The sequence below is a fragment of the Kitasatospora sp. NPDC088160 genome (assembly GCF_044741445.1).
Classification (GTDB): Bacteria; Actinomycetota; Actinomycetes; order Streptomycetales; family Streptomycetaceae; genus Kitasatospora.
In genome coordinates this window covers 1-115,343 of sequence record NZ_JBIUSS010000015.1, presented here as the reverse complement: position 1 = coordinate 115,343, position 115,343 = coordinate 1, and the positions used below count along the sequence as shown (strand labels likewise).

Genomic DNA, 115,343 nt, shown 5'->3' with positions numbered 1-115,343 from the left:
GCGAGCGGGCACGGGACCGGTGAACAGTGCGATACTCGGACAGTTCCGACGAGTGGATGACGTGTCAAAAAGGACACGCGACCCCGGGGGACCAGGACGGGACGAGGCAGGGAGGCGCGGCATGGGAGCACTTCGCGACGAGCACCACAACGGGTGGCTGATGCCCTCGGGAAACTACCCGGCCGCGGTGTACGAGGACGAGTGGGTCGATCAGGAGACGATGCCGGCCGCCCCCGCGCCCGCGAAGATCGTCTCCTTGCGGCCGACCGGTTTCGAGGCGGCCCGCACGGTGGGCGAGCACATCCGGGCGAGCATCCCGGTGGTCATGGACCTCACCGAGATGAACGAAGCCGAGGCCAAGCGGATGGTGGACTTCGCCTCCGGGCTGATCTTCGGCACCCAGGGCGGCATCGAGCGGATCGCCCGCCGGGTGTTCCTGCTCACCCCGGCCGACGTCGAGGTCATGGTGATCGACCGCCCGCTCGACGAGACCGGGTTCTACAACCAGAGCTGATCCGGGCGGCGCACGGCCCGACCGGGCTGAACCGACCGAGTTGAACCGGCCGCACGACAGCGGCACCCCGACCGGGGACGGCACCCGCCGTTCCCGGTTTTTGCTGTCCCGGCCGTGACGATCAACGCCTCATTCGAGACCCCCACCATAATTTTGAGACATCCATGTCTCACGTGACCTACACTCGATTCATGGCCACCGATCGCGACACCGTCCTGGAAGCCGCCGTCGGCGTGCTCTCCCGCCGCCCGACCGCCCACCTGGACGAGATCGCGCGCGCCGCCGGGATCAGCCGCGCCACCCTGCACCGGCTCTTCCCCGGGCGCGAGGCCCTGATCCGCGAGGTCGGCCTGCTCGGCCTGCGCCGGTTCGCCGCCGCCCTGGACACCGCCGCCGTCGAGGACGGCGACGCCGAGGCCGCGCTGCGCCGCCTGGTCGACGCCGCCGTCCCGGACGCCACGCTCTGCGCCTTCCTGGCCGGCGAGAACCAGCTCTACGACGACGACAGCGTCAACGACCTCTGGGAGCTCCAGATCGTTCGACTGCACGCGCTCTTCCTGCGCGGCCAGCAGCAGGGCACGTTCCGCATCGAGCTGAGCGCCGCCTGGCTGAGCGAGGCCTTCTTCGACCTGGTGGCCGGCGTCGGCTGGGCCATCCAGGACGGCCGCCTCGCCCCGCGCGACGCCGCCTTCTCGCTCGCCGAGCTGTTCCTCGGCGGCGCGCTGCGCCGACCGGACGCCGCCACTCCCCCGCCCACAGCACCTTCGGCCCGCACACCGGAAACCGATATCCCATGAGCAAGCGAAGCGAACGAATCATCAGCGGGTGCGCATTGCGCGAAGCGCCTGCCGAGCGAAGCGAGGCGGGCGCATGAGCAGTACCGTTTCTGCCAGCCCCCGTCAGCGCTGGACCGGCCTCGCCGTCCTCGTCCTGGCCGTCACCGTGGTCGCCCTCGACGCGACCGTCCTCTCCCTCGCCATCCCCTCCATCAGCGAGACGCTGGAGCCCAGCGGCACCCAGCTGCTCTGGATCGGCGACTCCTACTCGTTCGTCCTGGCCGGCCTGCTGGTCAGCATGGGCTCGCTCAGCGACCGGATCGGCCGCAAGAAGCTGCTGCTGATCGGCGCGGCCGCCTTCGGCGCGGCCTCGCTGCTCGCCGCCTACGCGCCCAGCGCCGGCTGGCTGATCCTGGCCCGCGCGCTGCTCGGCGTCGCCGGCGCGACGATCATGCCCTCGACCCTGTCGCTGATCCGCGGCCTCTTCCCGGACGACCGGGAGCGGGCCACCGCGATCGGCATCTGGGGCGCGGCCGCCACCGCCGGCGCCGCGCTCGGGCCGGTGGTCGGCGGGGTGCTGCTGGAGCACTTCTGGTGGGGTTCGGTGTTCCTGCTGAACATCCCGATCCTGCTCCTGCTGCTGGTGCTCGGCGCCTGGCTGCTGCCGGAGTCCAAGGACCCGAACCCGGGCCGCTGGGACGTGCTGAGCGTCGCCCTGTCGATGGCCGGGGTGATCGGCACGGTCTACGCGATCAAGGAGGCCGCCGCGCACGGCGTGGCGCGCTGGGACGTCCCGGTCGCCTTCGTGCTGGGCGTCACCGCGCTGACCGTCTTCGTCCGCCGCCAGCTGCGGCTGGAGACCCCGCTGCTGGACGTGCGGCTGTTCCGCGACCGGCGGTTCACCGCCGCCGTGCTGGCCTCGCTGATCGCCCTGATCGGCCTGTCCGGGGTGGTCTTCGTGACCTCGCAGTACCTCCAGCTGGTCCGCGGCTACGAGCCGCTGCGGGCCGGCCTGGCCGAGCTGCCGGCCTTCGTCGGCGCCGTCGTCGGCGGTCTGCTGACGGCCCGGCTGGTGCGGCGCACCGGCGCCCGGGCGGCGCTGACCGGCTGCCTGCTCGCCATGGGCCTCGGCGTGGGCGTGCTCGGCTGGCTCCAGCAGGACACCACCTACCTGTTGCTGGCCACCTCCTTCCTGCTGGTCGGGACGGCGGAGGGCGTGGTCTACACGCTCGGCGCCGACCTGGTGCTGAGCGCCTCACCCGCCGACAAGGCCGGCGCGGCCTCGGCGGTCTCGGAGACCGCGTACGAGCTGGGCACCGCACTCGGCATCGCGCTGGTCGGCTCGGTGGTCGGCTCGATCTACGCCGGCGGGCTCGTCGTCCCGGCCGGGACGGATCCGGCGGCCGCGGCGCGGGCCGGCGAGTCGCTGGGCGCGGCGGTCGAGACGGCGCACGGACTGCCGCAGGGCGTCGCGGAGCCGCTGGTGGCGAGCGCCCGGGAGTCCTTCACGCACGGCATGAACAGTGCCGGCCTGCTGGCCGCCGTCCTGCTGATCGGCGCGGCCGCGATGGCCTGGCGGCTGCTGCGGGGCCTGGACGCCCCGACCAGCGCGGCCACCCCGGTCACCCCGGCCACTGCGGTCACTGCGGTCGAGGCGCCCGCTCCGGAGAAGCCGCAGAAGCCGGAGAAGGTCGGCGCGTAAGCACGCCCGACTCCCCTGTCACCGGCGGGAACGGCCACGGCCGTTCCCGCCGGTGGCGTATCGCGGGCCGGGCGGCTGGAACCGGGGCGGCCAGACCCAGAAACATGCGATGTTCAAATGTCTGATGTTTGTATAGGCTGCCTCCATGAACCGCATCAGTACACCGCGCAGGACGGCAAGCCTGTCCGCGCAGCTCGTGGACAGCCTCCGCTCGCACATCGAGGCGGGCGGCTGGCCGGTGGGGACGCGGATCCCGCCGGAGCAGGTCCTCGTCGAGGAGCTCGGGGTCGGACGCAGCACGCTGCGCGAGGCGATCGGCGCGCTCGTGCACCTCGGCCTGCTGGAACCCCGGGCCGGGGACGGCACCTACGTCCGCGCGTCGAGCGAGCTCCAGTCGGTCATGGTGCGGCGGGCGAGTTCCGCCCGGCGGGACAACGTCCTCGAACTGCGCACCGTCCTCGAGGAGTACGCCTCGGGGGCCGCCGCCCTGCGGCGCAGCGAGGACCAGCTGCACCAGCTCAGGGAGCTGCTGACCGACGCCGACGCGGCCTGCGCCGGCGAGGACAGGTCCGCGGCCATGAGTGTCGACGCGCTGTTCCACCGGGCCGTCGTCCGGGCGAGCGGGAACGACCTCCTGATCGAGGTCTACGACTACCTCGGCACGGCCCTCACCTCCGCCCTGGGAGGCCTGCCCTGGGACGCCACCGCCGCCGAGGAGCACGCCGACCTGCACCGGCGACTCGTCGACGCGATCGAGGCCCAGGACGAGAACGGCGCCCGCACCGCGGCGGCGGCGATCGTCCGGCTCACCCACGACCACGGGGTCCAGGCACCAGCCGCGACGGAGGAGCGATGAGTCCGTAGCTGTCCTCGGCACCGCCATGGCGGGCGCCGGATACGGTGCGGGGCAGGACCGCCACGTACGGAGTCCCCGCACGCCGACGAGCGCTCAACTCACTTCCACCGAACGGGCCTTCGGCGAAAAATGAAGACCGCCAACCCCTTGCACAGGCCTTCGAGGCCGTAGAGGAGAACACCGATGTCCGTCTTACCGCCCCCGGCCGACGACCTCGACGCACGCACCGCCCAGCGCACCGCCCACCTGTACGCGACGGATCCGCAGTTCCGTGCCGCCGCACCCCTGGACGCCGTCAGCGAGGCGATCCGGCGGCCGGGCCTACCGCTCGCCGACCTCGTGGCCACGGTGATGGAAGGGTACGCGGACCGCCCCGCCCTGGGCGAGCGCGCCACCGAGCCGGTGACCGACCCGGACACCGGCCGCACCACCCTGCGCCTCCTGGACCGGTTCGACACCGTCACCTACGGCGAACTGTGGGAACGCGTCGGCGCGGTGGCCTCCGAGTGGCGCCACCACCCCGACCACGCCGTGGGCCCGGGCGACTTCGTCGCCGTCCTCGGCTCCACCAGCCCCGAGTACGCCGTGCTGGATCTGGCCTGCGTCCGCTCCGGCGCGGTGAGCGTCCCCCTCCAGGCCGGCGCCTCGGCGGAACACCTGGCCCCCGTCGTCGCGCAGACCGGACCACGCCTGATGGCGGTGGACGTGGCGCACCTGGACGTCGCGCTCCAGATCGCGGCGGACGCCCCGTCACTGGGCAGGATCGTCGTGCTCGGCCACCGCCCGGAGGTCACCGACCACCAGGAGGCGCTGGACGCCGCGCGCGGACGGCTCGCGGCGCAGGGCCGGGGCGTCACCCTGGACACGCTGGCCTCGGTCATCGAGCGGGGCAGGAGCCTGCCACCGCTCCCCCGGGTCCCCGAGGGCTCGACGGCCGACACGCTCAGCGCGCTGATCTACACCTCGGGGAGCACCGGCACCCCCAAGGGCGCCGTGTACACCGAGCGTCTCGTCAAGCACTTCTGGATCGACTTCGTGCCCGGCCAGGGGACGCAGCCGTCCATCGTGCTCAACTACCTGCCCCTGAGCCACATGATGGGACGGGGCGTGCTGTTCGGCACGCTCGCCAAGGGGGGCACCGCCCACTTCGTGGCGTCGAGCGACCTGTCGACCCTCTTCGTGGACCTCTCCCTGGTCCGGCCCACCGAGTTCATCCTGGTGCCCCGCATCTGCGACATGCTCTTCCAGCGCTACCGGAGCGAGTCGGCCCGCCGGAACGAGCCGGACGAGGTCGGGGGCGACACCGCCGGGCAGGCGGACCGCGCGAAGGAGGAGCTGCGGGAGAAGACCCTGGGCGGCCGCCTCCTGTGGGCCACCTACGGCTCGGCCCCGATGAGCGCGGAGCTGGCGGCGTTCCTGGAGAGCTGCCTGCAGATCAGGGTGTTCAACGGCTACGGGTCGACGGAAGCCGGGCTGGTCTCGCTCGACGGCCGGGTGCTGCGCCCGCCGGTGACCGACCACCGGCTGGCGGACGTGCCCGGGCTGGGGTACTTCCGCACCGATTCCCCGCACCCCAGGGGCGAACTCCTGGTCAAGTCGGAACGCCTCGTTCCCGGCTACTTCCAGCAGCCGGACGCCACCGCCCAGGTCTTCGACGAGGACGGCTTCTACCGCACGGGCGACATCGTGGCCCTCACCGGCCCCGACGAGTTCGTCTACGTCGACCGCCGCTCCAACGTCCTCAAACTGTCGCAGGGCGAGTTCGTGGCCACCTCCCGGTTGGAAGCCCTCTTCACCGACAGTCCGCTCGTCCGGCAGGTCTTCGTGTACGGCAACAGCGCCCGCGCCTACCTGCTCGCGGTCATCGTGCCCACCCAGGAGGCGCTCGACCTCGCCGCCGAGGACGGTCCGCGTCTCAGGTCGCTCCTGCGCGAGTCCCTACACCGCCTCGCCACCGAGGCGGGCCTCAACTCGTACGAGATCCCACGGGACTTCCTCATCGAGACCGAGCCGTTCAGCCAGCAGAACGGGTTGCTCTCCGGCGTGCGCAAGCTGCTGCGCCCCGCGCTGGCGAAGCGCTACGGCGAGCGCCTCGAAGCCCTGTACGCCGAGCTGACCGAGCGCGAGAGCGACGAACTCCGGGCACTGCGCCAGGTCGGCCCGTCCCGGCCCGTACCGGAGACCGTGTGCCAGGCCGCCCGCGCGCTGCTCGGACACCGGCAGGACGACGTCCACCCCGGGACGCGTTTCCTCGAACTCGGCGGCGACAGCCTCTCCGCGCTGTCGTTCTCCCAACTGCTCAAGGAGGTCTACCGCGTCGACGTCCCCGTCGACGTCGTCATCAACCCGGTCAACACGCTCCAGCGGGTGGCCGACCACATCGAGAACGCCCTCGCGTCGGGCGACCGGCGCCCGACCGCCGACCAGGTCCACGGACCGGGCGCGACGCGGCTCGTGGCGGGCGACCTGACACTGGACGCGTTCCTCGACACGGGGACCCCGACGCGGACCGGCAGGCCGAGGGGCCCGCTGCCCGAGGCGCGGACCGTCCTGCTGACCGGCGCCAACGGCTACCTGGGCCGCTTCCTGTGCCTCGAATGGCTGGAGCGCGTCGCGCAGCGCGGCGGCACACTGGTCTGCGTGGTCCGCGGCGCCACCGACGAGTCGGCCCGGGCGCGGCTCGACGCGGCCTTCGACAGCGGCGACCCGGAGCTCCTCCGGCGCTACCACGGCCTGGCCGCCGAGCACCTGGAGGTGGTCGCCGGCGACGTCGGGGAGCGCGACCTCGGACTCGACCGGGAGACCTGGCAGCGGCTGGCCGACACCGTGGACCTGATCGTCCACCCGGCGGCACTCGTCAACCACGTCCTGCCCTACGACCAGTTGTTCGGCCCCAACGTGCTGGGCACGGCCGAACTGATCAGGCTCGCGGTCACCTCCAGGGCCAAACAGTTCACCTACCTGTCGACGGTCGCCGTCGTCTTCGATTCCGAGGCCGCGGCCGACGAGGACGCGGACATCCGCACGGCCTGCGGGACGCGCGACCTCGGCAGCGGCTACGCGAACGGCTACGCGGCCAGCAAGTGGGCGGGCGAGGTGCTGCTGCGCGAGGCGCACGACACGTTCGGCCTCCCGGTCGCCGTGTTCCGCTCGAACCTGATCCTCGCCCACCCGCGCTACCGGGGGCAGCTGAACGTCCCGGACGTGTTCACCCGCCTCCTGCTGAGCCTGCTGGCGACCGGCATCGCCCCCGGCAGCTTCTACGCCCGGGGCACCGGTGACGTCGACGGGCACTACGACGCGCTGCCCGTGGACTTCACCGCGCAGGCCGTCGCCGCGCTGGGCGACGACACCCGGGAGGGGTACCGGACCTTCAACATCGTGAACCCGCACGAGGACGGAATCTCCCTCGACACCTTCGTCGACTGGCTGGCGGCGGCCGGACACCCCCTGACGCGCATCGACGACTACGACGAGTGGCTCGACCGCTTCGAGAGCGCCATACGCGCTCTGCCCGACCGCCAGCGGCAGCACTCGCTGCTCCCCCTGCTGCACGCCTTCTCCACGCCGTCGGAGCCGCTGCCCGGATCCGCCCTGCCGGCGGACCGGTTCCGCGAGGCGGTCCGGGCCGCCGCCCTCAACGAGGAGAACGACATCCCGCACCTGTCGCAGGACCTGATCACCAAGTACGTGGCGGACCTCCGGGCGCAGCACCTGCTGTAGCCGGTCCGCCCTCCTCCTCCGCACCCACCTCCGCACCCGCTGGCGGGAACGGCCACGGCCGTTCCCGCCGGTGGCTTCACCGTGCTGGTGTCCGCCCCCGCGCTGTCCGTCGTGGCGTGCCCCCTGCTCGGGCTGGGCGGCGGCGCCTGCCTCGTCCTCGCGCTGACCTTCCAGAGCGGACGCGCCGGCAGCTCCGGCGAAGCCGCCGCGCCGGCCGGCAAGACGCAGTCCATCGGCTACCTCGTGGCGGCGGCCGGGCCCCTCCTCCTCGGGATCCTGCACGACACCACGGGCAGCTGGACGCTTCCGCTCACGGTCCTGGCCGTCCTCGGCATCGCCATGGCGGCTGCCGGATACGGCGCGGGGCAGGACCGGCACGTGCACCTACCTCGGCCGCGCTGACGTCACCGTCACCACACGCAGCCCCGTCCGTCACGCCTCTCGCGCGTTCACCGCCCGAGGAGTTCAGCGAAGCGGTCCAGCGCACGATCGGTGCGCCGGCGGTCGCCGGTGGTCGTGAGGTCGAACAGCAGACCCCGGATGACGGCCATGACCAACGTGGGCGTGACGGTGTCGTCAGGGCCGGTGGAGACGTCCCGGAAGGTGGCGCCGAGAGTGTCGAACCAGTCCGTGATCGCCTCGGCCTGGTCGGGGTAGTTCTCGGGGTGGACCAGGCCATCGGCGTGCACCTCGAAGAACAGCCGGACGAACGGCGCGCGTTCGTCCGCGCTGATCCACCCCCAGATGCCCCGCAGCCGCTCCTGCACGGAGCCCTTCATCGGCGGAGGGTGTCCGGCCAGACGCACCGCGCCTCGGCGGCGGGCCTCGGCGAGGACCGCCGCGACCAACTCCTGTTTGCTGCCGAAGTCGTAGAGCAGCATCCGTGGACTGGTGTCGAGGGCTGCGGCCAGTGGTCGCAGGCTCAGTCCGGCCAGGCCGTGCGCCAGCACGTAGTCGGTCGCCCGCGCCAACGTGCGCTCACGACGGGCGGGGTCGGCGGGTCGCCCCACGGTGGATCTCCCTTCGGCGCATCGGAGTTGAAACGGCATTGGCGAGTATATGGTACGACTGTTTCAATAACGAGGGGAGACCACATGCACACCGTCGACCGAGCGCTCGTCCTGGGCCCCGGAAGTCACGTCGGCACGGCCTGGACAGCCGGACTGGCCTACGGATTGCGCCGCAACGGCGTGGATCTGGGCGAGGCCGACCTGATCGTCGGCACGTCAGCCGGCTCGATCGTCGGAACGCTGCTCGCCACCGGACAGGACCCGGGGCGGCTCGCTTCCTCCGCTCGCCAGGCCGCTCACCGGGTCAAGCCTGACCCCGAGCGGATGGGCGCGGTGTTCGCCGTACTCGGCGACCGCGGCTTGGAACCCGGCGAGGCGAGGCGTCGCGTCGGCCGCCTCGCGCTCGACGGCACCGACCCCCGAGCCGAGGAGGCGCTGATCGCGGGGCGCGCCGCCCTGATCGGTGCGGACGCGTGGCCGGAGCGACGACTGCTGATCGCCGCCGTCTGTGCCACCACCGGTGAGCCCGTGGTGTGGGACCGCGACAGCGGCGTGCCGCTGGTGCACGCGGTGGCGGCGAGCAGCGCCTTCCCCGGAGCCGCACCGCCCGTCGCCATCGACGGCCGGCGGTACATGGACGGTGCGCTGCGTGCGGGCCCCAACGCCGACCTCGCCGCTGGAGCCCGCACGCTGGTCGTGGTCGAGCCGATGGCTCACCTGTTCCCCCGGGAACCGCTCAACCAGCAGCTGGCGGCAGTGGGGGCGGACGCCGTGGTGACCATCGGCCCCGATCCGGCCTCGGTGCGCGCTTTCGGCTCGGACACGGGCGACCTGGCGGCCTGGGAACCGGCCTACCAGGCGGGCCTCCGCCAGGCCGGCGACGTCGAGGCGCAACTCCGCACCATGTGGAGGGCGGAAGTCGACGCGGGCTGAGCGCCGATCAGGTCGGCGCGATCACCAGCATCTGCCTGCCTGACTTCCGGGGTAGCCCTATGACACCTGACAGTTCATCATCGGGCCCGAAGGGAATTCCAGTCATGACCGACCGCGTAGACCTGTCCGGCGCTTCCTGGATCACATCCTCGTACTCCAACAACGGTGGCAACTGCGTGGAGGTCGCCACCGACGTCCCCAACCTCGCTCCCGTCCGCGACTCCAAGGACCCCGAGGGTCCTGCCCTCGTCTTCCCCGCCGACACCTGGTCATCGTTCATCGCCACGATCCGGACCGGCGAGTTCGGCGAGGTCTGACGCGCACCTTGTCCGAGCCCCACTGCCCACGGCGGGCAGTGGCGATCGCGCATCGCCGCCGATGACACCGTTCCAGGCAGGGCCCCGCCCTGGAGAAGCCGGACGGGGCCGTCCGGTTACGGTCAGCCGATGGTGGCCGACCACCGGCCCCGGGACAGGTGGATCGCGCCGTCCGGGGTGACGACGGCGCGGCAGCCGTAGAGCGGCAGGCCGCCTTCGACCTCCCGCCAGTTCCGGATGGATTCGAGTTCCGACCACAGGCGACGGGGGCCGCTCTGGTGGACGGTCGGCGGCTCGAACTTCGTTGCCTCGGCCCGTGCCCACGACCCGTCCGGATGGGCGAGCCAGGCCGTACGGCCCTCGGGGGTCTCCTCGAAGTCGACTTCGATGCCCGGGATGCTGATCGTGAGCATCGACCAGACTTCCCAGTTGTTGCGGATGTCGGTGACCGGGTACCGGAAGAGCTTGACGTTCTCCCCGTCGGCTTCGCGGGCGGTCTCGAACAGCTCGTCCAGGCCGGGCGGGTAGGCGGAGCCGTGGCGCGTGGTCATGAAGCCCGCCCAGTCGCGCTCGATCACTCCGGTCGCTCCGCCGTCCGGGGTCTTCCAGGCCGTCAGGATCAGCGCCGTGTCCGCGATGGTGGTGACGAGCCGTCCTCCGCGCCGAAGCGCCTGGAGCCACGAGACCGGAACGGGGCGGGCGGACACGGTGGCCACGATCCGGTCGTAGTCACCCGGGAGGGCGTCGGTGGCGTCCTGAGTGACGAAGTGGGGGCTCAGCCCCATGCCTGCGAGGCGGTCCCGCGCGGCGTCGACCAGGTACCCGTCGATGTCCACGCTCGTCACGCGGTCCGAACCGAGCCGCGTGGCGGCAATGGCGGTCAACCCGCCCGCGCCGGTGCCGATGTCCAGCAGGTCGTGCTCGGCGGCGATCCGGCCGTGCCGCAGCATCTTGACCACGAGCGGCGTGAGCGTGGCCGACGACGTGGGCAGCCCGGTCGGGCGGTCATCCGGCTTCGCATGGTCCGCGTGCAAGCCGCCCACGCTGGTCACCAGGGACTCGTTCCCGTAGGCCTGCTGGAGCCACAAGTCCGGGTTCGCTTCCCCTACCTGAAGCTGCCAAGTGCCGTCCTCGACAGGCTCCCACCACCTGGGGACCAGTTCGTGCCGGGGGATGCCGGCCACCGGGTTCCGCCATCGGGAGTCCGGATCGGTCGCCCGAGCGGCCAGATCGGCGGCCCGTCCTTGCCATGGGATGTTTGTCATGCCTCGGGAGCCTTTCAGAACTTCGGCGCGCACGCCTCGGTGTTGGCGGGGTTGCAGTCGTTGCTGTCGTTCGGCGGACAGCCACCGAGCGACACGGGGACGAGCTCGTACTTCGGCGCGCACGCCTCCGTGTTGGCCGGGTTGCAGTCGTTGGAGTCATTCGGCGGACAACCCATGGCGGCCTTGCGCGGGATGCTCGCGGTGATCTCCGCCCACCGGGGGCCGGTGAGGACGCTCCGGAGCCCGCCCGGATCCTGCACGTTGCCGGTCGGCAGAAACCTTCCGAGCACACACGGGACAACGGCGCCGTCGGGGAGAACGGCCAGCCGCCCCAGCGCGCACCTACCGCACAGGGCATCCATGGTCGGCGCAGTACCGCCGCTGCCTCGTCCAACCGCGCGTGCGTTGTCCAGGGTGACGGTTTCGACGCCCAGCGCCCGCAGCTCGTCCACGGCCAGCTTCTCCAGCTGCCCGTCGTGACAGCGAACGACGCCGGCCCGGATCGGAATACCGAGGCGGACGGCCTTGACGATGTTGGTCCGAGTCTTCTCGTGGGAGCCCGGCTTGTTCGTCACCTTGTCGTGCTCCCCGGAGTTGACGGAGTAGTACGAGGTGGCCAGCCGGACGCCCGGCTTCGAGAAGACCGCCCAACCCTTGTCCGTGACGTGAAAGAGGTTGGAGAAGACCTCGACGCCGAGTCCGTGACTCAGCGCGTGGTCGACGAGGTCCGCCCAGCCCGGAAAGGTCGTGGGCTCTCCGCCGATCAGCTGGACGACCTTGACGCCAAGTTCGGCGCACTCACCGATCACCGCCTTCCAGCCGTCCAGGGTCATCGCGCCGTGCGGCACGGTCGGGCCGGAGTCACTGAGACAGTGCCCGCACGACATCTGACACTTGTCGGTCAGCTCCAGCTCTACGGTGCCGGGCACGTCCAGCGCCAACGTCATGATGGTGTTCACGTTGTGCTCCCTTCCAGTTCGGTGGTGCGGATGGGCTGGTTCAAACTGGCTGCCCGCCCCGGGCAGCCGGCTGACTGGGCAACGGTTCACTGTCCCTGGGGCAGGGGTTCCAACCAGGGGAGATCTGGGCTCCACTGACCGGTGATTGAGGCGGCCGCTCCCCGTCGGCGGAGTGGCCGGCGGGGAGCGGTGTGGCTCGGCGAGGGTCTGGCGCCAACGTGCCCTCGGAGCCGACCGGCAGGGGAGGTAGGCCTGCCGGCGCCCGTCCGTGATTGCCTGTCACGGACGGGCGTTGGACCCCGCCGCCGCGCGGGATGAGCACTCGCGGCGCGGTGGCGGGAGCTTGTCGGTCCGGTTCGCGGTTCGGCCGACAGCGGCGCGGCAGCCGTTGACCACAGCGGTAAAACCGCCGGCCGCCAGCGAGCTGACGTGCAGCCCGGCGAGCAGCATCTCCCCCGAGGTCACGCCGGCTCCGGAAACATCGGCCGACGCTGCGGGCTGCTCCCCGTACCCGGCGCGATCTCCCTGGGGTCGCACCGTCGCAGCTGATCGGGCCTGGTCGTCCACTCGCACCCCCCGCCGAGCGGCCTCAGGAAGGCCGCCCCGCAGAGGATCTCCATGAAGACCCCCTCCTTCGGCTTGCCGTCGTCGTCTCGGTGCTTCAGGTCCCGCACCACCTCGTTGCGGACGAAGTCGGGCAGCGCGGATTTCGGGTTTTCGGGCATGGGGTCTCCGTAGCGCTTCGCTCTTGGCGTGTCACTTGGTGTAGCCATGGTGGCGCGACAGCCTCTACGATCGGAAGGGTTCTCCACTTGACGAAATCCCCTGTGGGATAAGGAATGCAACGGAGGTCTGATCATGCGCGAGACCGAGCTGGACCCGTCCGCATCACCCCTCAAGGCCTTCGGCGCACAACTCCGCAGGCTGCGCAAGGCGGCGGGGCTCACACAGACCGACCTCGGGGCGATGACGAACTTGAGTGACAGTCAGATCTCCAACCTCGAACGAGGGACACGCAGTCCCACACTCGACTGGGTCGTACAAGCCGACCGGGCCCTTGGTGCCGGTGGAACACTAGAACTGACGTACTGGAGTCTCAGCGGCTCATCGTTGCTGGAAGGGTTTCCCGAGTACGCCCAGCAAGAAGCGAAGGCCCTGAGCATCAACCACTTCGAACTGGGCATCGTGCCTGGCCTGGCGCAGACAATGGAGTACGCCGCAGCCTTCGCCTCGGCCGCCGTGCGGCGCGGCAGCGTCACCGAGGAGCAGGCTGCGGATCGGCTCGACTTCCTTGCCACGCGCCAGAAGCTACTTGACCGGCAGCCTGCGCCCCGGCTCCACTTCGTCCTGGACGAGGGCGCCCTTCTACGACCGGTGGGCGGGCGCAAGGTCATGGCTCGGCAGCTTGCGCACCTTGAAGACCTCGCCACTCGTCCGAACATCACGATCCAAGTGGCGCCGCTTTCTCTTGCAGAAGAGCTGCCGTTCACCATGATGGTCACGCTGCTGACCCTGGCGGATCGAAAACTCCTGGCATACTCGGAGTGCCAGTTGCGCGGCTTCCTCTCGCGGGACGCCGAGACTGCTCAAGCCTGGGAGCGGGACTGCCACCAGCTCCAGGTTGAAGCGCTCTCGAAGGCTGCGTCACTGGAGCTGATCCGAAAGTGCAAGGCGTGAGAGGAACGTCATGATCACTCCTGTAGACCTATCCGACGCCGCGTGGGTCAAGGCCAGTTACAGCAACAATGGCGGGTCTTGCGTTGAGGTGGCCCCCGGCTTCCCGGGTGTACTGCCCGTCCGTGACTCCAAGGACCCCGAGGGTCCTGCCCTCGTCTTCCCCGCCGAGGCCTGGTCGTCGTTCGTCGCCGCCGTCCAAGCCGGCGAGTTCGGCGAGGTCTGACGCGCACAACTCTCGCGAGCCCCACCACCCTCAGCGGGTGGTGGGGTTCGCGCGTTCTTGGCGGTGACAGTGTTTCAACTGCGTTCACCGAATGCTCTTGCGCGGTCTTGTGCACCGTGCGGGCGGCGACGTTGGATGTACACCATCCGCTGACCGTCGCGTTCACGTCATACCCTCACGGAGCCCCAATGCCGCTGTCGTCCCTCCGCAAGGCCGCCGCCGCCTGCGCTGCCGCCGCCTGCGCTGCCGCCGCCGTGCTCGGCGCGCTCGCCACCGCCCCCGCCACGGCCGCCACCGGCGCCACGACCGAGAGCGCCCCGGTCACCGCGCCCGCGCTGGACGTCCTCACGTACAACACGTTCCTGATGAGCACGACCCTCTACCCCAACTGGGGCCAGGAGCACCGGGCGCAGGCGATCGCCTCGGCGGACTTCTTCCAGGGCCACGACGTGGTCGTCCTGGAGGAGGCCTTCGACAACGCGGCCTCCGACGCCCTGACCGCCAAGGCCTCGGCCGCCTACCCGTACCACACCCCGGTCGTCGGCCGCTCCACCAGCGGCTGGGACGCGACCTCCGGCAGCTACAGCTCCACCACCCCCGAGGACGGCGGCGTGACGCTGCTCAGCAAGTGGCCGATCCTGCGCAAGGAGCAGTACGTCTACAAGGACGCCTGCGGCTCGGACTACTTCTCGAACAAGGGCTTCGTCTACGCCGTCCTGAACGTGAACGGCCAGCGCACCCACGTGGTCGGCACCCACCTGCAGTCCACCGACTCGGGCTGCTCCAACGGCCAGCCGGCCGCCATCCGGGCCAAGCAGCTCACGGCCATGCGCGGCTTCCTGGACGCCAAGCAGATCCCGGCGAACGAGCCGATCCTGCTCGCCGGTGACCTCAACATCGACTCGCACGGCTCCGAGTACCAGGCCCTGCTGGACAACGCCAACCTGGCGCCGGCCTCCGCCCGCACGGGCTGGCCGTACTCCTTCGACACCGCCGACAACTCCATCGCCGCCTACCGCTACCCGGGCGAGCCCAAGGAGGACCTGGACTACGTGCTCTACCGGGCCGACCACGCCCGCCCGCAGCAGTACACCAACCAGGTCCTGCGCACGCACAGCGCGCCGTGGACGGTGAGCAGTTGGGGCAAGAGCTACACCTACACCGACCTCTCCGACCACTACCCGCTCGCCGCGCACTGACCGGGGAAGCGCACTGACCAGGGACTGACCCGCGCTGACGGGGAACTAAGCAGCCCCGAAGGGCAGTTCCAGCTCGGCCCAGACCACCTTGCCGTCCCTGGTCAGCCGGCTGCCCCAGCGCTGGGCCAGCTCGCTGACCAGGAACATGCCGCGCCCGCCCTCGTCCTGCTCGGCGAAGGGGCGCAGCTGCGGGGCCGCCCCGCCGGCGTCGGAGACCTCCAGGGTGAGCACCCGGTCGCGGAACAGCCGCAGCCGCCGCGGGGCGTCGGCGTGCAGCAGGGCGTTCGTGACCAGCTCGCTGACCAGCAGTTCGGCGTAGTCGGAGAGGGCGGTCAGGCCCCAGGCGTCCAGGGTGGCGCGGGTGAAGCGGCGGGCCTTGCCGGGCAGCCGGCCGCCGCCGGTGAGCGGGAGGGTGGCGATCCGGTCGGCGGGCAGTGGCAGCACCCGCGCCATGATCATCGCGATGTCGTCCTCGGTGCCGTCGGTGACCAGTGCGCCGAGGACGGCGTCGCAGTTCTCCTCCAGGGTCCGGCCGGGCCCGGCGAGGGTGTCGGCCAGCAGGTCGATGCCGTCGTCGAGGTCCTGGCCGCGCCGCTCGACCAGGCCGTCGGTGTAGAGGGTGACCATGCCGCCCTCGGGCAGGGTGAACTCGATCGACTCGAAGGCCACCCCGCCGACGCCCAGCGGCACGCCGGGCGGCACCTCGACCCTGCTGGCGGTGCCGTCGGGGGCGACCCAGATCGGCGGCAGGTGGCCGGCCGAGGCGACCTGGACGGTGCGCTCCAGCGGGTCGTATACCGCGCAGATGCAGGTGGCGAACTGGCCCTCGCCGATGCCCGAGGCGGTCTCGTCCAGGCGTGTGAGGACCTGCTCGGGCGGCATGTCGAGGGTGGCGAGCGTGCGGGCGACGGTGCGCAGCTGGCCCATGGTGGCGGCGGCCCGGATGCCGTGGCCCATCACGTCGCCGACCACCAGGGCGACCCGGCCGCAGGACAGCGGCACGACGTCGAACCAGTCGCCGCCGACCTCGCTGACCACACTGCTGGGCAGGTAGCGGTAGGCGATCTCCAGGCCCAGGGTGCGGTGGATCTCCTGCGGCAGCAGGCTGCGCTGGAGGGTGAGCGCCGTCTCCCGCTCGCGCCGGTAGAGCCGGGCGTTGTCGATGGCCAGCGCGGTGCGGGCGACCAGTTCCTCGGCGAGCGCCACGTCGGCGTCGCTGAACGGCTCGGAGTTGCGCATCCGGATGAACTCGGAGCCGCCGAGCACCATGCCCCGGGCGGTGAGCGGCACCATCAGGTACGAGTGGATGCCCGCCGCGATGCCGGGCTCGACCCGGTCCTCGCTGGCGACCAGGCCGCGCAGCACCTCCGCGTCCACGTGGGCGCGCAGCAGGGGGCGTCCGCTGCGCAGGCACTGGGTGTAGCTGCGGTCGGGGGCGTACTCGGAGGTCTCGCCGACGGTGTCCACGGCGTGCGCGAGGCCCGACTCGTAGGACTCGCCGACGGCGACGGCACGCAGGGTGACCGTCCGGTCGGAGGGGATGGGGGTGGGTTCGGCGCCGCGCAGCACCGGTTCCAGCAGGTCGACGGTGGCGAAGTCGGCGAACCGGGGGACGACGGCCTCGATCAGCTCCTCCGCGGTGCGCTGGAGGTCGAGGGTGGTGCCGATCCGGGCCGTCGCCTCCGCGATGGTGGCGAGCCGCTCCTGGGCGCGGGCGGCGCGGGCCTCGGCCTGGAAGCGCTCGGTGACGTCGATGATCGAGGAACAGACGCCGAAGACCCGGCCGGTGGAGTCCTCCAGCCGGAAGTAGGAGGCGGACCAGGCGCGGTCGCGCTTGGGGTCCCCGGGCACCCGGCCGTGGGAGCGGGCGTCCACCACGGGCTTGCCGCTCCTGAGCACCTGCCTCATGGTCTGCTCGATCTCGACGCTGTTGATGCCGGGCAGCACCGCGGGTATCCGGCGGCCGAGGTGGGCGGCGACGGGGACGCCGTTCATCCGGGCGAGCGCCTCGTTGAGCCGGACGTAGCGCAGCTCGGTGTCGTACACGGCCATGCCGATCGGTGAGCGGTCGAAGACGCCGTCGAGGACGGCGAGGTCGGCCTCGACCGCCTGGAGGGCGCGGATGTCGGAGGCGGTGGCGAGCAGCAGCAGGGTGCCGGCCGGGCCGGCGATCGGGTAGGTGCGGAACTCCAGGTCGACCTTGTGGCCGTCGCGGTGGCGGACGGGGAAGACGCCGGACCAGCCGGTGGAGCCGCCCATGATGTGGGAGAACAGGGACAGCACCTCGGGGCGGTCGGTGCCGTCGGTGAGCAGCTGGGCGGCGTAGCTGCCGACGGCCTCCTCGGCGGAGTAGCCGAGCAGCGCCTCGGCGTCCTCGCTCCAGTGCAGGATCAGGCCGTCGCCCTGGAGCAGGGCCGTCGCGAGCGGGACGAGTCGGTGGCCTTCGGGGCGTACGGGGGTGCCGCCCGGTGCGGGGCCGGCGGCGGAGGTCACGTCCCACTCGTTTCCGTGCATGATCAGGCAGCACCCCGGTTCGGCTCGTGCCCGGCCGGGGGCCTCACGGTCCGTGTCGGCCGGGATTCTTCTCCAGACTGCACGGACATCGGCCGCCCGGCGACCCCTTGGTCAGGGGTCGTCCGGTCGCTCCGGTAGTACGGGAGTCATGGGCGTACCGGCCGCAGCGTACTCTCCAGAACGCCGGTCCACTGCCGGATCACCCCGGATCGTCGGACGCTGTCGTCGGTGAGCAGGTTGGCCAGGCCCAGCCCGCGGGCGAGGTCGAGGGTGGCCTGCACGGACTCGCGCACGCCGGGGCGGGTCTCGTCGGCGTCCAGGAACTCGACGGCGGCCCGGTGGGCCTCCCGGCCGACGTGCCCCTCCAGGGCGATGATCCGCTCGCGCAGCGGCTCCTCGGTGGCGGCGGCCGTCCACAGGTGCAGGGCGGCGCGGAACAGGGGACCGGTGTAGAGGCGCACGATCATGTCGACGACGGCCCGGGTGCGGTCGGGGCCGGCGGCCGGCAGCTCGTCCGTGTGGGCGCGGACGGCGGCCAGCCGCTCGGCGGTGACGTGTTCGACGGCCGCGGTGAACAGGTCCTCGCGGGTCGGGAAGTGGTGCTGGGCGGCACCCCGGGACACTCCGGCGCGCTCGGCGACCACGGTGACGGTGGAGCCGTGCCAGCCGAGCTCGGCCAGGCAGTTCACGGCCGCCGCGAGCAGCCGGGCCCGGGTGGCGCGGCTGCGGTCCTGCTGGGGGGTGCGGACGGCGGGGTGGCTGGTCATGGCTGGCGGCGGTTCCTGTTCCGGTGGGGGCTCGGCGGGCCGGTCGTGCCCGACGGGCCCGTCGCGGTCGGCGGGCCCGCCGTGCTCGGCGGGTCGATCCTCACAGACGGGCGCCGGTCTTCGGCCGCCGGGGGCCCGGCCGCTCAGCGGGAGGCCTCGGGGGCGGTGGGCGCGGCGGCTGCGGTCGCGGACGCCGCACGGCGCTCGGCCTCGCGGGCCCGCAGCTCGCGGCGGAGGATCTTGCCGGCCGCGGACTTGGGGACGGCCTCGACGAACTCCACCGCGCGGACCTTCTTGTAGGGGGCCACCAGCCCGGCCACGAAGCCGGTGACGTCCTCCGCGCTCAGGCCGCTGCCCGGAGCACGGACCACGAAGGCCTTGGGGCACTCGGTGCCGTCGGCGTCCGGGACGCCGATCACGGCGGCGTCGACGATCTGCGGGTGGCCGAGCAGCACGGCCTCCAGTTCGGCCGGGGCCACCTGGTGGCCCTTGTACTTGATCAGCTCCTTCACCCGGTCGACGATGTACAGGTACCCCCGGTCGTCGACGAAGCCGACGTCGCCGGTGTGCAGCCAGCCCTCGGAGTCGACCACCGCGGCGGTGTCGGAGGGCCGGCCGAAGTACCCCTTCATCACCTGCGGGCCCCGGATCAGCAGCTCGCCCGGCTCGCCGGGCCCGAGGTCCTCGCCGGCCCCGTCCAGGGCGGCGACCCGCAGCTCGGTGGAGGGAATCAGCCGCCCCACCGAGCCGGGCGAGGGGTCGCGCTCCAGCGGGGAGACCACATGGGTGACCGGGGACAGCTCGGTCATGCCGTAGCCCTGGAGCAGGTGCGGCAGGCCCAGGCGGCGGGCGCAGGCGGCGGCGAGCTCCGGATCCAGCGGAGCGGCCGCGCACAGCAGGTACTCGACGGAGGAGAGGTCGAAGCGGTCCACGACCGGGTGCCTGGCCAGGGCGAGCGCGATCGGCGGGGCGACCACCAGCGCCTGCACCCGCTGCTCCTCGATGGTGCGGCAGAACTGCTCCAGGTCGAAGCGGGGCAGCACCACCACGGTGGCGCCGCAGCGCAGCGGCTGGTTGAGCAGCGCGGTCAGGCCGTAGATGTGGAAGAAGGGCAGCACGGCTAGCACCCGCTCGCCCACGGCGGGCCGGTAGAGGGCGTCGCACTGGGCGAGGTTGGTGGCGATCGAGCGGTGGGTGAGCATCACCCCCTTGGGCAGTCCGGTGGTGCCGCTGGAGTAGGGCAGTACGGCGACGTCCCGGCCCGGGTCGATGGCGATCCCGGGGGCGGGGCCGGTGGTGGTCAGCAGGTCGGCGAGCGAGCGGTGGCCCTCCGCGCCGTCCAGGACGAGGATCTCGGCCAGTGGGCCGCCCTGCTCGGCGAGCAGGGCGGCGGCCTTGCTGGCGGTCGGCAGGAGCGGGGAGACGGTCACCAGCCAGCGGGCGCCGCTGTCGCCGAGCTGCCCGGCCAGGTCGGCGGGCGTGGCCATCGAGGACACCGTGGTCACGGTGGCGCCGGCCCGGGTGGCACCGTAGAAGGCCGTCGGGTAGCCGAGCGTGTTGGGGCTGAACAGGGCCACCACGTCGCCCTGGCGCACCCCGGCCGCGGCCAGTCCGGCGGCCACCCGCTCGACGCCGGCGGCGAGCCGCGCGTAGCTCACGCACTCCCCGGTGACGCCGTCGATCAGGGCCGGCCGGTCACCGTACGCCGCCGCGCCGCCGAGCACCGCCTCATGGATCGGCAGGTCCACCGTCGGCACGTCCGGGAATTCGCTGCGGAACACCAAAGTAAGCCTCCAGAAAGGTAGTTGACGCATCGGCTGGCGCGGCGAAAGGTCGACCGAGGGTACGAACAGGAGCATACGGACCATGACGTCCGCCACTGCAAAGTTCGCCGAGATGTCCCTCTGGTGACCCACCGGGGGCACGCCGGGCGGGTGCGTCCGGTGGGTGCGTCCGGTGGGTGCGGTGCGTCCGGTGGGTCCGGTAGGTGCTTCCGGTGCGCCCTGGAAGGAGGCGGACTAATAGGACTTCGGGAGGCCGAGGGTGTGCTGGGCGACGTAGTTGAGCACCATCTCGCGGCTGACCGGGGCGACCCGGCCGACCCGGGTGGCGGCCAGCAGCGCGCCCAGCCCGTACTCCTGGGTGAGGCCGTTGCCGCCCAGCGTCTGCACCGCCTGGTCGACGGTACGGGCGGCGGCCTCGCCGGCCGCGTACTTGGCCATGTTGGCGGCCTCCCCGGCGGCCAGCTCCTCCCCCGCGTCGTAGAGCAGCCCGGCCTTCTGGGTCATCAGCCGGGCCAGCTCGATCTCCACCGCGCACTGGGCCAGCGGGTGGGCCAGGCCCTGGTGGGCGCCGATCGGGGTGGACCAGACGGTGCGGGTCTTCGCGTACTCGACGGCCTTGCCGAGGGCCTGGCGGGCCAGGCCGAGGGAGAACGCGGCGGTCAGCACGCGCTCGGGGTTGAGGCCCGCGAACAGTTGCAGCAGGCCGGCGTCCTCGTCGCCGACCAGGGCGTCGGCGGGCAGCCGGACGTCGTCCAGGAAGACCTGGAACTGCTTCTCGGGGGCGACGAGTTCCATCGGTATCGCCCGGTACTCGAAGCCGGCGGCGTCGCGCGGGACGATGAACAGACAGGGCTTGAGCCTGCGGCCCCCGCCGGTGTCCGCGGTCTCGGTGCGGGCGACGAACAGCACGGCGTCGCAGTGGTCGATGCCGGAGACGAACACCTTGCGGCCGGTCAGCAGCCAGTCCCCGCCGTCCCGGCGGGCGACGGTGGAGATCCGGTGCGCGTTGGAGCCGGCGTCCGGCTCGGTGATGCCGAAGGCCATCTTGCGGCTGCCGTCGGCGAGTCCGGGCAGCCAGCGCTGCTTCTGCTCCTCGGTGCCGAAGCGGGCGATCACGGTGCCGCAGATCGCCGGGGAGACGATGAGCAGCAGCAGCGGGCAGCCGGCCGAGCCCAACTCCTCCAGCACGATGGCCAGATCGGTGATGCCGCCGCCCCCGCCGCCGTACTCGGCGGGCAGGTTCACGCCGAGGTAGCCGGCCTTGCCCGCGTCCGCCCACAGCTCGTCGGCGGGCTCGCCGGCCCGGGCCTTGGCCATGTAGTAGGCGGAGCCGTAGCGGCGGCCGAGGTCGCCGACGGCCTGGCGCAGGGCCCGGCGTTCTGTGGTCTCGATGAGCTGACTGCCGATGGTGGACATGCGGGGTCCTTCCTCAGGCTTCTGCGGCGGGCTGGACGGCGGCTGGTGCGGTCGGCTCGGCGGCGGGCTGGACGGCGGCTGTTGCAGTGGGCTCGGCGGCGGGACCGGCCTCGGGCTGCACGACGGCGAGCAGGGTGCCGAGTTCGACCTGCCGGCCGGGGGCGGCGTGGAGTTCGACCAGGACGCCGTCGGCGGGGGCGGTGACGCGGTGCTCCATCTTCATCGCCTCCAGGACGAGCAGCGGCTGACCGGCGGTGACGGTGTCGCCGACGGCGGCGGTGGTGCGCACGACGGTGCCGGGCATCGGGGCGAGCAGCGCGCCCGGGTCCGCCCGGGCGGCGGGGTCGGGGAAGCGCGGCAGGGCGGTGAGCGCGATGCCGCCGTTCGGGGTGTCGACGTACACCCGGTCGCCGTAGCGCGCGACGCGGTGGCCGCGCCGGACGGCGCCCTCGCGCAGCGTGACCTGCTCGGGCGAGGCGTCCAGGAGCTCCGTCCGCGGGTGGTCGTCGGCCCGCAGGCCGTCCCGGGTGAGGCGGTATCGGACCTCCAACTCTGCGCCGTCGTCGGTGCGGTAGCGCTTGGACTGCGACTGCGAGGGCAGGTTGCGCCAGCCCGACGGCAGTGCGCCGTGCGGCCCGGTGCGCCGGGCGGCGGCGTCGGCGAGGGCGGCGGCCAGGGCGGCGCGCGCGGTCTCCCTGCCGTCCGGGGCGGTGAGTTCGGCCGCGTGCTCGGCCAGGAAGCCGGTGTGCAGGCGTGCGGCCAGGAAGGCCGGGTGCCGCAGCGCGCGGACCAGCAACTCCCGGTTGGTTGCGGGCCCGTGGACCTCTGCGCGGGCGAGCGCGTCGGCCAGCCGGCGGGCGGCGGCGGCGCGGGTCGGCGCCCAGGCGATCACCTTGGCGAGCATCGCGTCGTAGTGCGGGGTGATCTCGTCGCCGGCCGCCACGCCGGAGTCCAGCCGGACACCCCGGCCGCCGAACTCCTGGTGCGGCACGGTGAGTTCGAGGCGGTGCAGGGTGCCGGTGGCGGGCTGCCAGTCCTTCGCCGGGTCCTCCGCGTACAGCCGGGCCTCGATCGCGCAGCCGGTGGCGGGCGGCGGGACCGGCCCGGGCAGCCGCTCCCCCTCGGCGACGGCGAGTTGGAGCGCCACCAGGTCCAGTCCGGTGACCGCCTCGGTGACCGGGTGCTCGACCTGGAGGCGGGTGTTCATCTCCAGGAAGTGGAACCGGCCGTCCTCGCCGAGCATGAACTCGGCCGTACCGGCACCGGTGTAGCCGATCGCCCGGGCGGCGCTGACGGCCGCCGCGTGCAGCCCGGCGCGCACCGCCTCGGGCAGGCCGGGGGCCGGGGCCTCCTCGATCACCTTCTGGTGCCGCCGCTGGAGCGAGCAGTCGCGGTCGCCGACCGCCCAGACCGTGCCGTGCGCGTCGGCCAGCAGCTGGACCTCGACGTGCCGCCCGGCGGGCAGGTAGCGCTCGCAGAACACCTCGTCCGAGCCGAAGGCCTTCGCCGCCTCGGCGCGGGCGGCGGCCAGTTCGCCGGGGAGCTCCGCGAGCGTGCGCACCACCCGCATGCCGCGTCCGCCGCCACCCGCCGCCGCCTTGACCAGGAGCGGCAGGTCGACCTCGGTGGGGTCGGTCAGGGCGTCCAGCACGGGCACCCCGGCCTCGGCCATCAGCCGCTTGGCGGCCGTCTTGGAGCCCATCGCGGCGATCGCGGCCGGCGGCGGGCCGACCCAGACCAGCCCGGCGTCCAGCACGGCCTGCGCGAACCCGGCGTCCTCCGACAGGAATCCGTACCCGGGGTGGACGGCGTCCGCGCCCGCCGCCAGCGCGGCGCGGACGATCAGGTCGGCGCGCAGGTAGGTGTCGGCGGGCGCGGCGCCGGGCAGCCGCACGGCCGCGTCGGCCTCACGGACGTGCGCGGCCCCGGCGTCCGGGTCGGAGTGGACGGCGGTGGTCGCGACGCCCAGGGCCCGGCAGGTGCGGAAGACCCGGCGGGCGATCTCGCCACGGTTGGCGACCAGCAGGTTGGTGATCATGTCTCGGGTGCCCCTCACAGCTCCGTCTCGCAGCTCGGTCTCGCAGCTCGGTCGAACAGTTCGGTCTCACATCCGGAAGACGCCGTAGCCGCGCGCGCCCTCGACCGGCGCGTTGTGGATCGCGGACAGGCACAGGCCGAGCACCGTACGGGTGTCGCGCGGGTCGATCACGCCGTCGTCGTACAGCCGCCCGGACAGGAAGACCGGCAGCGACTCGGCCTCGATCTGCTGCTCGACCATGGCGCGGATCGCCGCGTCCGCGTCCTCGTCGTACGGCTGCCCCTTCGCGGCGGCCGACTGCCGGGCGACGATCGACAGCACCCCGGCGAGCTGCTGCGGGCCCATCACCGCGGACTTGGCGCTCGGCCAGGCGAACAGGAAGCGCGGCTCGTACGCCCGCCCGCACATGCCGTAGTGGCCGGCGCCGTAGGACGCGCCGATCAGCACCGACAGGTGCGGCACCCGGGAGTTGGCGACGGCGTTGATCATCATCGCGCCGTGCTTGATGATGCCGCCCTGCTCGTACGCCCGGCCGACCATGTAGCCGGTGGTGTTGTGCAGGAACAGCAGCGGGATGTCCCGCTGGTTCGCCAACTGGATGAACTGGGCGGCCTTCTGGGACTCCGCGCTGAACAGCACGCCCTGCGCGTTGGCCAGCACGCCGACCGGGTAGCCGTGCAGCCGGGCCCAGCCGGTGGCCAGGCTGGTGCCGTAGAGCGGCTTGAACTCGTCGAAGTCGGAGCCGTCGACGATCCGGGCGATCACCTCGCGCGGGTCGAAGGGCACCTTGAGGTCGCCCGGGACGATGCCCAGCAGCTCCTCCTCGTCGTACTTCGGCGGCTCGGCGAGCCGGTCCGGCGACGGGCCCGGCTTGCGGTGGTCCAGCCGGGCGACGATCCGGCGGGCCAGCCGCAGCGCGTCCGCCTCGTCCGCCGCGAAGTGGTCGGCCAGACCGGAGGTGCGGGCGTGCATCTCGGCGCCGCCGAGCGACTCGTCGTCGGCCTCCTCACCGGTGGCCATCCTGACCAGCGGCGGGCCGCCGAGGAACACCTTGGCGCGCTCCCTGACCAGCACGGTGTGGTCCGACATGCCGGGGACGTAGGCGCCGCCGGCCGTCGAATTGCCGAACACCACGGCCACGGTGGGGATTCCGGCGGCGGAGAGCCGGGTGAGGTCGCGGAACAACGCGCCGCCGGGGATGAAGATCTCCTTCTGGCTGGGCAGGTCGGCCCCGCCGGACTCGACCAGGTTCACCACCGGGAGGCGGTTGTCGAACGCGATCTCGTTGGCGCGCAGGGCCTTGCGCAGGGTCCACGGGTTGCTGGCGCCGCCGCGCACGGTCGGGTCGTTGGCGGTGATCAGGCACTCCACGCCCTCGATCACGCCGATGCCGGTGACCAGCGCCGCGCCCACCGGGTAGTCGCTGCCCCAGGCGGCCAGCGGCGAGAGCTCCAGGAACGGCGAGTCCGGGTCGACCAGCAGCTCGATCCGCTCGCGCGGCAGCAGCTTGCCGCGGGCGCGGTGGCGGTCCACGTACTTGGGGCCGCCGCCGGCCAGCGCCTTGGCGTGCTCGGCGTCCAGCCCGGCGAGCTTGGCGAGCATCGCGGCGCGGTACTCGGCGTACTCGGGCCCGGCCGGGTCGACGCGGGTGGGCAGCACGGTCACAGCAGGGCCTCCGGGATGTCGAGGTGGCGGGAGCGCAGCCACTCCCCGAGGGCCTTGGCCTGCGGGTCGAAGCGGTGCTGGGCGGCGACGCCTTCGCCGAGCAGGCCGGTGAGGGTGAAGTTGACCGCGCGCAGGTTCGGGAGCAGGTGCCGGGTGACGGGCAAGTCGGCGGTCTCGGGCAGGAGTTCGCGCAGCTTGTCGACGGTGAGGGTGTGGGCGAGCCAGCGCCATCCCGCCTCGGAGCGGGCCCAGACGCCGAGGTTGGCGTCGCCGCCCTTGTCGCCGCTGCGGGCGCCGGCCACCAGGCCGAGCGGGGCGCGGCGACGCGGGCCGGCGGGGGGTTCTGCGGGGAGTGCAGTTGGGAGTACTGCGGGGAGCGCTGGCTCTTCGGAGGTCTCAGCAGGTCGGCTCGTCACCGGGGCCGGCGGGACGGCGAGCCGGCGGCCGTCCGGTAGCACGGCGGTGTGCTCGACGGCCTCGGCGTCGACGTACGCGGCGGCGAACACCCCGTACGGCGCGCCGGGGCCTGGCGGCGCGGTGAGGTGGAAGCCCGGGTAACCGGCCAACCCCAACTCCACGGCGGCCTTGCCCAGTTCGCGCCCGACCTTGGCCTGGTCCGGGTCGCGGGCGGTGAGCCGGAGCAGGGCGGAGGCGGCCTCCTCGGTGCCGGCGTCCGGGTGGTCGGTCCGGGCGAGCGTCCAGCGCAGTTCGGCGGGCCGGGCGGCGGGCGGCAGGGCGTCCAGGAACTGCCGCCGCACCAGGTCGGCCTTGGCTTCGATGTCGAGGCCGGTGAGGACGAACACCACCTCGTTGCGGTGGCCGCCGAGCCGGTTCAGGCCCACCTTCAGCGTGGGCGGCGGCGCCTCGCCGCGTACCCCGTCGATCCGGACCCGGTCCGGCCCCTCCTCGGCGAGCCGCACGGTGTCCAGCCGGGCGGTGACGTCCGGGCCCAGGTAGCGCGCACCGCCCGTCTCGTACAGGAGTTGGGCGGTGACGGTGCCCGCGGTGACGGCGCCGCCGGTGCCCGGGTGCTTGGTGATCACGCTGGAGCCGTCGGCGTGCAGTTCGGCGATCGGGAAGCCCGGGCGGGTGACGTCGTGCTCGCGGAAGAACGCGTAGTTCCCGCCCGTCGCCTGGGCGCCGCACTCCAGCACGTGCCCGGCGACCACCGCCCCGGCGAGGGCGTCGAAGTCTGCCGCCGTCCAGCCGAAGTGGGCGATCGCGGGCCCGGCGACCAGCGCCGCGTCGGTGACCCGCCCGGTGACCACCACCTCGGCGCCCGCGGCCAGGCAGGCCGCCACCCCGAAGCCGCCGAGGTAGGCGTTCGCGGCCAACAGGCCGTCAGGCAAGCCGAGTTCGCTCCTGCGCGGCATCAGGTCGTCCCCCTCGACGTGGGCGACGGCCACCGCGAGGCCCTGGCGCTGTGCCAGGTTCCGCAGTTCGGCGGCGAGCCGGGCCGGATTCAGCCCACCCGCGTTCACCACGATCCTCACCCCGCGCTCCTGCGCCAGGCCGAGGCACTCCTCCATCTGCCGCAGGAACGTCCGGGCGTAGCCGAGGGACGGGTCCTTCAGGCGGTCCCGGGCCAGGATGAGCATGGTCAGCTCCGCCAGGTAGTCCCCGGTGAGCACGTCCAGCGGCCCGCCGGTGAGCATCTCCCGCACCGCCGCGAAGCGGTCCCCGTAGAACCCCGAGGCGTTGCCGACCCGCAGTACCGAGCGTTCGCGCGCCAAAGCGCCTCCCCTGCCGACGGGTTGGCGACGCCCCCACACGAGCGCCGCCGGGCAGCAGCGTGGCACCGGGCGCGAAAAAAAGCAATCACGCCTGCTTGTTTCGAGCCGGTGGCCGCACTCGACAGGGCCGCGTACGGCCCGATTCTCCGAAACCCGACTGACACCGGCCCGTCGGTGCGACACGATGTCCGTCCGTCGTACTGGCGAGTGAAAGGCAGCCCGCATGCCGCATCCCGCACCGCGACCGACTCCCGAGTCGACCGACCCGCTCACCGCGGAACTGGTGGTGGACATGGCCACCCCCGCGGCGCCGGCCATCTCGCCGGACGGTCGCCTGGTCGCCTACGGCGTGGTCGCGAACAGTGGAAGGGAAGGACGCCCGCACAGCTCGGTCTGGGTCGCCGCCGCCGATGGCAGCGCTGCCCCGCGCGGGCTGACCGACGGCACGGCCCGCGCCGCCGCCCCGAAGTGGGCGCCGGACTCGGCTTCTCTGTTTCTCACCTCCGACCGCGAGGAGCGGGGCACCGCTCAACTCCGGCGGATCCTTCTGGACGGCAGCGGGGACATCGCCCGGGCGGAGCCCCTGACCAGGTGGCGCGGGGGCATCTGCGACCACTACCCGCTCGCCGACGGCCGCACCGTGGCGCTGCTCGCCGAGGACGAGCCCACCCCGGAGGACGAACGCCGGGAGGCCGAGGGTGACGACGCGAAGGTCTGGGGCCGGCACCTCCCCGCCACCCGGCTGCGCCTGCTCGACCTGGCGACCGGCGCGGTCCGCACCGTGGACGGCCTCGGAGACCGCCATGTCGTGGAGGTGGCCCAGCGTCCGGACGGCGGCCCGCTGGCCGTGCTGAGCTGGGCCACCCCCGAGCTCGACCCCGGCGTGACGACGGCAGGACTGCACCTGGTCGCCCCGGAGACGGGAGCCGTCCAGGACCTGGGCCCGGTCGGATTCGAGGCCCGGTCCCCGGTCTGGTGGCATCACGACGGTGAATGGCATCTGGCCCACCTGGCGGTGACCCCCGGGCACTTGGTCGGCGCGCTCGCCGTGATCGACACCGTGCCGCCGGCGACCGGCCCGACCGTCGAACAGCGCGATCTCACGGTCGGCATGTCCGCCTGCCCCACCGAGCTGGTGCAGGTCGCCGACGGGCCGCCGCTGGCGCTGTTCGCCGACGGGCTGGACACCGCGCTGTACCGGCTCGATCCGCAGTCGCTGCGGTTCCACCGGTTGTCCTGCGCGCCCGGCACGCCAGGCACGTTCGGCACGCCCGGCACGCTCGCCGGGCTCACTGCGAGTCGCTCCGGAGCGACCCTCGCCGTGCTGCTGAGCACCGCGCGCGAGCCCAGGAACGTCCACGCGGGCCCCACGGGCGGGCCACTGCTCCGGCTCAGCGACACCAGCCCCGAACTGCGCGGGATCCGCTGGGGTGCCCAGGAACGGCTCGGCTACCAGGCGTCCGACGGACTCCAGTTGGACGGCCTGCTGATCCTGCCGGCCGGCCGGACTCGGGGCCAGGGCCCGTTCCCGCTCGTCACCATGGTCCACGGCGGCCCCTACTTCCGCCATGCCGACGAGTTCACGCTCACCGCGGTCGACTGCGGCCAGTGGCTGGCGACCGCCGGATACGCGGTCTTCCTGCCCAATCCCCGGGGCGGGTCGGGCCACGGCCATGAATTCGCCGCCGTGGTGGCGGGAGCGGTGGGCGGCGACGAGTGGACCGACATCCTCGCCGGGATCGACCTGCTGGTCGCCGAGGGAGTCGCCGATCCCGAACGCCTGGGCATCTCCGGCTGGAGCCACGGCGGTTTCATGGCGGCCTGGGCCATCGGCCAGACCGGGCGGTTCAAGGCCGCCATGATGGGCGCGGGCATCACCGACTGGGGCATGCAGGCCGGGACCGGCGAGTGGGGAGCCATGGACGCGGCGCTCGGCGGCAGCACCGGCTGGAACGGGCCGGGACCGCACCTCCACGACCGGAACAGCCCGATCTCCTACGCGTCCCGGATCCGCACCCCGGTCCTGATCCTGCACGGCGAGCAGGACACCAACGTCCCCCTCGGCCAGGCCGTCCACTTCCATCGCGCACTGCGCCACTTCGGCGTCGAGCACGAGTTCGTCGTCTACCCCCGAGAGGGCCACGGGCTCCACGAGCGCGCCCATCAACTCGACGCCCTCCGGCGCATCCGCGCCTGGTACGACCGCTGGCTGTGAGCCCGTACCCGGGAGGGCATCGAGTCGTGATCGACGAGTGGCGGAACCCGAGCAGGATCAGAGGTGCTTGAACTCCTCGATGGCCTCCCGGACGGTCTCCTTCATCTCCTCGCTGCCGATGTGTCCCGAGTCCTCGGAGATGTGCAGCCGCGCGCCCGGCCACGCCTTCGCCAGCTCCCAAGCCGTCTGCACCGGGCAGCCCATGTCGTGCCGGCCGTGCACCAGCACCGCCGGGATCCCGGCCAGCCTGTGGGCGTTGCGCAGCAGTTGGTCCTCCTCAAGCCAGGCGCCGTTGCTGAAGAAGTGGGCGCAGATCCGGACGAACGCGATCTGCTCGTCGACCTCCCGGGCGCTGTACATGCCGGGAGAGCCGTTGGGCTCGTTCGAGATGACCGCGTCCTCCCAGGCGAGCCACCCGGCGGCGGCCTTCGCCCGGACCGCCCGGTCGGGGTTCTCCATCAGCCGCGCGTAGGCGGCGAGCAGGTCGCCGTCCCGCTCGTCCTCGGGCACGCCCTCGCGGAACCGGTCCCACGCCTCGGGGTAGAAGGACCCGGCGCCCCGGTAGAGCCAGTCGGTCTCGGCCCGGCGGGTCGTCGTCACCGCCTGGATGATGATCTCGCTGACCCGCTCGGGGTGCTGCTGCGCGTAGGCCAGCAGGAGGGTCGAACCCCAGGAGGCGCCGTTCAGCAACCACCGCTCGATGCCGAGGTGTTCGCGCAGCCGCTCCATGTCGTCGATCAGGTGCTGCGTGGTGTTCAGGCTCATGTCCGCCGCCGGGTCGCCGGCGTGCGGGGTGCTGCGGCCGCAGTTGCGCTGGTCGTAGCGGATCACGCGGTAGCAGTCCGGGTCCCACGCCCGGGTGGGCCGGTCCGGCGTCCCCGCCCCCGGGCCGCCGTGGACGTACAGGACGGGCTTGCCCTCGGGGTTGCCGAGCTGCTCGTAGTAGACCCGGTTGCCGTCTCCGGTGTCGAGGAAACCGTGGCCGTAGGGACTCGTCGGAGGATAGAGATCAACCATGACCGTCGATCCTAGGGCGCGGGCGCGCTCGGGGCCCGTGCTTTTCCGCCCAACCCGCTTCGTGGGAAAGGCCGTTCGGCCGGCCTCAGGGCGTTTCAGTCCAGCGGGAGGGCCATCTCCAGGATGCGGGCCCGCGGGTCGAGCCCGTACGGGGTCTCCCCGCCGGTGTAGGTGAAGCCCCGGCGCAGGTAGAAGGTGGCGGCGCGGGCGTTCGCCTCGTGCACGCCGAGCAGCATCCGCTTGGCGCCGCCCTCGGTGCGGGCCCAGTCGGTGGCGGCGTCCAACAGGGCGTCCGTCACGCCGCGTTCGCGGCCGCGGTGTTCCGGGGCCACCCAGACGCCGATCAGGACGGCGGTCGCGGCCTGGTCCCGGTCGGGGACGGAGAGCATCGTGCCGACCCATTCGCCGTCCGGGTCGACGGCCACCAGGCCGACGCTGCCCGGCTCGTTCACCCGCGCCGTCCGGGCCCGCCAGTCGGCCTCGCCCAGGGCCTGCGCCGCGGCGTGGGTCTCGCCGAAGGCCATCGGGAAGTCGAGGAGCTGGGCCAGCCGCACCTTCCGCAGGCGCTGCCAGTCCTCGGCCCCCATCCGCTCGATCCGGTACCGCATGCTCTCCGACCCCCACTGCCGCAGCCGCCTTCGCCGGCGGTGGTCACCTCCGGCGAAGGCAGCATAGCCGCAGGTCAGGGCCTGATGCAGACCGGTCAGGGCTTGACGCTCAGGGCTTGATGCGGACCACCTGCGGGTCGTGGTCGCTGGCCTGCTCGGCGAACTCGGCGTTGATGTGCACCACGTCGTACTTGGCGTAGCCGACCTCGGGGCTGACCAGGATGTGGTCCAGCACCTGCGAGTTGCCCTGGTAGACGTACGAGTACTGCTCGGTCTCCGGCAGTTCATTCACCAGGTCGCGCAGCACCCCGTCCTTGGTGAGCGCGGCCAGCGCGGGCGAGAACTGGTAGTCGTTGAAGTCGCCGAGCGAGACGACGCGCGCCTCCTTGTCGGCGGCCAGCAGCTTGGCGACGAAGGCCTGCTCGATGGTGGCCTGCTTGACCCGCTGCACCTCGGAGCTGCGGGTGGGGGCCTGGAAGCGGCTGTCGATGCCCTGGTCGCCGCCCTTGCTGTTGAAGTGGTTGGCGATGACGAAGACCTTCTTGCCGCGGAAGGAGAACTGTCCGACCAGCGGCTTGCGGCTGTTGGTCCACGCGTCGTCGGTCGGGGCGATCCGGCCGGGCGAGGCGGTCAGCGCGGTGGTGGCGCCGCTGCCGGCGACGTCCACGGCACTGGCGGCGGCGCCGCCGGGGATGTCGGTGAAGGAGACCCGCTGCGGGTTGAACAGGAACACCTGCCGGATGTTGCCGCCCGGCTCGCCGCCGTCCTTGCCGTCCTGCGGGTCGATCGAGCGCCAGTCGTACGCCGGGCCGCCGGCCGCCTTGATCGCGGCGATGAACTTGGCGACGGTCTGGCTCGCGTCGACCGTGCCGTCATTCTTGGCGCCGTTGTTGTCCTGGATCTCCTCCAGGGCGACGATGTCGGGCGAGCGCAGGTTGGTGACGATGCCCTGGGCCAGCTCGGCGAACTTGGCGTCCGGGTTGCCGGGGGCCAGGTTCTCCACGTTGTACGTGGCGATGGCGAGTTCGCGGTCGGCCGCCTTGGCGGTGACCTCGCGCTGGAGGTGGTTGTCCTGGAGCGTGCCCAGGGTGCCGGCGACGAGGGTGTAGCCGCCGAACTGGTTGTAGTCCAGCGGGCCGGTGGTGGTGCCGGTCAGCACGTCGCCCACGTTGGCCACCGGGAACGGCTGCTGCGGGGTGACCGCCGCCTGCTGCTGCACCATCAGGCGGCCCACGTTGGGCTCCGCGTACGACTCGTACAGCACGCCGCCGCGCTTGCTGCGCTGGTCCTGCCGGTCGGCGGCGACCCACAGCTCGTTGTACTTGTCCGTCGCCTGTATCACCCGGACGTCCTTGACCTGGACGAGCATGCCCTCCAGCGACTCGTAGAAGTCCAGGGCGTACTTCTCCGGGTCGAGCGGCAGCGCGTCGATGCTGCCGCCCTCGGGCGCCGGCGGGGCGTAGGTGCCGGGGATGTTGCGGGTGTCGACGACCACCGGGGCCGGCAGCGGGTTGCCGGAGGACAGCACGGTGACGGCGGGGCCGGTGAGCTCGGTGACGGACTGCGAGCCGCCCGCGAAGTTCGGGTAGTACTCGGTGACCTTGCCGCTGACCAGGACCGAGTCGCCGGCCTTCACGGTCGGGTTGCCGCCGGTGTAGACGAAGATGCCCTCGCTGGTGGCCGGGTCGGCGTCGGGGTTCGGGTCCTGCATCCAGAAGCCCTTGGCGCTGCCGTAGGCGCGCACGCCGGTGACGACGCCGGGCACGCCGGTGACGGGCTTCCCGGCCTGCGGGGAGATCCGGGTGGTGCCCTGGATGTCGTGGATGCGCAGCGGTCCGGCCTCGGTCGGCCCGGCCGGGGCGGCGGCGTTCGCGGCGGTGGGCGCGGCGTTCGCGGCCGGCAGCGGGACGAGCACCAGCGAGGCGGCCAGTCCGGCCGGGAGGATCGCGGCGCGCAGCAGGGCCCGGCGGGGGCGGGGAGCGGGGGCGGTGGTCACCGGGGCATGACTCCTAGCTCCGCCGTGCGGCACGGTCGTGGCACGGCGGTCGAGGGTGGAGCGGGGCACAGGGCGCGTCGTCCACCCGGCGGGTCTGCGGCCGCCGGGCCGTGACGCATGGTCAGGCGGCGTGCCCATGGCACGCGCTACCCGCGTAGATGAAGCGGAAGCCGGTCACCCGTCCCCCGCGGCGACCCCAAGATACGCGCGTAGAAAATGACGCGACAAGACCCCGTCAGTGAACTTCTGGTTCCGCTTCGGCGTCCGCCCCGGCCCCTGCTCCTACCCCCGCCCCTATCCCCATCCCTTCAGCCCGGTCCTTCAGCCCGCTCCTTCAGCCCGCTCCTTCAACCTGCCTCGACGTCCCCTCAGCCCGCCTCGATCCGCTCCACGATCAGCTCGCACAGCTCGTGGGTGCGCAGCGCGTCGTGCGCGTCCAGGGTCTTGCCGGCCCGGACGGCGTCCAGGAAGGACAGCACGCACTGCTCGATGCCGCGCTGGCGGGCGACGGACACCCAGTCACCACGCCGGCGGACGGTGGGCTGGCCGCGGTGGTCGATCACCTCGGCGAGGTTGTGCACCGCCCGCTTGGAGTCGGCGCCGGAGACCTCCAGGATCTCCTCCGTCGAGCCGGAGAGCCGGTTCATGATGCCGAGCGCCGTGAAGCCGTCCCCGCCGAGGGTCAGGACGACGTGCTCGACCAGCCCGTCCCGGACGCGGGCGCGGACGTCGACGTGCTCGATCTCGCCGGGGGCCAGGAAGCGCAGGGTGTCGACGACGTGGATGAAGTCGTCGAACACCAGGGAGCGGGCGGCCTCGGCGAGGCCCTCGCGGTTCTTCTGCAGGACGATCAGGTCGCGGGGGCGCTCCTTGGCCTGGGCGTAGCCGGGCGCGTGCCGGCGGTTGAAGCCGACCATCAGCGAGCGGCCCGTCCGGTCGGCGAGGTCGACGAGCCGGCGGGCACCGTCGACGGTGTAGTCGAGCGGCTTGTCGACGTAGACGTCGACACCGGCCGTCAGCAGCTGCTCCACGATCGGAACGTGCTGGCTGGTCGCGGCGTGCACGAACGCCGCCCGGATCCCGCTCCCGATCAACTCCCCGAGATCGGTGAAGCGATTCTCCGGCGCAATCCGGTGCGCGTCACCGATCCGGTCCAGCTTCGCCCCGTCCCTGGTCATCAACCGCAGGTCCAGCGCCGGCAACCCGCCCAGGACCGGCAGATACGCCTTCTGCGCAATGTCACCGAGACCGATCACCCCGACCGGGAGCAGGCCGTCAGGAACAGAGGTCGAGCTCATACGAATCTCCATACTCATGCGCCGAAAACCATCCGCCCCACCCTATTCGCCCGCTCCCGCGCAACGGCGCCGGGCCGGCGAACGACCGGCCCGGCGGCTCAGGGGATGAGGGCAGCGACCCCTTCGACCACCAGCATCCAGGTGGGCTGCCCGCCCGTGCCGAAGGCGGAGGCGAGGACGTACCCGATCGCGGCGTCGGCGGGGCGGGCGGGGGCGCCGTCCCGCCACTCCACGATGACGATCTGGTCGCCGTCGCAGGAGAAGTCGCCGAGGCGCTTGCCGTCGCGCATGAGCCGGCTGCTGGGGATGGAGTCCGGGACGAGGACGTGGACGGCGCCGTCGTACGTGGTCTCGACCCGGTAGGACTTCCGGCGGAACTTGCCCCGGCCCGGCCGCAGCGGCACCGGCGAGCCGTCGACGGTCAGCGTCAGGTGGGCGGTGTCGCGGGTGCCGATGGCGATCTGCGGGTCCGGCTCGCTGCCCGGGTCGCGCTCCAGGACGGCGGTGGGGATCCGATCCCCGGAGACGGTCACCCGGTGCTGGCCTTCGATGCGGACGGTGATCTCGCCGAACAGGGTGTCCTCGGTGGTGAAGGGAGCGGGCGCCGGCAGGTCGGTCATCTGCGATTCCTTTGGTGGGTCGTAACTCCGGCCGCATGGAATGGAATTCGCGGGCCGGAATTCGCGGGCCGGGGTGATTCTCTCATTCGACGGAGACGGACTCACCCGGTGGTGGGCGCCAGTTGACCTCCCGCCGGCTCGCGGTGGAAGCACGGCGGTCGAACGGTTTCCGGTGGGCACGACGGTCCCGGCAGGCCGGCGCCGCACACCCCACCAGCCACTGCCGGATCTTCCAACCCTCCTTCACCACTTAATAGTTGTCCCATTCGATGGCAATGGAATCACCTAGGCTTCGATCCATCCGGTGCCCGGCGCGGCGCACCGGCCGACAAGGGGAGGACATGATGAGGACTCCGGCAAGCGCGCTACGGCGCGGATCCCGCTGGGCCGTCTCGGCGGCGACGGCGGTGGCGCTGCTGCTCGGTGGGGCGGGCGTCTCGGGGGCCTCGGGGGCGGCCCCCTCCGGCGTTCCCGACGGCCCCGTCGCCGGCGTGCCGTGGGCCGTCCGGATCGCGGAATTCACCTGGGAGAAGGTCACCGAGGCGGTCAGTCCGGACGGCCGAACGGTCTACCTCGTGCTGACGGACGTGGTCGGCGGGCGCCAGGGCGTGTACCTGTCCACCGTCGACACGCAGACCGGCACGGTGACGGCCCGCCTCCCGCTCGGCGACCCGGCACCCTACGGGCGGCCTGCCCTCAGCCCGGACGGCCACCGGCTGTACGTCGGAGTCGGCTCCGCCGTCTACGTCATCGACACCGCGACCAACACGGTCAAGGCCCGCGTCGCCGCGCCGGAGCAGCAGCTCCCGGCGGGCTGGACCCCGGGCGCGGCGACCAGTCTGGCCACCGACCCGGACGGCGAGACCCTCTACGTCGGGCAGTCCGGTCCCTCAGGCCCCGCCGGGCAGGAGGAGCCGGGCCGGATCCTGGAATTCTCCACCGGCGACCAGGAGTTCATCGACCAGACGGCGGTCACCGGCCACACGGTCAACGATCTCGCCGTCCTGCCCGACGGCAACTACCTCTACGCGGGCACCAACCTCGACCTGCTGCGCCTCGACATCGGGACCGGACTCGGCACCACCACGGTCGTCGACCCCGGGGCCAAGGACGAGCTGGCGCTCTCCCCGGACGGCTCCTTCCTGCTCGCGCTCGGGTCGGTCCGCACCTACTCCGTGGGCATCGGGCTCGACACGGGCACGGACACGGTGCGCTACCTCATGAAGTACGGCTCCGGCTACTTCGAGTACCACCACCCGGCGATGAACGCCGAGGGCAGTCGCGTCTACCTGCTCGGCGGCCCCGAGTACAGGCTCCCCACCCCGCTGTACACGTTCGTGCCGGGCGAGAACCGGTTCGACCAGAGCGTGTCCCTCTCCGTCCCCGAGTGGCGCGTGCACGCCCTCTCCGTCGGGCCGGACGGCCACTCGCTCTACGTCACCGGCTGCGACTCGGCCACGGGCTGCTTCCTGCGGACCCTGCGCATCTGACGCCGCGCGCCGGGGCGCCGGTCGCCGAGTGTTCGGCGGCCGGCATTGACAGCCCCGCGCGCGACGCGCTGGGATGAGGCGAGGGTTCGTCACGGGGGGTCCGGTCGACGGGACCGGCTGCTGCGCGGTGGCCCACCGGGGGTGTCGTGGAGGCGTTACGAGCCACTGACCCGACGACGGTCGGCGGCCGGTACCGGCTGCTCGGGCGCCTGGGCAGCGGCGGGATGGGCGTGGTGTACCTCGGGCGTTCGCCGGGCGGTCGGCTGGTCGCCGTCAAGTGCGTGCACCGGGAGCTCGCCGCCGACCCGGAGTTCCGGCGACGCTTCGCCCACGAGCTGGAGGCCGTACGGCGGGTCGGCGGGTTCCACACCGCCCAGGTCGTCGACGCCGACCCGGGCGGTGACCCGCCGTGGCTGGTCACCGCCTACGTTCCGGGGCCGTCCCTGGCCGAGGCGGTCGCCGCCCACGGCCCGCTGCCGGAAGCGTCGTTGCGCGTCCTCGGGGCGGGGCTGGCCGAGGCGCTGGACGCCATCCACGCCGTCGGCCTGATCCACCGGGACCTCAAGCCGTCGAACGTGCTGCTCGCCGACGACGGGCCGCGCGTCATCGACTTCGGGATCGCCCGCGCGCTGGACGGGACCGCGATCACCCGGACCCAGGTCGTCGTCGGCACGCCCGGCTACATGGCGCCTGAGCAGATCGCGGGCGGCGCGATCGGGCCGGCCTGTGACGTGTTCAGCCTCGGCCACGTGCTCTGCCACGCTGCCGGGTGCGCGCCGTTCGGGCACGGTGCAGCGCAGGTGATGCTCTACCGGGTCCTGCACACCGAGCCGGATCTCGGCGGCGTCCCGCAGGCCCTGCGCCCGGCGATCGCCGCCTGTCTGGCGCGCGATCCCGCCGACCGGCCCACCCCCGCCGAGTTGCTGGACCTGTTCGGGCCGGCCGCGCACGACGCACCCGCCGGGGCGTGGCTTCCGGCGCAGCGGCGGGCGGCTCCGGCCCACCCCGGACCCCCGCCGATCGGGCCACCGAACGGCCCGAACGACCGCACCCGTACGGCGGTCACCGAGCTCCGGCAGGCTCCCGACGCCCCGCCGCCCGGTGGCGGGAAGCACCGGCTCCGCTGGCTGCCGGTGCCGCTCGCCCTCGTGCTCGTCGCCGCCGCCGTCTGCGTCCGCCTCTTCGTGATGACCGGCGGCTCCGGGCCGCCGGACTGCTTCCCGTCCGGCGGCGCCCCGGCCGACTCCGCGCCCCCGGCCAGGGTGACCAGCGTGCCCGCGGGAACTCCGCACCCGCCCGAGCCCACCGGGCCCGCCGACCGGACGGTCATCGAGCTCGGCCAGTCGGTCACGCTCAGCTGGGACCACGCCGCCGCGGTGTCGCGCGTCTTCACCGGGCTGGGCGACGACGCCCCCCGCTACACCGCCTGGCTGAGCTCCGCCGCCTGCACGTTCACTCCCACCGCCGCCGGGCTGTACCGGTGGGAGGCGAGCACCGCGAACGCCGCCGAAGGACAGACCGGCAGCGCGTGGTCCGAGGACCGGTTCCTGTTCGTCAGGGCGAAGGGCTCCTCCACGCCCGACCCCGGGCACGACACCCCGGCCGTCCCCCGCCTGCTGGCCCCGGCGGACCAGACCGTGGCCAAGGCCGGCCGGCCGGTCTCGCTGAGCTGGACGGCGAGCGGCTTCTCCTCCCACGCCTCGGTGCTGTCGCCCGACGGGACCTGGCAGAACATGCCATGGCAGGACGCGTCGACCTACCTGTACACCCCGCCCTCGCCCGGGATCTACGTCTGGAGCGCGTTCACCGAGGCCAAGGGCGGCTGCGACGGCGGGACCTGCGCCAGCGGGGCGAGCGCGCAGCGGTACCTGATCGTGGAGTGAGGTCCCCACGGCCTTCGGCCACTACTTGAGGAACGCCGCCCCGGCGAAGAGCCGGGCGGAGTTGGTGCGGTCGATGGCGGCGCGGGTGGTGTCGGGGAGCGGGTGGTCGGCGACGTACGCGGGCACGCCGGGCACGCCGGGGACGCCGGGGACGCCGGGGCCGGGCAGTTGCGAGGGGTGGACCAGGGCGACGGCCTCCCGTCAGCTGGTTCTCCGGCACCGAGGCTGCCCGCCTCGTCTCGCGGCGCGCCAGTGATCCCGCCACGTCCGGATCGTGAAGTTCTCACGCTCCCGTCCGGGGGGATCCCGGTTGTCCGGTAGGCCGCTCCAGGAGACGAACTTGTTCGTTACGAACCTGTTCGTTACCGTGGAGGAACGGGAGGCGAACCCACGCCGACCGACACGGACCGACACCGACCCAAGGAGTGGCCATGACCGTCCAGCACGTTCCCGTCGCCGTCATCGGAGCCGGGCTCGGGGGCCTCGTGCTCGCCCGGGTCCTGCACGTCCACGGCATCCGGGCCGCCGTCTTCGACCTGGAGCCCTCACCCGAGGCCCGCACCCAGGGCGGCCTGCTCGACATCCACGACGACTCCGGCCAGCAGGCCCTGCGCGACGCCGGGCTGCACGACCGGTTCCTGGCCCTGGTCCACGCGGGCGGCGAGGCCCTGCGGGTGGTGGGACCGGACGGCGCCGTCCGGTTGGAGCAGGAGGACGACGGCACCGGCGGCCGCCCCGAGGTCGACCGGGGCCGCCTGCGCGACCTGCTGCTGGACTCCCTGCCCGCCGGCACCGTCCGCTGGGGCCGGAAGGTGGTCCGCGCCCACGCGCTGGGCGACGGCCGCCACCAGGTCGCCTTCGCCGACGGCACGGCCGTCACCACGGACCTGCTGGTCGGGGCGGACGGCGCGTGGTCCCGGATCCGGCCACTGCTGTCCGACGCCCGGCCCGCCTACACCGGGATCTCCTTCGTCGAGGCCGACCTGCACGACGCGGACACCCGGCACCCCGAGGCGGCCGCCCTGGTCGGCGGCGGGTTCTTCCTCTCCGTGGCCGAGGGTCGCGGCTTCCTCGCCCACCGCGAGGGCGACGGCAGCATCCACGTCTACACCGCCGTCCGGGCCGGCGAGGACTGGCTGGACGGCATCGACACCACCGCCCCCGACACCGCCAAGGCGGCCGTGCTGGCCGGCTTCGACGGCTGGGCCGACGGCCTGCGGGCCCTGCTCGCCGACGCCGACGGCGACCTGGTCCCGCGCCGGATCCACGCCCTGCCCGTCGGCCACCGCTGGGACCGCACCCCCGGCGTCACCCTGCTCGGCGACGCCGCCCACCTGATGTCCCCGTTCGCCGGCGAGGGCGCCAACCTCGCCATGCTCGACGGCGCCGAACTCGGCAAGGCCCTCGCCCACCACCCCGGCGACCCCGAGGCCGCCCTGACCACCTACGAGCGCGCCCTCTTCCCCCGCAGCGAGGCCTCGGCCGCCGCCTCCGCCGCCAGCCTGGAGCTGATGTTCGGCCCCGACGGCCTCCAGGGCCTGCTCGACCAGTTCGCCGCCCCGAACCAGCCCGCCCCGCCGGCCGGCCGGTAGCAGCGGCGCCGTTTCGGCGAACTAGTTCGTCACGAACACGGTCGCTAGGCTGGCCGGTATGACGAGCTCCCCCTCCCGACCCCGCAGCCGCCGCGAGCGACCGGCGAAGCCCGCGCTGAGCCACGAGGCGATCGTCGCCGCCGCCGTACGGGTGCTGGAGGCGGAGGGCCTGCCACGGGTGACCATGCGGCGGCTGGCCCAGGAGCTGGACACCGGGCCGGCCTCGCTGTACGTGTACGTGGCCAACGCCGCGGAACTGCACGCCGCGATCCTGGAGGAGTACCTCGGGGAGGTGGACCTGAGCCCGGTGACGGCGGCCGGGGACTGGCGCGAGCGGTTGGCCGCCGTCCTCGACTCCTGCACCGGGGTGCTGCTCCGGCACCCGGCGCTCGCCCACGCCGCACTGGTGGCGAGGCCGTCCGGGCCGCACTACCTGGCCCTGGTGGAGGCGGTCCTGGCACTGCTGCACGAGGGCGGGGTGCCGGACGGGCAGGCGGCCTGGGGCGTGGACGTGCTGCTCCAGGTGGCCACCGCCACCGCCGCCGAGCAGTCCGCCCGGCAGGGCGAGCAGGCGGAGCGGGAACAGGCCGCGCTCACCGACGCGCTCCGCGCGGCGCCCGCCGCCACCTACCCGAGGATCGCCGCGCTCGGGGACGACCTGGTCTCCGGGGCGCCGGAGGACCGGCTGTCCTGGATGTTCCGGGCGGTCGTCAACGGCACGCGCACGACGCCCCGACCCGCCTGACCCCAGCCGCCCACCGCGCCCCGCCCGAGCTCGGACCCACCCGACCTCGGACCCTCAGGCGCCCGCCGCGGCCGCCTCGGCGAGGGCGTCCAGCACCGGGCGGATCAGCGGGTGCCCGTCGGCGCCGGCCCGGACGGCGGCGAAGACCCGGCGGGTGGCGAGTTCGCTGTCCACCGGCCGGACGGCGATCCGGCCGAGGTCGACGCCGCGCAGCGCCGAGCGCGGCACGAGGGCGACGCCGGCGCCCGCCGAGGCGAGGGCGACGACGGCCCGGAAGTCGTCGGAGGAGTGCACCAGGCGCGGCTGGAAGCCGGCGTGCTCGCAGGCGAGCAGGACGACGTCGTGGCAGGGGTTGCCCGGGTAGGGGCCGATCCACCGTTCGTCGGCCAGGGCCGCGACGGCGAGCGGACCGCGGTCGGCGGCCAGCGGGTGGCCGAGCGGCAGCACCGCCTCGAACGGCTCGGCGTACAGCGGGACGCGGGTGAGCCGGGCGTCGTCGGCGCGCGGGGCGCCCCGGTACTCGACGGCCACCGCGAGGTCGGCCCGGCCGTCGAGGACCATCGGCAGGCTGGCGTCGCCCTCCGCGTCCAGCACCTTGAGCCGCACCCCGGGCGCCTGCGCGGCCAGCAGCCCGATCGCCGGGGCGAGGACGAGCGCGATGCCGGTGGCGAAGGAGGCGACGGTCACCTCGCCGGAGACGCCCGCGCTGTAGGCGGCGAGGTCGGCCTCGGCGCGCTCCAGCTGGGCGAGCACGGCGTCGGCGTGGCCCAGCAGGATCTCCCCGGCGGCGGTCAGCCGCACCCCCCGGCCCTCGCGGGCGAGCAGGTGGTGGCCGGTCTCCTGTTCCAGGGCGGCCAGCTGCTGGGAGACGGCGGAAGGGGTCAGGTAGAGGGCAGCCGCCGCGGCGGTCACGGTGCGGTGGTCCGCCACGGCCCGCAGGGTCCGCAGCCGTCGGGCGTCGATCACAGGCCAATTCTGCCAGCGTGCCGGGGTCAGCCGGACCGGGCCCGGAGCCGGGGCGGGGTCCGGGCCCGGTTCCGCGTAAGGGGCGATACGACCAGTGGCGTATTTCCGGACGAGATCGCTTCGCCCGGTTGACCACCCGGCCCGGGCGACGATTGGCTCTTCCCGAGCCGGGCCGCGGGGGTGACGAGGGCCCGGCGCCGTCATCAGGGGAGGATCTCCATGACCACCGCACGAACCCGCCGTTGGCTGGCCCGGACCGCCGGCGTCCTGGTGGCCGCCGCCGTGGCCGGGGCCGCGATGCCAGCCGCCGAGGCCCGGCCGCTCAAGGGCGACACCTCCCGGGTGAGCGAGGGGCCCAAGGGCGAGCAGCTCGACGGCACCTCGTCCGCGCTCGGGCTGAGCGCCGACGGCCGCTCCGCGCTGTTCACCTCGACCGCGACCAACCTGCTGCCCGGGGCCGGCACCCCGAACTCGGACGAGGTCTACGTGCGGGACCTGCGCAACGGGCACGTCGAGCGGGTCAGCGTCGCCGCCGACGGCTCCAAGCTGGACGCCGCCACCAACCAGGCCTCGATCAGCGGCGACGGCCGGTACGTGGCGTTCAGCACCGCCGCCACCAACGTGCTGCCCGGCCAGCCGAAGCACGGCAACGACGTCTTCGTCCGCGACCGCTGGACCGGCCGCACCGAGCTGATCACCGCCCCCGGCTCGGCGAGCACCGACGACCAGAGCATCCGCACCGCCGACAGCCCCACCCTCAGCTGGGACGGCCGCTTCGTCGCCTACGCCTCCAGCCGCACCGACCTCGCCCCGGGCGTGAAGCGCGGCAAGAACAACATCTACGTCACCGACCGCTGGACCCACACCACCCGGCTGGTCACCTCCGGCACGGAGGGCGAGGGCGCCGACAACAACTCCTTCAGCCCGACGATCAGTGCGGACGGCTCGACCGTCGGTTTCGGCTCCCGGGCCGGAAACCTGCTCCCGGGCACCCCGGCCCCGGCCGCCGACCCGACGCCGGGCGCCGGGTCACCCCAGCTGGCCGGGCCCAAGTTCTACCCGTACTACGTCTGGAAGGCCGGCACCGGCAAGATCGCCGGCGCCAGCCTGGACGACACCGGGGCGCTGAGCGACGGCGGACGCGACGGCCGGATCAGCCCGGACGGCCGCTACGCGATCTACAGCCTCCCGGTCTTCATCGGCGGGGCGCCCGCCCCGGCCCACGGCATCCGGATGGACGTGTACGTCCACGAGCTGGCCACCGGCAAGATCACCAAGGTCAACACCGACCTGCCGGGCACCACCGCCAAGTGGTCCTCCTCCGGTGGCGTCATGACGCTCGACGACCGCTGGGTCTACTTCGACTCCGCCGCCGAGAACCTCGTCCCCGACGACACCAACTCCGCCAGCGACATCTTCCGCCGCGACCTGTGGACCGGGCGGATCGAGCGGATCAGCCTCACCCGGAGCGGCGGGCAGAGCACCGCCTCCTCCTACGGCCCGTACGTGGACGCCACCGGCGACACGGTGATCTTCGACGCCTCGGACGGCGACCTGGTGCCGGGTGACACCAACACCTTCCTGGACGTCTTCCTGCGCCGCCTGTGACGTCCTGACTCCCCTGCCGCATACGTCCGTTGACGTATTTTCGGCCGAGATCACCCGTGGGCGTTGACCACCGGCCCTCCCGACGATTGGCTCTCCCGAAAGCCCGTCGCCGGGAGGGAGCCCGGCCGGGCGACCCCCGGGGAGGCAGACGTCATGACACGCAGCACCCGTACCACCCGCAACCGGTGGCTGGCCGGCGGCGGCAGCATTCTCGCGGCCACCGCCGTACTCGCCGTGACCGCCGCACCCGCCCAGGCCGACCGGGCCCACCGGGCCCACCGGGCGCCGCGCGGCACCGTCCAGGTCAGCGTGGGGGTGAACGGCGCCGCGCCGGACAACCAGTCGTGGAGCCAGGCGATCAGCGCCGACGGCCGCTACGCCCTGTTCACCTCCTGGGCCACGAACCTGGTGTCCCAGCCCGCGAAGAGCGCCCGCGACGCCTACGTCCGCGACCTGAGGACCGGCCGCACCGAGCGGATCAACCTGGCCGCCGACGGCAGCGCGCTGAACGGCTTCACCGACAACGTCGCGATCAACGCCGACGGCCGCTACGTCGCCTTCGACAGCGACGCCGAGAACGTGGTGCCCGGCATGCAGGTCCAGGGGCGCGACGAGGTGTACGTCCGCGACCGGAGGACCGGCCGCACCGAGCTGATCAGCGGCGGGCTCACCGGCACCGACACCGACAAGTTCCACGCCTCCTACGCGCCCTCGATCAGCGCGAACGGCCGCTACGTGGTCTTCGGCTCCAGCCGGAAGGACCTCGTCCCCGACCTCCAGGGCGACGCCCCCTCGCTGGCCAGGCCCTACACCTGGGACTACAACATCTACGTCACCGACCGCTGGACGGGGAAGACCAAGCTGGTGACCCGCGGCGTGGACGGCAAGCCGGGCGACGGCATGTCCCTCCACCCGACGATCAGCGCGGACGGCCGCACCATCGGCTTCACCTCCATGGCCGGCAACCTGCTGCCCGCCGACCAGACCCCCGCCCCGGCCGCCGGGGGCGCCGCCGCCCCCGCCGACGTGGAGCTGGCCCCGGGCATCGCCCCGGCCCTGCCCCACAGCGCGCAGAAGGGCATGGCCCAGCCGAACCTGGCCCGGCCGGTGACCGCCCCCTACTACACCTACGACGTGGAGTCCGGCCGGATCTCCGCCGCCAGCCTCGACCTCGACGGCAAGCTCGGCGCCCCGAGCTTCGACGCGACGATCAGCCCCGACGGGCGGCGCGCGATCTACGCCCTGCCCGAGCCCGGCGGGTCGACCGGCGGCCACCGGTTCCACACCGTGCTGTACGTCCGGGACCTCAGGAAGGGCACCGTGACGAAGATCAGCGGCGGCCTGCCCGGCACCACCTCGGTCGGCTCCTCCGACCACGCCCGGATCACCGCCGACAACCGCTGGGTCTACTTCGCCTCCGCCGCCGACAACCTGGTGGCGGGCCCGCAGCACCCGGGCTGGGACGTCTACCGCCACGACCTGCGCACCGGCCGCACCGAGCGGGTCGCCACCGCCGCGGACGGCTCGCTCGGCAACGGCTCCTCGACCGACCCGGTCGTGGACGCCCGCGGCCGCACGGTGGTGTTCAGCTCGACCAACGGCAACCTGCTCGCCGGCCCCGGCGGCCCGGCGAGCACCGACTCCCAGGTCTTCGCCCGCGCCACCGCGCACCACGGCCACGGCGACGACCAGGACCAAGGCCAGGACCAGGACAGCGACGACTGACCGTCAACCGCCGCTCGCACCGTGAACCGCGAACGGGGGCGGGACGTCGGCCGGGCCGGCATCCCGCCCCCGAAGCGGGAGGGTGGGGCAGATGGTTGGTGGGCCGTGCGGTGGGGGCGGATCGATGCGCCCCCACCGCACGACGATGGTGAGCCCGCGGGCCGGTCCGGTTCCGAGCGGACCGGCCCGCGGGCAGCTCATGGGGCCGCCGCCTCACCGACCGCCGGGCTACTCGCCCAGCGCGGCGCGCGCGTCGACGAAGGCGGCGACGGCGCGCTCGACGTCCTCGGTGGAGTGCGCGGCGGACAGCTGCACCCGGATCCGGGCCTGGCCGTGCGGGACCACCGGGAACGAGAAGCCGATCACGTACACGCCGCGCTCCAGCAGCAGTTCGGCGAGCCGGCCGGCCTTGGCCGCGTCGCCGATCATCACCGGGGCGATCGGGTGGTCGCCCGGCAGGATCTCGAAGCCGGCCTCGGTCATCCTGCTGCGGAACAGCGCCGTGTTGGCCGCCAGCCGCTCGCGCAGCTCGTTGGACTGCTCGACCAGGTCGAGCACCTTCAGCGAGGCCGCCGCGATCACCGGGGCGAGCGAGTTGGAGAACAGGTACGGGCGGGAGCGCTGGCGCAGCAGGGCGACGATCTCCCGGCGGGCGGCGACGTAGCCGCCGGAGGCGCCGCCGAGCGCCTTGCCGAGGGTGCCGGTGATGATGTCCACGCGGTCCATCACGCCGTGCAGTTCGGGGGTGCCGCGGCCGCCGGGGCCGACGAAGCCGACGGCGTGCGAGTCGTCGACCATGACCATGGCGCCGTAGCGGTCGGCCAGGTCGCAGATCTCGCGCAGCGGGGCGACGTAGCCGTCCATCGAGAACACGCCGTCGGTGACGATCAGGCGGCGGCGGGCGTCCTGGGTCTCCTTGAGCTGCTGCTCCAGGTCGGCCAGGTCGCGGTTGGCGTAGCGGTGGCGGCGGGCCTTGCTGAGCCGGATGCCGTCGATGATGCTCGCGTGGTTGAGCGCGTCGGAGATGACGGCGTCGCGGTCGTCGAGCAGGGTCTCGAAGACGCCGCCGTTGGCGTCGAAGCAGGAGGAGTACAGGATGGTGTCCTCCTGGCCCAGGAAGGCCGAGAGGCGGTCCTCCAGTGCCTTGTGGACGTCCTGGGTGCCGCAGATGAAGCGCACCGAGGCCATGCCGTAGCCCCAGCGGTCCAGCGCGTCCTTGGCGGCGGCGAGCACCTCGGGGTGGTCGGCCAGGCCGAGGTAGTTGTTGGCGCAGAAGTTCAGCACCTCACCGGGGCGGCCGCCGCCGGTGACGGTGACCGCGGCGCTCTGCGGGGTGCCGATGACCCGCTCGGGCTTGAAGAGCCCGGCCTCGCGGATCTCGTCGAGGGTGGTGGCGATGTCGGCGCGCACGTTGTCGAACACTGCGGACTCCTAACGAGGACGAACGGGGGGCTCAGGCGGTCCAGTCGAGGATGATCTTGCCGCAGCGTCCGCCGGCGGCCTCGTCGAAGGCGGCCGCGAAGTCGTCGGCGGCGTACCGGCCGGTGATCACCGGGGCGAGGTCCAGCCCGCCCTCCAGCAGCACGGACATCGCGTACCAGGTCTCGAACATCTCGCGGCCGTAGATGCCCTTGATGGTGATCATCGAGGTGACGACCGAGGCCCAGTCGACCGGGAACTGCTCGGCGGGCAGGCCGAGCACGGCGATCTTCCCGCCGTGGGTCATGTTGGCGATCATCGACTGCATCGCCTCGGGGCGGCCGGACATCTCCAGGCCGACGTCGAAGCCCTCGCGCAGGCCGAGCTTCTGCTGGCCCTCCTCGATGGTGTGCTCGGCGACGTTCAGCGCCAGCGTGACGCCGACCTTCCGGGCCAGGTCGAGGCGGTACGGGGAGACGTCGGTGATCATCACGTTGCGGGCGCCGGCGTGCTTGGCGACGGCGGCGGCCATGATGCCGATCGGGCCCGCGCCGGTGATCAGCACGTCCTCGCCGACCAGCGGGAAGGAGAGCGCGGTGTGGACGGCGTTGCCGAACGGGTCGAAGATCGCGGCCACGTCCAGGTCGACCGGCACCCGGTGCACCCAGACGTTGGAGGCGGGCAGGGCCACGTACTCGGCGAAGGCGCCGTCCCGGCCGACGCCGAGGCCGACCGTGTTGCGGCACAGGTGGCGGCGGCCGGCCTGGCAGTTGCGGCACTTGCCGCAGACCAGGTGGCCCTCGCCGCTGACCAGGTCGCCGACCGCGATGTCCGCGACGCCGGCACCGATCTCGGCGACCTCGCCGACGAACTCGTGGCCGAGCACCAGCGGGGTCGTGATGGTCTGCTGCGCCCAGCCGTCCCAGTTGCGGATGTGCAGGTCGGTGCCGCAGATGCCGGTCCGCAGCACCTTGATCAGCACCTCGCCGGGGCCGATCTCCGGCTTCGGGACGTCCACCAGCCAGAGCCCGGGCTCGGCCTTCTGCTTGACGAGTGCCTTCACGGGCGTCGGCTCCTGACGTGCGAGTGGGGCGGCCTTCGCGGGTGGGCAGGCCGAGTGGCCCCGGTGTGGCCGTTCCTGGCGGACGCGATCCGGGCAGGCAGAAATCTGCCTGGTGAGGGTGGGTTCGGTCCATCGAGGAATTCTTAAGGGCGGCCACAGCTGGGCTAAACGATCGTGCCCGAGCCGGGGCCGGGGACGGGTGCGGCGTGCCGGTGCTCACCTGTTCGGCCGAGCGCGAGCCCGCTTCCGCGACACCAACCCCCCAGTGGGCAGTGGTCCTTGACAGCACGAGAGGCGATATGCGCCAGCCGGCTGGGGCAGTCGGCTGACCGCCGGTCCGTTCGGGTCAGCCCTGCGGCGGTCGACGAGCGGGGCCGCACCGGCGGTGCTTACGGTGGCGGCGCTCCCCCGTCGGCCTCGTGGAGCAGCGCTCCGGGGCCGTCCGCCGCAGAGAGGCGCCTCGACCTATGACCACGCTCCGACGGCCACATCCGGCCGCGTCCCGTTCCACCCGCCGAGCGGCCTGCGCCGCCCTGGCGCTGACCGGCCTGCTCGCGACCGCGGCCTGCTCCGGCGGGTCACCGCCGAAGCAGGCCGGCGGCGCGGCCCTCACCGCCGAGCCCGCCGCGCTCAGCCCGTCCGCGTCGGGCTCCAGCGCCGGTTCGGGCGCCGCGAGCGGCTCGGCGAGCGGCTCGGCCGGCGCGGTGGTGCCGCTGACCCCCGACGTCGCCAACCAGCTGGACGCCGCGATCAAGCAGGTGCTGAACCAGACCTCCACCCCCGGCGTGATCGTCGGGATCACCACCCCCGACGGCAGCTACCAGCGGGCCTTCGGCCAGGCCGACAAGTCCGCCGGCACCCCGATGTCGCCCGACCTGAACATGCGGATCGGCAGCGAGACCAAGACCTTCACGGCGACCGGCGTGCTGCGGCTGGTCGACCAGGGCAAGGTGGGCCTGGACGACCCGGTCTCCAAGTACGTGGACGGCGTGCCCGGCGGCGACAAGATCACCATCCGCCAGCTCGCCGGGATGCGCAGCGGCCTGTTCCCGTACACCTCCGACCCGGACTTCGTGAACGCGCTGATCAGCGACCCGAACCGGGTGTTCACGCCCGACGAGCTGCTCGCCTACGGGTACAAGCACCCGGCGAACTTCCCGCCGGGCAGCAAGTTCCAGTACAGCAACAGCAACTACATCCTGCTCGGCAAGGTCATCGAGAAGGCCGGCGGGGAGCCCGTGGACCAGTTCCTCAAGGACCAGGTGTTCAGCCAGGCCGGACTGAACGGGACGGTCTTCCCGACCGACGCGACCTTCCCCGACCCGCACGCCCGCGGCTACACCGACCAGACGCCCAACGGCCAGACCACGGACGCCACCGACTGGAACCCGTCCTGGGCCTGGTCGGCCGGGGCGGTCATCTCCAACCTCACCGACCTGCAGAACTGGTCGAAGTCCCTGGCCACCGGCTCCCTGCTGAAGCAGGACACCCAGTCCCAGCGGTTGAAGACCCAGCCGACCGGGGACCCCGGCGTCGGCTACGGCCTCGGGCTGTTCAACAACAACGGGTGGATCGGGCACAACGGCTCGCTGCCCGGTTACGAGACCGTGGCGGTGTACCTGCCGCAGTCCCAGGCCACCCTGGTGGTGCTGCTCAACACCGATGTGCCGTACCGGGGTTCGGAGCCGTCCTCGCTGCTCGCGAAGGCGATCACGCAGATCGTCTCGCCGAAGAACGTCTACTCGATCCCGCCGGTGAACAACACGGCCTCGCCGTCGGCCTCGTCCTCGGGGTCCGCGTCGCCGTCACCCTCGCTCTCGCCCTCGGGGTCGGCCTCGTCCCCGGCCTCGTCCGGCGCCCCGGGGTCCCCCTCCGGCGCGCCGTCCACGGTCAACGCCTGAGCACCAGACCGACCGGGCGCCTGAGCGCCAGACCGCTTGAGGCCCGGCCCGGATCACCGGGCCGGGCCTCCGAGGTGTCGTCAACTGCCCAGCACGCGGGCCAGATCGTAGGAGACGGGCTCCTCCAGCTGCGCGTAGGTGCAGCTCTCCGGCGTGCGGTCCGGCCGCCAGCGGCGGAACTGCGCGGTGTGCCGGAAGCGGGTGCCCTCCATGTGGTCGTAGGCGACCTCGACCACCCGCTCGGGGCGCAGCGCGACCCAGGAGAGGTCCTTGCCGCCGGTCCACCGGCTGACCGCGCCCGGCAGCCGGCCCTCGGCGTGCGCCGCCTCGTCCGCCCAGCCGCCCCACGGGTGGCGGGAGAGGTCGGCCATCCGCAACGGGGCCAGTTCCTCGGCGAGTTCGCGGCGGCGGGCCATCGAGAACGCGGCGCAGACGCCGACGTGCTGGAGCCGGCCCTCGGCGTCGTTGATGCCCAGCAGCAGCGAGCCGACCACCGGGCCGCTCTTGTGCTCGCGGTAGCCGGCCACCACGCAGTCGGCGGTGCGCTCGTGCTTGATCTTGAACATGGTCCGCTCGCCCGGCCGGTACGGCTGGTCCAGCGGCTTGGCCACCACGCCGTCCAGCCCGGCGCCCTCGTACTCGGCGAACCAGGTCTGCGCCACGTCCCGGTCGGTGGAGGCGGGGGCGGTGAACACCGGGTCGCGGGCGGCGCCGAGCGCCGTCTCCAGGGCCGCGCGGCGCACCGACAGCCGCTCGTCCAGCAGCGCGACGTCACCGAGCGCGAGCAGGTCGAAGGCGATGAAGGAGGCGGGCGTCCGCTCCGCCAGCAGCCGCACCCGGCTCGCCGCGGGGTGGATGCGCTCCAGCAGTTCCTCGAACCGCAGCCGGCCGTCCCGGGCGATCACCACCTCGCCGTCCAGCACGCAGCGCGGCGGCAGCTCCCGCCGCAGCGCGGCGACCAGCTCGGGGAAGTACCTGGTCAGCGGTTTGCCGGTGCGACTGCCGAGCTCCACCTCGTCGCCGTCGCGGAACACGATCGTCCGGAAGCCGTCCCACTTGGCCTCGTACTGCATCCCCGGCGGGATCTTCGCCACCGACTTGGCGAGCATCGGCGCCACCGGCGGCATCACGGGCAGGTCCATGGCTCCGATCCTCGCGCGCACGGCCGGAAGCCGCGCGACGAAAGGGCGCAGGGCGAAGAGGGCGCACGCCGAAAAGACGCGCGCGGGGCACGGCGCCCTTAGCGTGAGGGGCATGGGCTCAGCCGTGGAACTGGATGTCGCCGGGCGCAGCGTCCGGCTGTCGAACCCGGACAAGGTGTACTACCCCGAGCGCGGCTTCACCAAGCTGGACGTCGCGCAGTACTACCTGGCCGTCGCCGACGGGGTGCTGCGCGGACTGCGCGACCGGCCCACCACCCTGCAGCGCTTCCCGGACGGCGTGGACGGCGAGTTCTTCTACCAGAAACGCGCCCCCAAGGGCCTGCCGGACTGGCTGCCCACCGCCCGGATCAGTTTCCCCAGCGGCCGCTCCGCCGACGAGATCTGCCCCACCGAGCCGGCCGCCGTGCTGTGGGCCGCCAACCTGGGCTGCCTCACCTTCCACCCCTGGCCGGTCCGCCGCTCCGACACCGAGCACGTCGACGAGCTGCGCATCGACCTCGACCCGCAGCCCGGCACCGACTTCCACGACGCCGTCCGCGCCGCCCACGAACTGCGCGCGCTGCTGGAGGAGTACGGGCTGCGCGGCTGGCCCAAGTCCTCCGGCGGGCGCGGCCTGCACGTGTACGTCCCGCTGGTGCCCGAGTGGACCTTCACCGACGGCCGGCACGCCGTGATCGCCCTCGGCCGGGTCCTGGAGCAGCGGATGCCCGGGCAGGTCACCACCGCCTGGTGGAAGGAGGAGCGCGGCGAGCGGATCTTCGTCGACTACAACCAGATGGCCCGCGACCGCACCATCGCCTCCGCCTACTCCCTGCGCGCCCGCCCGCGCGCCACCGCCTCGACCCCGCTGCGCTGGGAGGAGCTCGACGACGCCTCCCCCGAGGACTTCGACCTGCGCACCGTCCCCGCCCGCTTCGCCGAACTCGGCGACCTGAACGCCGAGATGGACGATCGGGCGTACCGCCTGGACGGCCTGCTGGAGCTGTACGACAAGCAGCTGCGCGACGAGGGCCTCGGAGAGCTCCCGTACCCGCCCGACCACCCCAAGGCGGCCGGCGAGCCGACCAGGGTGCAGCCCAGCCGGGCCCGCAAGACGTAGGCCCTGTCCGGCCGATCTCGCCGGGCTCACACCCCCGTCATGGCCAGCACGAACCAGAAGACGCCGCCCAGCACCATCAGGGTGAACAGCAGGACGCCCACGACCGCGCCGGAGAGCAGCAGCCCCCGGCCGACGCGCCGCGCGCGCAGGCCGACGCCGGTCAGCAGCACGCCCGCCACACCCGGTGCCAGGGCCAGCGCCAGCAGCATCACCGTCCGCGCCACCTCGGCGTCCGACACCAGGTGGCACTCGTCGCCCTCGCACACCGCCCAGACGCCCTCGCCGACCGGCGCGCCCGCCCGCATCCTGGCGTGCTCGTGCGCCGGGCCGCCGCCGTCCGGGCGGAACACGCCCCGGCAGTCCGAAGGAGGCGGGCCGTCCTCGTTCGCCGGGATCAGACACCGCTCCGCGCGGAACGTCCCGGGCGCCCCCACCAGCCCGGCCGCCTGCCCGAACTGCCGCACCGGCCCGCCCACCAGCCATCCGGCCAGCAGCACCAACAGCACCCCGGCCGCCACCGGCCCCCACCGCCGCACCGCCACCCCCATCGGCTCACCCCCGCTGGGGTGACGCCACCGACGGCCGGACGGTTGCACGGGCGGCCTGGCGGGCGGCCCTCCCGGCCCAGGTGTCAGCCGACCCGGGCGCCCTCCGGCGCCAGCTCGGCGATGATCCGGACCGCCTCCGCGAGCTGCGCGTCCGTCAGGTCCCCGCGCGCGGTGAGCCGCAGCCGGGACACCCCGTCCGGGACGGACGGCGGGCGGAAGCAGCCGACGGCGAGCCCGGCCCGCCGGCAGTCGGCGGCCCAGGCGACGGCGGCCTCCGCGCCCGGGGCGCGCACCGACACCACGGCCGCGTCCGGCTCGCAGGCCCGGAGCCCGGCGGCGGTCAGCCGGGCCGCGAGGCCGCGGGCCACCTCGCGGGTGCGGTCGGCGCGGTGCGGCTCGGCGCGCAGCAGGCGCAGGGCGGCGAGGGCGGCGGCGACGGCGGCCGGGGCGAGGCCGGTGTCGAAGATGAAGGTGCGGGCGGTCTCGGTGAGGTGGCGGATCACCCGGCGCGGCCCGAGCACGGCGCCGCCCTGCGAGCCGAGCGACTTGGAGAGCGTGACGGTGGCGACGGTGTCCGGCTGCCCGGCGAGCCCGGCCGCCGCGAGCGCCCCGGCGCCGCCGGGGCCGAGGACGCCCAGCCCGTGCGCGTCGTCGACCAGCAGCGCGGCGCCGTGCGCCCGGGCGGCGGCGGACAGCCCGGCCAGCGGGGCGGCGTCGCCGTCCACCGAGAACACCGAGTCGCTGACCACCAGCGCCCGCCGCTGCGTCCGGCGCTCCAGCGCCTCCCGGACGGCCTGCGGGTCGCTGTGCGGGGCCCGGTGGACGTCCGCGCGGGCGAGCCGGCAGCCGTCGATCAGCGAGGCGTGGTTGTAGGCGTCCGACACGATCAGCGTGTCCGGGTCGGTGAGCGCGGTCAGCGCGGCCAGGTTGGCGGTGTAGCCGGAGGAGAACACCAGCGCCGCCTCCACCCCGCAGAACGCGGCGAGCTCCTCCTCCAGTTCGGTGTGCAGCGCGGTCGTCCCGGTCACCAGCCGCGACCCGGTCGACCCCCCGCCCCAGCGCAGCGCCGCCTCGGCGGCCGCCTGCGTCACCGCCGGGTGCCTGGTCAGCCCCAGGTAGTCGTTCCCGGCCAGGTCGAGCACCGGGTCCTGCGCCGCGCGGCTGCGCAGCCGACGCGTCAGCCCGGCCTCGGCCCGCAGCTCGGCGGCCTCGTCGAGCCAGTCGAAGACGGCCGCCGGGGCCAGGTCGGTGGTGTGCGTTGCGGACGCGAGCGGTTGGACCATGCCCGGCACTCTGGCACGGCGCCGCCGCCGCGATCAATGGGCGGCCGCGCACAGCTTCGCGGCCGCCGGTGCAGCGATCCGGACAGTCCCGGGGCGGGTGCCGGCGGAGGGCGGGCTTTGCCCGGGGTGGCGGCGAGCAGGCAAGATAGCCGGGTGACCCTCCTTGATCTGATGCCGAAGCCCGCCACGCCCGATGCGCTGTACGAGACCTTCGCCGCGTGGGCGGAGGAGCGCGGGATCACGCTGTACCCGGCGCAGGAGGAGGCACTGATCGAGCTGGTGTCGGGGAACAACGTCATCCTGGCGACGCCGACCGGGTCGGGCAAGAGCCTGGTGGCGGCGGGCGCGCACTTCGCGGCGCTGGCGGAGGGGAAGCGGACGTTCTACACGGCGCCGATCAAGGCGCTGGTGTCGGAGAAGTTCTTCGACCTGGTCAAGATGTTCGGCACCGAGCAGGTCGGCATGATGACCGGCGACGCGAGCGTGAACCCGACCGCGCCGATCATCTGCTGCACGGCCGAGGTGCTGGCGCAGATCGCGCTGCGCGACGGGCTCCGGGCGGACGTCGGCCAGGTGGTCATGGACGAGTTCCACTTCTACGCGGAGCCGGACCGCGGCTGGGCCTGGCAGATCCCGCTGCTGGAGCTGCCGCAGGCGCAGTTCCTGCTGATGTCGGCGACGCTCGGCGACGTGCGCCGCTTCGAGGAGGACCTGACCCGCCGGACGGGCCGCCCGACGACGGTGGTGCGCAACACGACCCGCCCGGTGCCGCTGTTCTACGAGTACCGCCGCACCACGATGCACGACACCCTGGAGGAGCTGCTGCAGACCGGCCAGGCGCCGGTCTACGTGGTGCACTTCACGCAGAAGGAGGCGGTGGACCGGGCGCAGTCGCTGATGAGCATCAACATGTGCTCGAAGGCGGAGAAGGACGCCATCGCCGACCTGATCGGCGGCTTCCGCTTCACCACCAAGTTCGGCCGCAACCTGTCCCGTTTCGTGCGCCACGGCATCGGCGTGCACCACGCGGGCATGCTGCCGAAGTACCGCCGGCTGGTCGAACGCCTGGCCCAGGCGGGCCTGTTGAAGGTGATCTGCGGGACGGACACGCTGGGCGTCGGGGTGAACGTGCCGATCCGTACGGTGCTGTTCACGGCGCTGTCCAAGTACGACGGCAACCGGGTGCGGATCCTGCGCGCCCGCGAGTTCCACCAGATCGCCGGGCGGGCCGGCCGGGCCGGGTTCGACACCGTCGGACAGGTGGTGGCGCAGGCGCCCGAGCACGTGATCGAGAACGACAAGGCGATCGCCAAGGCCGGGGACGACCCGAAGAAGAAGCGCAAGGTGGTGCGCAAGAAGGCGCCGGAGGGCTTCGTCGGCTGGACCGAGGAGACCTTCGACAAGCTGATCGGCGCCGACCCGGAGCCGCTGGTCTCCCGCTTCAAGGTGAGCCACGCGATGCTGCTGTCGGTGATCGGCCGCCCCGGCAACGCCTTCGAGGCGATGCGCAAGCTCCTCACCGACAACCACGAGGACCGCGCGGCGCAGCGCCGGCACATCCGCACCGCGATCGCGATCTACCGCTCCCTGCTGCAGGGCGGCGTGGTCGAGCGGTTGCCGGAGCCGGACGCCGAGGGCCGGATCGTGCGCCTGACGCTCGACCTCCAGGAGAACTTCGCGCTCAACCAGCCGCTCTCCACCTTCGCCCTGGCCTCCTTCGAGCTCCTCGACCCGACCTCGCCCTCGTACGCGCTGGACGTGATCTCGGTGGTCGAGGCGACCCTCGACGACCCGCGCCAGATCCTCGCCGCGCAGCAGAACAAGGCGCGCGGCGAGGCCATCGGCGAGATGAAGCGCGACGGGATCGAGTACGAGGAGCGGATGGAGCGGCTCCAGGAGATCACCTACCCGAAGCCGCTGGAGGAACTGCTCACCCACGCGTACGAGGTGTACCGCCGGGCGCACCCGTGGATCGGCGACCACGAGCTGAGGCCGAAGTCGGTGGTCCGCGACCTGTACGAGCGGGCGATGACCTTCTCGGACTACGTCGGCTTCTACGAGCTGGCGCGCACCGAGGGCATCGTGCTGCGCTACCTGGCGAGCGCGTACAAGGCGCTGGAGCAGACCGTCCCCGAGGACGTGAAGACCGACGACCTGAAGGACGTCATCGCCTGGCTCGGCGAGCTGGTCCGCCAGGTCGACTCCAGCCTGCTGGACGAGTGGGAGCAGCTGGCCAACCCGACGGACCCGCAGGCCCCCGAGGTGACGCTGGACGACAAGCCGGCGCCGGTGACGGCGAACGCGCGGGCGTTCCGGGTGCTGGTGCGCAACGAGTTGTTCCGCCGGGTCGAGCTGTGCGCGCTGGAGCACTACGAGGAGCTCGCCGAGCTGGACGGCTCGTACGGCTGGGACGCGGACCGCTGGGCGGACGCCATGGACGGGTACTGGGAGGAGTACGACGACCTCGGCACCGGCCCGAACGCGCGCGGCCCCAAGATGCTGATCATCGAGGAGGAGGACTCCGCCTGGAAGGTCCGGCAGATCTTCGACGACCCGGAGGGCGACCACGACTGGGGCATCAGCGCCGAGGTCGACCTGTACGGCTCGGACGAGGAGGGCCGGGCGGTGCTGCGGGTCACCGCGGTGGACCGACTGGGCGGCTGACGGACCGTCAACCCCGGCTTCGAAGTCGCCGGCCCCCGGAGCGGGGGGGGCCGGCGAGGCGTCACATCCAGACGAACGGCGCGCCCGCCGCGTAGGAGAGCGCGCGGGTCGCCTCCTCCAGGGTCTGCTCGGCGCTGGGCGCCGGGCCCGACGATGTCGCGGCCGGGGTGGACGGGGCGCCGGGGCCGGGCGTGCGGGCCTCGCTGAGCCGGGAGCCGGTCACCGTCACGTAGTGCCCGACCGCCTCGACCCGCGGCTCGGCCGACTTGGGCGCGCCGGACGACGGCGCGGGGGCGGTGTTGGCGTCCGGAAGGATGAAGGCGAGTGCGCCGGGCTTGCCGCGCAGGGTGTCGGCGGCCCGGGTGGCGGCGGCCTGGTCGCCGAAGCGCAGGACGGTGACGCTGCTGAGCACCGGGCGGTCGACGCCGGAGAAGCTGACGATCAGGTAGGCATGGCAGCCGCTGTCCCGGAACAGCTCCTGGGTGCGGTCCTGCAGGACCTCGGCGCAGTTCTCGCCCTGCCGGATGGCGCCACGCCGGGCCTTGTACCCGGCGGCCTCGACCGGCCGCTGGGCGGGGAAGAGGCTGTCGGCATTGAGGCCCTCGGAGTCGGTGTGCGGCGGCGGGGTGCCGACCACCGGGGGCGTCCTGGCCGCATCCTTGGTGGACGGGCCGAGCCCGGGTATGTAGTCGCCGGGCATCGGGCGGGTGATGATCCATCCGCCGGCGGCCACCACTCCCACCACGACGACCCAGCCCACCGCCCGGCGGGCCGTCAACCGCCTGCCCCTGCCGCCGCCCCGACTACCGATCAGGTCCGTGCCCGCGCCGGCGGGGGCCCCGCCGGTCCGCCGCACTGCCTGGCCGTTCTGGCCCTCTCCCGGAGTCGGGGTGCGCTCCCCCTGCGTGGTCATGGCGCAGATTCTAAGCAACCGTCGGGTGGCGTGGATCACTGGGTGGGCGGTTGCCGGTCACCGCCGCGCGCGGGCGTCCGCGACCGTCCGGCACGCGTACCGGCGACCGCCCTGCGCCGGCCTCCCCGGCCCTTCGCCGCGACCACCGCCTACCGGCCGGTAACCTCCGATTCGTACCGGCGTCAAGCTCGTGACCAGCGGCGACACCGTGAGCTTCGACACTGTGGCAAGTGGCACATCCTTCCGCCGATCTTCTGGCGGGTTTCCTCTGGCGCCATTCAAGCGCCACCAGGCAGGATCGGCCCCATGGATCTGCTCGATACCCTCACCGCCAAGGGCCTGCGCGGCGAAGTCCCGACCCGCGAGGAGGCGCTGGCCGTCCTCGCCACCACCGACGACGAGCTGCTGGACGTCGTCGCCGCGGCCGGCAAGGTCCGCCGGAGGTGGTTCGGCCGGCGCGTGAAGCTCAACTACCTGGTGAACCTCAAGAGCGGGCTCTGCCCGGAGGACTGCAACTACTGCTCGCAGCGGCTGGGCTCCAAGGCCGAGATCCTCAAGTACACCTGGCTCAAGCCCGACCAGGCCGCCGAGGCGGCCCGGGCCGGGGTGGCCGGCGGCGCCAAGCGCGTGTGCCTGGTCGCCAGCGGCCGCGGCCCGACGGACCGTGACATCGACCGGGTCACCGACACCATGGCCGCCATCCAGGAGGCCGACCCCGAGGTCGAGATCTGCGTCTGCCTCGGCCTGCTCTCCGACAACCAGGCGGAGCGGCTGAAGGCGGCCGGCGCCGACGCCTACAACCACAACCTCAACACCTCCGAGAAGACCTACGGCGACATCACCACCACCCACACCTACGCGGACCGGGTGGACACCGTGAAGAAGGCGCACGGCGCGGGCCTGTCCGCCTGCTCCGGCCTGATCGCCGGCATGGGCGAGAGCGACGAGGACCTGGTCGACGTGGTGTTCGCGCTGCGCGAGCTCGGCTCGGACTCCGTCCCGGTCAACTTCCTGATCCCGTTCGAGGGCACGCCGCTCGCCAAGGAGTGGAACCTCACCCCGCAGCGCTGCCTGCGCATCCTGGCGATGGTCCGCTTCGTCAACCCGGACACCGAGGTGCGGATCGCCGGCGGCCGCGAGGTGCACCTGCGCTCGATGCAGCCGCTCGGCCTGCACCTCGCCAACTCGATCTTCCTCGGCGACTACCTGACCAGCGAGGGCCAGGCCGGGCAGACCGACCTCGACATGATCAAGGACGCCGGGTTCGAGGTCGAGGGCGCCGGCGAGGCCACCCTGCCCCGCCACCGCGCGGACGTCGCGGCGGCCTCCTCCGCCGCGTCGGCTTGCGGCACCGCCGCGTCGGCCTGCGGCAGCGGCGGCGGCTGCGGCCCGTGCGGCGGGCACGCGCACGCCCCGGCCTCGGAGGACACCGCTGCGTCGGCCGCGGAGGACGCCGACGCCTCGGACGGGGAGCTGCGCAGCGACCTCGTCAAGGTCCGGCTGCGCGGCGCCGGCACCGAACTCGCGCCCAATGCCTGATAGTTCTGGAGACTGACGCATCATGCCCCAGCTGTCCGCGGACACGCTGCTCACCCTCGACCGCGCCCACGTCTGGCACCCGTACGGGCCGATGCCCGGCACCGCCACCCCGTACGTGGTCGAATCCGCCTCGGGGGTCCGGCTGCGCCTCGCCGAGCCCGTCGCGGACGGGCGGCGCGAGCTCGTCGACGGGATGTCGTCCTGGTGGGCGGCCATCCACGGCTACCGGCACCCGGTGCTGGACGAGGCCGTGCGCGAGCAGCTGGGGCGGATGAGCCACGTCATGTTCGGCGGGCTCACCCACGAGCCCGCCGTCCGACTGGCTGCGACACTGGTCGAGATCACGCCCGAACCGCTACAACACGTCTTCCTCGCCGACTCGGGCTCGGTGGCCGTCGAGGTCGCGATGAAGATGTGCCTCCAGTACTGGCAGTCCACCGGCCGCCCGGCCAAGCGCCGGCTGCTGACCTGGCGCGGCGGGTACCACGGCGACACCTTCCACCCGATGTCCGTCTGCGATCCGGACGGCGGCATGCACCACCTGTGGGGCGGGGTGCTGCCCGGGCAGCTGTTCGCCCCGCAGCCGCCGGCCGGGTTCGACGCCCCGCTCGACGCCGGGTACGCGGCCGAGTTCGAGGAGTTGATGGCCCGGCACGCCGACGAGCTGGCCGCCGTCATCGTCGAACCGGTGGTGCAGGGCGCCGGCGGGATGCAGTTCCACTCCCCCGCCTACCTGCGGATGCTGCGCGAACTCTGCGACCGGTACGGGGTGCTGCTCGTCTTCGACGAGATCGCCACCGGATTCGGCCGCAGCGGCGCGCTGTTCGCCGCCGACCACGCGGGCGTCTCGCCGGACGTGATGTGCCTGGGCAAGGCGCTCACCGGCGGCTACCTGACCCTCGCCGCCGCGCTGTGCACCGGCGAGATCGCCGACGGCATCAGCCGCGGCGAGATGCCGGTGCTCGCGCACGGCCCGACCTTCATGGGCAACCCGCTGGCCTGCGCGGCCGCCAACGCCTCGCTGGAGCTGCTGCTGAGCCAGGACTGGACGGTCGGGGTCAAGCGCATCGAGGCCGGACTGGCCGACGGGCTCGCGACCGCCGCCGACCTCCCGGGCGTCCGGGACGTCCGGGTCCAGGGCGCCATCGGCGTCGTCCAGTTGGACCACCCGGTGAACGTCCCGGCGGCCACCGAGGCGGCCGCCCGGGCCGGCGTCTGGCTGCGGCCCTTCCGGGACCTGATCTACACCATGCCCCCCTACGTGACGGAGGACGAGGACGTGGCACGCATCGCCGCCGCCGTGACCGCTGCGGCGGTGGCCGGATGAGCGCCCGCATCCTGTTCGTGACGGGCACCAACACGGACGTCGGCAAGACCGTCGCCACCGCAGCCCTCGCCTCGACGGCGCTGCGCGGCGGGCAGAAGGTCGCCGTGCTCAAGCCCGGGCAGACCGGCGTCGCGCCGGGCGAGCCCGGGGACGCGGCCGAAGTCCGGCGCCTGGCAGGCGATCTGACGATTCGTGAACTCGTCCGCTACCCGGAGCCGCTGGCGCCCGACACCGCCGCCCGGCGGGCCGGGATGCCCTTCCTCTCCCCCGCCGAGGTAGCCACCGCCGTCGCCGAACTGGCCGCCGCGCACGACCTGGTCCTGGTCGAGGGCGCGGGCGGGCTGCTCGTCCGCTACGACGACGAGGGCCGCACCCTCGCCGACCAGGCCCGGGCCGTCCTGGACGCCGGGCTGCCGGCCGAGGTCCTGCTCGTCGCCTCCGCCGGGCTGGGCACGCTGAACATCGTCGCGCTCTCGGCGGAGGCCCTGACTTCGCGTCAACTCCCCCTCGCGGGCGTGGTCGTCGGCTCCTGGCCCTCCTCCCCCGGGCTCGCCGAACGGTGCAACCTCGCCGACCTGCCGCGCTCGGCCGGCGCCCCGCTGCTCGGCGCCCTGCCGGAACGCGCCGCAGCCGCCGCGGACTTCGCCGCCCTCGCGCTCGCCTCGCTGGCCCCGGAGCTGGGCGGCAGCTGGGACGCGAAGCACTTCGCGCACACCCATCGGCCCGAACAGGCTCCGCTTCGCTCGAAGGGGTGATTCCGGCGCCCGAACCCTGGGTTCGGACGCTACGGGCTCAATACCGTTCCTCCCATGACAGACGGGATGACGGTAGACGAGTCTCTTCGGGCCCTGGCCGCCCTGGAGGCTGCGTGGAAGGACGACGACGAGGCGCTGTCCGCCCTCGCCGCGGGCGGTGCGGACGAGCGGTCGCTCCCGGCGCTGGTCGCCGCGTACGGCGAGCACGCGATGGACACCCTGATGGCCCTGGCCTTCGGCCTGCGATCCACCATGAGCGACGAGGAGATCGCCGAACTCTCCGACGCGGTGAGCTCCAACATCGGCGCCCGGATGAGCGCCCTGCTCACCCAGGCCCTGAAGACCTGGGGCGCCCTCGCGCCCCCGGACGACCTGGCGGTGACCAAGGCCATCGCCCGCGCGGTGATCGACTCCATGCGCGCCGTGACCGAGGACCCGAGCCAGACCGAGGTCCTCCCCCTGCTGGCCACCTTCCGCACCTACGCCCTCAACGGCGCCTGACACCGGAACCTCGGCGCGGGCTTCGAGACCTCTCGAAGCCCGCGCCGTCATGTCTGCACCCTCATCCACCCTGCGGCGAGCGCGAATCCCCCCGTCGAGGAGGCGAAGAGGATAAGGACGAACACCAAGGCACTCGCCTCCGTGGGAACACGCTCAGGAATCGCGAGGAAAACCACACCCGCGAGCGCGAAGCTCCCGATGGCGATGGCGCCGGAGGCGATTACGGTCGCATTCCCCTGCGGAGGACGACGACCAGCCGCTCGATGACGTCCGGCCGGGCGGCTCCGAGGTCGATCAGGATGACTCCGGTGGCTTTGGCCGAGCGCCAGTCGATGCCGAGGGAGGGCAGTTTGACCTCGGCGGCGCTCAGGACGGCCTGGAGGTCGTCGAGGATGTCGGCCGCGGCGCGACGGTCCTCGGCCGTGACCTTGTCGATCATGCTGCTCATGGGGCATCGCACTCTTCGCTGTTCGTGATCCAACGCGCTTCGGTGTCCCACTCCACGCCACCTCCGACGGGCCGGAGGAAGGCCAGCCCGTGCTGCCACCCCATGAAGACGGCCCAGCACCCGGAGCGGACGTCGTAGACCCGCTCGCCGACAACGGCCGGCCGGTAGGGCTCGGACGGGCGAAGCCCTCCCGGCGACCACGCCGTTCACGCTGCTGACCCGCCCGGACGAGAAGTGGATGGCCTACCTCGAAACCATCCAACGGGGCTACGTCGAGCGCGAGGACGAGAACAAGATCCGTTCCCTCGCAAGGACTTACCATTGGCTCCAGGCCCAAGCCCTCTCATGCGAGGACTCGTTGGCCCTCATCCACGCCCGTCTCAAGGAGTTCCACGCCATGTTCCCCATCGCGACGGTCAAGCCCACCTCCTGGCTGAAGTCCTCGTATAGCAACGGTGGCGGCGAATGCGTCGAGGTCGCACCCGGACTCCCCGGCATCCTCCCCGTCCGCGACAGCAAGGACCCCGAGGGCCCTCAGCTCGCCTTCGGCGCCGACGCCTGGCGGTCCTTCGTCACCGGAGTCAAGTCCGGCGACTTCGGCACCGTCTGAGATCCAGGCCGCCGGGTGGCGTTGTCGTTGCGCAGGTGGAAGGCCCGGCCGCCGGGCCGGCCGGTTCCGCGAGGCGTCTACCCCTTCTCTTCGAACTCTGCTCGATATACCGTACATAACGCTTGTTACGTACCGGGCAGGTCAGCGTAGCGAAGCACCTTGCATCCACCACCCTCACCTGGAGAGTCTGCTGTGACCGAACCCGCCGAGACCATCAAGTACCGCAAGAACGGCCTCACCCGCGGCGTCACGGACGAGCTCGCCGAGAACATGAAGCAGGGCTGGGCCGACACCGAGCGCCTCGCCCTGGAGCCGATCCCGCAGGCTGCGCACACCGCCCGCCGCCGCGCCGAGCTGTCCGCGGCCTTCCCCGGCGAGCTGCTGGTGATCCCGTCCGGCAACCCGAAGGTGCGGGCCAACGACACCGACTACCCGTTCCGCCCGTCCTCCGACTACGTCTACCTGACCGGCGACCAGTCCCAGGACGCCGTGCTGGTCCTGGAACCGACCGGCGACGCCGGCCACCGGGCCGCCGTCTACCTGCGCGACCGCTCCCGGACCGACAACGGCGAATTCTGGCTGGACAACCACGGCGAGCTGTGGGACGGCCGCCGCAACAGCCTGACCGAGAGCGAGCGCCTGCTCGGCCTGCCCTGCCGGGACGTCCGCACCGTCCACGCCGATCTGCGCGCGGCCACCGGCCCGGTGCGCGTGCTGCGCCGCCACGACGCGGGCGTGGAGCAGTCCCTCCAGGGCCGGGCCGTCGCCGAGCAGGACGCGGAGTTCGAGGTCTTCCTGTCCGGCCAGCGCCTGGTCAAGGACGAGTTCGAGATCGCCGAGCTGCGCTTCGCCTGCGAGGCCACCGCCCGCGGCTTCGAGGACGTGGTGCGCATCCTCGGCACCGACACCGAGACCCCCGAGCGGCTGATCGAGGGCACCTTCTTCGTCCGGGCCCGGATCGAGGGCAACGACATCGGCTACGGCACCATCGCCGCGGCCGGCCCGCACGCCACCACCCTGCACTGGGTGCGCAACAACGGCCACGCCAAGCCCGGCGACCTCCTGCTGCTCGACGCCGGCGTGGAGACCAACCGCCTGTACACCGCCGACGTCACCCGCACCCTCCCGGTCAGCGGCCGCTTCACCGACCTGCAACGCAAGGTCTACGACGCGGTGTTCGCAGCACAGGAAGCCGGCATCGCCGCGGTGAAGCCCGGCGCCGACTTCCGCGACTTCCACCACGCCGCCCAGCGCGAGCTCGCCGAACACCTCACCTCCTGGGGCCTGTTCGGCGACCTCACCGCCGACAAGGTGTACGAGCTGGGCCTGCACCGCCGCTTCACCCTGGCCGGCACCGGCCACATGCTCGGCCTCGACGTCCACGACTGCGCCCACTCGCGCACCGAGGAGCACGTCGACGGCCCGCTGAAGCCGGGCATGGTGCTCACCGTCGAGCCGGGCATCTACTTCCAGCAGAACGACCTGACGGTGCCCGAGGAGTACCGCGGCACCGGCGTCCGGATCGAGGACGACATCCTGGTCACCGAGGACGGCAACGAGAACCTCTCGGCCGGCCTCCCCCGCACCTCCACCGAGGTCGAGGCCTGGCTCGCCGAACTGCGAGGCTGAGCCCCCGGAACGACAGCTGCGGCACCCGGGAACGCCCGGGTGCCGCACGTCGCAGTGCCGCGTGCAGAGCGTGAGGCGTCAGAGTGTCGGCAGCGGTTCGTCGAGCCCCGGCTCGCGCCCCTCGGTCAACCAGAAGACGTAGCCCCGCAGGTAGTCCTCCAGCCCGTCGTCCAGGTACGCCGCGTACCCGCGCAACGCCTCGGGGTCGTTGCGCCCGTCGGTGTCGGCCAGTTCGGCGGCGATCCACTCCCGGACGGCGTCCCGCCCGTGCCACCACGCCCGGACGGTCTCCGGCGTCCAGTAGTCGTCGCCGTCGCAGTTGAAGCCGCCGATCGGCTCCATCTGGGCGACCCCGACGAGGGCCGCCAACTCCCGGAGTCCGCCAGGCTGGCGGTAGACGAACTCGCAGTGCTCCTCGCCGGAGAGGACGTGCGCGGGCAGGTAGAACGGCCCGTTGAGGCCGGTGTCCGTCATACCGGCGTAGAACGGTCCGGGCACGCCCAGCCGGCTCCGGTCCTCCCAGCGCCCGTCACCGACCCCGCCGCCGGAGAGCCGGACGGCCGACAGCGGGTCCCAGTAGGCGACTTCGTCCCAGGGCCCGTCGGCGGGGTAGTTCAGCAGGTCGCCGTGGAACCGCTCCAGCGACCTCTGGAGCCCGTCCTGGAAGGCCTCCTCGCCGTGGTCCGGCCGACGGAACCACCGCCTCGGCATTCGCATACGTCCCACGGTATCCGGCCGTCGCGCGCCCTCCCGCCGCCGGGGCACGTCCCGGCGGGCTGCGGCTACTTCAGCTTCCCCAGCGCCGTCCCCACCCGCTGGACGGCGTCCACGGACGGGGGCGGGATCAGGCGGTCAGCGGCTTGGCCCAGCGGCTCCACTGCGGTTCGGGGCGGTAACCGGCGGACGCCCAGGTGCGGTGGCCGAGGGCGTTGTCGTCCAGCACCATGGCGTCCGCGCGTCGGCCGCCGAGCGCGGCGAAGCGCTCCTCGGCGGCGGCGAGCAGGGCGGCGCCGATGCCCCGGCGGCGGTGGTCGGGGTCGACGGCGAGCCGGTAGAGGTGACAGCGCCAGCCGTCCCAGCCGGCGATCACGGTGCCGAGGACGGCGGCCGGGTCGCCCGCCGGGGTGGCGACGATCAGGCACTCCGGATCCCGGGCGAGCAGCGCGGCCACGCCCGGGGCGTCGTCCGTGATGCTGGCGCCCTTCGCCGCCCGGGCCCAGAGGGCGAGCAGGGCGGGAATCTCGTCGGGGGTGGCGGTGCGCAGGGCGATCCCGTCGGGGGCAGCGGTGCGCGGGGCGATCTCTTCGGTCATGGCGGCCTGTCTAGCAGGCGGTTCCGCCCGACGGCCGGGAATTCCGCAGCCTGGACGGACGGGCCGTCAGCCCAGCCGCCACACCGTGGTGGTCTTGACGGCGGTGTCCTCCAGGTCGGCGACGACCGGCACCTGGTAGGCGGCGAGCGCGGTGAACCGCTCCCGGGGCAGGTAGGCCCGGCCGGGGTCGCCGACGATGACGGTGGCGCCGCGCGCGGCGGCCCGTTCCAGGAAGGGCAGGAAGCGGGCGGCCATGGCCCGTTCGTAGAAGACGTCGCCGGCGAGCACCACGTCGGCCGGGGCGCCGTCGCCGTCCACCAGGTCCACCAGCGCGGCCTCCACGCGCACGCCGTTGGCCTCGGCGTTGAGGCCGATGGCGGCCACCGCGTAGGCGTCGATCTCGGCGGCACGCACGGACGCGGCGCCGCTCAGCGCGGCCGCGACGCTGACCACCCCGCCCCCGGCGGCCACGTCGAGCACCGCCCGCCCGGCCACCAGCTCGGGGTGGTCCAGCACGTGGCGGGCGACGGCCACCCCGCCCGCCCAGGCGAACGCCCAGAACGGCGGCGGCAGTCCGACCTCCCCCCGTGCCCGCTCGGTGGTCTCCCACAGGGTGATCGCGTCCTCGGCCATGTGCAGGCCGACCTCGGGGACGAACGGGACGGGCTTCAGCTCGGTCTCGCGCCGGATGAAGGCGAGGTCGGCCTCCGACTGATCGGCCTCCGACTGGTGGGGATCCGGCTGATCGGTCTCCGGCTTGAGAGTGCGCAGCTCACTCGGCATCTCCGCAGCATAGGGCCCGCGCGGGGGTGCTCACGCCCGCCGCAGCTACTGGAGGCCGGCCGCGGAACAGGCGGCGGCGTAGTCCGGCGTGCAGATCTGGGCGACGGTGAAGAGGCCGTCGGCGACCACGGTGGCCTTGATGTTGTCCTTGGTGAGCGCGACCGGGGCGATCAGGCCGGCCGGCACCTTGTCGCTGCTGCCGCTGGTCACCGTGGTCGGCACGAGGGCACCGCCGATTTCCTGGCCGTAGGCCAGGTCGACGGCCAGTTGCGCGGCCACGTCGGCCTCCGACTTGAAGGGCTTGTAGACCGACATGGCCTGGGCGCCCGCCAGGATCCTTTGCACGCCGTCGAGTTGGAAGTCCTGGCCGGTCAGCGGGACACTCCGGCCCGACACCTCGGAACCGGACGCGCTGGAGTCGACCGCGCTGGGTGCGGCAGCGTTCGGGTCAGCCGCGTTCGGGTCAGCCGCGTTCGGGTCAGCCGTGTTGGGATCGGCCGCGTTGGGATCGGTGGGCGAGCCGTTGGTCGTGATCGTCTCGCCGCCGTCCGCCGTGCCGTCCACCGCCGCCGCGGCCTGGCCCCGCAGTTCGACGACCTTGCGGTTGTCGAAGGACACGTAGGCGTCGACCGGCCCCTGGGCGAGGCGGTCGTAGGCGACCACCTTGACGCCCGCGTCGTGCGCCTTCTGGATCGACGCCTGGATCGACTTGGCGTCCACCGCGTCCAGGATCAGCACCTTGGCGCCCTTCTTCACGGCGGCGTCGATCTGGGTCTGCTGGACGGCGGTGTCCTGGCCGGCGTTGTAGTAGTCGATCTGCGCGTCCGGCGCCAGCTCCTTGATCTTCTTCTCGATCAGCGGCCGGTCGAACTGCTCGTAGCGGGTCGTCGTGGCCTCCGGCAGCAGCAGGGCTATCCGCCCGGCGCCCCTCCCGGCCGCAGCTGGGAGGGGCGCCGGGCCGCCGCCGGAGCCGCCGCTGGACGACTGCAACGCGCTGTCGCAGGACGCCGCGCCCAGGCCGAGGGAAATCGCTGCGGTCACCGCGAGGACGCGGCGCAGCCCGATGCTCATGAGGATGCCTTTCCGATTGGTTGGGTCCACCCCTCTTTCGTTCGAGTCTGGGAACCTTCGGCCGCGACCACGATCCCGGTGCGCCGAATGGGTCTCAAGCTTCCGTCGGCGGGTGTCCGTCAAAAGGCGTCCGTCAAAAGGCGCCCGCGAGGCGGAGGCTGGCGGGACGGCAGGCAGCGGCCGGGGGACGGCGGGACGGCGGGACGGCGGGACGGCGATAGACGCCGGAGGCGTAGGGCATCCCCCCGGACAGCCCTACGCCTCCGGCAGGCCCCAGGGCTGCGGGCCCCCCGTCGGCCTCACCCCCGTTCGTCGACCACCCGCCGGATCTTCCCGACCGAACGCTCCAGCGCGTACGGCTCCACCACCTCGACCGCGACCGTGACGCCCACCCCGTCCTTCACCCCCCGGACGATCGCCTCCCTCGCCGCCGCCCGCTGCTCGGCCGGGGCGTCCGGCCGCGCCTCGACCCGGACGGTCATGCGGTCCAGCCGCCCCTGCCGGGTGAGCCGCAGCTGGAAGTGCGGCGCGACGCCCGGGGTCCGCAGCAGGACCTCCTCGATCTGGGTCGGGAAGACGTTCACCCCGCGCAGGATGATCATGTCGTCGCTGCGCCCGGTGACCTTCTCCATCCGTCGGAAGGCCGGGCGCGCGGTGCCGGGCAGCAGCCGGCTGAGGTCGCGGGTGCGGTAGCGGATGACCGGCAGCGCCTCCTTGGTGAGCGAGGTGAAGACCAGTTCGCCGCTCGCACCGTCGGGCAGCACCTGGTCGGTGAACGGGTCCACGATCTCCGGGTAGAAGTGGTCCTCCCAGATGTGCAGCCCGTCCTTGGTCTCCACGCACTCCTGCGCGACGCCGGGGCCGACCACCTCGGAGAGGCCGTAGATGTCGACGGCGTGCAGGTCGAGCCGGTCCTCGATCTCGCGCCGCATCTCCTCCGTCCACGGCTCGGCACCGAAGATGCCGATGCGCAGCGAGGTGCTGCGCGGGTCGACGCCCTGCTTCTCGAACTCGTCGAGCAGGGTGAGCAGGTAGGAGGGGGTGACCATGATGATCTCGGGACGGAAGTCCTGGATCAGCTGCACCTGCCGGGCAGTCATGCCGCCGGAGGCCGGGATGACGGTGCAACCGGCCCGCTCGGCGCCGTAGTGCGCGCCCAGGCCGCCGGTGAACAGCCCGTAGCCGTACGCGATGTGCACCTTGTGCCCGGGCCTGCCGCCGGCCGCGCGGATCGACCGGGCGACCACGTCGGCCCACATCGAGAGGTCGTGCTCGGTGTAGCCGACGACGGTCGGGCGCCCGGTGGTGCCGCTGGAGGCGTGGAGCCGGCGGACCCGCTCCATCGGGACGGCGAACATGCCGAACGGGTAGCCCTCGCGCAGGTCGGCCTTGGTGGTGAAGGGGAAGCGGGCGAGGTCGGCCAGGGTGCGACAGTCCTCGGGGCCGACGCCGGCCGCGTCGAACTTGCGGCGGTACAGCTCGACGTTGTCGTACGCGTGGCGCAGGGTGGCCCGGAGACGGGTGAGCTGGTGGGCGCGCAGCTCGTCAACGCCCATCCGCTCGCCGGCGTCCAGCAGCGCGGGCGGGATCGGCTCACCCAGGCGCCGGGCGGGCACTTCGCCGCAGGCGGGCGCTTCACCGTAAACGGGCGCTTCGCCGTAGGCGGGCTCATCGCCGTACGGGCGCGGGGCGGGTGCGCTGCCGGTCATCGTCGCTCCTCCGCAGGTCGGCCAGGACGGGCGCACCGACCGATCGTTCGGTCAGGACGACCCCCACGCCAAGTAACCCAGCGCCCGCACCGACTGTCAAGGGGTCGCACACCGGATCCGGAATGTGAAGTTCCGACCACTTCGGGTGGAGATCGGACACCCACCTTGGCTGTCCGATATGAAAATCATTACAGAAGTTTGACCCGTGCACGGCATCACCCGGCCCGACCGCGTGGTTCAGTAGTGCGGCTTCTCCCCCGCACCCCGGAGTGATCACCGTGCCCACGACTCCAGCCCTGGTCAACGCGCTGCGCGAACTCGGCGACCGACCCGCCGTCGTCGCCGACGGGCGCGCGATCAGCGGCATCGGCCTGCTGCTCGGCGTCTCCCCGCCGGGCGGCCTGCCCCGGGCCCTCGCCCAGCGCGTCGCCGCCCACGCCGCGCTGCCGCCCTCCGCCGCCCGCACCGCCGAACAGCGGCTGCGGCACTGGGCGGGCGTCCTCGGCCCGCCGCCCATCCGGCACACCGTGCTCCACCCCGCCACCGACCTCGCCGTCGAACTCGCCCTCGCCACCCTGCTCGCCGGCGGCACCGTCCACTGCGGCGACCCCCGGCAGGACCCCGAGCGGCAGCTCGTCGACCTCGCCGCCAGCGCCGCCACCCACCTCAGCCTGCCCTCCACCCTGCTGTGGCGCCTCAGCCGCCGCCCCGACCTGGCCGACCACGACCTCGGCGCCCTGCGGCTCGTCCTGCACGTCGGCCCCGAACCCCGACAGGACGACGTGTACACCGCCGTCGACGCGCTCGGCGCCGTCCTCGCCCACGTCCGCGCCCCGCACAGCCACGCCGAAGCCGCCGACCGGCGACTGCGCACCGCCGCCGACGCCGCCGACGCCATCGCCTGGAAGCACGCCATAGGCGTCACCGCCGAACAGGTCCAGGCCTTCGGCACCCACCTCGACCACGCCGTACTGTCCGCGCTGCTGCTGACCCTCCAGCAGAGCGGCGTCCTCACCGACCCCGGGCGCGGACACACCGAGGCCGAGATCGTCGCCGCCGCCCTCGTCACCCCCGCCCAGCGGCCCCGGGTCGGCCGCTGGCTCGACGCCCTCACCCGGCACGGCCTGATCACCCGGCACGGCGACGTCCACTACGGCCAACCCGAGCTCACCGCGGCCGAGGTCCGGGAGGCCTGGCGGCCCGCCGTCGAGGCCTGGAACGACGGACTCGGCCCGGTCTCCGCCCTGGACCGGATCCGGCGCGGCGCACTACGGCTGCCCCGGCTGATCACCGGCGAGGAGGCCCCCCGCCCGGCCGCCGCCCCGATCCGCTGGACGGCCGCCCGCGGCTACCTCGGCGCCGCCCTCGGCGCGCTGGTCCGCGGCATCGCCGAGACCCACGCCGGGCCGCAGCCGCTGCGCATCCTCGAACTCGGCCAGGACGACGCCGACTCCACCGTCGCCCGGGCCCTCGCCACCCGGCCCCGCCCCGGCGCCGACCACCACCAGCTGCCCGACGGCGGCCGCTACGACCTCGTCGTCGCCACCGTGACCGGCCACCCGGACACCGTCGTCCCGGAGCTGGTCGACCTGCTCGCGCCCGGTGGGCACCTGCTGCTGCTCGCGCCCACCGGCGAACAGCTCGACCTGCTGATCACGGGGGACGCCGAGGCCCGCACCGACCCCCCGGCCTTCCCCGCCTCCCCTGTCCACCCTGCCGCTCCCACCTTCCCGGTGTCCGCCGCTGCCCCCGGCTTCCCCGCCTTCCCGGCGCTCCCCGCCGAGCGCTGGCGGGCCGCCCTCACCTCCGCCGGCTGCCCGACCGTCCTCGCGCTGCCCGAGGACGGGCACCCGATGGGACTGCTCGGGCAGCGGCTGTTCGCGGCGCGGATGCCCTGAGCCGCCGCTACCATCGGGCCATGCCCGACTCCCCCGTGGCGGCCGGCTCCGTGCTCAGCGCCCTGTCGGCCGGCTCCCGGCTGAGCCTCGGCTCGCTGTTCTCCGCCCGTTCCCGCTGGTCGGTACGGTCCCGGCGGCCCGGCGGCGGGCGGCCCGTGGCCGGGCCGTGGCCGGGCCGTGAAGCCCGGGTCGTGCACCACCACCCGATGCGTACCATTTCGATACCGAAGCCGGGATGAGCTGCAAGGATTCTCGCCCAGCGGGCCCACCCCCGGGTAGGCTCCGCTTGTCCTCCGGCCCTGGCGCAGGCGGCCCCGCGCCGCCGTGCCGCGTTCCGGGGGTGGCACACCCCCGCGGGCCATTCGGTGGGCACCGCGCACTCGACACCGCGCGCCAGGGCAGTCGCGCGAACGGCGAAGGGCATCGCATTGGCGGATCGGCTCACCGGAGGAGACTCCTCGCTGCTGCGGCGGATCAACGCGGCGGTCACGCTTCGGGCGCTGCGGACCGGCCACTCCGTGACCCTCACCCAGCTCGTCGGCGAGACCGGGCTCTCCCGCCCGACCGTCGAGGGCGTCATCGAGGGTCTGGTCGAAACCGGGCTGGTCGCCGAGGTCGACCAGCCCAAGGAGGACGGCCAGCCCGGCACCGGCCGGCGCGGCCGACCGGCCCGCTGGTTCCGCTTCCGCGCCGAGGCCGGACACATCCTCGGCATCGAGGTCGGCGTGCACGACATCCACGTCATCCTCGCCGACCTCACCGGCGAGGTGGTGGGCAGTCACTTCAAGCCGGTCGACGAGACCCTGGACGCCGAGGACCGGCTCGCCGCCGTCCGCACCGCCGTCGCCGAGGTCCTGCGCAAGGCCGGCATCTCCCGCGACAACCTCTGGGCCGTCGGCATCGGCACCCCCGGCATCGTCGACCGCGACGGCACCATCCAACTCGGCACCGCCATGCCCGGCTGGACCGGCCTCGACCTCGGCGCCCGGCTTCGGCGCTCCTTCCGCTGCCCCGTCCTGATCGAGAACGACGCCAACCTCGCCGCCATCGCCGAACACTGGCAGGGCGCGGCGGTCGGCGCCGGTGACGTCGTCTTCGTCATGGCAGGCCTCAGCCCCGGCGCCGGCTCCCTCATCAACGGCAGGCTGCACCGCGGCTACGGCGGGGCGGCCGGCGAGATCGGCGCCCTCCACCTGCTCGGCCAGGAGGTCACCCCCGAGCGGCTCCTCTCCACCACCGGCAAGCCGCTCAACCCGCTCGACGAGGCCGCCGTCGCCCGCGTCCTGCGGCTCGCCAGGGAGGGCGACGAGGTCGCGAAGGTCGCCATGGACCGCTTCCTCACCCGCCTGGTCCAGGGCGTCGCCGCGCTCGTCCTCGCCATCGACCCGCAGCTCGTCGTGATCGGCGGCTGGGCGGCCGGCCTCGACGGCGTCCTGGAGCCGCTGCGCGAGCGCCTCGCCCAGTTCACCCTCCGCGCGCCCGAGGTGGCGCTCGCCGCGCTCGGCTCCGAGGTCGTGGCGATGGGCGCGCTCCGCGTCGCCCTCGACCACGTCGAGGACCAGCTGTTCGCCGTCGACCCGCCGACCACCGGCAACGGCCGCGCCTGACGGCCCCGGACCGCCCCGCCCTGGGTTGAACCCGGGGCGGCGGTCCGGACCCAGCTCCGCCCGGGCAGCGATCCGGACCCAGCTCCGCCCGGACCACTCCGCCCACACAACGGCCGAGGCCCGGACGCCAGTTGGGCGTTCGGGCCTCGGTCTGAGGGTGTCGGAAAAGTGGTTCAGGAGGCGGTGCGGACCTCGGCCGCAGCGCCGACCGGGGTGACCTCGACCAGCCCGGTCGAGCCGAAGGTCAGCTTGCAGGTGTCGGCCCGGTAGGTGGCGACGGCGAGCGCCACCAGGCGGCCGGCCGACGCGTACTGGGTGGTCATCACCAGCACCGGCGAACCGGGCGGGCGCTCCAGCAGGGCGGCCTCGTCGGCCTCGGCGACACCCAGCTCGACCGCGCGGGACTCGCCGTCCACCTCCAGCCGCTCCAGCTGGCGCAGCACCGAGCGGGCCCGGTCGCTCTCGGCCCGGAAGCCGGGCAGGTGCGGCAGCGCGGCGGCCGGCACGTGCAGCGACTCGGTGGCCACCGCCCGGCCCTCCACCAGGCGAACCCGGCGGACCGTGTGCACGGTGGCGCCCTCGGCGATGCCGAGGCCCTTGGCCAGCTGCGCCGGGGCGGGGGCGGTGGTGCAGTCGACCGTCCTCCAGGCGTGGCTGCGGCCGACGCCGGGCCAGCCCTCCTCCTGCCGGTTGACCGGGACGCCGACCCGCGGGGCGGCGATCAGGGTGCCGATCCCCCGGCGACGCACCAGGCGACCCTCCAGCTCCAGCTGGTCGAGGGCCTGCCGCAGGGTCGCCCGGGCGACTCCGAAGCGGGCGGAGAGCTCGCGCTCGTTGGGCAGGACCTGGCCGGTGGAGAACTCCGAGTCGATGGCCCGCAGCAGCACCGTACGCAGGTGCCAGTACTTCGGTTCCGGCACCGCCGAAAGCTGTCCAGTCGTCCCCACCGTGTCCTCCACCCTGCTTCGTCCACCCTGCGGTAAGGAGGGCGGATCCCGGGCCCGCTGTCCGCGGATGCGGCAGGTGGGAGAGCGGGCTTTTATCCGTCCTTCTTTATTAAAGGTCTTTGCAGTAAGCGACCCTAGGGGCATCGTCCGGAGATGGTCAAGACCAATGGCGCGGCTTGGTGCGACTGTCGCACACATTCATGCCGCGTTCACGTCATCCCGCGGCGGCGCGCGTCACGCTTCGGCGCAGGCCCCGGCACTCGGTAGGCTGCCCGGGTGATCGTGGTGACGAGTGTGAACGTGAACGGAATCCGGGCGGCGGCCAAGAAGGGCTTCGTCGAGTGGCTGGCCGGCACCGAGGCGGACGTGGTCTGCCTCCAGGAGGTGCGCTCCGAGCCGGAGCAACTGCCCGTCGAACTGCGCGACCTCGACGGCTGGCACGCGGTCTGGGCCCCCTCCGTCGCCAAGGGCCGGGCCGGCGTCGCCGTCCTGTCCCGCCAGGAGCCGCAGCGGACCGTCATCGGATTCGGGTCCGAGGAGTTCGACAACACGGGCAGGTACGTCGAGATCGACCTGCCGGGGCTGACCGTCGCCAGCCTCTACCTCCCCTCCGGCGAGGTCGGCACCGAACGCCAGGACGAGAAGGAACGCTTCATGGCGGAATTCCTCGTCCACCTCACCGCCCTCCGCACCCGCGCCGCCGCCGACGGCCGCGAGGTCGTCGTCTGCGGCGACTGGAACATCGCCCACCGCCCCGAAGACCTCAAGAACTGGAAGGCCAACCAGAAGTCCGCCGGCTTCCTCCCCGAAGAACGCGCCTGGCTCTCCCGCGTCTACGACGAAGCCGGCTACGTCGACGTCGTCCGCACCCTCCACCCCGACCGCACCGGCCCCTACTCCTGGTGGTCCTACCGCGGCCGCGCCTTCGACAACGACTCCGGCTGGCGCATCGACCTCCAGGTCGCCACCCCGGGCCTCGCCGCCCGCGCCACCGACGCCCGCGTCGAACGCGCCGCCACCCACACCGAGCGCTGGTCCGACCACGCGCCCGTCACCGCGGCCTACGACCTGGGCGACAACTGACCCACAGGCAGCCACAGTTGAGCAGAGCCCAGGGGCGGCCTCGACCGACGGCGCCTCCCCGGGTTCAGGGCCGCTCGGATCACCTGACGAGGCCTGCCAGCTCGCCCGGGCCGGTTTGACAAGTCAGTTCGTTTCACCGCTTCTCGACGATGGCAGCTTCAGACCGCCCGTCGTCCGACAAATCTCCCGCGCTCCGGACGGCGCCGCCGAACGGTCTACCCGGGTGCATCCGCCTGTCCGGGGTCGTCGCGGGGCCAGGTGCCGCGGGCGTGAATGGTGGCAGGCGGGGAGTTCGGCGGCGAGGACACCGACGTGGGGCGCGCGGTCGCCGATGACGTAAAAGCGGCGTTTGACGCGGCTGGCGGCGACGTCGAGGAGGTCGGTGGTCCAGGCGCTGAGGCTGCGGCAGGTTCCGCGGGCTTCGCGGCCGAGGGCGCGGAAGGGGCGATGACGCGCAGGCGTTCGGGGGTGGCGCCGTGGCAGTCGAGTTGCCGAAGGGCGGACGGCGTCGGCGTCCTCGTCGTCTCCACGCTCGGGGCGTCCCACAGGGCGGATTCGTAGCGCAGGTCGGAGATCAGCTCGTCCAGTCCCCTGTGGGGCAGGCCGGCGGCGCGTTCGACCGCGATGTGCAGGACCAGGGACAGGGACAGGGACAGTTTGGCCCAGACCCGGGCGAGTTCGGCGAGCTGGGCGGGGTCGCCCTACGGCCGGTGACCCGCGGTGACGGTGCGCAGCAGGGCGACGGCTTCAGGCTCCGGCAAGGTGCCGGGGATGAGGCGGCGGGCGCCGTCGCACACGGCGAGGCCGGAGAGCCGGCTGCGGCTGACAACGACTATCCGGCTGCTGGCGCTGCCGGGTAGCAGGGGGCGAACCTGGCTGACCGTGGCGACGTTGTCGAGGACGACCAGGACACGGAGTTCGGCGAGCAGGGAGCGGCAGAGGGCGGCGGCTGCGTCAAGGTCCTGTGGGGGGGGACTGGGTGCGGCCCCCGAGGGAGGTGAGGAGGCGGTGGCGGCCCGGACAGATCCTTTCACCACGCCTGGCGCACAGCCGGCCCACCTGCCGAAGGCGCCAGCCGCAACAACCACTTCCGAAACCGCCACGGGAAGCACGAACTGTTCCCGATCGGACCCACGCCAACCCTGGTTCCGCGCACCTCACGTCACCTCCTCCACGGCCTCGCGCACCCGCTGCGCCCGGATCCCACTCGGCCCAGCAGGCGCAGTCCACACCTCCCAGCGCTTACGAAACTGGGCGGTCCGCGGGCCCGGCGGCAGCGAACCGTACGTATAGGGCGATCGGCCCCGCACGTCACCGACACGTGGGATGATTCGCAAGCCCTTTGACACCTCAACACCTCGCCAGCGACGTTGAGACGTCCCCACAACAACGCGCCAAGCCACGCAAAGAAATGGCAAAGCCGCCACAACGTCCCAGGTCGCGAAGGGTTCTCCCCGCACCCGCGGGGGTCAGCCGATCGCAACGTTCGTCGAACGCCACCGCCACCGGTTCTCCCCGCACCCGCGGGGGTCAGCCGCAGCACCCCGGCGACGCCCAACGCCGTGTCGACTCCTCCCCGCACCCGCAGGGATGGCCCGACCGGTGTGACGGGGACCAGGCATGCGGCCGTTCCCGGGGCGGGGCGCGGCGCCGTAGGCGGGCGGGGTGGTAGAGGCGGGTGTGGGGCGCTTCGGCGTGTGGGTGTCGGGGCGGGGCGGCGAGGGTTCATCCTTCGGGGGGTGTGCTGGAGCGTCGTGGCGCGTGATCGTACGGGGGCGAACGGCGGGCGGGTTTGATTCGGGCTTCGGGGTGGTGTAGTTCGTTCACCCGGCGAGTCGAAACGGGCGGGTGCCGGGGCCGTATCTGCTGTTCATTGCTTGTTTATTGCCAGGAGCCAGAGTCATTCCTGATCTTCCTGACTCGGGCGGCCGGACGGTGCCCGGCAGGCAACTCTGGAGAACGTACATCATGCCGCGCACGCTACTTGGAGCCCTGGTCGCCGCCGCTCCGGCGACCGCCGGGCTCTCGCTCGTCACACCGGCCCGGGCCTCCGCCGCCGCCATGGGGTGGGACGTGTCGGCGGAATCAGCGCGCCGATCGTGCGTACACAGACCCGGGTTCGGCGGCCGGCGGCGCCTTCTCGGAATCGACTTCGTGAAGCCGCCGATCGACGAGGTCGGAAAGAGCGCCGAAGTTCGCGGAAAACCGGCCGAATCGCGTGAGGGCGTGTCCGAATCGCCGCGACACCTCACCATGAGCGAGTACACCATCAGCGCCTTCCGGTGAGACGAGGGCTTCCCGTCGCGTCGCAGCCGAGGCGGAGCACCGACGCCAGGCCGATCGGGCCGACCCGCGCGCGTGAAGGGCCGTGAACCAGCCCCGGAAGCCGTCCGCCGATTCCCTGAGTCGAACCGGAGACTCCGCTTCCCGCCGTCCGTCGGACCGGCATTCTCCGAACGGCCACGACGTTCCCGTACGTCAACACAGATAAGGCGACCGGCCCTCACCCCGGTCGTACCACCGGTCGACCGGGTTGCCTCCCCCACAGGCCTGTCCCGACCGACCGCGCCAGTGTGTTCGCATCCTGTTACCCCCACGAAGAAGGAGGGTTTCCAACATGACCGAGATTTCCACGCTTGCCGTCGTACGCTGCCTCGGCGGCTTTTCACTGGACTTGGGGGGACTCCCGGTCAGACGCTGGCGGGCCGGCAAAGCGCGCACACTGTTCCTTTACCTCCTCATCAACCGGGGCCGCACGGTCGACCGCGACGAACTGCACGCCGCGCTGTGGCCCGACCGCACCCGGTCGGCGGGCTCCAGTTCCCTCAAGGTCGCCAAGCACGCGGTGCACCAGATACTCAGCGGGCAGCAGGCCGCGGAGGAGCAGCCGGCCGCGGAGATCGTCTGCAGCGAGTACGGGTACTCCCTCAAACTCCACGACGCCTGGCTGGACTTCGAGGAACTGGAGCGGCTGTGCAACGAAGGGCACCGGGCGGCGGCCCGAAGTGATCCGCGCGCGGCCGCGGAGTACTACCGCAGCGCGCTGGATCTCCACACCGGGGACTTCCTGCCCGGTGAGACCGCCGACTGGGCCAGGGAGCAGCGGGACTGGGTGCGGTCCCTCGCGCTGGGAGCGGCGGACTTCCTCCTCCAGGAGGCACTGGACCGGGGCGAGCTGCCGAAGGTCATCGACATGTGCCGCCGCGCGCTGGACATCGACCCGTACCAGGAGGACGTCTACCGGACCCTGATCCAAGTGCACGGCGATCTGGGCCAGTTAGCGCAGGCCAGGTCCTGGTACAAGCTGTGCCGGGCCCGGATGTCGGACGGTCTGGACATCGATGTCAGCCCTGACACCCAGCGGCTCCTGGACCGGGTTCTGCGCACCCAGGACGCGCCCGCCCGCACTGCGGACCAGACCTCCGGCCCAGGCGTAACCAATGCATAACCAATGCATAACCCACGCATAACCAGCTCATAACCAGCGCATAACCGCCCTGTCTAGACTCCGAAAACCGCGACCGGTCAAGGAGATTGGTGTAACCGTGCTGGAGACGAACCAGGGTTCCGTTCTTTCGGTGGAGAATCCCGGTGTTGGTGCCCCAGCCGATGCCGGGCCCCTGATCGTCGGCATCGGGGGCACCGTGCGCTCCGGTTCCTCGACGGAACGGGCGGTCCGGGCGGTACTCGCGGCCTCCGCGGCGGCGGGGGCCCGGACCCTGCTGCTGGGTGCCGAGGAACTTCAACTGCCGCTCTACGCCCCGGGGGAGTCACTGCGCACCCCGGCGGCCCGGCGGCTGGTCGAGGCCGTCGCCCTCGCCGACGGCCTGGTGATCGGCACGCCCGCGTACCACGGGGGCGTTTCCGGTCTGGTGAAGAACGCCCTCGACTACCTGGAGGACCTGCGTGAGGACGCGCGTCCCTATCTGCACGGCCGCGCCGTCGGCTGTGTCGTCACCGCACGCGGGACGCAGGCTGCTTCGACGCTGGCGGGGCTGCGCTCCGTCGTGCACGCCCTGAGGGGCTGGCCCACTCCCCTGGGCGTGGCCATCAACACGGAGAGCGTCACCCTGGCGTCCGACGACAGCGCCGGCGGCAGCACCGGCGACCCGCATCTCACCGCGCAACTGGCCACCGTCGGACGGCAAGTGGTCGAGTTCGCCCGGATGCGCACGCCGGCCGGCTGAGCGTCCGGGGGCCTACCTCCGACCGCTGCCGCCCCCGTACGTCCGCCGTCACGATCCCCGCCCACCCCTTTGGTTCCGGCTGCCCTGACACCGGATCCTTCGCATCCGCATTCCCACGTCCGACCGTGATTCCGAATGGAGCGCGCCATGGAAGACACCGCGAAGTCCACCGCGAAGTCCACAGAGCCGGAGGAGACCGCCGAGGCTCTCGCCCTCGAAGCGGAAGCCCCCGAAGCGCAAGCCCCCGAGGTGGAAACCGCCGGGACGGAAACCCCCCAGGCGGAAACCCCCCAGGCGGAGACCGCCGGGACGGAATCCGCCGAGGACACCGAACTGGACGCGCTGGACGAGCTGGACGACGTCGACTTCGACCTCGACGAGGTCGAGAACAAGATCGCGCCGCTCGCCCTCGCCACCACCGAGCCCTCGCGATGGTGACGCGGGCGGCCGAGGTGAGCCGCGCATCCACCGACTCCGTCCTGGTCGACGTGAACACCGGCCCGGCCGCCTCGTACACGGGGCTGCGGGCGGGCATCGACGCCCTGCGTGCCGAGGGCGCCGACTTCACCGGCCTCGCGGCCGGGCACCCGTCCGAATGGGCGGAGCTCTTTCCCGCCGAGACCGCGCCCGGCACCGCGCCGCTGGAGGAGATCGCGCTCGCGCCCTCCGAGCGGCGGCTGCACCGGGAGAGCGAGCAGGTCTACCGCGTGCTGACGGTGGCCGCGACCGCCCTCTGCACGGGCACCGCGCAGTTGGGCAGGCCCCTGCTGCTCAGCGGGATGGGCGGCACCGACCTGTCCTCGCTGCGCGGTTTCATGCGGGCCTTCGAGCACGCGCAGCTCGTCGAGGGCGCCGAACTGCTGCTGGACGCACCGACGTCCGTGCGCGAGCCGGTCGGCCGGTACGCCGACTACCGCGGGGAGCGGGTGCGCTGTCTGCGCCGCATGGGGCTGCCGGTCACCGAGGGCGACCTGGCCGTGGACCTGGGTACGGCTCCCGACGCCGGATTCGAGCCGGTGTCCGAGGAGGGCGAACTCTTCCTGCGGGCAAGGGACTCCGAGGGCTCCGCCGTGGACCGGGTGGCCGCCGCGCTGGCCTACTGCCGCCGGGCGTTCTTCTCCACGAACTGGGAGGGCATGGCGGTCGTCGCCGACGAGGCGATCGGGCTGCTCGCCGGCATCCCCGAGTCGGGCATACCCGGGCTGCTCGCCGAGGCGGAGCGCGAGGAGGAGCTCGTCCACGCCATCGAGTTCGAGACGGCGATCCTGCGCGGCACCGCCGACGTACGCGGTTTCCTGCTCAAGGTGCTCGGCATCCAGGCGGGCTTCCGCGGGGACCAGGACACGGCCCTCGCCTGCTTCCGGGCCATCCGGGAGGACGCCGCCGGCCTCTCCCCGGAGCTGCGTGCCCAGTCGCACCTGTACTCCGCGCTCACCCTGTCCAAGCGCAAGAACCGGCTGGCGGAGGCAGTCGCCGAGGTGGAGCAGGGCTTTGAGGTCGTCGGGGAACGTCCGGGCGAGGCCGAGAGCGTACGCCGCGAGCGCGGCTGGCTGCACAACCTGCGCGGGCTGACCCTGTTCGCGGAGCGGCGCCTCGGGGCGGCCTTCGAGCACGAGAAGCAGGCGCTGGCCTGCATGGCGGGTCTGACCGACGCCAGTGCCGCGCATCTGCGGATCAACCTGTACTCGAACATCAGCGTGCTCCAGGAGAAGGCGGGCAAGCACGCCTCGGCCCTGGCGACCTGGGAGAAGTTCAAGCAGGCCGCCGGCTCGTCGAACGCGGGCTTCCGCAAGCACCACGCGTACCGCAGCGCCGGGCTGCGGCTGCTCGTCGGCGAGCGGGACGCCGCCCTGGCGGACCTGGACACTACGCTGGAGAACGCGGCCGAGCTCGGTGACCGCTTCCACGAGACCGAGGTGCGTCTCGAACTGGGCATGCTGCACGCCTCCGGCGGTGACGCGAGGACGGGCGCCGAGCAGTACGAGCGCGCCGAGTCCGCGGCGCGGCTGCTGGGCGACCCGTACCGCATCGCGCTGGCCCAGGCGGGTCGGGTGATGACGACCGGCTCCGTGGCCGCGGCCGGGTCGGTGGCGGCCATGGCGCCGCTGAGCCTCACCCGTCCCGGTGCGGCGGACGCCCTCGCCAAGGCCGTCGCCGACGGCGGTGACCTGCAAGGGCTGCTGCCCAGGCCGCGGACCAAGCTCAACCGCCCGTTCGACCTGATCAACTTTCAGGACTGAGGCCATGACCGACCATGCGACCCAGGGGGAGACGGGACAGCGGGCCAGGTGGCAGCTCTACGATCGGCTGCTGCTGCGGCGGGCGGGCTTCGGCATCGGCCTGCTGACCGCTCTCGGTGACGGGCCGGCGGGTGCCGCGGCCGCGGAGTACCGGGAGGTGGTGGCGCGGTTCGAGCGGAGCCGCGCCCGGCTCCAGGAGGCGATCGCCAAGTCCGTCACCGGCGCCGACCGCGAGCGGGACCGGGCCGGACTGCGCGAACTGTCGAAGCTGCGCGGCCGGGTGGGCCGCCGGCTGCCGGTGGAACCCGACCCGCGCGGCGGCGACGTGGCATCGGCAGTGGCGTCGGCGGTGGCATCGGCGGTCGACGGCTACCGCGCGGCGCACTCCGCTCAGCAGCAGGCGGGCGAGCGGCTGACCGCCGCGCTGGGTGAGGAGGTGCTGCGGCGGCCGGAGCGGGTCCGCGACCTGCTCCGCGACGAGCGGGTGTGCGACGCCCTGCTCCAGTTGTCGCCGTCTTTCCACACCGAGGCGGTGCGCTGGGTCGACGGCTGGCAGCAGCAGGACAGCGCGACGGGCCGCAACCGCGCCAAGGACCGGTCCTTCTACCGCCGGGTCTACCTGTACGGCCAGCGGCTCGGCGCGAAGAACGAGACGACCAGCTTCTTCGGTCCGCTGGTGCACGGCCGGGTCGACCGTGGGGCCGAGGGCACCGTCCTCGGCCCCGAGACGGCCTGCGGCTACCACGTCCTGGAGGCGCAGACCGCGTTCTGGGCGGTGTGCGAGCTGGCCAAGCTCATCGGTACGGACCCGCAGGTGCGGGACCGCCCGCCCGTGGCCTGGATGCCGTCCTGCCGCAGGACACCGGGCAGGACACCGGGCAGGACACCGAGCGGGACACCGGGCGGGACACCGGGCGGGACACCGGGGTCGGGCGAGGTGCCGGGGACGGCGTCGGGGACGATCCAGTCCGCCGACGGCCGCCGGATCACCCTGTCCGGGGTGCGGTGGCAGCTCGCCGAGGCCGTCGACGGGCGACGTTCCCCCGTCGAACTGGCGGCGCTGGCGGGGCTCGACCTCGCGGAGACGCGCCGGGTCCTGGACCGGCTGCGGCAGGCCGGGGCCGTCCGGCTCTGGCCCGAGCCGCCGTCCACGGCGGCGCGGCCGCTGGACTGGCTGGTCTCCTGGGCCGACCGCTACGCGGAGGGCACCGCCTGGCCGGTGCGGCTGCGGGAACTGCGCGACCTGGGCGACGCCTACGCGGCGGCCGACGGCCACCGCGCCCGGGCGGCCGCGCTGGAGCGCGTCGAGGAGTGCTTCACCCGGCTCACCGAAGTCGACGCACGTCGCGCCGGCGGCCGGATGTACGCGGACCGGCTGGTGGTGTCCCTGGACGCCAAGGGCGACCAGAGCCCGGTGGTGGTCGGTGGCGACGTGGCCGGGCGCTGGGAGTCCGAGCTCAGCCCGGTGCTGGACGTGGCCGCCCGCTACGGCGAGCTCCAGCAGCACGCGGCGGCCGAGCTGTGCGCGGGGATCCTGCGCGAGGCGGGCGGCGGCGCCATGCCGTACGACGAGCTGATCCGCCGGATGCGCGCCTCGGTCGAGGCGGGCGGTCTGGACCGGCTCGCCGGGCCACTGATCGGGTTCAAGCGGGACTACGCGGCACTGGTGGAATCCGCCGTGCGGGGCCAGGAGGCCCGGCTCTCCCCCGCCGAGCTCGCGGGGTTCGCGCCCGAGCCCGGCCGGCCCCGTTTCGTCAGCCCTGACCTGATGCTGGAGAGCCGGGAGGACGGCGGCGGACTGCTGGTGCTGGGCGAGCTGCACCCGTACGTCTTCGCCTGGGGTTCACAGGGGCTGTTCAGCGACGAACAGGACCGGATGCTGGGCGACTTCGCGGCGGGTCTCGAACCGTGGGGCGGCCCCGAGCGGCTGGCCACGGTGATCCGCCGCAGGCGCCACAAGGGCCTGGTGGCCGACTGGTTCCCGGGCCGCTTCATCGAGATCACCTCGGTGGCCACCGACGACCGGGAGCGGACCGTGCCGCTGACCGATCTGAGCGTCGTCCTGGTGGACGGCACGCCCCGGCTGCGCACCCCGGACGGGGAACTGACCCTGTACGCCGGCGAGGACGACCACGTGCACCTGCGGGCCTTCGCCGCACCCGGAGTGGGGCTGCCGCTGGTGCGGATCGGGGACTTCGCGCCGAGGATCGTGGTCGGGGACCTGCTCGTGCAGCGGGCGCGCTGGTGGTTCGACCGGGCCGACCTCGGGGTCGACGCGGCGCGCGACCCCGCCGCCGCCTTCCTCGCCGTCCAGTCGCTGCGGGCCCGGCACGGAGTGCCCCGGTTCTGCTTCGCCTCCCTCGCGCACGAGCCGAAACCGGTCGGAATCGACCTGGACAGTCCGCTGGCCGTCGACGCCCTGGTGGCGATGGTGCTGGCCGGTGACAGCGCGACGGTGTCGCTGGCCGAGATGAGGCCTGCGCCGGACGCGCTGTGGCTGCGCCACGGCGGGGCCCCCGTGACCTCGGAGTTCCGGATCGCCATGAAGAGGGCATCGTCATGACCCACCGATCCCACCGATCCGACCGATCCCACCGGTCCGACCGATCCGACCTGTCCGACCGATCCGACCTGTCGCCGCAGGAGTCGGCGCCGGCGCCGCGGCGGCACGGCTGGGAGCTGCTGCCCACGGTCGTCCTGCGCAGCGCCGGGTTCCCCTGGCAGATGGTCGAGCGACTGGCCTGCGAACGGACCCGTCTGCTCATCGAGGAGCTGTTCGCCCTGGAGGCCCGGTCGGGCGACGTGGCGTCACGGCTGCACCCGGCGGGGCGGCTGTCCCGGGGCCAGCAGGCGAAGTTGCGCGGTCTGCGGCCGCTGCCCGCGTCGGACAACCTGCCCGCCGACTGGCTGGCCGAGTGGAACGCCGCGGCGGAGCGGGTGAGCGCGGTGCGGGAGCGGCTCGCCGCCACCGTCGAGGCCGACACGGCGGCGGTCGACGAGGCGCTCGCCGCCGTCCGCACCGATCCGCGGGTCAACGACGCCATCGTCTGCTCATCGCCCGCCGTCCACCGCGATCTCGCACGGGGTGCGACCGGCGGCCGGATCCGGCGCCAACTCGCCTCCTACGCACAGCGGCTGGCGTCCAAGAGCGAGACGATGAGCTTCTTCGGGCCCATCAACTACGGCAGGCTCAGCCCTGGCTCCGACGCCGCCACGGCGCTGGACTGGGAGGGCCACACGGCGATCCGGGTCCGCCAGGCGCACACCGCGGCCCGGGTCAACGACGCCGTGCAGGACCTGCTGCTGGGCGACCCGGCGCTGGCCGAGCGGCTGGCACCGGTGCGCAAGACGATGACGGGGCCGCCCCGCGGTACGGGCGTCGGCGCGGCGCTGCTGCGGGAGGCCGACGGCGTACGGACGGTGGCCGGGATCGCGTCCGGGTGCGGCGCCGGTGCCCTGGAGGCGGTGGAGGCGTTCGCGGCCGCCGTGGCGAAGGGGACGCTGACGCACACCCTGTGTCCGCCGGCGACCGTGGTCGACCCGCTGCGCTGGACCCTGGAGCGCATCGACGCCTCGGACACCGAGACGGCCGCCCGCGCGGCCGGGGTGCGGGCCCTGCTGGTGAAGGTGCTCGAACTGCTCGACGGCTACCCGTCGGCGCCGCCCGAGCGGAAACTGACCGTCCAGGCCGAACTGGAGTCGCTGCTGCCCGTCACCGACCGCTCGGCGGAACGCGGACGCTTCTACAACGACCGGGTCATCATCCACGAGGCCGCCGTCGGCACGGCCGGGCTGGAGGTCCGTGGACCGCTGGCCCGCGACATGTGCGACGCCGTCGCGCCGGTGCTCGACCTGCTGGCCCACGAGGCCGAGGCGACCCGCGTACGCACCAACCGGGCGGTCGCGGCCCGGCTCGGAGCGGGAAGGATCCCGCTGCTGCGGGCGCTGCGGGAGTGCGCGGACCTCGCCATCGAGCCGGGTGGAGAGCTCGGCGCCGAGCTGAGCCGGGTGGTCGAGGCCGAAGGCGCGGACCGGGCCGAACTCGACGTGGCGGGGCTGCTCGCCGCACCGCCACCGCCTGCCGCCCCGGTGCTGTGCTCCATCGACGTCCTGATCGCGGCGCCCGACCTGGCCGGGTACGAGCCGGGGGTGACCCCGCTCGTGCTCGGCGACATCCACGACGCGGCGCTGCTCACCCCGTGGGCGCTGCAGTTCCATCCGGACGCCGCGGCGCTGCTCGCCGAGCGGGACGCCGGGGTGCGCAGGGCCCTGGGCGACCAGCTGGCCGTCAACGTGATCTCCCGTCGTACGACCGGGCTGCCGCCGCTGGAGTTCCCCGGCGTGGTGCTCGAACTGGGCGGCAGGGCCGGCGCGGACCGGGAGCGGATCGGCCTGGACCAGCTGTGGCTGGAGAGCGACGGCGAACGGGTCGTCCTGCGCGGCGAAACCCACCCCGGCCGGAGCCTGCTGTTCCACAACGGCGAGCTCGACACCGCCGTGCACACCGCGCTGGCACTGCCCCGGATCCGCCGCCCGGTGCTGCCGGACCTGCCGCACGTGCCGCGGCTGCGCTGGGGCAACGTGGTGTTCTCGCGGCGCCGCTGGGCGCTGCCGAGCGCGGCGCTGCTGGAGGCGCACGGCAGCCGGCAGGAGGCCGAGCGGCTGCTCGCCTCGGCCCGGCTGCTCCGGGAACGGGGCCTGCCCGACCGCTTCTTCGCGAAGTCACCGGCCGAACGCAAACCGGTGTACGTGGACACCGCGAGCCCCGAACTCCTCAAGGGCATGGCCCGGCTGGCGGGCACGGCGGAACAGCTCCTGCTGTCCGAGACGCTGCCCGCACCCGAGGACGCCTGGCTGCGGGACGGGGAGTTGCGCTTCGCCTCCGAGCTGCGCTGTGTGTATCTGCGAGGCGGTGGTGAGCGGTGACGCGCCGGGTGGTGCTCCCTCCCCTGTTCGATCCGAGTCTGGAACCGGAACTCGGGCCGGACGACGAACTGATCGACGTGAACGCGCACTTCGTCGCACGCCTCGCGGGCACCGGGGCACTCGCCGCGCTGGCCGACGACTACGCCCTCGGCAGGCGCGGCGGGAGCGACCCCGCGGAGGACCGGACCAGGGCGCTGTTCGCGCGGGCCGCCGCACGGGTCACCGCGCTGGTCATCGCGCGGGGCGGCCATGGCGCGGGCCGGCTGCGCGCCATGGGCATGGCGCTGCGGCTGGCGGGCGAGGCCGATCCGGCCCTGCGGCTGGCCGCGGACGACGTGGAACTCGTCGACGGCACCACCGAGTGCGGCGCCGATGTGGTGCTGGCCGCGCAGCGAACCGAGCTGCTGGGGCCCGAGGCGCGGTGGACACGTGCGGCGGCCCCGGACGGGCGGGTGCACCTGGTGATCGAGACCGACCAGCAACTCCCTGCGGCCGCGGTGCTCCTGGAGGCGCTCGGCCCCGGAAGGGTCGTGCTGTGCGGGCGTTTCGCCACCGCGCACCGGGAGGCGCTGCGCGCGCTCGCCCCGTTCTCGGCGGCGGCGGGCTTCGACGACTGGGCTCCGGCCTGGCGGCTGGGCAAGGAGTGGTCGGGGGACGACACGCCGGTCCGCTGGGTCCGCCGCGCGGCCGACTGGCAGGCCGGCGCCCCCTGGGCGGGCTGGCTGACCCCGGACGAGGCGGCGGCGCTGCCCGCCGGGGCGTGGCGCGAGTGCCGGGGCGCGGCGCTGACCGTGGCACGGCTGGCGTCCTGGGCCGAGGTGACGGGGGCGGACGGCAGCCGTACCGATCTGCGGGCCGTCCTGGACGCTGCGGACGCGGTGGACGGGGCGGACGGGGCCCTGCTCCGGGTCGAACTGCTCGTCGGGGCGCCCGGGGTGGGTGCCGAGGAGACGACCGGCACGGCGCGGAGCCTGCTGTCCGGGCCCGGCCCCCGGCTCGCGGGGCTCAGCCCGTTCCGACTGCCGACGGCCGGTGGCGGTGCGGCACCGCAGGCCTGGGGCGGCGTGCCGCTGATCCGGCACCCGGCCCCGGGGCACGATCTGCCCCGCTGGGACCGGTTCAGCGGGCCCGGGACGCTCGACGAAGCGGCGCGCGCCGCGGCGATCGGCGCACTCAACGCCGAACTCGGTGCCGTGGCCGACCTGTTCCCCGGCCGGTTCGCCTGCTGCGTGCTCGCCGCACCGGACGGGACCGCGGTGTGGGAGCCGTCGGCCGCCGTCGTGGCCGGGGAAGGGCCCGGCCCGGACGGCCAGGGCCCGGGTTCGTTCGTGGTGAACCTGCGGACGGGCAGCGCGTTCCGGCTGCATCCGAAGCTGACGCCGGTCGTGGAGCGGCTCTCGTCCGGCGACACCGCCGTCCTGGACCGGATCAGCGACGGTGCCCGAAGGAAACTGACCGACCGGCTGGTCCAGGCCGGCGTGATGCGGAGGAGCCAGTGAGCCGACAGTGGCGCATCGGGCGGGAGTTCATCCTGCGCCATGCGGGAATGCCGTTCGACTGGCTGGAGGAGCTGGGCGCGCCCCACTCCCTGCTGGAACTCGCGGACGAGCTGCTCGACCGCGAGCGGACCGTCCTGGAACTGGTGGAGGCGCAGTTCAGCGGGCCCCGCGCCGAGTCGCTGCGCTCCGACGTGCTGCGCGGACGGGCGCGGCAGCTGCCGGCGTCCGGCGGGGCGCAGTGGAGGCCGGCGGTGAGCGCCTGGGCCGACGCCTGGGAACGCTACGCGCTCGCCTGCCGGCAGGCCGACGACGAGGCCGGCAAGCGGCTGCGGGACCTGCTGGCGGATCCGGGGGTCTCCGAGGCCGTGTTCCTGTCCAACCCGGACGCGTACCGCAACATGCTGCTCCCGCTGCTGGCATACGAAGGCCCGCTGACCTCGCGCTGGCGCCGGGTGCGCCGGCAGATGTTCACGTACGTGCAGCGGTTCTGCGCGAAGAACGAGACGGTGAGCTTCTTCGGGCCCATGGCGTACGGCACGGTGGGCGAGGGTGAGGGCGCCGTACTGCGCGACGACGTGCCCCGCGTCCGCCGGGTGTTCTTCTCGCACTGGGCGGCGCGTGCGCTGGCCACGGCGATCGCCCGGGACCCCAAGATCCTTCCGCATCTCGCGTTCCACTCCACCGGACGTGGTGACGCGGCGCGGGAGCCGCTGCTGCCGCTCGTGGCCCCGGACGGAACGGTGTTCCGCGACGTGGTGCGCGCCGCCGGGCAGCCGGCCCGCGACGTGGCCAGGACGCTGATGCGGCTGGTGGCCGAGGAGGCCGTCACCATCGGCCTCGGCGGCGGCGACTACGACCTGGAGCCCCTCGCGACCCTGCGGGACCAGCTCTCCGCGCTGCCCGCCTCGCCGGCCCGCGAGCTGTGGCTCGACCGGACAGCCGAACTCTCCTCCCTCATCGGCGAGTTGGCGGAGGTGCCGCTGGAGCGCAAGGCGGCCGCCGTCGCCGCCCTGGAGGAGCGGTTCACCGAGTTCACGGGCAGGCCGGCCAGGCGGGGCGCTGGTGCGGCGTACGCCGACCGCGCCGTGTTCTTCGAGGAGTGCGCGTCGCCCTTCGCGCTGACCCTCGGAGCCGGGCTGGTCGGCGACTGGGAGCGGCAGCTCGCCCCCGTGATGGAGGTGTGCGCCGCGCACGGGCAAGCCGCCCAGCGCGCGGCGGCGGCCGCGGTGCGCGACGCCTTCACGGACGGCACCGCAGGAGGGGCGGGCGCCGAAGGCCGCGACGGATCCGGGCCACCGGCGACCACGGAGTTGGACCTCCTCACGTACGCGACCCGAGCGGCCGCGAGCCGGTCCGACTCGACCAGCACCTTCCAGGCAGCCCACGCACCCGTCTACCCCGGCGCCGACTGGCGGTCCGAGGTCGAGCGGCTGACCGAGGAGGCCGGGGCGCTGGACGGCGACCGGTACGCGGTCATCGACCTGTGCCCCGCGGCGCCGGACACCTCCGGGCTCGGCGCCGCCGCCCCGCTCGTCCTCTCCCGCGCCCACCACCACCTGCTGGTGCGCAGCTGGCTGGGCACCATGCACCCGGATCCGGACCGGCTCGGCGCGGACGCCGCCGCCTGGACGGCGGCGCAGGACGGCGCGGTCGTCGGCCTCGACTTCGGGCGCCGCAACAAGGGCTACTACCGCTTCCCCGGCCGTGAGGTCGCGATGCGCCCGCTGACCTGGACCGACCACGATCAGCCGGAGCTGCTGAAGCCGGAGGACCTCACCGTCCGCATCGGGCCGCACGACGTCACCCTGCACGATCCGGACGGCAAGGCGGTCAGCGCGTACGTCCCGCTGAGCGACTTCGTCAAGTACGCCCCGATCGCCGCCCTCTCGCATCCGCAGGTGCTCCACCCCACCTTCACCACCGAGGACGCGCAGCCCGAAGTGGCCCTGGGGTCGGTCGTCCTGCAGCGGTCCCGGTGGCAGGTGCCCACCGCGGCGCTCGCGGCACCGGAACCCGAAGCGCGGTTCCTCGCGCTGCGCAGGCTGGCCCGGGAGACCGGAACGCGGTTCGTCTTCTGCCGCAGCGCCCATGAGCGCAAGCCGTACCTGATCGACCTGGCCTCACCGCTCGCGGCCGACCTGGTCAGCCATGTGGCGCGCGGCGCCGAGCAGTTGGGCGTGGAGCGGATGGCGCCGGGGCCGGACGAGCTGTGGCTGCGCGACGGCGAGGGCCGGCGCTACACCAGCGAGCTGCGGATGCAGATCATCGGCAGCAGCGGCAGCAGGAACAGCGACGGCAGCACCGACAGCGACGGGAGCAGCACGCGATGACGCACACCACGCTCTTCGCCGAGCACTCGCTGCGGATGCGGGCCGACGTGCTCCCGGACGGCGCCGTCTCCACCGAGCGGACCTCGGTGCGCGGAATGAGCGTCGAACGGCACCTCGACCGGGGCTTCACCGAGCACCGCTTCGCCGACGGCGACGACCTGCTGGCCTCGGGCGCCGCCGGAGCGGGCCCGGAGGCCGCCGACGCGCTGCGCGAGGTGCAGGAACGGCCGCTGTTCGAGCTGACCCCCGAGCTGCGCGCCGAGCTCGCCGGGATCGCCGCCGAGACCGGCGCGGAGCTGACCCTGGGTGTGGCCCAGCAGCACGTCGCCGCCGGCAGCGCGGACCGCGTCGCCACCACGGAGCGGATCGTCACGACCCTGGAGACCAGGCTGACCGGCGACGACGGCACCGTCCACTCCCGGTCGCTGCTGTGCGCCCCCGCGGGCTCCGCCCCGGACGGGCTGAGGGACGCGGCCGTGCGGACGGCCGACGCGGTGCGCGAACGCCTCGCACTGCCGCTCGCCACCGAACTCCCGGACGGCGCCGACCTCGTGCTGCTGCCCGGTCTCGCCGGGGCGTTCTTCCACGAGATCGTCGGGCACCCGATGGAAGCCGACGTGGTCGCGTCCGGAACGAGCTACCTCGGGGCACGCGCCGGGCGGCGGGTCGCACCCGCGTGGCTGTCGGTGGTCGACGGCGGTGCGCACGACGGGCCGGGCTACCGCAGTCCGTTCGACGACGAGGGCACCCCGTGCCGCACCCTGCGGCTGATCGACCGGGGCACGGTGGGGCGGCCGATGACCGACCGGGCGCTCGCCGCCCTGCTCGGCGGCGGCCCCGGCACGGGCCACGGGCGCAAACAGAGCTACCGGCATCCGGCGATCCCCCGGATGACCCACACCGTGGCCCTGATCGAGCCCGCGGCCGAGCCGGAGCCGCCCTCGGGCGACTGGATCGCCCCGTACGGGCTGCGGCTGGACATGATGAACATCGCCTCGGGCGCCTTCGTCTTCCACGCCCCGTTCTCCCTGCTGCACCGCGCCGACGGCAGCACCGCCCGGCTGGGCCCGCTGACGGTGACCGGTGACGGAGCGCGGGTGCTCGCGGGCCTGCGGCCCTACGAGCACCGGGTCGCCGCCTACCTGCGGGCCACCGGAGGCTGCGGGAAGCTGGGGCAGTACCCGGTGCCGGTGTCGTTCGCCAACGCCGGATTCCGGCTGCCGGCCGGACTCGTCGGGCTGCGGGCGGTGGCCCGTGGCTGAGACCAGGACACGTGCCTCCGGAATCGTCACGCCCACCCGCGGCGCGGCGCGGCTGACCGTCTCGCTCGACACCCTGCGCCTCGAACGGGACGCGAAGGGCCGGGTCACCGGCTCCCGCCGGGTCGCCGGGTCGCCGGACCAGGACGCGGGCAAGGAGACCGGGCTGCTGCTCACCGAGGCGGCCGAACGGACGGCATCGGCCGTCGCCGGACTCCAGAGCGCGGTGGCGCAGGTCCACGAGTGGCGTGACGGCGACGGCCTGCCGGTGTCGAGGCGGGCCGAGCTGCTGGCCCGCGTCGAGACCCCCGGCGGTCCGGTGCTGCTCGGCACCAGCGGCCAGGGGGATCCGGCCGGGCTCGTGGAGGCGCTGCCCTGGGGCGAACTCGGGGCGCTCTCGGAGCCGTTCGTGCCGGCCGACCCGCCGGACGACTGGCGCGAGCGGCCACTGCTGCTGCGGCCCTCCGCGGCGGCGGTGCTGGTGGCCGGTGCGGCCTTCTCGCTGACCTCGCGCGGGGGTCGCGCGACCGCTGCCCGGCTGGTGGGGCGGCGCATACTGCCGCAGCTGACCCTGACCGATCTGCCGTCGGCGCCGCCCGAGTCGGGGCTGGACGACCGGGGCGACCCGGCGGCGGCCACCGTCCTGGTCGACGGCGGCCGGATCTGCCCGCCGCCCCCGCTCACCGAGGGCATCGCGCTCGGCCGGGCCGTGTGGGACCACGACACCGGCGGGTTCGGCCCGCCGCCGCTGGCCCGGCTCGAACTCGGCGGGCCCCGGGCCGAGGTGCCCCCGGACGCGGTGGAACTCGTCTGGTGCGTGGAGGGCCTCCAGCGCTACCACGGCGACGGCACCGTCCGGCTCCAGTGCCTGGCCAGGGTCGCGGACCGGCCCGGCGGCTGGTTCCGCCTCGCCCTGCGGGGCAAGCCCGTCCACCTGCTGCGCCAGGCCCGCGGCCTGGCCGGCCCGCCCATGGCTGTCCACAGCGACAGCGACGTGACCACCCGCTCGCTGGTACTCGCCGGCGCGGCCGAAATGGAAGGTGCAGGACATGCCGTCGTCACCGTCATCACCCCCTGACTTCACGCTCATCGGCGGAGGGATCGTCGGCGCCTGCCTCGCCGAGGAGTTGAGCGACAGCGGGGCGTCGGTCCGGGTGCTCGACTCCGGTGCCGAACCCGGGCACGCGACCAACCGCGCGGCGGGGGTGGCGGTTCCCTCGCTGCGCTACCTCACCGACCGGGAGTTCTACGACTGGCTGCGGACCGCCAAGCGGGACCTGGACGCCGACGTCGCCCGGCTGGAGCCGGAGTACGGCGCGTTCAGCGTGGCCAGGCCCATCCTGCGCGCCCTGCGCGAGACGGACGTGGAGGCCCACGGCGACGTGCTGAGCGGGCTCGGCGTCGGCGACTGGGTGGAGGGCGGCGCCCTCGCGCAGGCCGCGCCCGGGCTCAAGCTGCCGACCAGCAGGCGCTACCTCCTCGACCCGGACGGGCTGATGATCGACGGCCGCCGCTACCTGGACGCCGTACGGCGCCGGTGCCTGGCCCGGGGCGTCGACTGGCGGCAGGGCGTCACGGTCCGGGAGGTACGCGAGGAGGGCGCGGCCGTCTCGGTGGTGACCTCCGACGGGACGCTCCGCGCGGACCGGGTGGTGATCACGGCCGGTGCCTGGAGTTCGGGCAAGGGCCTGGCCGAGGCGACCGGAGTCCGGCCGCAGCGCGGGCAGATGGCGGTGCTGCGGACCGACGAGGAGCTGAACTGCATCCTGTCCTCCGCCTACTACCTCGCGCCCGGGGTCGGTGACGACGTGATCGTCGGTGCGACGGAGGAGGACACGGGGTTCGCCGAGCACGTGACCACCCAGGGCATCGCGCACCTGCTGCGGTTCGCCACGACCGTCATGCCGGGGCTCGCGGACTCGGTGCCCGTGGAGCTCCGTGCCGGACTGCGCCCGGTGTCCGGCACCGGACGGCCGCTGGCGGGCGCGCTGCCCGGCCACGAGCGGATCTTCCTGTCGGCCGGCCACGCCGGGCACGGGCTGCTCTCGGCGCGCGCCACCGGCAAGGGCATGGCCGCCGGCCTGGTCGGCGACGACTGGGAGGCCCTGCCGTACAGCATGTGCCCCTCGCACGCCCTGGGCGGTGCCTCCTGATGCGCATCGACCACGTGATCCTCGGCGCGCGGACCATCGAGCCGCTGCGCGAACTGCTGTGGGACCAGTACGGGTTCGGCATCACCGACGGCAGTCCCAACCCGGACGGCACGGCGAGCTGGGTGGTGCCCTTCGACACGCCCGACGTGCAGTACCTGGAACTGCTCGTCACCCACGACGAACGGCGGCTGGCGGGCGAGGACTTCGGCCGGCTGTTCCTGGAACGGACCGCGGACGGGCCGGACTTCCTCAACTGGGCGGCACTGACCGACGACATCGAGTCCACCGCGCGCGAGGTGGAGACGGTCACCGGAGCGGATCCGGACCTCTTCCGCGGCGAGTCGGTCCGGGCCGACGGCCTGAGCGTGCCGTGGGCGGAGGCGGCGTTCGACCTGTCGTGGCGCAGCCGGGTACTGCCGTTCTTCCTGAGCTACGGCGACCCGCAGGCGCGCGCGGCACGGGTGCCGGGCGATCTCGAGGCGGCCGGGCACCGGGTGTGCCCGACGTCGCTGCGGCTCCTGGAGACAGGCCCGGCGCCGGAGCGGGACTGGGCGGACCGGTGGCCCGGACTCGCCGCGCTCGACGTCCTCGTCGACCCCGCGGCGGGCCCCCGCATCTCGGCGGTGCACATCGACACCGCCGAGGGCGAGACGGTGGTGCGGCTTCCGTGACCCCCGCACGCCCCGCACCCGCGGGGGCACCGGGCGGCCTCCGCCGCAGCACCGCCGCGGCCGGGGCGTCCGGACCCGCCCGGCCGGGCGGGTCCGGACGGCGGCGGTCAGCCGGCCGTGCGGCCCGCGTCACGACGAGCCGCGTGGCCCGTGAGCAGCCGCTCCCGGGCCTGGTCGTCCTCGGCGGCCCGCACCGCCGTCCAGGCCAGTGCGACGGATGCCTGGAGCAGCGCCCGGTCGGCGGCCGGGCTCACGCAGGCCCGGGCGAACTCCGGCTGGTGGTTGACCGCGCCGCCGCTGTCGATGCCGATGCTGGGGTGCACGCTGGGCAGGACCCGGCTGACGTTGCCCATGTCGGTGCTGCCGGTGGGCATCGCGCGCTCCTCCTCCGGGGACACCAGGGGGCGGCCCAGTTCGGTCGCCGCCGCCCGGTAGGCCGCCACCAGGAACGGGTCGTGCGCCAGTTCGGCGTACGCGGGTGTCGAGCGGACCTCGTGGGTGCAGCCGGTGGCGACGGCGCCGCCCTCGAAGCAGGCTCTGACGCGTGCTTCCAGGCGCCCCAGGGACTCCATGTCGGCGGCCCGCAGGTTGTACAGCGCGCTGGTGTGCGCGGGGACCACGTTGGGCACCTCGCCGCCCCTGGTCACGATGCCGTGCACCTGCTGCCGCGGCTCGAAGTGCTGGCGGCCCACGCCGACGGCGACCTCCGCCACGGTCAGGGCGTCGGCGGCGTTGACGCCCAGGTGCGGGGCGAGTGCGGAGTGCGACTCGCGTCCGGTGTAACGGACTTCGAGCTCGACCAGGGCGAGGGGGCGGGGAGCGCAGTTGTCCTCGGGGGCCGGGTGGACGAGCATCGCCATCGACACCTCGTCGAAGACACCGGCCTCCAGCATGGCGATCTTGCCGCCGCCCTCCTCCTCGGCCGGGGTGCCCAGCACCATGACGGTGATGCCGAGGTCGTCGGCCACGTCCCTCAGCGCCAGGGCCGCGCCCACCGACGAGGCGGCGATGATGTTGTGGCCGCAGGCGTGGCCGAGGCCCGGCAGCGCGTCGTACTCCGCGCACAGCCCGACCGTGAGCGGGCCGCTGCCGTAGCGGGCGGTGAACGCGGTGTCCAGGCCGCCGGCGCCGGGCACCACCTCGAACCCCTCGTCCCGCAGCAGGCCGCTCACCTTGGCGGCGCTGCGGTGCTCCTTGAACGCGGTCTCCGGCTCGGCGTGAATACTCCTCGACAGCGCAATCAGTTCGTGTTCGGCGCGTTCGACGCTTTCGCGACAACCACGCATGATCCGAGACGAGATTCGCATCTTCTCTTTCCCCTCCGAATGGCCTGGATCGCCGCCGGCCGGATGGCCGGACAATTCCCTGGCCTTTTCCTTCCTACCGGAGTCTCCGACGAAAAGCGAGACCAGTCTGGAGAATTGACATGACGTCACTGAAAACGTCACTGAAAACGTCACCGGCAACGTCACTGACAGCGTCACTGACATGGAACGTGCGGGCGGGCGACGGGGAGCTATCGGTCGAGATGATGCCCTGGTCGCTGCTGCGCGCGACCGGCTTCCCCGCCGGGCTCCTGGACGGGCTCGCGTCCGAGGAACTGCTCGGCACCGCCGCCGGGGTGCTCGCGGCGGAGCAGGCGGTCGCCGCCGAGCGTGCGCACTTCCTGGACCTGCTGTGGCCGGGGCTGCGCAAGGCCGTACGGACGGTCGAACCGCGCCAGCGGTCGCTGCGCGCCCTCCAGAGCTGCCGCCGGCTGGTGGACGGGGGCGCGCCCCTGGACGAGCGGTGCGCAGCGGTCCTCGCGGCGACCGGCGCGCCGGACTGGGCGCCCCGCTGGAACGCCCTGGTCGCCGCGCTCGACGAGCGGCTGGCGGCGGCCGGGACCGAGCTGGCGGCGGCCCTGCTGCGGGCCCGGCTGCACACCGCACGGGCCGCCGGCCGCGACGACTTCGGGCACGCCGTGTTCGTGTCGAACCCCTCGTTCCACCACACGGCCCTGGAGACCCCGCCGCTGACGCACCCGGGCTGGGCGCAGGCGCGGGACGAGGGCGGCGCCCTGCCGCAGACCCTGCGCCGCCGGGTCGACACCCTGCACCGCTATCTGCGCCGGTTCGCCACCAAGTGCGAGACCGTCTCGTTCTTCGGCCCGGTGCTGTTCGGCCGTCTGGTGCCGGGGCAGGAGGAGACCCTGCTGGTCGGCGCGCCCGGCCGCGAGAAGGTCGTGGTGGAGGCGAGTGCCTGGCTGGTGGAGGAGCTGCGGCAGCAGGCCGCCCGCGAGGTGCCGCTGACGCGGCAGCGCGTGTGGCCCAGCCCGCTGTTCCGCCGGCCGGACTCGTCCCCGGTGCTGGAACGGGCCGTGGACGGGCGCAGGTTCAGGGTCGCGGCGCCCGCGCTGGCCCTGTGGAGTGCCGCCGCCGCGGCGCCGGGGAGCCGGCTCGACTCGCTCGTCGGCGCCGCCGGCCCCGTGCCGGCCCCGCATCGGGCGGGGGCGGACGACGCGTACGCCGCCGGGCTGGTGAAGGCACTCGGACCGGCGCTGGTCGTCTCCCCCTGGCGGCTGCCGGCGACCGAGCTGCACGCGCTGACCAGGCTGGCGGCCGAGCACCCCGCGGACACGGTGGTGGACCTGGCGGAGGTCCGCGACACGTACGCGCAGGCGCCCTGGCCCGAGCGGGCGGCGCACCTCCTCGCCGTGCGGGCGGCCCGCGCGGCGGACGGCGGGCGGGTCTCGCAGGACAGCGGACGGCACTACGCCGACCGCGAGCTGTTCCACGAGGACAGGTCGAGTCCGCTGAGCGAGCGGGTCGGCTTCGGGGCGCCGGTCGTGGAGCGCATCCGGGAGGTCACCGAGGCGGTGTTCCCGCTGGTGTTCCTCGCGGCGCTGCTGGCCAGGGAGGACGCCCGCGACGCCCTGCGCGCCGAGCTGGCGGGCGCCCCGGCGCCGCTCGCCGCACTGGCCGCACGGGAGATACCCGCTCGTTCACCGCGCCGGGACCGGCTGGACGCGGTGCTGCGCCGGCTGGTCGGGCGGGCCGTGGAGGCCGCGGGAACGACCGACGGCCGCCCCCCGGTCGTGGAGCTGAGCCGTAGCGAACTGGCCGAGGCGCTGGCGCCGCTGTGGGACACCGTGACGTACGGCCCCGACGACGCGTGCCTGCCGAGCCCCGACCTGATGGTGGCGGGCCCCGACCCGGCCACCGCCGACTGGGTGCTCTCGGAGCTGCACGACGACTGCAGCTCGATCTTCGGGGGGCTGGAGCGTCCGCTGCACAGCGACCCGGACGGGCTGTGGGCCGGCTTCACCGAGCGGGTGGCGCGAGCCGTGCCGTCCGGGACCGCCGCGACCATCGTCTCGCGCCGGCGCAGCGCCCACGTGACCCCCGAACTCCCCGGTGCCGCCATCGAACTGAGCGGCCTCTCGGGCAAGGACCGGGCCGACGTGGTGCCGATCGCGGATGCCGTCGTGTCCGCTTCGGCCGACGCGGTGGTGGTGGACGGCCGGCGGCGGCTGCTCTACCCCGGTGACCTGTCGTCGACGCTGCACCGCGCGGTGTCCCGGCCCGCGCTGGTCCCGGTGCCGGTCGACCTCGGGGCGTACACCCCCAGGATCGTGGTGGACGGTGTCGTGGTCCAGCGGGCCCGCTGGCGGCTGAGCATTCCGGAAAGGGCTCCGGAGAAGACCGCGGACACCGTCACCCAGTGGTTGTCCGTGCAGCGACTCCGGGCCGCCCGGGGAATTCCGCGCCACGTCTACGTGAAGCATCCGGCCGAGCCCAAGCCGCTGTACGTCGATTTCGCCGATCCGCTGTCGGTGATCGATATCGCGCGACTTCCCGGAGGGGAAGTCGTCGTGTCCGAGATGCTGCCCACCCCGGATCAGTTGTGGTGGCGCGTGGCGGACGAAACGCATTGTGCCGAATTCCGTCTCGGCTGCATCGTGCGGCCGGTGACGTCCGACAATCCGCTGACCCCGGAACAACAGGAAGAGAGCGCGTCATGACCGAGGACCTCCGCATCACCTCACTGGTGAGGGACGCTTACGACAAGGCCGCCGAGCAGTACGAGTCCGCCGGTCAGATGATCTTCCACCCGCTGGGGAAGATGATCGCCGACACCCTGGAGCTCTCGCCGGGCGAGCGGGTGCTCGACATCGGCTGCGGGCGCGGCGCCTGCCTGTTCCCGATCGCCCACGCGGTGGGGCCGGAGGGCTTCGTGCTCGGCATCGACCAGGCCCAGGGCATGGTCGACGCCTGCACGGCCGACATCACGGCCCGCGGGGTGTCCGGCTGGGCCCGCGCGGAGCTGGGCAACGCCCAGGACTTCGCCTTCGCCGAGCCGTTCGACGCGGCGAGCGCCGGGATGGTCCTGTTCCTGCTGCCGGAGGCGGAGAAGGCCCTGTCCTGCGCCGTCGCGGCGCTGCGCCCCGGGGGCAGGTTCGCCGCGACCACCTTCCCCACCGAGAACGGCAGGCTGGCCGCCGGCTGGGAGTCCGCCGAGATCCTCGCCGGAGTGCTCGCCAAGCACCTCCCCGAGGGTGTGGACGACCCGTGGCAGGTGGTCCTGGGCCTCGGCGGCCCGCTGGCCGGTGAGGAGTCCACGGCTGCCGCCTTCCTCACCGCCGGCTTCAGCGATGTGCGGATCCGCCACGTCCCGGCGGACTCCCGCTTCGAGACCATCGACGACTACCTGGCGTGGACCAAGACCGTGACCACCCGCGTGCAGTGGGACCTGGTGCCCGCGGAGCGGGTGGCCGAAGCGACCGACGAGGCGCGCGAGGCGCTGCGGGTGCTCGCGGGGCCGGACGGCTCCCTGGAGTTCTCCTGCCCGACCAGGACCGTGCTGGCCGTTCGCTGACGGCACGACCGCAACCGTCTACCAAGCGCTGAACACAGAGCCGAGAGGTGCGATGACATGGCTCCTGACACGACCCCTTCGCTGATCCGTCCGCTGTCCGAACTGCTCGGCGGACACGCCGCCCGGATCGGGGACAAGGTGGCCTTCACCGACGCCCGGCGGGGCGTCGGCTACCGGGAACTGGATCTGCGGACCTCTCGGCTCGCCGGCCGGCTTGCCGCGCTGGGACTGGAGAAGGACGGCCGCGCCGCCGTCCTCATGGGCAACAGCGTGGAGATGGTGGAGAGCTGCCTCGCCGTCATCCGGGCGGGCGGCATCACCGTGCCGCTGAATCCGCAGGCGTCCGAGGCCGAACTGGTCCACTTCCTGCGGGACTCCGGGGCGTCGGTGGTGCTGTGCGACCCGGCACGGCTCGACGTGCTGCTGCGCGCGGTGGCCGCGTCCGGCCTGCCCCGGCCCTCGATCGTGCTCACCGGCGACTCCCCCGGCGCCACCGCGCACGACACCGCGGACACCGCGGACACCGCCGGGTACGACATCACCGCGTACGAGACGCTCGCGGCCACCCCGTACGACGGGCCGGCGCCCGAGGAGAACCCGCTCGACGCTCCGGCCTGGATGCTCTACACCTCGGGCACCACCGGCCGTCCCAAGGGGGTGCTCTACTCCCTGCGCAGCTCGCTGTGGCTGGTGGAGGCCTGCCACGTGGGTGTGCTCGGGATGACGCAGGACGACCGGCTGCTGTGGCCGATGCCGCTGTTCCACGGCCTGGGCCAGAACCTGTGCGTCATGGCGGTCGTGGCCGTGGGCGCCGGCGCCCGGCTGATGAGCGGCTTCGCCCCTTCCGAGGTGCTGGACGCCCTGCGCGACGACGGGGTGACCTTCCTCGCCGGGGTGCCGACGACGTACCACTACCTGCTGGACCGCGCCCGCCAGGAGCACACCCGGCTGCCTTCGCTGCGGCTGGGGTTCGTCGCCGGTTCGGCCGGCGGCGCCTCCCTCGGCAGCCGTTTCGAGGAGGCGTTCGGGGTCCCGCTGGTGGACCAGTACGGATCGACCGAGACCGGCGCGATCACCTCGAACCGGCCGACGGGCGACCGGGTCGCCGGGGCGGCCGGGCCGCCCGTTCCGGGGGTGGACATCCGCCTGGTGGACGGCGGTTCCGGTGCCGAGGTGCCCGACGGCGAGCAGGGCGAGGTCTGGGTCAGCGGCCCCAACCTGATGCTGGGCTACCACGGGCAGCCCGGCGCCACGGCGGAGGTGCTGCGGGACGGCTGGTACCGCACGGGCGATCTGGCCCGCCGGGACGCCCTCGGGCAGGTGACCCTGACCGGCCGTCTCAAGGAGCTGATCATCCGGGGCGGCGAGAACATCCACCCCGTGGAGATCGAGGACGTGGTGCGCGCGGCGCCGGGCGTGGCCGACGCGGCGGTGGGCGGGGAGCCCCACGAGGTGCTCGGCGAGGTGCCCGTCGCGTACGTGGTGCCCGGTCCCGAAGGCGTCGACGTCCAGGCGCTGTTCGAGCACTGCCGGACGCGGCTGTCCTTCTTCAAGGTGCCGGAGAAGGTGTACGCCGTCGAGCGCGTTCCGCGCACCGCGTCCGGGAAGGTCACCCGGCATCTGCTGGCGGACGCGGATGCCCGGTTGCTCGGTACGGCGTCCACCGGCGGGCCCGGGGAGCACGGGGAGCGCGGGGCCGAGCCCGACCGGGGCGAGTGGGCGAGCCGTCTCGCGGCGCTCACGGCGGCCGAGCGGGCCCGGACGGTGCTGGACCTGGTCCGCGCCGAGGTGGCGCGCGCGCTCGGCGTCGAAGCCGAACGGGTCACGCCCACAAGGCCGTTCGTGGACCTCGGCCTCGGCTCCCTCGCCGTCGTGGCGGTCGGGCGGCAGCTGTGCGCGCTGGTCGGGCTGCGGCTCCCGGCGACCGCCGTGTTCGACCACCCGACGCCCGCCGCCTTCGCGGACCGGCTGGTCTCCGAGCTGACGGAGCCGTCGGAGCCGACAGAACCGTCGGAGCTGACGGAGCCGCCGGAGCCGACGGGCACCCGCACGGCCGCCGAAGCGTTCCCGGCCGAGCGTACGACCCCTGCGGGGCCCGACCCGGACGGCGCCGAGCCGATCGCCATCATCGGCATGGCCTGTCGCTTCCCCGGCGGGGTGGAGTCGCCCGAGCAGCTGTGGGACCTCGTCGCCGCAGGCCGGGACGCCACCTCGGACTTCCCCGCCGACCGGGGCTGGGCGCTGGACACGCTGTTCGACCCCGACCCCGACCACCACGGCACCAGCTACGTCTCGCGCGGCGGCTTCCTGACCGACCCGTCCGCGTTCGACGCCGGATTCTTCGGCATAGCCCCGCGCGAGGCGACCGCGATGGACCCGCAGCAGCGGCTGATGCTGGAGGTCGCGTGGGAGGTCTTCGAACGGGCGGGCCTCGACCCGACCGGCCTGGCCGGCTCGGAGACCGGCGTCTTCGTCGGCACCAAGGGACAGACGTACAGCACTCTCGCCGCGCCCGGATCCGAGTACGAGGGCCATCTCGGCTTCGCCACCTCGGGCAGCGTGATGTCCGGCCGGGTGGCCTACACCCTCGGTCTGCACGGCCCCGCCGTCACCGTCGACACGGCCTGCTCCGCGTCCCTGGTGGCCCTCCACCTGGCCTGCGAATCCCTGCGCTCCGGTGAGTCGCGGCTCGCGCTCGCGGGCGGGGTCACGGTGATGTCCACCCCGGACGACATGATCACCTTCAGCAGGCACCGGGGCCTCGCCCCGGACGGCCGGGTGAAGGCCTTCGCCGGCGCGGCGGACGGCACCGCCTTCGGCGAGGGCGCGGGGGTGCTGCTGCTCGAACGGCTCTCGGACGCGCAGCGGGCGGGCCACCGGGTGCTCGCCGTGATCCGGGGCAGCGCCGTGAACCAGGACGGCGCGTCCAACGGGCTCACCGCGCCCAACGGCCGGGCGCAGCAGCGGGTGATCCGCCGGGCGCTCGCCAACGCCCGGGTGGCCGCGCACGAGGTCGACCTGGTCGAGGCCCACGGCACGGGGACCATGCTCGGCGACCCGATCGAGGCCGAGGCGATCCTCGCCGCGTACGGGCGCGGCCGGGACCCTCAACGGCCGCTGTGGATCGGCTCGGTGAAGTCCAACATCGCCCACACCCAGGCCGCCGCGGGCATGGCCGGTGTCATCAAGCTGGTGGAGGCGATGCGGCACGCCGTACTCCCGGCGACCCTGCACGTGGACCGGCCGTCACCGCACGTCGACTGGTCGTCGGGGAACGTACGGCTGCTCGACGAGGCGCGGCCGTGGACGGCGGCCGACGGACGGCCCCGGCGCGCCGGGGTGTCCTCCTTCGCCATCAGCGGCACCAACGCCCATGTCGTCCTGGAGGAGGCCCCGCGCTCCCCCTCGGCCGAGGAGACCCCGGCCCCGGTCCGGGCGCTCACCGCCGTACCGTGGCTGCTGTCCGCGAAGTCCCCGGCCGCGCTGCGCGACCAGGCCCGCCGGCTGGAGTCGTTCCTGCGCGCGGCGCCCGAGCGGGATGCCGTGGACGTGGGGCGCACCCTGGCACTGTCCCGGGCCGGGCTCGAACACCGGGCCGCCGTCGTCGCGGACCTCGGTCGCGGCGCGGACGGGGCGGGCAGCGCGGAGGGCCTGCTGCGCGCCCTCGGCGCGCTCGCGGAGGGCGAGCCCGCGGCCGGGCTGACCACGGATCACGCCGGTGCCGCCCGGACCACGGCGTTCCTCTTCACGGGCCAGGGCTCCCAGTGGGCCGGCATGGCCCGTGAACTGTACGAGGCGTTCCCGGTGTTCGCCGAAGCACTGGACACGGTGTGCGACCATCTGGCACCGCAGGTAAGGCAGTTGCTCCTCACCGCCGGCGACGCGGCGGACGGCGGACGCATCCATCGCACCGGTATCGCCCAACCCGCCCTGTTCGCACTGGAGGTCGCGCAGTTCGCGCTGCTGCGGTCCTGGGGGGTGCGTCCCGACGCGCTCGTCGGCCACTCCCTCGGCGAGCTGGCCGCCGCGCACGTCGCCGGGGTGTTCTCGCCGGCGGACGCGGCCAGGCTGGTCACCGCCCGGGGCGAGCTGATGCAGGCGCTGCCCGAAGGCGGTGCCATGATCGCGCTGGAGGCCACGGAGGACGAGGTCCTGCCGCTGCTCGCCGGCCGGGAGTCCCGGCTGGGGATCGCCGCCGTGAACGCGCCCCGGTCCGTCGTGGTGTCGGGCGACGAGGACGCCGTGGCGGAGGTCGCCCGGGCGGTGTCCGAACGGGGCGGCAGGACCAAGCGTCTGACGGTGAGTCACGCTTTCCATTCGCCCCGGATGGACGCGGTGCTGGAGGAGTTCGAGGCCGTGGCCCGGACCGTCACCTACCGTGCGCCGGACGTGCCGATCGTCTCCACGGTCACCGGCGCCCTCGCCGGTGCGGAACTGCTGACACCCGCGTACTGGACCGGGCAGCTGCGCTCGGCCGTCCGGTTCGCCGCCGCGGTGGGGACCCTGCGGGAGCGGGGCACCGACACCTTCGTCGAACTGGGCCCGGACGCGTCCCTGACGGCCCTGGTGCGTCAGATCGCCGACGACGCCGACAGGGGTGACAGGGGTGACGGGGGTGGCCGCACGGGCGGCCACCGTGCGCTGCCGGTTTCCCGGCGTGACCGGCCCGGTGCCGCGACCGCCGTCGGTGTCGCCGCCGCGCTCCACACCGCCGGCGTCCCGGTCGACTGGGCGGCGTTCTTCGACGGCACCGCCGCCCGCCACGTCACGCTGCCGACCTACGCCTTCCAGCGCAAGCGTTACTGGCTGCCCGCACTCGCCGCCCCCGCCGCGTCACCGGTACCGACCGTGGCCGTGGAGTCGGCGGCCGCGGATACGGCCGGGGAGGCGGCCGGGGAGACCGCCGGGGAGACCGCCGAGAAGACGACCCCGTCCGGGCGGGTGCTCAAGCCGGGTGAGCGCCCGGAGGTCGCCGCCCGTCTGGCCGGCGTGCTCGCCGGACTGGACGAGGAGAAGCAGCTGCTCCACATGGTGGACCGGATCGCCACCCGGATCGCGGCGGTGCTCGGCCATGACAGCGCGGACGCCATCGACCCCGACGTGCCGTTCCTCGAACTCGGCGTCGACTCCCTCATGGCCGTGGAGATGCGCAACCAGTTCAGCGACTTCTGCGGGGTGAGCCTGCGCCCGACGCTCGTCTTCGAGCACCCGACCCCGGCGGTGCTCGCCGACCACCTGCTCGCGAAGGTGCTGGCCGCGGTGTCCGCCACGCCGGGCGTCGACGAGGACGCGGTGGACTTCGCCGCCGAGGTCGTCCTGGCGGCGGACGTCTCCCCCGCCGACGAGGTGATCCGGGTCGCGGACGACCCGCGGGAGGTGCTCCTCACCGGTGCGACCGGGTTCCTGGGCGCGTACCTGCTGCGCGACCTGCTGCGGAGGACCCGTGCGACCGTGCACTGTCTGGTCCGCGGGGCCGACGAGGCGGACGCGTGGGCGCGGCTGCGCAAGAACCTGGAGTGGTACGAGTTCTGGGACGGCATCGACCCGGACCGGTTGTCCGTGGTCGTCGGCGATCTCGCCCGGCCGCTGCTGGGGCTGGCCCCCGAACGCTTCGACGCCCTCGCCCGCAGCGTGGACAGCGTCTACCACGCCGCCGCGACCGTCAACGGCCTCTACCCGTACTCGGCGTTGAAGGACGCGAACGTCACGGGCACCGCGGAGATCCTGCGCCTGGCCGCACGGCACCGCACCGTGCCCGTCCACCACGTCTCGTCCACCGGCGTGTTCGCCGCGGAGGCGGTCCCCGGGCAGGCCCTCCAGGTGACCGATCCGCCGGGCCCCGCCGAGGCGCTGTCGTCCGGCTACCGGCAGACGAAACTGGTGGCGGAGCAGATCATCGAACTCGCCAGGGGGCGGGGCCTGCCGGTCTCGGTCTACCGGGTGGACGAGATCTCCGGCGACTCGGAGCGCGGCTTCTGCCAGACCCACGACTTCGTCTGGCTGAGCATGAAGGGCATCGTGCAGGCCGCTGCCGTACCGCAGGATCCCGCCGGCATCTTCCACCTGGTGCCGGTCGACCACGTCAGCGCGGCGATCCTGCGGCTGTCCCGCGACGACCGGGCGGCGGGCCGCAACCACCACCTCGCCAACGGGACGCACCTCCCGTTCTCCGCGATGACGGAATCCCTCCGCTCCCTCGGCTACCACCTGGACGAACTCCGCTGGGACGCCTGGGTGCGGCGCATCCGCGCCGACCGCGACAACGCGATGGTCCCGATGATCGACGCCTTCGAATCGACCATCTACAGCGGACGCAACCACTACCTGTCCGTCGACACCTCGCAGACCCGGGAGCTGCTGGCCGGTACGGGCGTCGACTGCCCGCCGATGACGCGTGAACTCTTCGAGAAGTACGTCGGGTTCTTCGTCCGCGTCGGCTACTTCCCCGAACCGGGCGTCGGCCGCTTCCCCGAACCGGGCGCCGGCGACCTTCCCGGCGGCGACGCCGTGGACGGCGGTGCACAGGCCTTCCGGGTCCGGAAGGCGGCGCGGGAGGACCTTCCGGCGATGGCAGGCATCTGCTTCGAGGCCTTCAACGCCCTGAACGCCTCGCTCGGTCTCGCTCCGGAGTGGTCGTCGGTGGACGAGGTGACGGAGATGTTCCGGGACCGGCTCGCGGCCCCGGGCTGCCTCGCCTACGTGGCGGTCGACGGCGCGGGCTCCGTGACGGGCTCCAACTTCCTGGTCCTGGGCGAGTCCGTCGCCGCCTTCGGCCCGCTCAGCGTCGCGCCCGGCGCGCAGGGCGGCGGTGTGGGCCGGCTGCTGATGGACGAGGTGATCGGCGCGGCCGCCCGGCACGACCGGGACTCGGTCCGGGCCGTCCAGGTGACCAACAACCTGGGCGCGTACCGGCTCTACTCCTCGCTCGGCTTCGTCCCGTACGAGCAGCTGTCCCTGGTCGCCGGGTACGCACCGCCCACCCCGGCGAACATGGCGGGCTTCACGGTGCGCGCGATGACCGAGGACGACGTGCCCGCGTGCCAGGAGCTGTACCGCTCGGTCAACGGCCATGCGCGGGACGGAGAGATCCACATGGCGGCCAAGCGGGCCTTCGGCTGGTCGCAGCCGTACGTGGTCGTGGACCGGTCGAGCGGCGCGCTCGCCGGCTACACCACGGGCCTGTCCGACCTGGGCCATCTGACCGCGGCCTCGGAGGCCGCGGCACGGGCGCTGTACACGGGCGCCGGCGAGCTGATGCGCCGGGCCGTCCCCGACGGCGCGCCGCCCCGGCTGCGGATCCCGGGCCGGCTGCTGCCCGAGACCCTGAGCTGGGCGTTCCGCACCCGGGGCATCGCCCTGGAGCGGCTGGAGACGCTGGTGGTGCGCGGCTCGTACACGGCGCCGCAGCAGGGGGTGTACTGCCCGGGGCTGTCCTACTGAGGCACCGTCCCTACCGAGGCACCGCCGTACAACGCCGCGCACCGCCGCGCACCGTCGTACAGGGAGCACGCGAGGGCGCTCACCCCGTAGCCGTCGAGGGCAGGGTGAGCGCCTTCGTGCGTCCGGAGGCCGCCGTTCGGTCGCCGTTGTTCGGTCGCCGTTGTTCGGTCGCCGTTGTTCGGTCGCGCGTCCGGAGGCCGCCGTTCGTCAGACCGGAGTGACCGGCACGTCCTCGCGCACGGAACGCTCGCCCCTCGGTACGGCCAGCAGGGTGATCAGCACGCCGAGCAGGGCGAAGCCCGCCCCGACGGCGAACGCGAGCCGGAAGCCCTCCGTCATCGCGTCGGCCGTGGCCGGGCCACCGGCCTGCTTGCCCTCAAGGAGCTCCCTGATACGGGTGTTGGCCACCGAGGAGAGCACGGCGAGGCCGAGCGCGCCGCCGATCTGCTGGGTGGTGTTGATGAGGCCGGAGGCGAGACCCGACTCCTGCGGTGTCACACCGGAGACGGCGACGATGGTCACGGGCACGAACGAGAACCCGAGTCCGAGTGCCGCGACCACCGAGGGCAGGAGCACGTCCCCGGCGAACGTGCCGTCGGCGGGGATGCGGGTGAACAGCAGGAGCCCCACCGCGGTGAGCGCCAGACCGCAGGCGAGGACGGGCCTGGGCCCGACCTTGGTCACCAGCTGCGAGGCCGCACCGGCGGCGACGATGCTCGCCACCGAGAAGGGCAGATAGGACAGTCCGGCCTCCAGCGCGGAGAAGCCGAGCACCTGCTGGAGGTAGAGGGAGATGAAGAAGAACATCGACAGCAGCGCGGCGCCCACCAGCAGGGACACCGCGTTGGCGCTGGAGAGGTTGCGGTTGCGGAAGATCCGCAACGGCATCACCGGGTGCTTGACGAGGCGCAGTTCGACCAGGGCGAAGACCAGCAGCAGGACGGCCGCGAGGCCCAGCAGCCCGATGGTCCTGGCCGAGCCCCAGCCCGCCCGCTCGGCGTCCACGAGCGCGTAGACCAGCACGCTGAGACCGCCGGTGACCAGTGCGGCACCGGCGAAGTCGATGCCCGTGCGCTCGTGGCCGCGGCTCTCGCGGACAAACCCCGGCGTGAGGACGGCGGCCACGACGCAGATCGGCACGTTGACGAACATCACCCACTCCCAGCCCGCCCACTGGGTGAGCACACCGCCGAGCAGCACGCCGATGGCACCGCCCGCTCCGGCGAGCGCGCCCCAGATGCCGAGGGCCTTGTTGCGTTCGGCGCCTTCGGTGAAGGTCGTGGTGACGATGGACAGGGCGGCCGGCGCGATGATCGCGGCGCCGAGGCCCTGCCCCACCCGCGCGGCGATCAGCAGGCCCGCGGTCGGTGCGAGACCGCCGAGCAGCGACGTGGCGGCGAACAGGCCGAGTCCGGTCATGAACACCCGCCGCCGTCCGAGCAGATCGGCGGTCCGGCCTCCGAGCAGCAGGAAGCCGCCGAAGGCGAGTGCGTAGGCGTTGACGATCCACTGGACGTCGGAGTCGGCGAAGTGCAGGTCCCGCTGGATCGAGGGCAGCGCGACGTTCACGATCGAGGCGTCGAGCACCACCGTCAACTGGGCGACGGCCAGGACGACGAGCGCCTTCCAGCGGAGAGGATCCGGGGAGGAGGTCGAGGTCGAGGTCGATAAGGAGGAAGTGGGAGGCACGGCCATGGGAGGGATACGCTCCTGTGGGTTAAAGTGGTAACCGGAATCGGACTCACGGTTCCGGATGGCGACGATACGGAGGCGCGGTTCCCCTTGTCAAACACCCCTTCCCCTCCCCCTTCCCGTTCCAGCACACCCACCGGCGGCAAGCTGCGCTCCGACGCCGCCCGCAACCGGCTCAAGGTGCTCGACGCCGCCCGAGCCGCCTTCTCCGAGTCCGGGCGGGACGCGCAGATGGGCGACATCGCCCGCCGGGCCGGGGTGGGCGTCGGGACGGTGTACCGCCACTTCCCGACCAAGGAATCGCTGGCGGAAGCGATCGTGGAGCACCGGTTCCAGCAGACCCTGGACTTCCTCAGGAACGAGGTGCTCCCCGACCCCGACCCCTGGCACGGCCTCGCCCGCTCCCTGGAGTTCTGCGGAATCATGCAGGAACAGGACCGGGGCTACGCGGAGACGGTCACCGCGATGGTCGGCGGCAGCACGTTCGACGCAGCGGCGATCGCCGAACTCAACGAACTCACCGACAAGGTGCTCAAGCGCGCCCAGGCCGAGGGTTCGGTGCGAGAGGACCTGACCGTCGCGGACGTGTCACCGCTCTACCTCGGCCTCTGCCACGTCGTGCAGGCCGGGGTCACCGACTGGCGCCGCTACCTGGGCATCATCCTCGACGGGCTGCGCCCGCGACGGTGCGCGGACTGCTCCGGCGACTGACACCGTCAGCCGCCGGGGGGGCGAATCAGGAAAGCCGGGGGGGCGAATCAGGAAAGCCGCCGCCAAACCCCCCACCTCCCCGAGCCTCTCGACAAGAACCTCCCCCGACAGTGAACCTGATGGGGAGCCGGCTGCGTGTCTACGTCTGTAGGGCGACTGCAGAGTCGCCTTACGTTCGCTCAGCCACCTGGTAACGAAAGGGAGACCCAAAGATGAAGATCCTGTTCGCCATCCGTGACGCGTCCTTCGCCAAGAAGAGCCTGAAGGCCAGCGCTTGGTACATCTGGTACTAAGCCGGCTGATCGGTACCTCCGGTACCTGAACAGCTGATCCGCCCCCGCCCCTGCCCCCCCCCTCGCGGCCTCCGCCGGGAGATCGGGCCCGGGGCGGGGGCGGAGACCGGTCCCGGCAAAGTCTCGGAGACATCACATGGCACTCTCCCCCGCCTCCGCCCGTTCGCGAACCACCGTGCTCTCCCCCCGACTTGAGGCCCTGCTCAGGGACCATCTGGGCAAGGACGCCGTCCGGCTCGAACCCGACACGATCGGGGTCGCCGGGCCCGAGCTCACCGACCGGATCCTCGCCGCCCGGCGCGCCACCGAGATCGAACGGCCCACCTTCAAACCGCTGCACGGACGTTCGATCACCCGCACCGAGGCGTCCTCGGTGACCCGGACGATCGGCAGCGACGTGCGCGAGGCACTGAAGGCCCCGCTGCCGCCGAACATCGACCTGTCCGGCCCGTGGCCGCTCACCGGACACCTCTTCCTGCGCGACCTCATCCTCGGCCGGGACCCGCGCCGGCTGCGGATCCTGATGAGCCGCAACCTCGAACTGACGCCGCTGCTCACCTGGTTGGTGATCTCGGCCGGCGCCGCACTGCCCGGCAGGCCCAAGCCCGGCGACGACCTCACCGAGCTCGGCAAGCTCACCGCGAAGGCCGCCAACTACCAGGACCGACGGTACGCGCTCGGCATGTACCGCCGAGCCGCCGCACCGGTCTGCTTCACCATCTCCACCCTGGTCGCGAACGCGCTCTGGCTCGGCGCGCCGTTCGACGACAGCACGCCGAACCGGAACATCATCTTCGAGTCGCTGCGCCTGCTGCCGCCGTCCTGGAACATCCTGCGCCGCGCCTCGCCCGAGTACCCCGCGATCGACCCGCGGATCGGCGCGGGCGACGACGTCCTCGTCCTGCCGCTGCTCTCGCACCGCGACCCGGCCCTGTGGGAGGACCCGCACGAGTTCCGCCCGGAGCGCTGGGACCACCTCGACCCGGACAGCACTCCCGGCTACCTGCCGTTCGGGCACTCCTCCGAACGCTGCTGGGGCCGGCACATGGTGATGCCGCTCGCCGAGCTGCTGCTGGACCAGATCCGTACGGCCGGCCTGGTCGTCGACCCCGAGCAGCGGACCGCCAAGGTGCCGCTGCTCGGCCTGCTCGGCGTCAGCGAGGTCCGCGTCCTGAAGCCACGCGATACACACTGATCACATGCACGCCGAACACATACGCACCGAACACAGCGCCACCGAACCGGAGCTCGCCGACGGCCAGTTCTACGCCGACCCGCACGCCGCGTACCGCCGCTGGCGCAGCGAGGGCGGCGCCCGCAAGGTCCGGTTCGGCGGCGCGGCCGGACTCGAAGGCTGGGTCGTCACCGGCCACGCCGAGTGCCGGGCCGCCCTCACCGACCCCCGGCTGAGCAAGAAGGCCGTCACCGAGGCGTTCGCCCGACACGTCGGGAACTCCGAGGGCGGCCCGGGCCGCGACCTGATGTCGCACATGCTCAACTCCGACCCCCCGGAGCACACCCGACTGCGCAAGCTGGTCCAACAGGCTTACACCGGGCGGCAGGTGGCGACCCTACGCCCGATGGTCGAGCGCCACGTCGGCGCACTGCTGGACCAGCTGGACGGCCCCGACTCGATCGAGCTGATCAGCGAGTTCGCGCTGCCGCTGCCACTCGCGGTCGTCTTCGAGCTGTTCGGCGCGCCGCAGGCCGAACGGGAGAACCTCCAAGTGCGGGGCAACGCGGTCGATGCCGCCCCGGAGGCGGACGGCGAGGCGGACGGCGGAGCGGACGGCGAAGTCTCGGTGGAGACCGCCGAAGGCATGGCGGACTACCTGCGCGCCCTGGTCGACCACAAGCGCACCCACCCGGGCGACGACCTGATCTCCGAACTCCTCGCCGCCCAGGCGGACGGCGACCGGCTGACCGAGGCCGAGATCACCTCGATGGCGTTCCTGCTCGCCATCGCCGGCCACCAGACCACCGTCAACCTGATCGCGAACGGCATCCACGCTCTGCTCGGCCACCCCGAGCAACTCGCGGCGCTGCGCGCGGATCCGGCACTGCTTCCCGGCGCGATCGAGGAAGTCCTGCGCTACGAGAGCCCGTTCAGCATCGCCTCGCTGCGCCGCACGACCGAGCCGGTGACCATCGCGGGCACCACGATCCCGGCCGGCGAGTTCGTCCAGATCGCCCTGCTCGCCGCCAACCGCGACCCGGCCGTCTTCACCGACCCCGACCGCTTCGACATCACCCGCCCGGGCGCCACCCGACACCTCGCGTTCGGCCACGGCATCCACCACTGCCTCGGCGCACAACTCGGCCGCCTCCAGGCCGAGGTAGCGTTCACCGAACTGCTGCGCCGCTTCCCCGCCCTGCGCCTGGCCGAACCGGCCGAGACCGCGCAGTGGCAGGACAACCCGAGGCACCGCGGGCTGCTCAGCCTGCGGCTACTGCTGCACTGACGCCGGCAGGCCCCCACCCGCCCAGCGCCGGTGGGGGCCGAGCACATCACCTGCTCGGTCCGGGCCCGCCCATCCGACGCACCCCGTCGAGGACCAACTCCACACACCAGAACGGTCTCCACCGCGGTAAGTGGCAACTCCCCCTGATAGCCGTGCTCCCACGCGCCGACTTCCAGGACTCACTGCGGCGGCGCTGAAGCTCTACGACCTTCCCCATGCCCGGGGCCGACTACCCCAAGGCCAGCGACACTCACCGTGGCAACCGGCGACCTGCCCCGCCCCACTTCGCTCCGCCCGGCAGCACCCGCCGCATACCTGTCCCACATGAACACCACCCGGCGGACAACCTCCTCAGCCACGCATCCCGCACAACCAGGCGAACAGACCTGGCCCCGCAAGACCATTCAGGCGCCGCCTCGTCACCATCGGCAGGCAGCGGCCCCGAATAATCTCGGCCACTGCCCCAGCGTCCAGCATCTACGACAGCAACAGGCTGCCCCTGACCTCGGACGGGTATCACTGCCGACGGTCCTCAACCTCCACGTGCGAGTACGCTTCGAGAACTCAGGCCACGACACCGACAACCACCCCTGAGGCAAGGAAAGATGGCAACAACACATCGGCCGTTCGACGGATCCTCCACCAATCGAACTGAACCAATCAGGCCCCTCGACCGCTAATCACCCCAGGTCAAAAAGCATCGGCCCCGCGCCCGCGGGGATTGCTCCCGGTTCTTCCCGGTCCGCAGTGCGTGCACGGGATCGGCCCCGCGCCCGCGGGGATCGCTCCGCCCCCGCTCGGCTTCGGCCGGGCGGGGGCGCTTCGTCGTTACGGGGTGTCGTGCGTCCACTGCCACACGCCGTCCGCGTCCGGCTCATACCAGGACCGTCCGTCGACGTACCGGCCATGCCGCCACCGTACGACCGGCATCGGACCATTCAGGTCAGGAACGTGGGGCGCGCCCGTAACCGGAGAAGCCCTGCACCAAGCCCGCTGAATAGCGGACTCGGAACGCGTAGGCTGCCGGCACACGAGTAGGAGGCATCCGATGGAGTGGATCGATCCGCGGTACACAGACCTGGTCGCGTGCTACCGGCAGCAGGACTTCGAAGCTTTCGGGCCATTGCTCGAACGTCCCGACGGCGAGCCTGTACCCCCGCGGCTCGGGTTCGTCATGGAGCCGCTTCGAGACGAGTAGCAGCAGGTCAAGGCCCTGACCGGCCCGATGGCCGGCCAGGGCTACTCGTCGCGGACCAGGCGCCAGAGTGGCACGCCGATTGCCCGCGCGATGGCGCCGAGTTGGTCGAGCGTCGCAGGTGCGAGGCCGTTCTCGATCCGCCCAATCGTGCGCCGGTCAAGTCCGGCGCGCTCCCCAAGCCGCTCCTGCATGGGGTCCGCCTGTCGCCTGAGCGAGAGAATCCGGGCCCCGACGTCTCGCCGGTCGCGGATCTGCTGTTCGTCGGGTTGGTACGGGGCAGGTACCCCTTGATGCTGACCGGATCATGATCAAAAGTCTGTACCGATATGCCGCCACTTATAGAGCATCCGTTCGACAGGATTGACCCACCGCAGCCCGAAGGGACCAACCGGGAGCACACTCTGAGCGCCACCTACGCCATACCGGCCCCGCGCCCGCGGGGATCGCTCGCTGCGTGCCGCTGGCTGAACGAACTCCCGGCCATCGGCCCCGCACCCGCGGGGATTGCTCCGCCGGCCGGGCCGTGGCCGAGGGCTCGACGACATCGGCCCCGCGCTCGCGGGGATTGCTCCGACCTGACCCGGACCCAGCTGCCCACAGTCTCGTCGGCCCAGCGCTCGCAGGGATTGTTCCGCACATTGCCATCGCCGAACTCACGCTGCTGGCAACACACTTGCGTGGACTGCTCTGCGGCAGACCCCCAACCCGCCCGGCGGACTTACCGCACAGCGCACCCAGCCAGCCCCTGACCTCGGGCAGGTACCGATGCCAGCGGTCCTCAATCATCGTCTCAATCTCCACGTGCGGGTACGCTTCGGGGAGTCAGGCCACGACACTAACAATCAGCCCTGGGGCAAGGAAAGATGGCAACAACGCATCGGCTGTTCGACGGGACTTCTACCGATCGAACTGAACCAATCAAGCCCCTCAGCCGCTAATCACCGCAGGTCAGGAAGTATCGGCCCCGCGCTCGCGGGGATTACTCCATCCCGGATGAAGCTCTGTGGGAGCGCATTCCGTCGGCCCCGCGCTCGCGGGGATTGCTCTGCGGGGCACATCGCCATCGCCGAACTCACGCTGTTGGCGCCACATTTGTGGGGACTGATCCGTGGCAGATCCCCAATCCGCCCGGCGGACTTACCCCACAGCACACCCAGCCAGCCCCTGACCTCGGACAGGTACCGATGCCAGCAGTCCTCAATCATCGTCTCAATCTCCACGCGCGGGTACGCTTCGGGGAGTCAGGCCACGACACTGACAACCAGCCCTGGGGCAAGAAGAAATGACAACAACACATCGGCTGTTCGACGGGACCTCTCTACCAATCGAACTGAATCAATCAAGCCCCTCAGTCGCTAATCACCGCAGGTCAGAAAGTATCGGCCCCGCACACGCGGGGATTGCTCCGGCATCACCGACGGCGCAGCCCCCGTCGAGAAATCGGCCCCGCACACGCGGGGATTGCTCCGACGTCGTCTCGGCGGGCATGATCGCAACCTGGTCGGCCCCGCGCGCGGGGATTGCTCCTTGGCATCCCCCGGCCGGTGATCTCGGCGGCCCAACCGGCCCCGCACCTGCGAGGGCTTCAAGAAGCCACTGTCGTGCGATCCGATCGGGGTGTTCGGCGTGACGACGCCGGACACCGCTGCGCCCCACCCCGAAGACTCGGGGTGGGGCGCAGCGGCGTGTTCAGCGCATCAGATCGTCTGCGGTGGCGGGCAGCCGTATGGACTGACCGTTCGTCACCATTCGCTGGAGAAGGGCGAACCCCTCCTGCTTCGAGACGATGAACCCGACGCACGCCACCGCCATCACGTCCTTGGTGCGCATCGTCGGGATCCCTCTGTGTCGCGCGAGGTCCAGCGACGCCTTGTCGTCGCTGATCCACGTGGCCTCTTTGAACTCCACCCGGGTGCTGATGACGTGCAGGGGTCTCGGACTCCCCGAGATGCTTGAGCGGATCCGACGGGCTGCCGAAGAACACACCCTGTCGAATCCGCTCCACGGCCTCGGGGTCGTCGACTTCGATCGGATCCCCCAGCCAGCGGGAGACGTCAGGTGGGTCCAGGGCCGGCAGAAATCGAGATGATCGCTTGGCTTCGTACGCCACTGCTTCCGTCCATCGACCCCGGCCGCTCAGTACGTTTTCCAGGATGTCGAGCCTGGAGACGGACGCGAAGTTGCACAGGACCGTGTTGTCGGGAAAGCAGATGATCATGGGCTGAACGCGAGCTCCGTTCCGGGATCGGACGGTGCCGCCTGCTGCTGCTCAGGCTCGAGCTGGGCGGGCTCCAGGAGGTCCAGGAGCACGTCCGGGTCGAGGTCCAGGAGGGCTGCCAGTGGCCGGACTGTCGTATCACCCGAAGCATAAGCCTTGATTGCCAGCTCTGTTAGTCGTCGAGGATGCCAACCACGTTGGCTGCGCTCGGTGTTGACCATGTGCTGCTCCAGGGCCCCCGCGGCGCCGGCGATCCTGGCGCCGTCGGCTGTCAACATCGCGCCCCACTGCCTGCGCTGATCGGCAGTCAGAACCCCCAACACCTTCAACCGGGTTGCCATCGCGCTCGGCGACACGCGGTACTTCCAGGCCAGCTCCGCCACCAGGTCACCGCCGGCCGTTCGGTCCCGGGCGTCGGCCAGAACAGTGGTACGCGGCATCAGGAACTCCGCGGCGAACGCGTTCGCCTGCACTTCCATCGCAGTGGTCGACCGGCCCGGTTGCACCTTCTCGACGACTGCCTCGTCATGCGCGTCGCCGGCGAGGATATGGCCGAGTTCGTGGGCAAGGGTGAACCGCTGGCGTGTCCACACATTGGTTTTGGCAACGAGGATGAGGTCGAAGCTGTCGGTCGACCAGGACAGGCCGTCCAGCTTGTCGGGAAGATCGACGCCCGCGATCTCCACGTCGAAGGCCTGCTCGAAGCTTGAGGCGAGGTTCTGGGTCGAGATGGTCCAGGGGTCGGTTCCCACTGCTTCCAGGGCGGCCTGGGCAAGCTGTGTGCCGTCGATTCCCTCTGGGCGGTTGTGGGCGCGCCTCGGCAGGTCGCTCCCGATCCGCGCCAAGGCGTCGATCACCTGCTCGTACCGGCCCAGGAGTGTGCGCACTTCGTCGGTGGTGTGCTCGCAGGCGCCCGCCTTCCGAGCGGCGGCGCCGAGCGCCGAGCGCGGCTCGACGCCGCGCAGCAGCCAGTCAACGGTTCTGCCGCCGAAATCGGCGATCAGCGCTACTGAAGTTGAATTCGTGATGTCGCTCGGATGGGTGAAGCAGTAGCGTTCGCCTGCCGTTGGAGGGTTGGTCCCGGTAGTCGTGTGCTGTGAG

The 115,343-nt window shown here is 73.0% G+C and carries 87 protein-coding genes and 1 pseudogene; 52 read left to right on the top strand and 36 right to left on the bottom strand.

Annotated features, from left to right (window positions below):
• Positions 1 to 121 precede the first annotated feature (121 nt).
• The 6 genes from ACIOGZ_RS23795 (at position 122) to ACIOGZ_RS23770 (ending at position 7,973) form a co-directional block, all read left to right on the top strand.
• Entirely contained in the window at positions 122 to 514 is a 393-nt protein-coding gene (locus ACIOGZ_RS23795) for a cell division protein SepF (protein WP_363584675.1), read from the top strand.
• A gap of 191 nt (positions 515 to 705) precedes the next feature.
• A complete protein-coding gene (locus tag ACIOGZ_RS23790; protein WP_363584673.1) occupies positions 706 to 1,311 on the top strand; it encodes a helix-turn-helix domain-containing protein in 606 nt (201 codons plus the stop codon).
• 73 nt (positions 1,312 to 1,384) lie between these two features.
• Entirely contained in the window at positions 1,385 to 2,992 is a 1,608-nt protein-coding gene (locus ACIOGZ_RS23785) for an MFS transporter (protein ID WP_400843370.1), read from the top strand.
• A gap of 145 nt (positions 2,993 to 3,137) precedes the next feature.
• Positions 3,138 to 3,848: an FCD domain-containing protein gene (locus ACIOGZ_RS23780; protein ID WP_363584669.1), complete on the top strand. Its 711-nt coding sequence runs from the start codon at positions 3,138 to 3,140 to the stop codon at positions 3,846 to 3,848.
• Positions 3,849 to 4,031: 183 nt separating this feature from the next.
• Positions 4,032 to 7,571 (top strand): carboxylic acid reductase, encoded by a 3,540-nt coding sequence (gene car / locus ACIOGZ_RS23775; RefSeq protein WP_400802812.1) that lies wholly within the window; start codon positions 4,032 to 4,034, stop codon positions 7,569 to 7,571.
• A gap of 81 nt (positions 7,572 to 7,652) precedes the next feature.
• Positions 7,653 to 7,973 carry a hypothetical protein gene (locus ACIOGZ_RS23770; protein WP_400802815.1) on the top strand — a complete coding sequence of 107 codons (321 nt, stop codon included), beginning with the start codon at positions 7,653 to 7,655 and terminating at the stop codon, positions 7,971 to 7,973.
• Positions 7,974 to 8,020: 47 nt separating this feature from the next.
• Here the strand turns inward: ACIOGZ_RS23770 and ACIOGZ_RS23765 are convergent, their stop codons facing one another.
• Entirely contained in the window at positions 8,021 to 8,581 is a 561-nt protein-coding gene (locus ACIOGZ_RS23765; protein ID WP_400802818.1) for a TetR family transcriptional regulator, read from the bottom strand.
• 84 nt (positions 8,582 to 8,665) lie between these two features.
• On the opposite strand from ACIOGZ_RS23765, the gene ACIOGZ_RS23760 reads away from it, so the two are divergent.
• Positions 8,666 to 9,514 carry a patatin-like phospholipase family protein gene (locus ACIOGZ_RS23760; protein WP_363629782.1) on the top strand — a complete coding sequence of 283 codons (849 nt, stop codon included), beginning with the start codon at positions 8,666 to 8,668 and terminating at the stop codon, positions 9,512 to 9,514.
• Positions 9,515 to 9,618: 104 nt separating this feature from the next.
• A complete protein-coding gene (locus ACIOGZ_RS23755) occupies positions 9,619 to 9,831 on the top strand; it encodes a DUF397 domain-containing protein (protein WP_363584659.1) in 213 nt (70 codons plus the stop codon).
• Between the two features lie 122 nt (positions 9,832 to 9,953).
• Here ACIOGZ_RS23755 and ACIOGZ_RS23750 read toward each other — a convergent pair whose 3' ends face one another.
• The 3 genes from ACIOGZ_RS23750 to ACIOGZ_RS23740 all read right to left on the bottom strand — a co-directional run bounded on the left by ACIOGZ_RS23750 (position 9,954) and on the right by ACIOGZ_RS23740 (position 12,780).
• A complete protein-coding gene (locus tag ACIOGZ_RS23750) occupies positions 9,954 to 10,874 on the bottom strand; it encodes a methyltransferase domain-containing protein (RefSeq protein WP_400987235.1) in 921 nt (306 codons plus the stop codon).
• A 236-nt stretch (positions 10,875 to 11,110) separates the two neighbouring features.
• Positions 11,111 to 12,055 carry a radical SAM/SPASM domain-containing protein gene (locus tag ACIOGZ_RS23745; protein ID WP_400987149.1) on the bottom strand — a complete coding sequence of 315 codons (945 nt, stop codon included), beginning with the start codon at positions 12,053 to 12,055 and terminating at the stop codon, positions 11,111 to 11,113.
• A gap of 461 nt (positions 12,056 to 12,516) precedes the next feature.
• Positions 12,517 to 12,780, bottom strand: coding sequence for a hypothetical protein (locus ACIOGZ_RS23740; RefSeq protein ID WP_363584647.1), 264 nt, complete (start codon positions 12,778 to 12,780; stop codon positions 12,517 to 12,519).
• A 133-nt stretch (positions 12,781 to 12,913) separates the two neighbouring features.
• On the opposite strand from ACIOGZ_RS23740, the gene ACIOGZ_RS23735 reads away from it, so the two are divergent.
• From ACIOGZ_RS23735 to sph, 3 genes are all read left to right on the top strand, one after another.
• Entirely contained in the window at positions 12,914 to 13,732 is an 819-nt protein-coding gene (locus ACIOGZ_RS23735) for a helix-turn-helix transcriptional regulator (protein WP_363584645.1), read from the top strand.
• A gap of 10 nt (positions 13,733 to 13,742) precedes the next feature.
• On the top strand, positions 13,743 to 13,955 hold the full coding sequence (locus tag ACIOGZ_RS23730; RefSeq protein ID WP_363584643.1) for a DUF397 domain-containing protein: 213 nt from the start codon (positions 13,743 to 13,745) through the stop codon (positions 13,953 to 13,955).
• A 188-nt stretch (positions 13,956 to 14,143) separates the two neighbouring features.
• On the top strand, positions 14,144 to 15,154 hold the full coding sequence (gene sph / locus ACIOGZ_RS23725) for a sphingomyelin phosphodiesterase (RefSeq protein WP_400987147.1): 1,011 nt from the start codon (positions 14,144 to 14,146) through the stop codon (positions 15,152 to 15,154).
• Between the two features lie 45 nt (positions 15,155 to 15,199).
• Here the strand turns inward: sph and ACIOGZ_RS23720 are convergent, their stop codons facing one another.
• The 7 genes from ACIOGZ_RS23720 to ACIOGZ_RS23690 form a co-directional block, all read right to left on the bottom strand.
• Positions 15,200 to 17,668: a SpoIIE family protein phosphatase gene (locus ACIOGZ_RS23720; protein WP_363584639.1), complete on the bottom strand. Its 2,469-nt coding sequence runs from the start codon at positions 17,666 to 17,668 to the stop codon at positions 15,200 to 15,202.
• Between the two features lie 146 nt (positions 17,669 to 17,814).
• Positions 17,815 to 18,435, bottom strand: a complete 621-nt coding sequence (locus ACIOGZ_RS23715) for a TetR/AcrR family transcriptional regulator (protein ID WP_363584637.1) — start codon at positions 18,433 to 18,435, stop codon at positions 17,815 to 17,817.
• 143 nt (positions 18,436 to 18,578) lie between these two features.
• On the bottom strand, positions 18,579 to 20,219 hold the full coding sequence (locus ACIOGZ_RS23710) for an AMP-binding protein (RefSeq protein ID WP_400987146.1): 1,641 nt from the start codon (positions 20,217 to 20,219) through the stop codon (positions 18,579 to 18,581).
• Between the two features lie 234 nt (positions 20,220 to 20,453).
• On the bottom strand, positions 20,454 to 21,635 hold the full coding sequence (locus ACIOGZ_RS23705) for an acyl-CoA dehydrogenase family protein (protein WP_400987144.1): 1,182 nt from the start codon (positions 21,633 to 21,635) through the stop codon (positions 20,454 to 20,456).
• 13 nt (positions 21,636 to 21,648) lie between these two features.
• On the bottom strand, positions 21,649 to 23,673 hold the full coding sequence (locus ACIOGZ_RS23700; RefSeq protein WP_363588888.1) for a biotin carboxylase N-terminal domain-containing protein: 2,025 nt from the start codon (positions 23,671 to 23,673) through the stop codon (positions 21,649 to 21,651).
• A gap of 66 nt (positions 23,674 to 23,739) precedes the next feature.
• Positions 23,740 to 25,338, bottom strand: a complete 1,599-nt coding sequence (locus ACIOGZ_RS23695) for an acyl-CoA carboxylase subunit beta (RefSeq protein WP_387816043.1) — start codon at positions 25,336 to 25,338, stop codon at positions 23,740 to 23,742.
• Positions 25,335 to 27,071 carry an acyclic terpene utilization AtuA family protein gene (locus tag ACIOGZ_RS23690; protein ID WP_400987142.1) on the bottom strand — a complete coding sequence of 579 codons (1,737 nt, stop codon included), beginning with the start codon at positions 27,069 to 27,071 and terminating at the stop codon, positions 25,335 to 25,337. The genes ACIOGZ_RS23695 and ACIOGZ_RS23690 overlap by 4 nt, the downstream gene beginning before the upstream one ends.
• Positions 27,072 to 27,294: 223 nt before the next feature.
• On the opposite strand from ACIOGZ_RS23690, the gene ACIOGZ_RS23685 reads away from it, so the two are divergent.
• Complete coding sequence (locus ACIOGZ_RS23685) at positions 27,295 to 29,286, top strand: S9 family peptidase (RefSeq protein WP_400987140.1); 1,992 nt, start codon at positions 27,295 to 27,297, stop codon at positions 29,284 to 29,286.
• 57 nt (positions 29,287 to 29,343) lie between these two features.
• Here the strand turns inward: ACIOGZ_RS23685 and pip are convergent, their stop codons facing one another.
• From pip to ACIOGZ_RS23660, 5 genes are all read right to left on the bottom strand, one after another.
• A complete protein-coding gene (gene pip, locus ACIOGZ_RS23680) occupies positions 29,344 to 30,303 on the bottom strand; it encodes a prolyl aminopeptidase (protein WP_400987138.1) in 960 nt (319 codons plus the stop codon).
• A 95-nt stretch (positions 30,304 to 30,398) separates the two neighbouring features.
• On the bottom strand, positions 30,399 to 30,911 hold the full coding sequence (locus ACIOGZ_RS23675) for a GNAT family N-acetyltransferase (RefSeq protein WP_400987136.1): 513 nt from the start codon (positions 30,909 to 30,911) through the stop codon (positions 30,399 to 30,401).
• Positions 30,912 to 31,020: 109 nt separating this feature from the next.
• Positions 31,021 to 32,907 carry an endonuclease/exonuclease/phosphatase family protein gene (locus ACIOGZ_RS23670; protein ID WP_400987134.1) on the bottom strand — a complete coding sequence of 629 codons (1,887 nt, stop codon included), beginning with the start codon at positions 32,905 to 32,907 and terminating at the stop codon, positions 31,021 to 31,023.
• Between the two features lie 368 nt (positions 32,908 to 33,275).
• Positions 33,276 to 34,205 (bottom strand): Gfo/Idh/MocA family oxidoreductase, encoded by a 930-nt coding sequence (locus ACIOGZ_RS23665; protein WP_363588877.1) that lies wholly within the window; start codon positions 34,203 to 34,205, stop codon positions 33,276 to 33,278.
• Between the two features lie 98 nt (positions 34,206 to 34,303).
• The gene (locus ACIOGZ_RS23660) at positions 34,304 to 34,825 is read right to left on the bottom strand and encodes a hypothetical protein (protein WP_400987132.1); all 522 of its coding nucleotides are present in this window, start codon (positions 34,823 to 34,825) and stop codon (positions 34,304 to 34,306) included.
• Between the two features lie 344 nt (positions 34,826 to 35,169).
• Between ACIOGZ_RS23660 and ACIOGZ_RS23655 the strand changes: the two genes are divergently transcribed.
• From ACIOGZ_RS23655 to ACIOGZ_RS23640, 4 genes are all read left to right on the top strand, one after another.
• The gene (locus tag ACIOGZ_RS23655) at positions 35,170 to 36,315 is read left to right on the top strand and encodes a hypothetical protein (protein WP_363629760.1); all 1,146 of its coding nucleotides are present in this window, start codon (positions 35,170 to 35,172) and stop codon (positions 36,313 to 36,315) included.
• 146 nt (positions 36,316 to 36,461) lie between these two features.
• Positions 36,462 to 38,198 (top strand): serine/threonine-protein kinase, encoded by a 1,737-nt coding sequence (locus ACIOGZ_RS23650; RefSeq protein ID WP_400987130.1) that lies wholly within the window; start codon positions 36,462 to 36,464, stop codon positions 38,196 to 38,198.
• Positions 38,199 to 38,629: 431 nt separating this feature from the next.
• On the top strand, positions 38,630 to 39,790 hold the full coding sequence (locus tag ACIOGZ_RS23645; protein ID WP_400987128.1) for an FAD-dependent oxidoreductase: 1,161 nt from the start codon (positions 38,630 to 38,632) through the stop codon (positions 39,788 to 39,790).
• A gap of 58 nt (positions 39,791 to 39,848) precedes the next feature.
• On the top strand, positions 39,849 to 40,535 hold the full coding sequence (locus tag ACIOGZ_RS23640; protein ID WP_363588867.1) for a TetR/AcrR family transcriptional regulator C-terminal domain-containing protein: 687 nt from the start codon (positions 39,849 to 39,851) through the stop codon (positions 40,533 to 40,535).
• A gap of 54 nt (positions 40,536 to 40,589) precedes the next feature.
• On the opposite strand, the gene ACIOGZ_RS23635 is transcribed toward ACIOGZ_RS23640, so the two are convergent.
• Entirely contained in the window at positions 40,590 to 41,501 is a 912-nt protein-coding gene (locus ACIOGZ_RS23635; RefSeq protein WP_400987126.1) for a LysR family transcriptional regulator, read from the bottom strand.
• A gap of 219 nt (positions 41,502 to 41,720) precedes the next feature.
• Here ACIOGZ_RS23635 and ACIOGZ_RS23630 point away from each other — a divergent pair, with 219 nt between their 5' ends.
• Positions 41,721 to 43,109: a TolB family protein gene (locus tag ACIOGZ_RS23630; RefSeq protein ID WP_400987124.1), complete on the top strand. Its 1,389-nt coding sequence runs from the start codon at positions 41,721 to 41,723 to the stop codon at positions 43,107 to 43,109.
• A gap of 153 nt (positions 43,110 to 43,262) precedes the next feature.
• A complete protein-coding gene (locus ACIOGZ_RS23625) occupies positions 43,263 to 44,834 on the top strand; it encodes a TolB family protein (protein WP_400987122.1) in 1,572 nt (523 codons plus the stop codon).
• Between the two features lie 228 nt (positions 44,835 to 45,062).
• Here ACIOGZ_RS23625 and ACIOGZ_RS23620 read toward each other — a convergent pair whose 3' ends face one another.
• Together ACIOGZ_RS23620 and tdh are read right to left on the bottom strand one after the other, a co-directional pair.
• Positions 45,063 to 46,256: a glycine C-acetyltransferase gene (locus tag ACIOGZ_RS23620; protein WP_400802855.1), complete on the bottom strand. Its 1,194-nt coding sequence runs from the start codon at positions 46,254 to 46,256 to the stop codon at positions 45,063 to 45,065.
• 31 nt (positions 46,257 to 46,287) lie between these two features.
• Complete coding sequence (tdh, locus tag ACIOGZ_RS23615) at positions 46,288 to 47,316, bottom strand: L-threonine 3-dehydrogenase (protein WP_363586714.1); 1,029 nt, start codon at positions 47,314 to 47,316, stop codon at positions 46,288 to 46,290.
• A gap of 467 nt (positions 47,317 to 47,783) precedes the next feature.
• On the opposite strand from tdh, the gene ACIOGZ_RS23610 reads away from it, so the two are divergent.
• On the top strand, positions 47,784 to 49,217 hold the full coding sequence (locus tag ACIOGZ_RS23610) for a serine hydrolase domain-containing protein (RefSeq protein ID WP_363586713.1): 1,434 nt from the start codon (positions 47,784 to 47,786) through the stop codon (positions 49,215 to 49,217).
• A gap of 80 nt (positions 49,218 to 49,297) precedes the next feature.
• Here ACIOGZ_RS23610 and ACIOGZ_RS23605 read toward each other — a convergent pair whose 3' ends face one another.
• Positions 49,298 to 50,359: an ATP-dependent DNA ligase gene (locus ACIOGZ_RS23605; protein WP_363586712.1), complete on the bottom strand. Its 1,062-nt coding sequence runs from the start codon at positions 50,357 to 50,359 to the stop codon at positions 49,298 to 49,300.
• Positions 50,360 to 50,471: 112 nt separating this feature from the next.
• On the opposite strand from ACIOGZ_RS23605, the gene ligD reads away from it, so the two are divergent.
• Positions 50,472 to 51,479 (top strand): non-homologous end-joining DNA ligase, encoded by a 1,008-nt coding sequence (gene ligD, locus ACIOGZ_RS23600; protein ID WP_363631113.1) that lies wholly within the window; start codon positions 50,472 to 50,474, stop codon positions 51,477 to 51,479.
• Between the two features lie 26 nt (positions 51,480 to 51,505).
• Here ligD and ACIOGZ_RS23595 read toward each other — a convergent pair whose 3' ends face one another.
• Together ACIOGZ_RS23595 and ACIOGZ_RS23590 are read right to left on the bottom strand one after the other, a co-directional pair.
• Positions 51,506 to 52,027 carry a hypothetical protein gene (locus ACIOGZ_RS23595; RefSeq protein ID WP_400987119.1) on the bottom strand — a complete coding sequence of 174 codons (522 nt, stop codon included), beginning with the start codon at positions 52,025 to 52,027 and terminating at the stop codon, positions 51,506 to 51,508.
• A gap of 83 nt (positions 52,028 to 52,110) precedes the next feature.
• Positions 52,111 to 53,310, bottom strand: coding sequence for an 8-amino-7-oxononanoate synthase (locus tag ACIOGZ_RS23590; RefSeq protein ID WP_363586709.1), 1,200 nt, complete (start codon positions 53,308 to 53,310; stop codon positions 52,111 to 52,113).
• Positions 53,311 to 53,481: 171 nt separating this feature from the next.
• Here ACIOGZ_RS23590 and ACIOGZ_RS23585 point away from each other — a divergent pair, with 171 nt between their 5' ends.
• Positions 53,482 to 55,974 (top strand): DEAD/DEAH box helicase, encoded by a 2,493-nt coding sequence (locus ACIOGZ_RS23585; RefSeq protein ID WP_400987233.1) that lies wholly within the window; start codon positions 53,482 to 53,484, stop codon positions 55,972 to 55,974.
• A 61-nt stretch (positions 55,975 to 56,035) separates the two neighbouring features.
• Here the strand turns inward: ACIOGZ_RS23585 and ACIOGZ_RS23580 are convergent, their stop codons facing one another.
• On the bottom strand, positions 56,036 to 56,887 hold the full coding sequence (locus ACIOGZ_RS23580; RefSeq protein ID WP_400987117.1) for a hypothetical protein: 852 nt from the start codon (positions 56,885 to 56,887) through the stop codon (positions 56,036 to 56,038).
• 306 nt (positions 56,888 to 57,193) lie between these two features.
• Here ACIOGZ_RS23580 and bioB point away from each other — a divergent pair, with 306 nt between their 5' ends.
• Genes bioB through ACIOGZ_RS23560 form a run of 4 tightly spaced genes read left to right on the top strand, consistent with a single transcriptional unit; the run spans position 57,194 to position 61,009 of the window.
• On the top strand, positions 57,194 to 58,426 hold the full coding sequence (gene bioB / locus ACIOGZ_RS23575) for a biotin synthase BioB (RefSeq protein WP_400987115.1): 1,233 nt from the start codon (positions 57,194 to 57,196) through the stop codon (positions 58,424 to 58,426).
• A gap of 22 nt (positions 58,427 to 58,448) precedes the next feature.
• Positions 58,449 to 59,753 (top strand): adenosylmethionine--8-amino-7-oxononanoate transaminase, encoded by a 1,305-nt coding sequence (locus ACIOGZ_RS23570; protein ID WP_400987113.1) that lies wholly within the window; start codon positions 58,449 to 58,451, stop codon positions 59,751 to 59,753.
• Positions 59,750 to 60,508, top strand: a complete 759-nt coding sequence (gene bioD, locus ACIOGZ_RS23565) for a dethiobiotin synthase (RefSeq protein ID WP_363586704.1) — start codon at positions 59,750 to 59,752, stop codon at positions 60,506 to 60,508. Before ACIOGZ_RS23570 ends, bioD begins: the two co-directional genes overlap by 4 nt.
• Before the next feature lie 54 nt (positions 60,509 to 60,562).
• Positions 60,563 to 61,009: a hypothetical protein gene (locus tag ACIOGZ_RS23560; RefSeq protein ID WP_363586703.1), complete on the top strand. Its 447-nt coding sequence runs from the start codon at positions 60,563 to 60,565 to the stop codon at positions 61,007 to 61,009.
• Positions 61,010 to 61,229: 220 nt separating this feature from the next.
• Here the strand turns inward: ACIOGZ_RS23560 and ACIOGZ_RS23555 are convergent, their stop codons facing one another.
• On the bottom strand, positions 61,230 to 61,457 hold the full coding sequence (locus tag ACIOGZ_RS23555) for a hypothetical protein (RefSeq protein WP_363586702.1): 228 nt from the start codon (positions 61,455 to 61,457) through the stop codon (positions 61,230 to 61,232).
• 187 nt (positions 61,458 to 61,644) lie between these two features.
• Here ACIOGZ_RS23555 and ACIOGZ_RS23550 point away from each other — a divergent pair.
• The 3 genes and pseudogenes from ACIOGZ_RS23550 to ACIOGZ_RS23540 form a co-directional block, all read left to right on the top strand.
• A pseudogene (locus tag ACIOGZ_RS23550) lies at positions 61,645 to 61,818 on the top strand (Scr1 family TA system antitoxin-like transcriptional regulator); the annotation flags it as partial.
• A gap of 36 nt (positions 61,819 to 61,854) precedes the next feature.
• Positions 61,855 to 62,067, top strand: coding sequence for a DUF397 domain-containing protein (locus ACIOGZ_RS23545; protein ID WP_363586720.1), 213 nt, complete (start codon positions 61,855 to 61,857; stop codon positions 62,065 to 62,067).
• 192 nt (positions 62,068 to 62,259) lie between these two features.
• Positions 62,260 to 63,696, top strand: coding sequence for an aminopeptidase P family protein (locus tag ACIOGZ_RS23540; RefSeq protein WP_400987110.1), 1,437 nt, complete (start codon positions 62,260 to 62,262; stop codon positions 63,694 to 63,696).
• Positions 63,697 to 63,774: 78 nt separating this feature from the next.
• Here ACIOGZ_RS23540 and ACIOGZ_RS23535 read toward each other — a convergent pair whose 3' ends face one another.
• From ACIOGZ_RS23535 to paaK, 5 genes are all read right to left on the bottom strand, one after another.
• Positions 63,775 to 64,413: a hypothetical protein gene (locus tag ACIOGZ_RS23535; RefSeq protein WP_363586700.1), complete on the bottom strand. Its 639-nt coding sequence runs from the start codon at positions 64,411 to 64,413 to the stop codon at positions 63,775 to 63,777.
• Positions 64,414 to 64,540: 127 nt separating this feature from the next.
• Entirely contained in the window at positions 64,541 to 65,008 is a 468-nt protein-coding gene (locus tag ACIOGZ_RS23530) for a GNAT family N-acetyltransferase (RefSeq protein WP_363631093.1), read from the bottom strand.
• Positions 65,009 to 65,074: 66 nt separating this feature from the next.
• Positions 65,075 to 65,791 carry a class I SAM-dependent methyltransferase gene (locus ACIOGZ_RS23525; protein ID WP_400987108.1) on the bottom strand — a complete coding sequence of 239 codons (717 nt, stop codon included), beginning with the start codon at positions 65,789 to 65,791 and terminating at the stop codon, positions 65,075 to 65,077.
• Between the two features lie 45 nt (positions 65,792 to 65,836).
• A complete protein-coding gene (locus ACIOGZ_RS23520) occupies positions 65,837 to 66,862 on the bottom strand; it encodes a substrate-binding domain-containing protein (protein ID WP_400987106.1) in 1,026 nt (341 codons plus the stop codon).
• A gap of 299 nt (positions 66,863 to 67,161) precedes the next feature.
• The gene (gene paaK / locus ACIOGZ_RS23515; protein ID WP_363586719.1) at positions 67,162 to 68,418 is read right to left on the bottom strand and encodes a phenylacetate--CoA ligase PaaK; all 1,257 of its coding nucleotides are present in this window, start codon (positions 68,416 to 68,418) and stop codon (positions 67,162 to 67,164) included.
• Between the two features lie 431 nt (positions 68,419 to 68,849).
• On the opposite strand from paaK, the gene ACIOGZ_RS23510 reads away from it, so the two are divergent.
• From ACIOGZ_RS23510 to ACIOGZ_RS23500, 3 genes are all read left to right on the top strand, one after another.
• Positions 68,850 to 70,469 carry a hypothetical protein gene (locus ACIOGZ_RS23510; protein WP_400987104.1) on the top strand — a complete coding sequence of 540 codons (1,620 nt, stop codon included), beginning with the start codon at positions 68,850 to 68,852 and terminating at the stop codon, positions 70,467 to 70,469.
• 20 nt (positions 70,470 to 70,489) lie between these two features.
• Positions 70,490 to 70,708 (top strand): hypothetical protein, encoded by a 219-nt coding sequence (locus ACIOGZ_RS23505; protein WP_400987102.1) that lies wholly within the window; start codon positions 70,490 to 70,492, stop codon positions 70,706 to 70,708.
• Positions 70,709 to 70,897: 189 nt separating this feature from the next.
• On the top strand, positions 70,898 to 72,076 hold the full coding sequence (locus ACIOGZ_RS23500) for an ROK family protein (RefSeq protein WP_363586694.1): 1,179 nt from the start codon (positions 70,898 to 70,900) through the stop codon (positions 72,074 to 72,076).
• 173 nt (positions 72,077 to 72,249) lie between these two features.
• On the opposite strand, the gene ACIOGZ_RS23495 is transcribed toward ACIOGZ_RS23500, so the two are convergent.
• Positions 72,250 to 73,023, bottom strand: a complete 774-nt coding sequence (locus tag ACIOGZ_RS23495) for a GntR family transcriptional regulator (RefSeq protein WP_363586693.1) — start codon at positions 73,021 to 73,023, stop codon at positions 72,250 to 72,252.
• A gap of 276 nt (positions 73,024 to 73,299) precedes the next feature.
• On the opposite strand from ACIOGZ_RS23495, the gene ACIOGZ_RS23490 reads away from it, so the two are divergent.
• A complete protein-coding gene (locus ACIOGZ_RS23490) occupies positions 73,300 to 74,106 on the top strand; it encodes an exodeoxyribonuclease III (protein WP_363586692.1) in 807 nt (268 codons plus the stop codon).
• Between the two features lie 701 nt (positions 74,107 to 74,807).
• Here ACIOGZ_RS23490 and ACIOGZ_RS23485 read toward each other — a convergent pair.
• On the bottom strand, positions 74,808 to 75,140 hold the full coding sequence (locus ACIOGZ_RS23485) for a hypothetical protein (RefSeq protein ID WP_400987100.1): 333 nt from the start codon (positions 75,138 to 75,140) through the stop codon (positions 74,808 to 74,810).
• Between the two features lie 934 nt (positions 75,141 to 76,074).
• Here ACIOGZ_RS23485 and ACIOGZ_RS23480 point away from each other — a divergent pair.
• The 13 genes from ACIOGZ_RS23480 (at position 76,075) to ACIOGZ_RS23420 (ending at position 93,371) form a co-directional block, all read left to right on the top strand.
• Positions 76,075 to 76,392: a hypothetical protein gene (locus ACIOGZ_RS23480; protein WP_363586678.1), complete on the top strand. Its 318-nt coding sequence runs from the start codon at positions 76,075 to 76,077 to the stop codon at positions 76,390 to 76,392.
• 331 nt (positions 76,393 to 76,723) lie between these two features.
• A complete protein-coding gene (locus ACIOGZ_RS23475; protein WP_363586677.1) occupies positions 76,724 to 77,554 on the top strand; it encodes a BTAD domain-containing putative transcriptional regulator in 831 nt (276 codons plus the stop codon).
• Between the two features lie 97 nt (positions 77,555 to 77,651).
• Positions 77,652 to 78,293 (top strand): NADPH-dependent FMN reductase, encoded by a 642-nt coding sequence (locus tag ACIOGZ_RS23470; protein WP_400802925.1) that lies wholly within the window; start codon positions 77,652 to 77,654, stop codon positions 78,291 to 78,293.
• Between the two features lie 147 nt (positions 78,294 to 78,440).
• Entirely contained in the window at positions 78,441 to 78,731 is a 291-nt protein-coding gene (locus tag ACIOGZ_RS23465) for an ammosamide/lymphostin RiPP family protein (protein ID WP_400987097.1), read from the top strand.
• Between the two features lie 14 nt (positions 78,732 to 78,745).
• The gene (locus tag ACIOGZ_RS23460; RefSeq protein WP_400987095.1) at positions 78,746 to 80,533 is read left to right on the top strand and encodes a hypothetical protein; all 1,788 of its coding nucleotides are present in this window, start codon (positions 78,746 to 78,748) and stop codon (positions 80,531 to 80,533) included.
• 4 nt (positions 80,534 to 80,537) lie between these two features.
• Complete coding sequence (locus ACIOGZ_RS23455; protein ID WP_400987093.1) at positions 80,538 to 83,096, top strand: hypothetical protein; 2,559 nt, start codon at positions 80,538 to 80,540, stop codon at positions 83,094 to 83,096.
• Positions 83,093 to 85,459, top strand: a complete 2,367-nt coding sequence (locus ACIOGZ_RS23450) for a lantibiotic dehydratase (RefSeq protein WP_363586673.1) — start codon at positions 83,093 to 83,095, stop codon at positions 85,457 to 85,459. Before ACIOGZ_RS23455 ends, ACIOGZ_RS23450 begins: the two co-directional genes overlap by 4 nt.
• Positions 85,460 to 85,467: 8 nt before the next feature.
• Complete coding sequence (locus ACIOGZ_RS23445) at positions 85,468 to 86,958, top strand: hypothetical protein (protein WP_400987091.1); 1,491 nt, start codon at positions 85,468 to 85,470, stop codon at positions 86,956 to 86,958.
• A complete protein-coding gene (locus tag ACIOGZ_RS23440) occupies positions 86,955 to 89,288 on the top strand; it encodes a lantibiotic dehydratase (protein WP_400987089.1) in 2,334 nt (777 codons plus the stop codon). Before ACIOGZ_RS23445 ends, ACIOGZ_RS23440 begins: the two co-directional genes overlap by 4 nt.
• On the top strand, positions 89,285 to 90,550 hold the full coding sequence (locus tag ACIOGZ_RS23435; RefSeq protein WP_400987087.1) for a metallopeptidase TldD-related protein: 1,266 nt from the start codon (positions 89,285 to 89,287) through the stop codon (positions 90,548 to 90,550). Before ACIOGZ_RS23440 ends, ACIOGZ_RS23435 begins: the two co-directional genes overlap by 4 nt.
• Complete coding sequence (locus ACIOGZ_RS23430) at positions 90,543 to 91,625, top strand: hypothetical protein (RefSeq protein WP_400987085.1); 1,083 nt, start codon at positions 90,543 to 90,545, stop codon at positions 91,623 to 91,625. Before ACIOGZ_RS23435 ends, ACIOGZ_RS23430 begins: the two co-directional genes overlap by 8 nt.
• Positions 91,597 to 92,700: an NAD(P)/FAD-dependent oxidoreductase gene (locus ACIOGZ_RS23425; RefSeq protein ID WP_400802944.1), complete on the top strand. Its 1,104-nt coding sequence runs from the start codon at positions 91,597 to 91,599 to the stop codon at positions 92,698 to 92,700. Before ACIOGZ_RS23430 ends, ACIOGZ_RS23425 begins: the two co-directional genes overlap by 29 nt.
• A complete protein-coding gene (locus ACIOGZ_RS23420; protein ID WP_363586667.1) occupies positions 92,700 to 93,371 on the top strand; it encodes a VOC family protein in 672 nt (223 codons plus the stop codon). Before ACIOGZ_RS23425 ends, ACIOGZ_RS23420 begins: the two co-directional genes overlap by 1 nt.
• 107 nt (positions 93,372 to 93,478) lie before the next feature.
• On the opposite strand, the gene ACIOGZ_RS23415 is transcribed toward ACIOGZ_RS23420, so the two are convergent.
• Positions 93,479 to 94,678, bottom strand: coding sequence for a M20 family metallopeptidase (locus ACIOGZ_RS23415; protein ID WP_400987083.1), 1,200 nt, complete (start codon positions 94,676 to 94,678; stop codon positions 93,479 to 93,481).
• Between the two features lie 221 nt (positions 94,679 to 94,899).
• Between ACIOGZ_RS23415 and ACIOGZ_RS23410 the strand changes: the two genes are divergently transcribed.
• From ACIOGZ_RS23410 to ACIOGZ_RS23400, 3 genes are read left to right on the top strand one after another with little or no spacing between them, the layout of a single operon-like run.
• Positions 94,900 to 97,374 (top strand): lantibiotic dehydratase, encoded by a 2,475-nt coding sequence (locus tag ACIOGZ_RS23410; RefSeq protein ID WP_363631037.1) that lies wholly within the window; start codon positions 94,900 to 94,902, stop codon positions 97,372 to 97,374.
• Positions 97,371 to 98,228 carry a methyltransferase domain-containing protein gene (locus ACIOGZ_RS23405; protein WP_363588654.1) on the top strand — a complete coding sequence of 286 codons (858 nt, stop codon included), beginning with the start codon at positions 97,371 to 97,373 and terminating at the stop codon, positions 98,226 to 98,228. The genes ACIOGZ_RS23410 and ACIOGZ_RS23405 overlap by 4 nt, the downstream gene beginning before the upstream one ends.
• A 57-nt stretch (positions 98,229 to 98,285) precedes the next feature.
• Positions 98,286 to 105,668 (top strand): thioester reductase domain-containing protein, encoded by a 7,383-nt coding sequence (locus tag ACIOGZ_RS23400; RefSeq protein ID WP_400987081.1) that lies wholly within the window; start codon positions 98,286 to 98,288, stop codon positions 105,666 to 105,668.
• 207 nt (positions 105,669 to 105,875) lie between these two features.
• On the opposite strand, the gene ACIOGZ_RS23395 is transcribed toward ACIOGZ_RS23400, so the two are convergent.
• A complete protein-coding gene (locus ACIOGZ_RS23395; RefSeq protein ID WP_400987079.1) occupies positions 105,876 to 107,363 on the bottom strand; it encodes an MFS transporter in 1,488 nt (495 codons plus the stop codon).
• A gap of 87 nt (positions 107,364 to 107,450) precedes the next feature.
• Here ACIOGZ_RS23395 and ACIOGZ_RS23390 point away from each other — a divergent pair, with 87 nt between their 5' ends.
• The 4 genes from ACIOGZ_RS23390 (at position 107,451) to ACIOGZ_RS23375 (ending at position 110,826) form a co-directional block, all read left to right on the top strand.
• Positions 107,451 to 108,071 carry a TetR/AcrR family transcriptional regulator gene (locus ACIOGZ_RS23390; RefSeq protein WP_400987077.1) on the top strand — a complete coding sequence of 207 codons (621 nt, stop codon included), beginning with the start codon at positions 107,451 to 107,453 and terminating at the stop codon, positions 108,069 to 108,071.
• 212 nt (positions 108,072 to 108,283) lie between these two features.
• Positions 108,284 to 108,364, top strand: a complete 81-nt coding sequence (locus ACIOGZ_RS23385; protein ID WP_224285092.1) for a tryptorubin family RiPP precursor — start codon at positions 108,284 to 108,286, stop codon at positions 108,362 to 108,364.
• Between the two features lie 136 nt (positions 108,365 to 108,500).
• Positions 108,501 to 109,559, top strand: coding sequence for a cytochrome P450 (locus ACIOGZ_RS23380; RefSeq protein WP_363588662.1), 1,059 nt, complete (start codon positions 108,501 to 108,503; stop codon positions 109,557 to 109,559).
• A gap of 4 nt (positions 109,560 to 109,563) precedes the next feature.
• On the top strand, positions 109,564 to 110,826 hold the full coding sequence (locus ACIOGZ_RS23375; protein ID WP_400987075.1) for a cytochrome P450: 1,263 nt from the start codon (positions 109,564 to 109,566) through the stop codon (positions 110,824 to 110,826).
• Positions 110,827 to 112,065: 1,239 nt separating this feature from the next.
• On the opposite strand, the gene ACIOGZ_RS23370 is transcribed toward ACIOGZ_RS23375, so the two are convergent.
• From ACIOGZ_RS23370 to ACIOGZ_RS23360, 3 genes are all read right to left on the bottom strand, one after another.
• Positions 112,066 to 112,245, bottom strand: a complete 180-nt coding sequence (locus ACIOGZ_RS23370; RefSeq protein ID WP_400987231.1) for a helix-turn-helix domain-containing protein — start codon at positions 112,243 to 112,245, stop codon at positions 112,066 to 112,068.
• 1,468 nt (positions 112,246 to 113,713) lie between these two features.
• Positions 113,714 to 113,932 carry a hypothetical protein gene (locus ACIOGZ_RS23365; RefSeq protein WP_400987073.1) on the bottom strand — a complete coding sequence of 73 codons (219 nt, stop codon included), beginning with the start codon at positions 113,930 to 113,932 and terminating at the stop codon, positions 113,714 to 113,716.
• Between the two features lie 306 nt (positions 113,933 to 114,238).
• Positions 114,239 to 115,343: ImmA/IrrE family metallo-endopeptidase (locus tag ACIOGZ_RS23360; RefSeq protein WP_400987071.1), on the bottom strand; the 1,105-nt coding region annotated here is incomplete at its 5' end.

Bases quoted from the DNA above. Each gene is read 5' to 3' on its own strand.
- ACIOGZ_RS23795 (WP_363584675.1), top strand. From the start codon at position 122: ATGGGAGCACTTCGCGACGAGCACCACAACGGGTGGCTGATGCCCTCG.
- ACIOGZ_RS23790 (WP_363584673.1), top strand. From the start codon at position 706: ATGGCCACCGATCGCGACACCGTCCTGGAAGCCGCCGTCGGCGTGCTC.
- ACIOGZ_RS23785 (WP_400843370.1), top strand. From the start codon at position 1,385: ATGAGCAGTACCGTTTCTGCCAGCCCCCGTCAGCGCTGGACCGGCCTC.
- ACIOGZ_RS23780 (WP_363584669.1), top strand. From the start codon at position 3,138: ATGAACCGCATCAGTACACCGCGCAGGACGGCAAGCCTGTCCGCGCAG.
- car (WP_400802812.1), top strand. From the start codon at position 4,032: ATGTCCGTCTTACCGCCCCCGGCCGACGACCTCGACGCACGCACCGCC.
- ACIOGZ_RS23760 (WP_363629782.1), top strand. From the start codon at position 8,666: ATGCACACCGTCGACCGAGCGCTCGTCCTGGGCCCCGGAAGTCACGTC.
- ACIOGZ_RS23755 (WP_363584659.1), top strand. From the start codon at position 9,619: ATGACCGACCGCGTAGACCTGTCCGGCGCTTCCTGGATCACATCCTCG.
- ACIOGZ_RS23740 (WP_363584647.1), bottom strand. From the start codon at position 12,780: ATGCCCGAAAACCCGAAATCCGCGCTGCCCGACTTCGTCCGCAACGAG.
- ACIOGZ_RS23735 (WP_363584645.1), top strand. From the start codon at position 12,914: ATGCGCGAGACCGAGCTGGACCCGTCCGCATCACCCCTCAAGGCCTTC.
- ACIOGZ_RS23730 (WP_363584643.1), top strand. From the start codon at position 13,743: ATGATCACTCCTGTAGACCTATCCGACGCCGCGTGGGTCAAGGCCAGT.
- sph (WP_400987147.1), top strand. From the start codon at position 14,144: ATGCCGCTGTCGTCCCTCCGCAAGGCCGCCGCCGCCTGCGCTGCCGCC.
- ACIOGZ_RS23720 (WP_363584639.1), bottom strand. From the start codon at position 17,668: ATGCACGGAAACGAGTGGGACGTGACCTCCGCCGCCGGCCCCGCACCG.
- ACIOGZ_RS23715 (WP_363584637.1), bottom strand. From the start codon at position 18,435: ATGACCAGCCACCCCGCCGTCCGCACCCCCCAGCAGGACCGCAGCCGC.
- ACIOGZ_RS23705 (WP_400987144.1), bottom strand. From the start codon at position 21,635: ATGTCCACCATCGGCAGTCAGCTCATCGAGACCACAGAACGCCGGGCC.
- ACIOGZ_RS23700 (WP_363588888.1), bottom strand. From the start codon at position 23,673: ATGATCACCAACCTGCTGGTCGCCAACCGTGGCGAGATCGCCCGCCGG.
- ACIOGZ_RS23685 (WP_400987140.1), top strand. From the start codon at position 27,295: ATGCCGCATCCCGCACCGCGACCGACTCCCGAGTCGACCGACCCGCTC.
- pip (WP_400987138.1), bottom strand. From the start codon at position 30,303: ATGGTTGATCTCTATCCTCCGACGAGTCCCTACGGCCACGGTTTCCTC.
- ACIOGZ_RS23675 (WP_400987136.1), bottom strand. From the start codon at position 30,911: ATGCGGTACCGGATCGAGCGGATGGGGGCCGAGGACTGGCAGCGCCTG.
- ACIOGZ_RS23665 (WP_363588877.1), bottom strand. From the start codon at position 34,205: ATGAGCTCGACCTCTGTTCCTGACGGCCTGCTCCCGGTCGGGGTGATC.
- ACIOGZ_RS23660 (WP_400987132.1), bottom strand. From the start codon at position 34,825: ATGACCGACCTGCCGGCGCCCGCTCCCTTCACCACCGAGGACACCCTG.
- ACIOGZ_RS23655 (WP_363629760.1), top strand. From the start codon at position 35,170: ATGAGGACTCCGGCAAGCGCGCTACGGCGCGGATCCCGCTGGGCCGTC.
- ACIOGZ_RS23645 (WP_400987128.1), top strand. From the start codon at position 38,630: ATGACCGTCCAGCACGTTCCCGTCGCCGTCATCGGAGCCGGGCTCGGG.
- ACIOGZ_RS23640 (WP_363588867.1), top strand. From the start codon at position 39,849: ATGACGAGCTCCCCCTCCCGACCCCGCAGCCGCCGCGAGCGACCGGCG.
- ACIOGZ_RS23630 (WP_400987124.1), top strand. From the start codon at position 41,721: ATGACCACCGCACGAACCCGCCGTTGGCTGGCCCGGACCGCCGGCGTC.
- ACIOGZ_RS23625 (WP_400987122.1), top strand. From the start codon at position 43,263: ATGACACGCAGCACCCGTACCACCCGCAACCGGTGGCTGGCCGGCGGC.
- ACIOGZ_RS23610 (WP_363586713.1), top strand. From the start codon at position 47,784: ATGACCACGCTCCGACGGCCACATCCGGCCGCGTCCCGTTCCACCCGC.
- ACIOGZ_RS23605 (WP_363586712.1), bottom strand. From the start codon at position 50,359: ATGGACCTGCCCGTGATGCCGCCGGTGGCGCCGATGCTCGCCAAGTCG.
- ligD (WP_363631113.1), top strand. From the start codon at position 50,472: ATGGGCTCAGCCGTGGAACTGGATGTCGCCGGGCGCAGCGTCCGGCTG.
- ACIOGZ_RS23595 (WP_400987119.1), bottom strand. From the start codon at position 52,027: ATGGGGGTGGCGGTGCGGCGGTGGGGGCCGGTGGCGGCCGGGGTGCTG.
- ACIOGZ_RS23590 (WP_363586709.1), bottom strand. From the start codon at position 53,310: ATGGTCCAACCGCTCGCGTCCGCAACGCACACCACCGACCTGGCCCCG.
- ACIOGZ_RS23585 (WP_400987233.1), top strand. From the start codon at position 53,482: ATGCCGAAGCCCGCCACGCCCGATGCGCTGTACGAGACCTTCGCCGCG.
- ACIOGZ_RS23580 (WP_400987117.1), bottom strand. From the start codon at position 56,887: ATGACCACGCAGGGGGAGCGCACCCCGACTCCGGGAGAGGGCCAGAAC.
- bioB (WP_400987115.1), top strand. From the start codon at position 57,194: ATGGATCTGCTCGATACCCTCACCGCCAAGGGCCTGCGCGGCGAAGTC.
- ACIOGZ_RS23570 (WP_400987113.1), top strand. From the start codon at position 58,449: ATGCCCCAGCTGTCCGCGGACACGCTGCTCACCCTCGACCGCGCCCAC.
- bioD (WP_363586704.1), top strand. From the start codon at position 59,750: ATGAGCGCCCGCATCCTGTTCGTGACGGGCACCAACACGGACGTCGGC.
- ACIOGZ_RS23560 (WP_363586703.1), top strand. From the start codon at position 60,563: ATGACAGACGGGATGACGGTAGACGAGTCTCTTCGGGCCCTGGCCGCC.
- ACIOGZ_RS23555 (WP_363586702.1), bottom strand. From the start codon at position 61,457: ATGAGCAGCATGATCGACAAGGTCACGGCCGAGGACCGTCGCGCCGCG.
- ACIOGZ_RS23545 (WP_363586720.1), top strand. From the start codon at position 61,855: ATGTTCCCCATCGCGACGGTCAAGCCCACCTCCTGGCTGAAGTCCTCG.
- ACIOGZ_RS23535 (WP_363586700.1), bottom strand. From the start codon at position 64,413: ATGCGAATGCCGAGGCGGTGGTTCCGTCGGCCGGACCACGGCGAGGAG.
- ACIOGZ_RS23530 (WP_363631093.1), bottom strand. From the start codon at position 65,008: ATGACCGAAGAGATCGCCCCGCGCACCGCTGCCCCCGACGGGATCGCC.
- ACIOGZ_RS23525 (WP_400987108.1), bottom strand. From the start codon at position 65,791: ATGCCGAGTGAGCTGCGCACTCTCAAGCCGGAGACCGATCAGCCGGAT.
- ACIOGZ_RS23520 (WP_400987106.1), bottom strand. From the start codon at position 66,862: ATGAGCATCGGGCTGCGCCGCGTCCTCGCGGTGACCGCAGCGATTTCC.
- paaK (WP_363586719.1), bottom strand. From the start codon at position 68,418: ATGGGCGTTGACGAGCTGCGCGCCCACCAGCTCACCCGTCTCCGGGCC.
- ACIOGZ_RS23505 (WP_400987102.1), top strand. From the start codon at position 70,490: ATGCCCGACTCCCCCGTGGCGGCCGGCTCCGTGCTCAGCGCCCTGTCG.
- ACIOGZ_RS23480 (WP_363586678.1), top strand. From the start codon at position 76,075: ATGCCGCGCACGCTACTTGGAGCCCTGGTCGCCGCCGCTCCGGCGACC.
- ACIOGZ_RS23475 (WP_363586677.1), top strand. From the start codon at position 76,724: ATGACCGAGATTTCCACGCTTGCCGTCGTACGCTGCCTCGGCGGCTTT.
- ACIOGZ_RS23465 (WP_400987097.1), top strand. From the start codon at position 78,441: ATGGAAGACACCGCGAAGTCCACCGCGAAGTCCACAGAGCCGGAGGAG.
- ACIOGZ_RS23455 (WP_400987093.1), top strand. From the start codon at position 80,538: ATGACCGACCATGCGACCCAGGGGGAGACGGGACAGCGGGCCAGGTGG.
- ACIOGZ_RS23450 (WP_363586673.1), top strand. From the start codon at position 83,093: ATGACCCACCGATCCCACCGATCCGACCGATCCCACCGGTCCGACCGA.
- ACIOGZ_RS23435 (WP_400987087.1), top strand. From the start codon at position 89,285: ATGACGCACACCACGCTCTTCGCCGAGCACTCGCTGCGGATGCGGGCC.
- ACIOGZ_RS23425 (WP_400802944.1), top strand. From the start codon at position 91,597: ATGCCGTCGTCACCGTCATCACCCCCTGACTTCACGCTCATCGGCGGA.
- ACIOGZ_RS23420 (WP_363586667.1), top strand. From the start codon at position 92,700: ATGCGCATCGACCACGTGATCCTCGGCGCGCGGACCATCGAGCCGCTG.
- ACIOGZ_RS23415 (WP_400987083.1), bottom strand. From the start codon at position 94,678: ATGCGAATCTCGTCTCGGATCATGCGTGGTTGTCGCGAAAGCGTCGAA.
- ACIOGZ_RS23410 (WP_363631037.1), top strand. From the start codon at position 94,900: ATGATGCCCTGGTCGCTGCTGCGCGCGACCGGCTTCCCCGCCGGGCTC.
- ACIOGZ_RS23405 (WP_363588654.1), top strand. From the start codon at position 97,371: ATGACCGAGGACCTCCGCATCACCTCACTGGTGAGGGACGCTTACGAC.
- ACIOGZ_RS23400 (WP_400987081.1), top strand. From the start codon at position 98,286: ATGGCTCCTGACACGACCCCTTCGCTGATCCGTCCGCTGTCCGAACTG.
- ACIOGZ_RS23395 (WP_400987079.1), bottom strand. From the start codon at position 107,363: ATGGCCGTGCCTCCCACTTCCTCCTTATCGACCTCGACCTCGACCTCC.
- ACIOGZ_RS23385 (WP_224285092.1), top strand. From the start codon at position 108,284: ATGAAGATCCTGTTCGCCATCCGTGACGCGTCCTTCGCCAAGAAGAGC.
- ACIOGZ_RS23380 (WP_363588662.1), top strand. From the start codon at position 108,501: ATGGCACTCTCCCCCGCCTCCGCCCGTTCGCGAACCACCGTGCTCTCC.
- ACIOGZ_RS23375 (WP_400987075.1), top strand. From the start codon at position 109,564: ATGCACGCCGAACACATACGCACCGAACACAGCGCCACCGAACCGGAG.